Origin of the sequence: Amycolatopsis tolypomycina (assembly GCF_900105945.1) — a bacterium.
In the GTDB taxonomy this organism is placed as follows: domain Bacteria; phylum Actinomycetota; class Actinomycetes; order Mycobacteriales; family Pseudonocardiaceae; genus Amycolatopsis; species Amycolatopsis tolypomycina.
On record NZ_FNSO01000004.1, the window covers coordinates 4,602,975 to 4,718,317 of the forward strand.

Genomic DNA, 115,343 nt, shown 5'->3' on the forward strand with positions numbered 1-115,343 from the left:
GCCCGCGAGCCGTCGGCGGCGGGCGTGCCGAGCCGCACCTGGATCCGCGCGGCGCCGTGGGCCGGGAGCACCAGCGGGGCGTGCAAGGTCAGGTCGCGGACGCGGCCGCAGCCCACCTCGTCGCCCGCACGGACGGCCAGCTCGACGAACGCCGTGCCGGGCAGCAGGATGGCGCCGCCGACGACGTGGTCGGTGAGCCATGGGTGGGTGGCCGCGGAGATCCGGCCGGTCAGCACCACGCCGTCGGCGTCGGCCAGCAGCGTGGCCGCGCCGAGCAGGGGGTGGTCGACCGGGTCGAGGCCGAGCGAGGCGAGGTCGCCGGAGTCCGACGACACCTCCAGCCAGTAGCGCTGGTGCTGGAAGGCGTAGGTCGGCAGGTCCGCCCGGCTCGCGCCGCGGGCGGCGAAGTGCGCGGCCCAGTCCGGCACGACGCCGCGGACGTGCAGCGCGGCCAGGGCGGTGGCGAGCGCGACGTCCTCCGGGACGTCCCGGCGCTGGGCCGCGACGGCTACCGCGGTGTCCGAAGTGGACTGCGGGACGACGGCGGTCAGCGGCGCGTCCGGGCCCAGCTCGAAGAACCGGTTGACGCCCTCGGCGGCCAGCGCGCGCACGGCGTCGGCGAACCGCACCGGCTGCCGCACGTTGCGCACCCAGTACTCGGGGTCGGTCAGCTCGGCCGAGACCTCCGCGCCGGTGACGCTGGAGATCACGGTCAGTTCGGGCTGCGCGTAGGTGAGCGTCTTCGCGACGGCGCGGAACTCGGCGAGCATCGGCTCCATCAGGCGCGAGTGGAACGCGTGCGAGACCTTCAGCCGCGTCGTCCGCCGTCCGGCTCCGGCGAACTTGTCGCCGACCGCGGCGACGGCGGCCTCGGCGCCGGACAGGACCACCGAGCGCGGGCCGTTGACGGCGGCGACGTCGACCGTCCCTTGTGGATCGTGGGCGGCGACCTCCTCAGGCGTCCCTTCGACGGCGACCATCGCGCCGCCGGCGGGCAGGGCCTGCATCAGCCGGCCGCGCGCGGCGACGAGCTTGGCCGCGTCGGCGAGGGAAAGCACGCCGGCGCAGTGCGCGGCGGCGAGTTCGCCGATGGAGTGGCCGCACACCGCGTCCGGCGTCAGGCCCCAGGACTCGACGAGCCGGAACAGCGCGACCTCGAAGGCGAACAACGCGGCCTGCGTGTTGCCGGTCTGCGCCAGGGCGTCGGCGTCGGTGTCGATGACTTCGCGGATCGGGCGGTCGAGGTGCTGGTCCAGCTCGGCGCAGGCTTCGGCGTACGCCTCGGCGAACCGCGGGTACGCGGCGGCCAGCTCGCGGCCCATGCCGGGGCGCTGGGAACCCTGGCCGGAGAACAGGAAACCGGTGTTGGTCTCGCCGCGGGCGACGCCGGTCAGCGCGCCCGGCTCGCCGCCGGCGAACCCGCGCAGCGCGGCCAGGAGTTCGGCGCGGTCGCTCGCCACCACGGCCGCGCGGTGGTCGAGGTGCGTGCGGCCGGCGGCCAGCGTGCGGGCGACGTCCAGGAGCCGGGCGGGGTTCTCGTCGAGGTCCGTGAGCAGCCGCGCGGCCTGCGCCCGCAGCGCCTGTGGCGTCCGGCCGGAGAGCACGAACGGGATCGCGGCGGTGTCGCGCGGGGTCTCGGCGGCTTCGTCCGGTTCCGGGGCTTCCTCGATGATGACGTGCGCGTTGGTGCCGCTCAGGCCGAAGCACGAGACCGCGCCGCGCCGCGGGTGGCCGTTGCGCTCCCACGGCCGCCGCTCGGTGAGCAGCTCGACCTGCCCGGCACTCCAGTCGACCTGCCGGGTCGGCTGGTCGACGTGCAGCGTCTGCGGCAGCACGCCGTTGTTGAGCGCCAGGACGATCTTCAGCACGCCGGCGACGCCCGACGCGGCCTGCGTGTGACCGACGTTGGACTTCACCGAACCCAGCCAGAGCGGGGAGTTCTCGGGACGGCCCTGACCGTAGGTCGCGAGCAGCGCACCGGCCTCGATCGGGTCGCCGAGCTTCGTCGCGGTGCCGTGTGCCTCGACGACGTCGACCTCGTCCGGGCTGACGCGGGCGTTGGCGAGCGCCTGGCGGATCACGCGCTGCTGGGCGGGGCCGTTGGGCGCGGTCATGCCGTTGGACGCGCCGTCCTGGTTGATCGCGGTACCGCGGACGACCGCGAGCACGGGGTGGCCGTGGCGGCGCGCGTCGGAAAGCCGTTCCACGAGCAGCATCCCGCAGCCTTCGGACCAGCCGGTGCCGTCGGCGGAGTCGGCGAAGGCGCGGCAGCGGGCGCTGCGGGCGAGGGTGCCGTCGAGGCTGAACTCGACGAAGGTGCGCGGCGTCGACATCACCGAGACGCCGCCCGCGAGCGCGAGCGAGCACTCGCCGGACCGCAGGGCCTGCACGGCCATGTGCAGCGCGACCAGCGACGACGAGCACGCCGTGTCGATGGTGACGGCGGGGCCTTCCAGGCCGAAGGTGTAGGCGAGCCGGCCGGAGATGACCCCGGACGAGCCGTAGCTGCCCTGGTAGTTGTGGTACATGGTGCCGGCGAACACGCCGGTCGGGCTGCCCTTCACCGAGTGCGGCGCGATGCCGGCGCGTTCGAAGGCCTCCCAGGAGGTTTCCAGCAGGAGCCGCTGCTGCGGGTCCATGAGCAGGGCCTCGCGCGGGCTGATGCCGAACAGGTCGGCGTCGAAGTCCAGGGCGTCGTGCAGGAACCCGCCTTCCCGGACGTAGCTCGACCCCGGGCGCTCGCCGGCCGGGTCGTAGAGCCGGTCCAGGTCCCAGCCGCGGTTGGCGGGGAACTCGCCGATGGCGTCGACGCCTTCGTCCAGCAGCCGCCAGAACTCCTCCGGGGTGCCGGCCCCACCGGGGAACCGGCAGGCCATGCCGATGATCGCGATCGGTTCCCGCGCCGCCTCGGTCAGCCGCCGGTTCTTCTCGCGCAGCCGCTCGCTCTCCTTGAGGGAGGCACGGAGCGCACCGACCAGCTTGTCTTCGGAGTTGCCCACGAGTCCTCTTTCCTTCCACGTCGCCTGCGCCGGAAGGGGATCAGGCGCCCCCACAGCAATGCGGTTGACGATACGAGCGCGCCGCGGGCGTCCCCACCCCTAAAGGCCCCGGAGGACACCGGAACCGCGCCCCTAAGCGCGGCGGCCGTCAAGATCGGCCGGCTTGAACGCCCCGAGACCCGAGCCCCGAGCGCCCCAATGTGGCGTTGGTTGCGTCTGACGCACCGAACGCCACATTGGGTGCGTTGGATCAACACTGCGGCGCGAAGCGCCTCCGTTGAGGGCGGTGGCGGGGGCATGGATGGAGCACCGAACGCCACATTGGGTGCGTCAGACGCACCGAACGCCACATTGGGGCGCATCGGCCGGGCCGCCCGCGCCGCCCCTACGCTCCGCGTTCCCCGCCCCGCCAAGGTCCGCTTTAGACGGTCTTTAGGGGTTGTCCGCACTGGTCGGCGGATGTCAGATTTCCGGCAGGAACTTCGATCCGTGAATGCCGTGCTCGCCCGCTCGCCTCGGCGAGGAGCCGGTTCGGGAATTGGCTCGCCTCTTCGGAATGAGACTGGGGATCCGGTATGCACAGGAAAATTCGCAAACTGCTGGTCGTGGGCGCACACGGGGACGACGAAACGCTCGGCGCCGGCGGCACCATCGCCCGGCTCGCCGACGAAGGCGTGACGATCTCGCTCTGCATCCTGACCAACGACGACGGTTCGCGGTCGGCCGACGGCTCCGGCGTCGTCAACCGCACCGCCGCGATCGAGCTGGCCGCCAAGACGCTCGGCATCGAACGCGTGCGCATCCACGAGTTCGGGGACAACCGCCTCGACACCGTCAGCCACCTCGAGCTCAACCGGGTCGTGGAGAACGAGGTCCGCGACTTCGAGCCCGACACGATCCTCAGCACCAGCATGTGCGACCTCAGCACCGACCACGCGCTGGTCAGCCGCGCCGCCCGGGTGGCAGGCCGGCCCGGCAAGGGCAGCGTGCAGGAGGTGCGGACCTTCGAGATCCGCTCGGCCACCGACGTCGGCGAGGCGTCCGGGCTGCCGGTCGCGTTCCGCCCCAACTGCTGGCAGCGCCTCGACGACTCGCACCTCGAGCGCAAGATCGAGGCGCTGCGCGCGTACGGCAAGGAACTCGAGCCGTGGCCGCACCCCCGCAGCGAGCGGGGGGTCCGCGCGCTGGCGGAGTACCGCGGTTCGCAGATTTCCACCGGCCTCGCCGAAGCCTTCGAAATCGTCCGGGTCGTGCACTGACCTTCGTCCCATTCCACCGTGCAGAAGACGGGTGAACCGCAATGACGAGTACTGTCGCTGAATACCAGGCCATCGCCGAGCTGAACGAGCTGACCTCGGTCGCGGTCGTCGGGATGGGGTACGTCGGCCTTCCCACCGCCCTCGGCCTGCACGAGAGCGGTGTCGAGGTGATCGGCATCGACCTCTCGCAGAACCGCCTCGACGCGATCCGGTCCGGCGAGGTCGACCTGATCGAGGCCGACCACCGCCGGCTGGAGAAGGCCGTGCACCAGGAGGACTTCCGGCTCACCGCCGACCCGGCGCGGATGGCCGAGGCCGACGCGGTGCTGGTGTGCGTGCCGACCGGGCTGGACGAGTACCTGATGCCCGACCTCCGCCCGCTGGAGAGCGCCTGCGCGGAGCTGGTCAAGCACGCCCGGCCCGGCCAGACGCTGATCCTCACCTCGACCAGCTACGTCGGCACCTCCGGGCGGCTGCTGGTGAAGCCGTTGGCCGCCAGGGGGTTCCGGGTCGGGCGGGACATCTTCGTCGCCTCCAGCCCGGAGCGCATCGACCCCGGCAACGTGACGCACACGCAGCAGGAGACCCCGCGCGTGCTCGGCGGCGTGACGCCGACGTGCACCGCGATGGCCCAGCGCGTCATCAACCTGCTGACCCCGGCGGTGCACTGCGTGAGCTCCGCCGAGGCGGCCGAGCTGACCAAGCTGTACGAGAACACCTTCCGCGCCGTGAACATCGCGCTGGCCAACGAGTTCGCCGAGATCAGCGACGGCTTCGCGATCGACCCCATCGAGGTGATCGACGCGGCGGCGAGCAAGCCCTACGGGTTCATGGCCTTCCACCCCGGCCCCGGCGTCGGCGGCCACTGCATCCCGTGCGACCCGCACTACCTGCTCTGGCAGCTGCGGGCGACGCAGCAGAACGCGCCGCTGGTCACCCAGGCCATGCACGCCATCGCCGAGCGTCCCAAGCAGGTCGTCGAGCGGCTGCTGAACACGTTGTCCCGCGACGGGAAGGGCCTCGCGGGCACCCGCGTGCTCGTGGTCGGCGTGACGTACAAGCCGGGCGTCCAGGACGTCCGCTCGTCGTCCGCATTGGACATCATCGACCTGCTGGCGGCGAAGGGCGCGAAGGTCGGCTACCACGACCCGCTGGTGCCGACGATCCGCGTCAAGGGCGGCCTGCTCGACAGCGTCGTCGAGCCGGCGGGCGGCGACTGGGACGTCGCCCTGATCCACACCGTCCAGCCCGGCCACGGCTACGACTGGCTCGGGCAGTGCCCGCTCGTCATCGACGCCACGTACCGCTTCGACTCTGCGCTCTTCGCCAACTGACTTCATTCGGGGGTTCCGGGTGGCGGAGCCCCCGGCCTGGGGCGAAGCCCCAGATGACACTGAGAGGACATCCGACGTGCGTTACCTCATCACCGGCGGGGCCGGCTTCATCGGCTCCCACCTGACCGAGCACCTCCTGGAGCGCGGCCACGAAGTCGTCGCGCTGGACAACCTCAGTACCGGCACGCTCGACAACCTCGCCGGCTTCCGCGACAACCCGGGCTTCCGCTTCGTGCGCGGCTCGGTCACCGACCCCTCGGCCGTCGAGGCGTGCATGGCGGGGATCGACGCGATCTTCCACCTGGCGGCCGCGGTCGGCGTCTTCACCATCCTCGACAAGACGATGGACAGCCTCCGCACCAACCTGCACGGCACCGAGACCATGCTGGACGCGGCGCTGCAGCACGACGTGCCGATCCTGGTCGCGTCGACGAGCGAGATCTACGGCAAGAACACCGCCGACGGCCTCACCGAGGACGCCGACCGGATCATCGGCTCGCCGCTGAAGAACCGGTGGTCCTACGCCGAGGCCAAGGCACTGGACGAGACGTTCGCGTACCTGTACGCGGTGGAGCACGGCCTGCGCACGGTGATCGTCCGGCCGTTCAACACGGTCGGCCCCCGCCAGACGGGCCGCTACGGCATGGTGATCCCCCGGTTCGTGAAGCAGGCACTGGCGGGCGAGCCGATCACGGTGTTCGGCGACGGCCAGCAGACGCGCTGCTTCTGCCACGTCCAGGACGTGGTGCCGGCCCTGGTGGCCCTGCTGTCCGACGAAACGGCGTACGGCAAGGTGTTCAACCTCGGCAGCACCGAGCAGACGACGATCGCCCAGCTCGCCGAGCGCGTGATCGCGGCGACGGGCTCGGCGAGCACGATCGCGAAGGTCCCGTACGAGGAGGCCTACGGCGACGGGTACGAGGACATGCAGCGCCGGATCCCGGACTGCACCCGCGCCCGCGAGCAGATCGGCTTCTCGCCGACCCGCACGTTGGACGACATCATCACCGCCGTGGTCGCCGATCGGCGTGCTGCCTGACCTGTCCTGCGCCGTCCCGATGCAATGAATGACTCATTCCTGGCGTCCGACACCAGGAATGAGTCATTCATTGCGTTTCAGCGGTGCTTGGCCCCGCCCAGCTTCCGGTACACCGCCTCCAGCAGCGCCGCCGCCTCGGTGGCCGCCACCCCCAGCGCTTCCGCGATGGCCTCGATCGCCGTGGCGTTCGCCGCCAGGTCGGCCACCCGGAGCTCCGCTTCCGTCAGCAGTGCGTTCACCGATCTCCTTCGGGGCTGTCGAGTTCGCCGGCCAGTGCCGCGCGGCCGGCCACGCCGAGCTTGCGGTACACCCTCGTCAAGTGCTGCTCCACGGTGCTCACCGTGATGTACAGCGTCGCCGCGATCTGGCGGTTCGTGTGGCCGTCCACGGCCAGCTCGGCCACCCGCAGTTCCGCCTCGCTCAGCACCGAGGCCGACGGGGACGCCGGTTCCGGGCGGACTGTCGAGCGAGGCACCGCGGGCGCGGGCCGGGACCGGGCCTGGCGGAGTGCGTGCACCGGTTTCACCAGGTTGCTGCCGCGCTCGGCGCGCTGGCTCAGCTGGTTGATCGTGCGCATCGTCTTCGCCACCTCGAGCCGGTCGCCGGCGGTCTTGAACGCCTCCGCCGCCCGCTCCAGCAGCGCCGGCCGGGCCGCCGCGTCGCCCGCCAATGCCAGTACCCGCAAGGCCGAGCCGCGCGAGTACGCGTCGGCCGGGGCCGCGGCCAGCTGCTGCTTGGCCAGCTCGACGGCCGGTGCCGTGTTGCCGAGGCCGAGGTTCGCCTCCGCCAGGTCCGCCTGCCACGGCAGGATCGCCGGCAGCTCGAGGTCCTGCTCGACGAGGATCCGGCGGCACTGCTGCAGGTCGCTGACGGCCGCGAGACCGCGGTTGGTCGCCAGGTGGAAGTGGCCGCGGGCCCGCAGGTAGCGGACCCCGCCCAGGGTCGTCAGCGCCGCGTCCGGCAGCGGGTGCCGCAGCACCGCCGCCGCGTCCTTGAACGCCCCCGCCGCGGTGTGCGCGATCAGCAGGGTGGCCAGCGGGTGGGTGATCGCGACGCCCCAGTTCGGCGCGTCCAGCATGCCCAGTGCCCGGTTCGCCAGGTCGACGGCGCCCCCGACGTCGCCCCGGCGCAGCCGCAGGCTCGCGCCGATCGCGTCGAGCATCGCCTTCCACGTGACCGCGCCGCGGTATTCGGCCTCTTCGCCGAGCGAGGTGCACCAGCCTTCCGCGCGGTCGGCCTTGTCGTCGTAGGCGAGCGCGACGATCGCCGTGGCCAGCGCTTCCAGCGAGGTGTCCGACAGCCGGCAGTTCTGCAGGATCCGTTCCGCGCACGCCGAAGTCGCCGCCGTGCCGCCGGTGCGCCACACCTCGGCCAGTGTCTGCGCCGTGTGCAGCCAGGGATCGCCGGAGCCTGCCGTGGTCGTCGAGACGCCGTAGTGCCAGTAGCCGGCCAGGACGAGCTCCGCCGAGGTGCGCGGGTCGAGCGGTTCGCCGTCGTGCTCCAGCGCGGCGAAGGCGCGCTCGAAGGTGTCCCGCTCGCCGAGCCACAGCGACTGGCGGGCGAGCCCGAGCCGGTCCGACCGGTCCAGCGAACCCGCCTCGCGCAGCGACCGCAGGTGCGGCGCGGCGGCGGCCGGGTTGACGCGCCAGGTGATCTTGGCGAGCAGCTGGGAGATCGTCTGCTGCTCCCAGCGGGCCTCGGCCACCGACGCGGCGAGCTTCAGGCAGCGGGTGGCGAAGTCGATGTCGTCACCGAGCATCACCTGCTCCGCCGCGGCGACCAGCACCGGCAGCGCCCAGTCGGCCTCCGCTTCGCCCGCGGCGACCAGGTGCCGGGCGACGTCGGCGGGGCTCAGCCCGCGCAGGTGCTTGACCTCGGCGGCCCGGGCGTGCAGCCGGACCTTCTCCGGCCCGCGCAGCCCGCCGAGCACCGCGGCCGCGGCCGGCGGCCGGAACCGGACGCCGGCGACCAGGCCCGCGTCGGCGAGCCGCCCGGTCGACGCCTCCGCCTCCAGGGGGTCGACCCCGGCGACGATGGCGACGGCGTCGGCCGTGACGTCGCTGTCCAGCACCGCGATCGCGGTCGCCACCTCACGCAGCGGCGAACCGTAGCGGTGCAGCAGCAGCTGCACGGCCTCGGAGTACGCCGAGCCGGTGTCCGCGCTGCCGCGGTGGGCGTCGACCAGGGCCCGGACCAGCAGCGGGTTCCCGGCACTCAGCTCGTGGATCCGCTCCGGCAGCCCGTCACCGCCGGCGGGCACCAGCTCGGCGATCGCCTGGACCGACAACGGCGTCAGCTCGACGTGCCGGTGCGGCAGCGCGGTGAACGGCAGCTCCGCGTAGGAGCCGTCGGTGTGGCTCAGCACCAGCAGCAGCGCCGCGGACGGCGCCCGCCGCTGCAGGCGCAGCAGCAGCCGCGCCGAGGTCTCGTCCACGTGCTGGAGGTCGTCGACGGCCACCAGCACCGGGCGTTCGCCGGCCAGCCGGTGCACCGCGCCGCACAGCGCGGCGATCCGGTCGTCGGCGTCGGTCCCGGCCGGGCACCCGGTCAGCCACGGCGGCAGCAGCGGGCTCGCCAGCAGCTGGTCGATGACGCCGCCGTCCACGTCCCGCTCGTCGGCGGCACCCGACGCGGTCAGCGTCACGATGCCCAGTTCCTTGGCCCGCACCACCAGCTGGTGCTGCAGGTGCGTCTTCCCGCTGGCCGGCGCTCCGCCGACCAGCACGGTCTCCCCCACACCGGCGTCGCATTCGATCAACAGGTCCTCGAGAAAGGCCAAGGCCCGCTGCGGATTGTCTCGGCGGTTCTGCCCCCAGATCACGCCCATTGCAAGCTCCTCGAAGCAGGGTGTCATTTTCCTGCCCGGACAACGTTCGCAAAAGCCGCCTAAGCACGGCCAACCGCAACCTAAAGTCACCCAACGGAGTGAATCGAACACAGTGGGGTGGCGAGGTTGATCATGACTTGGTACGTGGAGTGATTTCGTCGAACCCCGTAGGGGTTGCCACGACCCGGAAAGCCCCGAACACTTCGGGAACTGTGACTGCCCTGAACGAACGAACGAGCCGGTGGATCCGGCGCTTCCACGCGGCCGACGACGCCGCCGTGCGGCTGGTCTGCCTGCCGCACGCGGGTGGGTCGGCGACGGCGTACTTCGCGTTCTCGCGCACTGCCGCCGAGGCCGGGCTGGATGCCGACGTCGTCGCCGTCCAGTACCCGGGGCGGCAGGACCGCCTCGGCGAACGCTGTTTCGACGACGTCGAAGCCATGGCCGACGCGATCGCCGACGACCTCGGGCCCTGGTTCGACCGGCCGGTGGCGTTGTTCGGCCACAGCATGGGCGCGTTGCTCGGCTACGAGGTCGCCCGCCGGCTGGAGGCGCGGGGCGCGCGGCCGCTGGGGCTGTTCGCCTCGGCCTGCCAGGCCCCGTCGGCGCAGCGGATCGAGTACGTCCACCAGCGCGACGACGACGGCCTGATCGCCGCCTTGAAGGAGCTCAGCGGCACCGACAGCGCCGTGCTGGGCGACGACGAGCTGCTGCGCATGGTGCTGCCCGCGGTCCGCGGCGACTACACCGCCGTCGAGACCTACCGGCACCGGCCGGGACCCGAGCCGTCGTGCCCGATCCAGGTGCTGGTGGGCGACGCCGACCCGGTGACCGGGCTCGGCCGGGCGGACGCCTGGCGCAGCCACACGACCGGCGGCTGCGCCCTCGAAGTCTTCCCCGGCGGGCACTTCTACCTGAACGACCGGCTCGACGACGTCCTGGCGGTCGTGGCCGCCCGGCTGCGCGACTGGGGTGCCGGCGCAACCCCCTGATCCGGGTGCGGCAGGGGTGGGTAAACCCCAGCCGCGGTTCAGGTGCCGACCCCATGGCCCGGCGGGTCCCGATCCGCGAAACTGGGTACATCGAGGAAAACGACCCGCCCCCGGAGGTAGTCATGATGGCGATCCAGACCGTTCCCGGTGTCACCCAGCGGATGCTCCCCAACGGGCACCTGCAGCTGACCTGCCGCGGCACGAACCGCCGGATCGACTGCGAGCCGGTGGCGGCGGCGATGTGGATCGCGCTGAAGCAGCACCACGGCGACGTCGAGCGCGCGAGCGCGGTGCTGGCGGCGCTGTGGGAGACCGACGTCGAGGACACCCGGTACGACATGGAGCTGCTGGCCGGCTCGCTGTGCTCGCTGGGCCTGCTCGCCGAAGTCTGAGCGTCCGCAGTTCGAAAACCCGCGAAGGCGGTGCACGGTTCGGGTCGCCGTGCACCGCCTTTTGCCGTGTCTGCGCAGCCTTTACTCGCGTCGGGCGGTCGGCCGCGGCCGGTCGGCGATGCCATGAACGACTCTTTCATGACGTCTGACGTCATGAAAGAGTCGTTCATGGCGTCCGGACCACACCGGCGAACCCCGGCGCACGCGAAAAGGGACCGCTTCCGGCGCCGTTGGCGGAAGCGGTCCCGGTGTCCGGCCGGGGGAGGCAGCCGGAAGCTCAGCCCTGGGACTCCAGTTCTTCGTCCAGCATCGCGAACAGCTCGTCCGCGCCCGCGTCGGCGAGTGCCTGGTCCGCCGGGGAGAACGTCGCCACCAGCTCGCGGAGCCTGCCGACGGCCGTGGCGCGCGCGTCCGGGTCCAGCGACCGCAGCTCGGTTTCCAGGTCCGCCAGCCGGACCTCCACCGCGGACGGCGGGTCGGCCAGGCCGGCACCGAGGAACCCGGCCAGCGCCGAGGCCGACGGGTGGTCGAAGATCAGCGTCGCGGGCAGGCGCTGCCCGGTCACCGACTCCAGCCGGTTGCGCAGCTCGATCGCCGTCAGCGAGTCGAAGCCCAGCTCGATGAAGCCCTTGCGCGGGTCGACCGCGTCGCGGTGCTCGTGCCCGAGGACCACCGCCGCCGTGCCGCACACCAGGTCCAGCAGCGCGCGCTCCCGGTCGGCCGCGGGCAGGCCCGCGATCCGGGCCCACGAGTCGTCCGAAGCCTCCGCCCGGCGCCGGGCACCGCCGCGGACCAGGCCCCGCAGCATCGCCGGGACGCTGTGCGCGTCGGCCCGCAGGCCCGACATGTCCAGCCGGACCGGCACCAGCGACGGCTCAGACGTCCCGAAAGTCGCGTCGAACAGCGAAAGCCCGTCGTCGAACGACAAGCCGAACACGCCCGAGCGCGCCATCCGGATCAGGTCCGTCTCCGCCAGCTCGTTCGACATGCCGCCCTCGGACCACAGGCCCCACGCCAGCGACACCGCGTGCTTCCCGGTCGCCGCCCGGTGGTGGGCCAGGGCGTCCAGGAAGACGTTCGCCGCCGAGTAGTTCGCCTGTCCCGCGGCGCCGAGCGTGCCGCCGGCCGAGGAGTACAGGACGAACGGGATGTCCCGATCGGCCGTCAGGGCGTGCAGGTTCCACGCCGCGTCCACCTTCGGCCGCAGCACCGCGTCCATCCGCTCCGGTGTCAGTGCCAGCAGGACGCCGTCGTCGACGACGCCGGCCGTGTGCACGACGGCGGCCAGGTCCACGCCCGCCAGCAGTTCGGCCGCCGCGTCGCGATCGGCGAGATCGCAGGCCTCCAGGGAAACCGTGGCCCCCAGCGACGTCAGTGACTCGACCAACTCCGGCGCTCCGGGTGCCGAAGCGCCGCGGCGGCTGGTGAGCAACAGATTCTTCACGCCGTGGCCGGTCACCAGGTGCCGGGCGATCAGCTGCCCCAGCACGCCGGTGCCGCCGGTGACCAGGACCGTTCCGTCCGGGTCCAGGGCAACGGGAGCAGCGGCAGGCACGTACTTCGCCAGCCGGTGCACCAGCACCGCGCCGTCGCGCACCGCAACGCCGGGCTCGTCGGCGTACATCGCCCCGAGGACCACGTCCAGGGGCAGGTCATCGCCGTCGACATCGACGACCATGAACCGGTCGGGGTACTCCAGCTGCGCCGTCCGGATCACGCCCCAGAGGGCGGCGTGGGTCAGGTCGTCGACGCCCTCGTCGGGCCGCGTCCCGATCGCCTTTTCGGCGACGACCACCAGCCGCGACGACGCCAAGGTCTCCTCGGCGACCCAGGCCTGGGCCAGGGCCAGGAGCCGATGCGTGGCCTCACGAGCCGCCACCGGCGACGCCGTCGCAGGCGCCACGAACGGCGCGAACACCACGTCGGGCCGCACGCCGTCGGCGACCAGCGCGGGAAGGTCCACATAGGACTTGCCTGGCAGTCCGAAGCCACCACCGAGCACCGCGGACGAGACACCGGAAACCGCGTCACCCGCGAACGGCTGCCACTCGACGCGGAACAGCGAGTCGTCCACCGCCGACCGGGTCGCGCGGAACGCGTCGGCCGCGATCGGCCGCAGCGACAGCGATTCGACGCTCAGCACGGGCGCACCGGCGGCGTCGGTCGCGGTCAGCGACACGGTGTTCTCGACGTCCGAAGAAATCACCACGCGCAGCTCGGCGGCACCGGCGGCGTGCAGCGTCACGCCCGACCACGCGAACGGCAGCACGGGCTTGTCCTCGGTCGGCCCGGCGAGGCCGATCGTGTGCAGTGCCGCGTCGAGCAGGGCGGGGTGCAGGCCGAACGCCGAAGCGTCGGTGTCCTCCGGCAGCGCCACCTCGGCGGCGAGCCGGTCGCCCGCCTGCCACACGCGGCGGAGCCCGGCGAACACGGGGCCGTAGTCGAAGCCCTGCGCGGCCAGCTCGTCATAGCGGGCGGTCACGTCGATTTCGGTCGCCCCGGCAGGCGGCCACTCGGCTCCCGCGGCCGGCGCGGACACGGCGGCGGACAGCCGGCCACTGCCGTGCTGCACCCATTCCGAGTCACCCTCGACTTGCGAATAGATCGCCAGAGAGCACTGCTCTGATTCGAGCGCAGTCACGACGACCTGCAGCCGGACCGCCCCTTCGGCGGGCACGATCAGGGGCGCGGCCAGGGTCAGCTCGTCGAGCCGTCCGCAGCCGACCTCGTCGCCGGCGCGGATCGCCAGTTCGACGAACGCCGTGCCGGGGAACAGCATCGAGCCCTGGACGACGTGGTCGGCCAGCCAGGGCTGCGTGGCGGCCGAGAGCCGGCCGGTCAGCACGGCCCCGCCCGCATCGGCCGCGACGACGACGGCACCCAGCAGTGGGTGTTCGGCGTCGCGCTGCCCGACCTCGGCGACGCCGCGGACGCGGGCGCCGGTCGGGTTCTCCAGCCAGTAACGCTTGCGCCGGAACGCGTACGTCGGCAGCTCGACCGGCGCACCGCCGGCGTAGAACGCCGGGAAGTCCACAGTGGACCCGGCGGTGAACAGCGTCGCCACCGCGGCGGCCGCCGACTCGGCTTCGGGGCGGTCCTTGCGCAGCACCGGGACGAACGTCACCTCCTCCTCCGCGCCCAGGCACGCCTGGCCCATCGCGGTGAGCACGGCCGACGGCCCGACCTCGACGAACGTCGTGACGCCGTCGTCGAGCAGCGTGCGGATGCCGTCGGCGAACCGGACGGCGTCGCGGACCTGGCCGACCCAGTACTCCGGGGAGGCCAGGTCGGCGTCCGGCGAGACCGTGGAGACGATCGGGATCTCCGGCTCGCGATAGGTGAGGTTCCGGGCGACGAACGCGAAGTCCGCCAGCATCGGCTCCATCAGCGCCGAGTGGAACGCGTGCGACACCTTCAGCCGCGAGGTCTTCTCGAACTTCGAAGCCACGGCGAGCACCGCGTCCTCGTCGCCGGACAGCACCACCGACGCCGGCCCGTTGACGGCGGCGATCGACACGCCCTCGGTCAGCAGGCCCACGACATCGGCTTCGGCCGCCGCCACGGCGACCATCGCCCCGCCGGTGGGCAGCGCCTGCATCAGCCGCGCCCGGGCGGTCACCAGCGTGCACGCGTCTTCGAGCGAGAGCACCCCGGCGACGTGCGCCGCGGCCAGCTCGCCGATCGAGTGGCCCAGCAGGTGGTCCGGGGTGATGCCCCACGACTCGAGGAGCCGGAACACCGCGACCTCGACGGCGAACAGCGCGGGCTGCGTGTATCCGGTCTCGTCGGAGCCCAGCACGGTCTTCAGCGGCACGTCCAGGTGCTTGTCCAGCTCGGCGGCCACCACGTCGAAGACCTCGGCGAACGCCGGGTACGCCGCCGCCAGCCCCAGGCCCATCCCGGCGCGCTGCGCGCCCTGGCCGGTGAACAGGAACGCGGTGCGGCCGGTCCGGGCCACGCCCTCGACGACACCCGCCTGACGGCCCGCCGCGTACTCGGTGAGCGCGCGGATCGCGGCGGCCCGGTCGGCGGCCACGACCCCGGCGCGGTGCTCGGCCAGGGTCCGGGTGGTCGCCAGGGAGAACCCGACGTCCACAGTGGACGCGTCACCGACCGACGAAGCGAGCTTGCCCGCCTGGGCCCGCAGAGCCTCCGGGTCGTTCGCGGAGAGCAGCCAGGTCACCGGCCCGTCGTCCGCGGAGTGCGCCACCGGGTCGCCCTGCTCGACGATCACGTGCGCGTTGGTCCCGCTGATGCCGAACGACGACACGCCGGCGCGGCGCGGCCGCCCGGTCTCCGGCCACGGCTTCGGCTCGCTGAGCAGCGAGACGGTGTCGGTCCACTCGACGTGCGGCGACGGCTCGTCGGCGTGCAACGTGCGCGGGAGGACGCCGCGCCGCAGCGCCTCCACCATCTTGATCACGCCGCCGACGCCGGCGGCCGCCTGCGTGTGGCCGACGTTCGACTTGAACGACCCGACGTGCAGCGGCTTCTCGGCGGTGGCCGCCTTGCCGTAGGTGGCGATCAGGGCCTGCGCCTCGATCGGGTCGCCCAGTTTGGTGCCGGTGCCGTGCGCCTCGACGGCGTCCACATCGGACAGTTTCAGGCCGGCGTCGGCCAGCGCCGCGCGGATCACCCGCTGCTGCGCGGGCCCGTTGGGGACGGTGATGCCGCTGGACGCGCCGTCGGAGTTGACCGCGCTGCCGCGCAGCACCGCGAGGACGTGGTGGCCGTTGCGGCGGGCGTCGGAAAGCCGTTCCAGCAGCAGCATCCCGGCGCCCTCGGAGCAGCCGACGCCGTCGGCGCCGCTGCCGAACGCCTTGCACCGGCCGTCCGGCGCCAGGCCCTGCTGCTCGCTGAAGTAGACGAACATGTCCGGCGTCACCATCACCGTGACGCCGCCGGCCAGCGCCAGCGAGCACTCCCCGCGGCGCAGCGCCTGGGCGGCCCAGTGCAGGGCGACCAGCGACGACGAGCACGCCGTGTCCACCGACACCGACGGGCCTTCCAGCCCGAGGGTGTAGGAGATCCGGCCGGAGATGAGACTGCCGTCGCTGCTGCCGGCGCCGTAGTCGTGGTACATGACCCCGGCGAACACCCCGGTTTTGCTGCCCCGCAACGTCGAGGGCACGATCCCGGCGCGTTCCACGGCCTCCCACGCGGTCTCCAGCACGATCCGCTGCTGCGGGTCGAGCGTGCGGGCCTCCCGCGGGGAGATGCCGAAGAACTCCGGCTCGAAGTCGGCGGCGTCGTAGAGGAAGCCGCCTTCCTTCGAGTACGTCGTGCCGGGCCGGCCGCTCGGGTCGAAGAGCGCGGCGGTGTCCCAGCCGCGATCCGCGGGGAACTCGCCGACGGCGTCGGTGCCGTTCGCGACGAGGTCCCACAGCTGCGCCGGCGTGGTGACCCCGCCGGGGTACCGGCAGCCCATCCCGATGACGGCGATCGGCTCGCTCATCGCCGCGGTGAGCTTCTGGTTGTCCGCCTTGAGCCGCTCGTTGTCCATCATGGACTGGCGCAGCGCGGCGACGATCTGCTCGGTGGACGGCTGGCTCACTGGGACTCCTCGGTTTCGGTGCCCGCCATCGCGGACCGGACCAGGTCGGCCAGGTCCATCCCGGCGATGGCGGCCACTTCGTCACTTCCTGTTGCCCCCCCGCCAACTACGGCACTTTCACGTGAAAGTGCCCCTTCGGCCGGCTCGCCGAGCTCGGGCAGCAGCTCGCCGAGCAGGAACCGGGTCAGCGGCAGCGGGCTCGGGTAGTCGAAGATCAGCGTCGCCGGCAGGCGCAGCCCGCAGGCGGCGCCGAGCCGGTTGCGCAGTTCGAGCGCGGCGAGGGAGTCGATGCCGAGGTCGGTGAAGCCCTTCTCGACGCCGACCGCCGAAGCGTCGTCGTAGCCGAGGACGGCCGCCGCGTTGTCGCAGACCAGCTGCAGCACCGCGGTTTCCCGCTCGTCGGCCGACATCCCGGTCAGCTTGTCCGCGAAGCCCGCCTCGGGCGCCGCGGTCACCGGCCCCGCCGCCGCGGCGGCCCGCCGCGGGGTGGCCGTGACCAGGCCCCGCAGGAGCGGCGCGATCCGGTCGGCTTCCCGCAGGTCGGCCAGCTGCACCGGCACGAGCGTGGGCTCACCGGCCGCGAGGGCGGCGTCGAAGAGGTCCAGGCCGTCGGTGACGGCCAGCTCCGCGACCCCGTACCGGGCGACGTGCGTCAGGTCGACGGCGTCGCCGCTGCCCTCCCACGGACCCCAGGCCAGCGACGTCGCCGGAAGGCCCAGTGCCGCGCGGTGCCCGGCGAGGGCGTCGAGGAAGACGTTGCCCGCCGCGTAGTTCGCCTGTCCGGCGGCGAGCAGCAGGCCGCCCGCCGAGGAGTAGAGGACGAACGCCTTGAGGTCCCGCGACGCGGTCAGCTCGTGCAGGTGCCAGGCCGCGTCGACCTTGGGCCGCAGGACGTTCGCGACCTGCTCCGGCGTCAGCGCGGTCAGCACCGCGCTGTCCATCTGCCCGGCGGCGTGCACGACCGCGGTGAGGTCGGGCAGCGACTCGATCAGCCGGGCCAGGTCGGCCCGGTCGGTGACGTCGCAGGCCGCGACGGTCACCCCGGCGCCCAGCTCCTCGACCAGTTCACGCGCTCCCGGCGCGGCCAGGCCGCGGCGGCTGGTGAGCACCAGCTTCCGGGCCCCGCGAGCGACGAGGTGCCGCGCGAGGTGCCCGCCGAGGAGGCCGGCGCCACCGGTGACGAGCACCGTGCCGTCGACGGCCCAGTCGAGCGGGTCGCCGACCGTGGTGACCTTGGCCAGCCGTGGCACGCGCACTTCGCCGACCCGGACGATCGCTTCCGGCTCGCCGGAGGCGACCACCGCGGGCAGCGCCCGCAGCGACTGGGGCAGGTCGTCGACGTCGACCACCTGGACCCGGCCGGGGTTCTCCGCCTGCGCGGCCCGCACCAGGCCCCAGACCGGCGCCTGGGCGAGGTCCGGGTCGCCCGCCACGGCGCCCCGCGTGACGACCAGGAGCTTGCCGTCGGACGGGCCGTCGAGCCAGGCCTGCAGCTGCTTCAGCGTCGCCTGGACGGTTTCGTGGACCCGGGTGGGCACGTCGCCCTCGGCGGAGACGACCGGCAGGACCAGCACGTCGGCCGCCACCGGCTCGGTGTGCGCCGGGACGCCGAGGCCGAGGTCGTCACTGCCCAGCACGGCCCAGCCCTCGAGGGACTTGACCAGCCGGACACCCGCCGCGGGCTGCCAGTCGATGCGGTAGAGCGAGTCGGGCACCTTGGCGCCCAGCTGGCCCTCCGACACCGGCCGCGTCACCAGCGACTCGATTCACGCGACCGGCGTGCCGGCCGCGTCGGCGAGGGCGAGCGAGGCGTCCTTGCCCTCCCTGCGGACGTGCACCCGCAGCGTCGTGGCGCCGGAAGCGTGCAGGGAGACCTGGTTCCAGGCGAACGGGATCGTCGTCTCGGTCAGGGCCTTCGGCCCGCCGGGGACGAGGAAGTCCGTCGCGCCCAGCGCCGAGTCCAGCAGACCCGGGTGCAGCCCGAAGTCCGTGGAGTCGGTGCCCTCGGGCAGGGCGACCTCGGCGAACACCTCGCCCTCGCGCAGCCACACCGCGCGCAGGTTCCGGAACACCGGGCCGTAGCCGAAGCCGAGGCCCGCCAGGTCGTCGTAGAGCCCGGTGAGGTCGACGGCTTCGGCACCTTCCGGCGGCCACGCCGTGAGGTCGAACTCCGCCGGCTGCGCACCCGTGGCGAGGGTGCCGGCCGCGTGCTGCGTCCAGGCGCTCTCGGTGCGGGAGTGCACCGAGAGGTCGCGGCGGCCGTCCGCGCCGGGCGCGCCGACGACGACGCGGATGTCGACGCCGCCCTCCTCGGGCAGCAGCAGCGGGGCCTGCTGGGTCAGCTCTTCCAGCAGGTCGCAGCCGACCTGGTCGGCGGCGTGCAGGGCCAGTTCGACGTAGGCCGTGCCCGGCAGCATCGTCCGGCCCAGCACCACGTGGTCGGCCAGCCAGGCCTGCTTGTCGGTCGCGAGCCGTCCGGTGAGCACCGCGCCGCCGTCGGGCAGCTCCACCAGCGCGCCCAGCAGCGGGTGCCCGGCGGACTTGGCGCCCAGCGAGCCGACGTCGCCCGCGGGCTTCGTCGCGTTGAGCCAGTACTCCTTGTTCTGGAAGGCGTACGTCGGCAGGTCCACAGTGGACGCGCCGCGGCCGGCGAACAGGGCCCGCCAGTCGAGCTTCGCGCCCCGCGAGTGGACCGTGGCCAGTGCGGTGAACAGCGTCTGCACCTCGTCGCGGCCCCGGCGCAGCGCGGGCACGCCCACGACGCGGTCGGGCCGGTCGGCGGCGGCGGTGTCGCACTCGCGGGCCATCCCGGTCAGGACGGCGTCCGGGCCCAGCTCGACGAACCGGGTGACGCCGGCCGAGAGCAGCGTGCCGACGCCGTCGGCGAACCGCACGGCCTCGCGGACGTGGTCCACCCAGTACTCGGGCGAGCAGAGCTGCTCGGCGGTGGCGATCCGGCCGGTCACGTTGGAGACGACCGGGATGCTCGGAGCCGAGTACGTCAGCTTCTCCGCCACCACGGCGAAGTCGGCCAGCATCGGCTCCATCAGCGCGGAGTGGAAGGCGTGCGAGACGACCAGCTGCTTGACCCGGCGGCCGGCGTCCTTGAAGACCGCCATCGCGGCCTTGACCGCGTCCTCGGGTCCGGAGACGACCACCGACCGCGGGCCGTTGACCGCGGCGATGTCCACCCCGGCCGGGAGCGCGGTGCGCACCTCGTCCTCGGTGGCCGCGATGGCCGCCATGGCTCCGCCGGAGGGCAGGGCCTGCATGAGCCGTCCCCGGGCGGCGACCAGGGCACACGCGTCGGCGAGGGAGAACACCCCGGCGACGTGCGCCGCGGCCAGCTCGCCGATCGAGTGCCCGGCGACGTAGTCCGGCGTCAGGCCCCACGACTCCACCAGGCGGTACAGCGCGACCTCGATCGCGAACAGCGCGCACTGCGTGTACGCGGTCTGGTTGAGCAGCTCGCTGCCTTCCCAGATGACGTCCTTGAGCGGGACCTCGGTGTCGAACAGGCCGCAGGTCTCGTCGAACGCGCCGGCGAAGACCGGGAAGGTCTCGTACAGCTCGCGGCCCATGCCCGGCTGCTGCGCGCCCTGGCCGGTGAAGAGGAACGCGGTCAGGTCGGCCGCGCTGGTCGTGCCGGTCACCGTGCCCGCCGGGGTGCCGCCGGTCGCGAGCCCGTCGAGGGCCTTCAGGGCGGCGTCACGATTGCCCGCCAGGACCACCGAGCGGTGGTCGAGCGCGGCCCGGCCGGTCGCCAGGGAGTAGCCGACATCGGTGAGGTCGAGCTCCGGGTTCGACCGGAGCCACGCGGCCAGCCTCGCCGCCTGGTCGGCCAGCGCCGCGGCGGTCGTGCCGGCGATCGGCAGCGGCACCGACGGCAGCTCCGGCGCGGTCCGGCGCGGACGTTCCACCGTGGACGGCGGCGCCTCCTCGATGATGATGTGCGCGTTCGTCCCGCTGATGCCGAAGGACGAGACGCCCGCCCGGCGCGGGCGGCCGTTGGGCAGCCACGGCCGGGCCTCGGTCAGCAGCTCGATGTCGCCGGTCGTCCAGTCGACGACCGGGGACGGCGCGTCGATGTGCAGCGACTTCGGCAGCATGTTGTGCCGCATGGCCTGGACGACCTTGATCACCCCGGCCGCGCCGCCGGAGGCCTGCGCGTGGCCGATGTTGGACTTCACCGAACCCAGGTAGAGCGGCTGCCCCTCGGGCCGGTCCTGGCCGTAGGTGGCCAGCAGCGCCTGCGCCTCGATCGGGTCACCCAGCTTCGTGCCCGAGCCGTGCGCCTCGACCGCGTCGACCTCGGCCGGGGTCAGCCCGCCTGCCGCGAGGGCCGCGTGGATCACGCGTTCCTGCGACGGCCCGTTCGGGGCGGTGAGGCCGTTGGACGCGCCGTCCTGGTTGACGGCGCTGGAGCGGACCAGCGCGAGAACCTCGTGGCCGTTGCGCTGGGCGTCGGACAGGCGCTCCAGCAGGAGCAGGCCCGCGCCCTCGGCCCAGCCGACGCCGTCGGACGCCGCGGAGAAGGACTTCGACCGGCCGTTGGGCGAGAGCACACCCTGGCGGCTGGAGTCGACGAACAGGTCCGGCTGCGAGAGCAGCGTGACGCCGCCCGCGAGGGCCAGCCCGCACTCCCCCGCCCGCAGCGCCTGCACCGCGAGGTGCAACGTCACCAGTGAAGACGAGCACGCGGTGTCGACCGTCATGCACGGGCCTTCCAGGCCCAGCAGGTAGGAGATGCGGCCGGAGACGACCGCGCCCGAGCTGCCGTTGGGGATGTAGGCGGCGACGTCCAGCGGCGCGCCCGGGACGCGGCTGCCGTAGTCGTCGTACATCGCGCCGGTGAAGACGCCGGTCATGCTGCCGCGCAGCGCGGTCGGGTCGATGCCGGCCCGCTCGATGGCCTCCCACGCCGTTTCCAGCAGGAGCCGCTGCTGCGGGTCCATGGCCAGCGCCTCGCGCGGGCCGATGCCGAAGAACGCCGGGTCGAACAAGGTGCCTTCGTGGAGGAAGCCGCCTTCGCGGGCGTAGGTCTTGCCGCGCTTGCCGCGCTCGGGGTCGTAGATGCTGTCGATGTCCCAGCCGCGGTTGACCGGGAACTCCGACACGGCGTCGACCTCGTCGACCAGCAGCTGCCAGAGGTCCTCCGGCGACCGGACGCCACCGGGGTACCGGCAGGCCATGCCGACGATCGCGATCGGCTCCTGCATCGACGCGTTGGTCCGGGTCGTGGTGGCCGGGACCTTCGCGACCGCGCCGAGCAGCTTGCCCTTGACGAAGTCCGCCACCGCCTTGGCGGTCGGGTGGTCGAAGATCAGCGTCGCGGGCAGGGTCAGGCCGGTCGCGGTGCCGAGCAGGTTGCGCAGCTCGACCGCGGCGAGCGAGTCGAAACCGAGCTCCTTGAACGCGCGTGCGCCGTCCACTTCGGACTTGTCGGCGTAGCCGAGCACGGTGGCCACCTGCGTCCGGACGATGTCCAGCAGCACGCGGTCGCGCTCGCTGTCGGCCAGCGCGGCCAGCTCCGCGGCGAGGGCGTTGTCGGCCGCCTTCGCCGCCTTCGCGGTCCGGCGGGCCTTCGGCGGGACGAACCCGCGCAGCAACGCGGGCAGCTCGTCGGTGCGGGCCCGCAGGGCCGCGACGTCGACCCGCAGCGGGGCGATGACGGCGTCGGCGGTGGCGGTCGCCGCGTCGAACAGCGCGAGCCCCTGCTCCGCGGTGACCGCGGGCAGGCCGAGCCGCGCCATCCGGGCGAGGTCCGCCTCGGCCAGCTCGCCGCCGAGGCCGGTGTTCTCGGCCCACAGCCCCCACGCCAGCGCCGTCGCCGGCTGCCCGGCGGCCTGGCGGTGGGCGGCGAGGCCGTCGAGGAACGCGTTGGCGGCGGCGTAGTTCGCCTGGCCCGCTGGCAGCACCTGGCCACCGGCGGAGGAGAACAGCACGAACGCAGCCAGGTCCTTCGTCAGCTCGTGCAGGTGCCAGGCGGCGTCGACCTTCGCCCGCAGGACCGAGTCGAGCCGGTCGGCGGTCAGCGAGTCGAAGACGCCGCTGTCGGCCGTGCCCGCCGCGTGCACCACGGCGGTCAGGTTGTCGATCGTGCCGAGGACGCTCTCGACCTGGGCGCGCTCGGTGACATCGCACGCGGCGACCCGCACCCGGGCCCCGAGGTCGGTCAGGTCCTCGACCAGCTGCGCCGCGCCCGGCGCGCCGAGCCCGCGGCGGCTGGTGAGCACCAGGTCGGCGACCCCGTGCTCGGCCACCAGGTAGCGGGCCAGCAGGCTGCCGAGCCCGCCGGTGCCGCCGGTGATGAGCACGGCGCCGGTGCCCCACGGGGAGGCGTCGCCGGGCTCGGTCTTGGCGTACCGCGGCACGACGACCGCGCCGGCGCGGATCGCGGCCTCCGGCTCCCCGGAGGCGACAACCGCCGCGATGGTCCCGGCGGTCGCTTCCGAGTCGGCGTCGACGACGAACACCCGGCCCGGGTGCTCGGCCTGCGCACCACGCGCCAGGCCCCACAGCAGGCCCTGCGTGACATCCACGGTGGACTCCCCGGCGGGCACCGCGTCCTGCGTCACGACCGCCAGCTTCGTCACGGCGAACCGCGAGTCGGCCAGCCAGGCCTGCAGCTCGGCGAGCAGCCAGGCGGCGTTGGCCCGCGCGGTCTCCGGGACGGCGCCGGTGCGCTCGGGCACGCTCAGCGTGAGCACACCCGGCACCGGCTCGCCGCGGTCGATCGCGCCGAGGAGGTCGGCGAAGCCGGCGTAGGTGGCGGCCACCCCGACCCGGCCGCGGCCCACGGCCACGACCTCGGCGTCGGACGGCGGCACGGTCACCGGCTGCCAGGCGATCTTCAGCAGCGAGCCGTCGGCTTCCCCGGCCGCCGCGGTCAGCTCCCGGCGGACCGGGCGCGAAACGAGCGAGTCGATGGTCGCGACCGGACGGCCTTCGCTGTCGGCCACCTCGATGGCCGACACCTCGTCGCCGTTCAGCCGCTCGATCCGGACCCGCAGCACCGAAGCGCCGGCGGCGTGCAGCGTGACGCCGTTCCAGACGAAGGGCAGCAGTGTCGCGCCGCCCGGGTCGCCGAGCAGGTCGGCGTGCATCGCGATGTCGAGCAGCGCCGGGTGCAGGCCGTAGAGGTTCGCCGTCGACGCCGCCGGCTCCGGCAGCGCGACCTCGGCGAACACCTCGGTCCCCCGCTTCCAGGCGGCCTTGAGCCCCTGGAACGACGGGCCGTAGCCGTAGCCGCGCTCTCCGAGCAGGTCGTAGGCACCTTCGACGACGATCGGGGTGGCCCCGGCGGGCGGCCATTCGGTGAGCCCGGCGGGCTCGGGCCGCGGCGCCGCGGACAGCGTGCCGAGCGCGTGCTGGGTCCACTCGTCGCCGTCGACCGGCCGCGAGAAGACCGTGATCGGGCGCCGGTCGCCGTCGGCCGGGCCGACCACGACCTGCAGCGCCACGGCGCCGTCCGGGGGAAGGACGAGCGGCGCCTGCAGCGTCAGCTCTTCGACCGTCGAGTGCCCGACCTGGTCGCCCGCCGCGATGGCGAGCTCGACGAACCCGGTGCCGGGCACCAGGATCGCGCCCTTGACGACGTGGTCGGCCACCCACGGCACCGACCCGGCCGAGAGCCGGCCGGTGAGCACGGTGGTGTCCGAACCGGACAGCGGCACGACCGCGCCGAGCATCGGGTGCGGCAGCGGCTGCTGGCCGACCGCCGTCACGTCGCCGGACGGGGTCGCGTCGAGCCAGTAGCGCTTGTGCTGGAAGGCGTACGTCGGCAGGTCGAGCCGGACCGGGCCGTCGCCGAGCACCTTGCCGAGCTCGGCGGCGCCGCGGGCGTGCAGGCGGCCGAGCGCGGTCAGCGCGGTGCGCACCTCGTCGCGGTCGCGGCGGCCGAGGGGCACGAACGCGGCGTCCGGGTCGATCTGGCGGCCCAGCGCGGTCAGCACGCTGTCCGGGCCCAGCTCGAGGAACGTGCGCACGCCGTCGGCGGCCAGCTCGGCCACCGCGTCGGCGAAGCGGACGGCTTCGCGGACGTGCGTGACCCAGTACTCGGGCGAGGTCAGGTCCGCGTCGGGCGAGACCGTGGAGAAGATCGGGATCTTCGGTTCGTGGAACGTCAGCCCGGCGGCGATCTCGCGGAACTCGTCGAGCATCGGGGCCATCAGCGGCGAGTGGAACGCGTGGCTCACGCGCAGCCGGCGCGTCCGCACGTCGGTGGCGCGCTCGAGGCGGGACACGACCTCGGCGACGCCGGAGATGACGACCGACGCCGGGCCGTTGACGGCGGCGATACTGACCTCGTCTTCGTGCCCGCGGATCAGCTCCCGCGCGGCCTCTTCGCCGGTGGCGAGGGAGACCATCGCGCCCGGCGGCGTGCTCAGCGCCCCCATCAGCCTGCCGCGCGCGGCGACCAGCTTGGCGGCGTCGGGCAGGGACAGCACCCCGGCGACGTGCGCCGCGGCGAGCTCGCCGATCGAGTGGCCGGCGAGGGCGTCGGGGACGATCCCCCACGACTCGGCGAGCCGGAACAGCGCGACCTCGACCGCGAACAGCGCGGTCTGGGTGTACTGCGTCTGGTCGAGCAGGCCGCGGTCGGCGAGCGCGGTCGTGCCGAAGACGACGTCGCTCAGCGGCACGTCGAGCAGCGGGTCGACCGCGGCGCAGACGGCGTCGAACGCGTCCGCGAACACGGGGTAGGCCGCCGACAGCTCGGCGCCCATCCCGGCCCACTGCGCGCCCTGCCCGGAGAACAGGAACGCGAGCTTGCCCTCGGTCACGGCCTCGCTGCCCTGCTCGCCGGCGGCGAGCGCGTCGAGGCCGGCGGCCAGCTCGGCCGTGGTCCCGGCGACGACCACCGCGCGGTGCTCCAGCGCGGCGCGGGTCGAGACCAGCGACCGTGCCAGCTCGGCGACTCCGACGTCCTCGTGGTCGGCGAGGTATTCGCGCAGGCGGGCGGCCTGGCCGCGCACGGCGGCCGGGGACCGGCCGGACAATGCGACCGGCACGACGGCTTCGGGCTGCGGTTCGGCGGGCTGCTCGGGCACCGCGTCAGCCGGAGCCTGCTCGATGATCACGTGGGCGTTGGTGCCGCTGATGCCGAACGAAGAGACAGCGGCCCGGCGCGGGTGGCCGTTCGGCGCCCAGTCCTGCGCCTCGGTGAGCAGGCGCACCGCGCCCGTGTCCCAATCGACCACAGTGGACGGACGGTCGACGTGCAGGGTCCGCGGCAGCTGCTCGTTGCGCAGCGCCATGACCATCTTGATGATGCCGGCGACGCCGGCCGCGGCCTGGGTGTGGCCGATGTTGGACTTGATCGAGCCCAGCCACAGCGGCTGGTCCTCGGCGCGGTCCTGGCCGTAGGTGGCCAGCAGCGCCTGCGCCTCGATCGGGTCGCCCAGGGTGGTGCCGGTGCCGTGGCCCTCGACGGCGTCCACTTCGGACGGCTGGAGACCCGCGTCGGCCAGCGCCTTCGCGATGACTCGCTGCTGCGACGGGCCGTTCGGGGCGGTGAGGCCGTTGGACGCGCCGTCGTGGTTGACCGCGGAGCCCTTGAGCAGCGCGAGGACCGGGTGGCCGTTGCGCTGAGCGTCCGACAGGCGCTCGACGAGCAGCATGCCCGCGCCCTCGCCCCAGCCGGTGCCGTCGGCCGCGTCGGCGAACGAGCGGCAGCGGCCGTCGGCGGACAGGCCGCGCTGGCGGCTGAAGTCGACGAAGGTGTCCGGCGTGGACATCACCGTGACACCGCCGGCCAGTGCGAGCGTGCACTCGCCGCGGCGCAGGGCCTGGACCGCCCAGTGCAGGGCGACCAGCGACGACGAGCACGCCGTGTCGACGGTGACCGTCGGGCCTTCGAGGCCGAGCGCGTAGGAGACGCGGCCGGAGACGACGCTGGCGAGGCTGCCGTTGCCGAGGTAGCCCGCGATGTCGTCGGAGACGGTGCCCAGGCGGGTGCCCCAGTCGTGGTACATGACGCCGGCGAACACGCCGGTGGCGCTGCCGCGCAGGGAGAGCGGGTCGATGCCGGCCCGCTCGAACGCCTCCCAGGAGACTTCGAGCAGCAGCCGCTGCTGCGGGTCCATCGCGGCCGCCTCGCGCGGGCTGATCTCGAAGAAGCCGGCGTCGAACTCGGCGGCGTCGTGCAGGAACGCGCCGTGCTTGACGTAGCTGTGGCCGGGCTTGCCGGGCTCGGGGTCGTAGAGCGCGTCGACGTTCCAGCCGCGGTCGGCCGGGAACGGCGTGAGCGCCTCTTCGCCGCCCGCGACGAGCCGCCACAGGTCCTCCGGCGTCGCGACGCCGCCCGGGTAGCGGCAGGCGATGCCGACGATGGCGATCGGCTCCTCCGGGTCGGCCGTCGTCACCGGCGCGACCGGCTTGACCGGGGCCAGGCCGCCCAGGCGCGTGATCAGGTACTCGGCCAGCGCGCGCGGGGTCGGGTGGTCGAACACGAGCGTGGCGGGCAGTCGCATGCCGGTGACGGAGTCGAGGATGTTGCGCAGCTCGACCGCGGCGAGGGAGTCGAAACCGATCTCGCCGAACGGGCGGGCCGGGCTGATCGCGCCCGGGCCGTCGTGGCCGAGGACGGCCGCGACGTGCGTGCGGACCAGGTCGAGCACCGCGCGGTCGCGGTCGGCTTCGGACAGCGATGCGAACCGGTCGGCGAACTGCCGCTCCGGGATGAGCTCGCCCGCGGTCGCGGCGACCCGGCGGCGGCTCGCCGGGACCAGGCCGCGCAGCAGGGCCGGGACGTCGTCGCGGGCGCTCAGGGCGGCGCGGTCGACGCGGGCCGGGACGACGGCCGGGGCGTCGGTGCCGACGGCGGCGTCCAGGGCGGCGAGGCTTTCGGCGGCGGTCAGCGGGGCGAGGCCCAGCCTGCCGATCCGGCTCAGGTCCTTTTCGGACAGTCCGGCGCTCATGCCGAGCGCGGTGCCGTCGTCGGTCCACAGGCCCCAGGCCAGGGAGGTCGCCGGGAGGCCCTGCGCGCGGCGGTGCTCGGCGAGCGCGTCGAGGAAGGTGTTGCCGGCGGCGTAGTTGGCCTGGCCCACGCCGTCGACCAGGCCGGCCGAGGAGGAGAACAGGACGAACGCGGCCAGGTCGGCGGTCAGGTCGTGCAGGGCCCAGGCGGCGTCGACCTTCGGGGCGAGGACGGTGTCGAGGCGCTCTTCGGTGAGCGAGCCGATCAGGCCGTCGTCGAGCACGCCGGCGGTGTGGACGACGGCGGTGAGCGGTCCCTCGACCTTCTTCAGTGCGGCCGACAGCGACCGCTTCTTCGTGACGTCACAGGCGATGACCTGCACCGTCGCGTTTTCGCTCAGCTCGGCGACCAGGTCCGCCGCACCCGGGGCGTCGAGGCCGCGGCGGCTGAGCAGCACCAGGTGCCGGACGCCGTGTGCGGTGACGAGGTGGCGCGCGACCTGCGCACCGAGGCCGCCGGTGCCGCCGGTGACCAGCACGGTGCCGTCCGGCTCCCAGGCCGGGGCGTCGCCGGCCAGGCGGACGAGCCGCGGGGCCAGCACGCGGTCGCCGTCGACGCGCAGCTCGGGCTCACCGGACGCCAGCGCGATGGCCAGGGTCTGCTCGGTGGTCTCGCCCTCGACCAGGACGATCCGGCCGGGGTGTTCGGCCTGCGCCGAGCGCACCAGCCCGCGCACCACGGAGTCGGCCAGCGTGCCGCGCGTCTGCAGCACGAGCTTGGCCGGGGTGGCCTCGGCGACGAACGACTGGAGGATCTCCAGGACGCGGTGCGCGGTCTGGCGGGCGGCGGCGGGAACCCGGCCACGTTCGCCCGGCACGCGCACGAGCCGCACCTCACCCGGATCCGCGTCCGAGGCCGCGACCGGCGTCCATTCGACGGTGTGCAGCAGGTCCTGGGCCCGCGGACCGAGGTCGGCGCCGCTGACCGGGCGGCTGCGGAACGACTCCACCGACAGCACGGGCGCGCCCGTCGTGTCGATGACGTCGATCGAGACCCCGCCGGTGGCGGGCGAGGTGATCCGCACCCGCACCTCGGCCGCGCCGGAGGCGTGCAGCCGGACGCCGGTCCAGGCGAACGGCAGCCGGATCTCGTCGGCTTCGCGGGCCTCGCCGGGGGCGAAGTCGGTGGCGTGCAGGACGGCGTCGAGCAGCGCCGGGTGGATGCCGAAGGAGTCGTCGCGAGCGGGCAGCGCGACCTCGGCGAACACGACGTCACCGCGCTTCCACGCCGTGCGCAGGCCCCGGAACAGGGGGCCGTAGCCGTAGCCCTGGGCGGCCAGTTCCTCGTACAGCTCGCCCGTGGCGACGACCTCGGCGCCGGACGGCGGCCACTCGGTCAGCGGGGCGGGCTCGCCGGCCGCGGCCTCGGCCAGCACGCCGACGGCGTGGCGGGTCCAGGCGACGTCCTGCTCGGCGCGCGAGTAGAACTCGATCGTGCGGCGGCCGTCCTCGGCCGGGCCGACCACGGCCTGCACCTCGACGCCGGCGCCGTCGGGCACGGACAGCGGCGCCTGCAGGGTCAGCTCGTCGACGCCTTCGCAGCCGGCGCGCTCGGCGGCGTGCAGGGCCATCTCGACGAACGCGGTGCCGGGCAGCAGGGCCGTGCCGGCGATCGCGTGGTCGGCCAGCCACGGGTGCGAGCGCAGGCCGACGCGGCCGGTCAGGACCAGGCCGTCGTGGTCGGCCAGGCCGATCTCGGCGGCCAGCAGCGGGTGGCCGGAGGCGAGCTGGCCGAAGCCTGCCGCGTCGCCGCGGCCGGGCGCGGTGAGCCAGAAGTGCCGGCGCTGGAAGGCGTACGTCGGCAGGTCGACCACGCGGGCCGTGCCGAAGACCGCGGTCCAGCCGACCGGCACGCCCCGGGTGTGCAGCCTGCCGAGCGCGCCGGCGAGCGCCGGGACCTCGGCGTGGCCGCGGCGCTGCGCGGGCACGAAGGCGATGTCCGTGCCGTGCGGGCCGGTGGCGGCCAGCGCGGAGAGGACGGCGTCGGGGCCGACCTCGATCGCGGTGGTGACCCCCGCGGCGGCGAGCGCGGCGACGCCGTCGGCGAACCGGACGGCGCGGCGCACGTGGTAGAGCCAGTAGCCCGGCGAGCACAGCTCCGCGTCCGTGGCGACCCGGCCGGTGACGTTCGAGACGACCGGGATGGACGGTGGGCTGAACTCGACGACCTCCAGGATCTCCCGGAACGCGGCCAGCATCGGCTCCATCAGCGGCGAGTGGAACGCGTGCGACACGCGCAGCTCGCTCGTCTTGCGGCCCTGCATCCGGAACACCGACACGACGGCGTCGACGGCCTCCCGCTCGCCGGAGACCACGACCGAAGCCGGGCCGTTCACGGCGGCGATGCTGACGCCCTCGTCGAGCAGCGGCAGGACTTCGTCCTCGGTCGCGGCGACCGCGACCATCACGCCGCCTTCGGGGAGCGCCTGCATGAGGCGGCCGCGCGCGGCGACGACCAGGCAGGCGTCCTCCAGCGACCACACGCCGGCGATGTGCGCTGCGGCGAGCTCGCCGATCGAGTGCCCGAGCAGCAGGTCCGGCTTGACGCCCCAGGACTCGAGCAGCCGCGCGAGCGCGACCTCGATCGCGAACAGGACGCACTGCGCGTACTGGGTGCCGTTCAGCTCGTCGGCGTCGTCGCCGAACAGGACATCCCGCAGCGGGCGGTCCATCTGCACGTCGAGGTGGTCGATGGCCTCGTCGAAGACCTCCGCGAAGACCGGGTGGGCGAGGTAGAGCTCCCGGCCCATCCCGAGCCGCTGCGCGCCCTGCCCGGTGAACAGCATCGCGAGCTTGCCCGGGGTGCGCGTGCCGGTGACGACCGCGTTGTCCGGCTCGCCCGCGGCGAGCGCGCGCAGGCCGCGAACGGCATCCTCGGTGTGCTCGGCGACGACGACGGCGCGGTGGTCGTGCGCGGCGCGCGTGCCGGCCAGCGAGAAGCCGACCTCGGTCAGGTCGGCCGACTCCACGGTGGCCACGAGCTTGGCCGCCTGCGCGCGCAGGGCCTCCTCGCTGCGGGCGGAGACGACGAGCGGGACGACCGGGAGGGGCTGGGTGGTGCCGGGCTCGTCGGCCGTCGCGGGCGCCTGCTCGATGATGACGTGGGCGTTGGTGCCGCTGACGCCGAACGACGACACCCCGGCCCGGCGCGGCCGCTCGACCTCCGGCCACGCGCGGGCCTCGGTGAGCAGCTCGACCGCGCCCGCGGTCCAGGCGACGTGCGGGGTCGGCGCGTCGACGTGCAGCGTCTTCGGCAGCCGGCCGCGGCGGATCGCCTCGACCATCTTGATCACGCCGGCCACGCCGGCCGCGGCCTGCGTGTGGCCGATGTTGGACTTGATCGAGCCGAGCAGCAGCGGCGTCTCGCGCTCCTGGCCGTAGGCGGCGAGCAGGGCCTGCGCCTCGATCGGGTCGCCCAGCCGGGTGCCGGTGCCGTGCGCCTCGACGGCGTCCACTTCGGACGGCGTGAGCCGGGCGTCGGCGAGCGCGCGGTGGATCACGCGCTGCTGCGACGGGCCGTTGGGGGCGGTGAGGCCGTTGGACGCACCGTCGGAGTTGATCGCGGTGCCGCGGACGACGGCGAGCACGGTGTGCCCGTTGGCGACCGCGTCGGACAGCCGTTCCAGGACCAGGACACCGACGCCTTCGGCGAACCCGGTGCCGTCGGCGGCCGCGGCGAAGGCCTTGCAGCGGCCGTCCTCGGCGAGGCCGCGCTGGCGGCTGAAGGCGGTGAACGTGCCGGGCCCGCCCATGACGGCGACGCCGCCGGCGAGCGCGAGCTGCGTCTCGCCGCGGCGCAGGGCCTGCACGGCGAGGTGGAGGGCGACCAGAGAGCCGGAGCACGCGGTGTCGACGGTCAGCGTCGGGCCTTCGAGGCCGAGCGCGTAGGCGACGCGGCCGGAGACGACGCTGGGCGCGTTACCGGTGAGCAGGTAGCCATCGAGGCCGTCGGGAGCTTCGTGCAGGCGCGGGCCGTACTCCTGCGCCTCGGCGCCGATGAAGACACCGGCGGGCGTGCCGCGCAGCGTCGTCGGGTCGATCTTGGCGCGCTCCAGGGCTTCCCACGCCGTCTCGAGGACCAGGCGCTGCTGCGGGTCCATGGCGGACGCCTCGCGCGGGGCGATGCCGAAGAAGTCCGCGTCGAACTCGCCGGCGTCGGGCAGGAACCCGCCGGAGGTGACGTAGCTGCTGCCCGGGCGGTCGGGGTCCGGGTCGTAGAGGCCGTCGAGGTCCCAGCCGCGGTCGGTGGGGAACCCGGTGATCGTGTGCACTTCCTGCTCGACCAGGCGCCAGAGGTCCTCGGGCGAGGCCGTGCCGCCCGGGTACCGGCAGCCGATGCCGACGATCGCGACCGGCTCGTCGTCTTCGGCCTTGATGTATCCACTGTGGACGATCTCGGCCCCGAACACCGTGGCGTGCAGGAAACGCGCCACGGCGGCCGGGGTCGGGTGGTCGAAGGCCAGGGTGACCGGCAGGTCGAGCCCGGTGGCTTCGGTGAGCCGCGCGTGCAGCTCCACCGCCGCCAGCGAGTCGAACCCGTGGTCGGAGAACGCCTTTTCCGGGTCGAGCACCGCCGGGACGTCCGGGCGCGCCGCCAGCAGCGCACCCCGGGTGGCGTCGTGGACGACGTCGGCCAGGAATGCCGCGCGGTCACCGGCGGGCAGTTCGGTCAGCCGCTCCGCGAACCCGGACGCCCGATTCGATTCGGTCTCAAACTCACGCATTCCGCACTCCACCGCTGTAGCAAGCCAGCACTCATGGTCGTTCTGATCGAATGTAGGTCGGCGCGCACCGCCGCCGGATCCCCTGAAAAGCCTTCTAGGGGCGGGATTCGTGCTCACGCCCGGCTGCCGCTGTTGGCCACCCGCCAGCGCCCCAATGTGGCGTTCGGTGCGTTGGACGCACCGAACGCCACATTGGGTGCGCTGGACGCAACCAACGCCACATTGGGGCGTTGGGGCACGCGCGCCGTCACCAGGCGATGCGCAGGAGGGACGGCCCCCGCACGATCACGCCGTACTCCCACTTGACGCCTTCGCGGCCGTCCGCGAACCGCAGGTCCGGGAACCGCGCGAGGATCGCCTTCAACGCCTCCTGCAGCTCCAGCCGGGCCAGCTGCGCGCCGATGCAGTGGTGCGGGCCGTGCCCGAAGGCCACGTGCGGGTTCGGCTTGCGCGTCAGGTCGATGCGGTCCGGGTCGGCGAAGACCTCCGGGTCGCGGTTGGCCGCGTGCAGGGCAGGCAGCACCGGGTCGCCCGCACGCACCACGACGTCGCCGAAGCGGATGTCCTCGGTCGCGTAGCGGGCGAACATCGCCGCGGTGTTGATCGGCACGTACCGCAGCAGCTCCTCGATCGCCGTCGGCATGATCTCCGGTTCCGCGCGCAGCTGCGCCAGGAGCTCCGGCTGGGTCAGCAACGTGAAGATGAAGCTGGGCAACGCCGTCGACACCGTCTCGACGCCGCCGGTGAGCAAACCCGCGCCGGCGATCGAGATCAGCTCGTTCTCGGTCAGCTTGTCGCCGGCGTCGCGGGCGTAGACCAGCGCGCCGAGCAGGTCGTCGGTCGGCTCCTCGCGGCGCTGGGCCACCAGCCCGGCGACGTAGTCGTCCAGCTGGTCGCCGTAGACGTCGAGCACGTCACCCTTGGCCGTCGCGTCGCTGACCAGCGCCTGGGTCCACTCGCGGAAGATCTTGTGGTCCTCCTGCGGCACGCCGAGCAGGTCGCAGATCACCGTGACCGGCAGCGGCCGCGCCAGCTCCTCGACGAGGTCGGCGCTGTCGCCGTGGGCCTGCATGTCGTCGAGGAGGCGGTTCACCAGGTCCTTGACGCCCTCGCGCATCTGCTCGAGACGGCGGGCGGTGAAGGCCTTCGCAACCAGGCGGCGCAGGCGGGAGTGGTCCGGCGGGTCCATCCCCATGATGCCGTCGCCCATCTGCTGGCGGCGCATCCGCGGCTGGTCGAGGCCCTGCGCGAGCTCCCGGCTGAACCGCGGGTCGGTCGTCACCAGCTTGACGTCGGCGTACTTCGTCGCCAGCCAGGCCGGTTCGCCGAAGGGCATCTGCACCCGGCTCATCGGCTCTTCGCGCTGCAGGACGTGGTACTGCTCGGAAACGGAGATCTCGTGCATGTCGAACGGATACGCACGGACTGTCCGGCGTGAACTCGTCACGACCCGCCCCCAATCGCTCTCATCGGTTGTTCCAGTGCCTCGGTGTCGAAGGCGTGCTGGACGTGGGAAAGCGCCGACATCAACGTCGACGAGGTGATCCGGCCGGCGTGGTGGCGCTCCACCACGCCGTGCAGCGGCAGCGACCCGAGCTCCGACCAGCCGAGCCGGCCCGCCGGGTCGAGGTAGCTGCGCGCCTGCCCGGCGTTGTCCGGGTGCAGGCAGTACGGGACGTCGAGCAGGCCGCGCTTGAACGCGATCACGATCGCGCGGCCCAGGTCGGCGTGGCTGTTCAGCACGGCGTCGACGAGGGCGTGCGCCTCGCGGTAGACCTGGTTGTCGGCGGCCACGACGGCCTTCTCGGTGACCGCGTCCGCGGCCGCGGCGGCGTGTTCCAGCGCCGCGACGTTCTCGGCGACGGTCGGGATCCGGTGCGCCTCGGCGGTGGTCTTGACGATCAGCCGTTCCGACCCGGTCGTCACCGCCAGCTCGGCCGCTTTTCCGAGCAGGGTCCGCGCCCCGCCCGGCGTCCGCGGGAACAGGCCCATGTAGGCGTAGATCACGACGTGCCAGGTCGCCTCGGGCAGCAGCTCGGCGCACAGCCGGCGCAGCGCGGCCACCGCCTCCTGGTCCTGGGCCATGTTCGTCTGCTGCGCGTAGCTCACCGAGATGCTGCGCAAGCCCTTGCGGTAGAAGAACAACGCCTCCAGCACCGACAGCGCCACCAGCTCGCTCGGCGGGCAGAGCTGGCCCATCATGCAGCCGCCGAACGTCTCCAGGTGCGGCCGGCCGCCCGGGTGCTCGGCGGCCAGCAGCAGGTCGCAGCAGCGCGCCCAGTTGCGCACGGACTCGTCGAGCGGCGTGCGGCTGTAGGGCAGGCAGTAGGACACCGGGCCGCCCTCGGTGGCGTGCAGCCCGGCGGCGATCATCGCGCGGAAGATGTCCGCCGGCCGCGCCGAACCGTGGCGGACCTGCACCGGGAAACCCGGGCCTTCGAGCCCGTCGAGCATCCCCCGGGTGACCTCGGGCGGGTGGTTGACGATCGGGTAGCCGTTGAGCGCGATCCCGTTGCCGAGCGCGTGGGCCACGGAAGCGGTGTCGCAGACGCGGGTGTAGCTGTCCAGGGTGACCGTGCCGACCGTCGCGGCGGCCGCGTTCTTCGTCGCGGCCAGTCCCGCGCGCATCACGGCCGGGTCCGCGAACCCCATCCGGGGCTGCACGACGAGCTCGCCCGCGGCGTGCCGTCGCGCGACGAACTCTTCGAAACTCACGCCTCCACCTGCGTGACGCCCGCGGGCAACGTCGCGGCGAACCGGCGGAACGCCCCCGCGCCCTGCTGGTCGTCGAACACCGCGTCGAACCCGGCGAGCAGCAGCTGCGCGGTCTCCTCCGCGGTGAGCGCCCCGCCGACGCCGAGCTTGCCGCCGATCACCACCGGCAGCCCGCGCAGCTCCGGGAGAGCGCGCAGCCGCCGGATCACGCGCAGGCCGTCCTGGTGACCGTGGCCGTTGACGCTGCTCAGCACGAGCATCGCCGGGCGGCGGCTCAGGCACTCCGACTCCAGCAGCTCGTCCGGCACGCAGGCGCCCAGGTTGACGACGTCGAAACCGAGTTCGCCGACGAGCAGCTCCAGGTAGACGAGGTTCCAGGTGTGGGAGTCCGACGCCATGCTGCTGACGATCACCGTCCGCCGCGGCGGCTCGGTGACGATCCCGGCGCCGTAGGCGCGCAGTTCTTCGGTCATGGCGCCACCTCGTAGACACGCTGGTAGTCCAGGCGCGACACGGACAGCGCCGTGCCGCCCCGCACCACGATCTCCACCGGCGTGGGCCTGCCGAGGAAGCTGATCAGGCTCGCGGTGACGCCGTAGGCGCCGACGTTCGGCACGGTGACGACGTCGCCGGACGCCAGCTCGGGCAGCTTCGCGGCCTTGGCCAGCGAGTCGCCGGGCGTGCACAGTGGACCGACGAGGCTGCCGACGACGTCACCGGTCTCCTCGACGCCGACGGCCGCGGGCAGCAGCCTGCCGATCCCGGAAAGCCCGCCGACGACGTTGATCCCGGCGTCGAGCACGACGAACCGGCTGCCGCGGCTGTCCTTGACGTTGACCACGCCGGCCAGCAGCGAACCGCAGCTGCCGGACAGGTAGCGGCCGGACTCGCAGGCCAGCTCGATCCCGCCGTCCCGCCACTCGGGCAGGTGCAGGTCGAGCAGCGTTTCGAGGCCGGCCCGCAGCTTCGGGTAGTCGGTGCGCGGGCCGGGCACCGCGTACGGCGAGGAGAAGCCGCCGCCGATGTCCAGGACCTCCAGGGGCAGGCCGACCTCGTCGCGCAGCCGCGCGGCCGAGGTGAGCACGAACTCGTACTCGCCGAGCAGGGCATCCTCGTCCTGGGCGTTGCTCATGGTGAAGAAGTGCGCGCCGACGACCCGGGTGCCCGGCACCGCCTTGAGCGCGGGCATCAGGTCGGGCAGCGTCTCGGCGTCGATGCCGAACTGCGACGGGCGGCCCATCATCCGGATGCCGGTGCCGCCGCTGCTCGCGGTGGTGTTGACGCGCAGCAGCGCGGACGCGGTCACGCCCTGGTGCTCCGCCGCCGCGCCGACGTGCTGCAGGTCGGTCAGCGACTCGACGGAGAACAGCCGGACCCCGGCGGCGAGCGCGTGCTCCAGCTCGGTGTCCGTCTTGCCGGGTCCGGTGTAGAGGATGCCGGCCGGGTCGAACCCGGCTTCCAGGGCGTTCACCAGCTCCCCGGTGGAGCTGATCTCCGCGCGGCAGCCGCCGCGGCGCAGCTCGCGGCCGATTTCGGGGTGCGGGTTGGACTTGAGCGCGTAGAACAGCTGGAAGCCTTCGGGCAGCAGGCCGAAGAGCTGGTCCCGCGACTCGGCGACGACGTCGAGGTCGTAGACGTAGGCGGGCGTGCCGTACTTCGCGGCGAGATCGGCGTACTTGCTCATGCGCGGGCTCCCTCGACCAGCTGCGCGAGTTCCTTGGTGGCGTTCTTGCCGTGCGCCGTCAGCGGGAACTCCTCGACGACGTGGCACAGCGACGGGACCTTCTGCGGCTCGAGGCGCTTGGCCAGCTCGCGCAGCACGGTCGTGGGCGGCAGGTCGGTCTCGACGCAGATGGCGAGGTCCCGCGTGTCGCTCGGCGGGATCGCCCCGGCCGCGCGGACGCCGGGGATGTCCATCGCCGCGGCTTCGATCTCCAAAGTGGACATCCGGATGCCCTTGCGCTTGAACATGTCGTCACGGCGGCCCTCGAAGTAGAGGTAGCCGTCGGCGTCGAGGCGGCCGTAGTCGCCGGTGTGCAGGCGCAGCTCGCCGGTCACCTCGTCCCGGCGGAAGGCGCGGGCGGAGATCTCCGGCGCCCGCCAGTAGCCGGGCATCACGTGCGGGCCGGCGGCGACGATCTCGCCGATGTCCCCGGCGGGCAGCTCGGTCCCGTCTGCGGCGAGGATCAGCACGGACGTGCCCGGCAGGGGCAGGCCGGACGAGCCGGGGCGCTCGGTGTCCTCGTCCGGCGGCATGATCGTGATCCGCTTGCACTCAGTCTGGCCGAACTGGCGGACCACCTTGACGCCGGGGAACGCCTCGCGCAGCTGCGCGATGGTCGAGCCGGGCAGGGCCGCGCCGGTGTTGGTGAACAGCCGCACGGGTGCGGCCGGTTCGGTGTCGCGCTGCGCGAGCGTGGCGATCATGGTGGCCAGCGACGGCACGATCGGCACGACGGTGGCGCCCACCTCGCGCATCCGCTGCAGCAGCCGCAGGTCCGATTCGGCGTCGGCGAGCACGATCTCGCTGCGGCCGAGCGTGCTCAGCAGCACCTTGTAGAGGCCGTAGTCCCAGGACATCGGGAACCGGCAGAAGACGACGTCGTCGCGGCGGTAGCCGAGGACCTCCTGGATGGCGCGGGAGGCGAAGGCGACCTGGCGGTGCGGGCCGATCACGCCCTTCGGGGCGGCGGTGCTGCCCGAGGTGTAGACGAGGACGGCGATGTCGTCTTCCTCGGTCGCCACCGCTTGGGCGCGTTGCCCGACCGCCGCCTCGACGTCCGTCCAAAAGGGACCGAAGTTCTCCGGCGTGAGCACGAGGACGGGTTCGGCGTTGGCCACGACCGAGTCGAAGTGGAACTTCTTCATGGCCGGGTTGATCGGCACGAACACCGCGCCGCGGCGGGAAGTCCCGTAGAAGAGCGCGACGAGCGCCCGATCGGTGGGCAGCTGCACGACGACGCGGTCGGCGTGCCCGACCCCGCAGCGCCCGAGCACCACGGCGACGGCGTGGCTCCACGCCTCGAGCTCGCCGTAGGTCCAGGCACCGGCGCGGTCGCGGACCGCCGACGCCCCGGCCGCGTCGGCCGCCGCCGCGTCGAGCAGAGAATGGACCAGAGATTCGTTCACGACTGCCACTCCGTAGGACTCGAAGGATGACCGGGCCGGCGTGGAAGGCACACCTGGAGACCTTCGCCAAGCTAGCCGCGCCGACCTGCGGATCCACACCCCTAACCGCCCCTAACCCCCGCGTCGTCCGGGTCCGGGGACGACGAAGACCCGTCCACCGCGCCGAGGGCGGTGAACGGGTCTTTCCGGCTGTGCTCAGACGGGCGTCGGCGCCAGGAGTTCGGCCGCGCGGGCCGCCAGGGTCTTGCGGTCGATCTTGCGGTTGGCGTTCAGCGGGAACTCCTCGACGTGCCGGTAGTGCCGCGGGATGACCCCCTCCGGCAGCACCGCCCGCAGGGCGCGCACCATGTCCAGCACCGGCCGTTCGCCGCCGGTGTAGAACACGAACAGCTCGGTCCCCGCGTCGCCGGCCACCCCGAGCGCCACCGCGTCCTGGATGCCGCAGTCGCGCAGGGCGTGCTCGACCTCCGTCAGCTCGACGCGCCAGCCGAGCACCTGCACCTGCGAATCGAGCCGGCCCAGGTAAGCGAGCCCGTCGTCGGCGAGGCGGCGCACGCGGTCGCCGGTGCGGTAGAAGCGCTTGCCGTCGCGCTCCAGGAACCGGCCGCGCTCGTCGGCCGGGTCCAGGTAGCCCGGCGTCAGCTGCGGCCCCGCGATGCACAGTTCGCCCTCGACGTCGTCGCCGTCCAGCAGGACATGGTCGTGGCCGGCGTGCACCTCGCCGATCGGCACCACGCCGTTCACCGCCACCCGCGGCGTCACGACGTCGTCCCAGCGGTAGCCCGACACCGTGATCGTCAGTTCCGTGGGCCCGTAGAGGTTCTCCACGATCGACGACGGTGCCGCCGCGCGCCAGTCCGCCGTGTCGCGGACGGTCAGCGCCTCCCCCGCGAAGAAGCTCCACCGCAGCCCCGGCAGCGCGCCCGGGGTCAGGCCGCCGGTGCGGCGCACGAGGTCGATGGCGCTCGGCGTGGAGAACCACACGGTCAGCCCGCGTTCGGCGGCGAACCGCGGCAGGTCCCGGTACGCCCCGCCCGGCAGGACCACCGCCGGCGCGCCCGCGCCCCACGCGCAGAACAGGTCGAACATCGCGCAGTCGAAGTTGAGGTCGAACGTCTGCGAGAACACGTCGTCCGGGGTGAAGTCGTAGCGGGCGTCGAGCAGGCCGAAGTAGTGCTCGACGGCCGCGTGCCCGATCCGCACGCCCTTGGGGCGCCCGGTCGAGCCCGACGTGAACAGCACGTACGCGGTGTCCGACGCCGGCGACAGCGGCGCCGCCAGTGCCTGGGCCGCGGACGGCGCACCGAGCACCGGGACCCCCGCCGGCGCCACCGCGCGGCCCCGGTCGTCGGCGACGAGCACGTCGATGCCCGCCGCCTCGACCATCCGGGCGGTCCGCGCCGCCGGGAAGTCCGGCCGCAGCGGCACGATCGTCGCGCCGGCGTAGAGTCCGGCCAGGATTCCCGCGTAGGCCGTCACGCCCTTGCCGGCGAGCACCCCTACGGTGCGGGCGCCGGTTTCGGCCAGCGCGCCGCCCCACTGCAGGGCCAGTTCGTGCAGCCGTTCGTAGGTCAGGGCCTGGTCGCCCACGTGGACGGCCACGCCGCCACCCGAGCGTTCGAGGCCGCGCAGGAACCGCGTGTGCAGCCCGCTGGTGAGACCGGTGTCCATCGAAGTCCTCCACAATGAATAGGGGTGCCGAGGCGTCGATCCGGGAGGCCGACGCACGGTAGAGTCCAAAACCGAACCGGGCGGTCGGTTTCCTCTCGGTAGATCCCAACCTAGCGATCCGGAGTAGCCATGTGGGACAGCACTTTCGACGAGACCCTTCGCTCGTACCTCCCGTTCCTGCCCGCCGAGGAGGCTCTGACCGAAGAGACCCCGCTGCGCGAGTACGGGCTGGACTCGCTCGCCACCGTGGAGCTGCTCTCCGTGCTGGAGCAGAGCTACAACGTGCGGTTCGAGGACGACGCCCTGAACCTGGAGACGTTCGAGAACCCGGGACGGCTGTGGACCACGCTGTCGGCGCTGCAGCCCGCTAGCTGACCCGCGACGGTCCTGCGCCCCGGCGGCGGGGCTGCAGGGCCATGCGCGGGTTGACCGTCACGACCTCGAACCGGCTGGTGGTCACGCGGACGCGCCCGAAGAGCGTGTCCGGGCCCGCGACCCACAGCTTGCGCACGCCGTTGTCCGCCAGCGTGTGGACGACGTCCGGCCAGCGCATCGGCTTGACGATGCTGTCCAGCAGCATCGTGCGCACCTGGTCGCCGGTGCGCAGGATCTCGCCGTCCTGGTCCGCGACGATCGGCAGCAGGGGGTCGTGGAACTCCAGGTCGCCGAGCACCTCGTCCTCCGCCTTGCGCCGCAGCGCCCCGAACGCGCGCGAGTGCAGCGGCGGCCGCATCGTGTAGAGGGAGAGCCCGCCCATGCTCCGGACCGTCTGCTTGAGCCAGTCGAGGTTCTTCTCGCGCACGGAAACCATGTAGAAGTCGTGGTCGATGTAGCACGAGATGTCGAACCACTCGCCCTTGCCGTCCAATTGGGACAGGGCGTCCTTCAGCTTCTCCTCCGGCGTGCGGACGAACGAGTGCGTCACGACGTCGGTGTACTCGGTGGCGAAGAACTCGGTCAGGCAGCGGGCGAGCTCCGCGGTCATCCACACCGCGTCCGGGAAGGTCAGCGACCCGGCGTACACGCTGGCGGGCTTCTCGCCGAAGCTCGGGCCGGCGCAGAAGTCGGGGCTCATCCCCTGCTCCTGCTCGGCCCACTCGGCCAGTGCGACGCAGGTGAGCATGAAGCCGACCTGCGCGTACGGCGAGTAGTCGCCCTCGGTTTCGCGGAAGCGGTCGACCAGCGAGTAGCCGAGCCGCTCGTTCGCCTCGCCGATCAGCCGGCGGGCGAAGGGGTTGATGAGCAGGAACTTGCCGAAGTCGGCGAAGCGGCACGGGCTCATCCCGGGGAAGACGACCGCCGACCCCGGCCGGGTGGCCTCATCCATGGCTGGCGACCTCTCGTTCGGCGCTCCGGCTGGCGGGCGCGGTGGGCTGGATGTCCCGCAGGAACTCCAGCATGACTTCGCGGAACCGGTCGGGTTCCTCGAGGTGCGGGACGTGGCTGGAGTCCTCGAAGATCTCCCAGCGCACGTCGTGGATCCGGTCGAAGTACGGCTGGACGGTGACGGGCGTGGCTTCGTCGTGCCGCCCGGAGATCAGCAGCGTCGGCACCTCGATGTCGTCGAGCTCGTCGATCACCGAGTAGTCCTTGAGCGTGCCGGTGACGGTGAACTCGCTCGGGCCGTTCATCGTGGCGTAGACGGTGTTGTCGTCGGCCATCTCCATGAACGAGGCCAGGTAGTCGGCAGGCCACGGCAGCACGCGGCAGACGTGCCGGTCGTAGAACGCGCGCATCAGCTCGAAGTACTCGGGTGCGTCGGTGGTGCCGGCGGCTTCGTGCGCCCGCAGCTGGTCGTCGACGCCGGGCGGCAGCTGCGCCCGCAGCACGTCCATCTCCTGCCGCCACAGCGGGTAGGACGCCGGCGAGTTCGCGATCACCAGCCCGCGCAGGCCGTCCGGGCGCTGCGCGGCGTGCCGCGCGACGACCAGGCCGCCCCACGACTGTCCGAACAGGACGTAGTTGTCCTCGATGCCCAGGTGCTGCACCAGGTTGTCCAGCTCGTCGCCGAACAGCTCCGGCGTCCAGAAGCCCGCTTCCTTGCCCGGCAGCCGCGTCGAGCCGCCGCTGCCCAGCTGGTCGTAGTGCACCACCGGGAACCCGTGCCCGGCGAGCGAGCAGAGGTTCAGCAGGTAGTCGTGCGTGCTGCCCGGCCCGCCGTGCACCACGACGACGGCGGGCAGCTCGCCCCCGGTCTCCCCGGTGACGCGGTACCAGGTGCGGTACCCGCCGAAGGACGCCCAGCCCTTCGCGATCGGTGGCACGGCCATGCTCATCACCTCGTCCGTCTCCCTCGTCCCCGGCACACGCGGCCGGGTCCACGTTCATGTCTAGCCGTCGCGAGGTGGCCGGAACCAGCCCCTAAGGGGCGTCTAAAGCCGTTCTAATCCCGCTGGGAACTCCCTAGCGCACGGGTACCGCGCACCGGAAGGAGCGCGGGCCGGAACAGGGGTCCGGCACCCCTAGGCCCGCGGTGCCGGGTCGGCCCGGCGGCGCGCCGCCACTACCTTTTCCTTCAGAGCAGTGTTTTTTCGCCCGCGACTTCGGAGAGTGCGTCGATGCGCGTCATGATGATGGTGTTCCCGACGAGGACGCACGTCTACAGCATGGCCCCGGTCGGCTGGGCGCTGGCCGCCGCCGGGCACGAGGTCCGGTTCGTGGGCCAGCGCAACCCGCGCGAGGTGGCGTCGTTCGCCGAGACCGGCCTCGACGCGATGTGGTTCGGCGACGAGCTCGACATCGCGCGGCACCGGCAGCTGCAGATGGACGGCGACAACGCCATGCAGGGCGGCTTCCGCATCTCCGAGAGCCGGCCGGAGCGCTACACCGAGGAGTACGTCCGCACGGTGTACGAGCACTGGGTCGAGGTCTTCCGCTGGACCACCCCGGACTCCCTGCTCGACGAGCTGGTGCGGTTCGCGAAGGGCTGGCGGCCGGACCTGGTCGTGTGGGACCCGATGATCTACGCCGCCCCGATCGTCGCGCACGCCCTCGGCGTCCCGCACCTGCGGATGATGTACGCGGCCGACCAGACCGCACGGATCGCCGCGCAGTACCGCGACCTGCGCGCGAGCCACCCCGAAGACACCTCGCCGGATCCCTTCGTCGAGTGGATGTCCGCCGCCGTCGGCCGGTTCGGTGCGGAGTACGACGAGGCGCTGCGCCACGGCGTCAAGACGATCGACTGCCACCCGTCGTACCTGCGCTACGAAGGCGTCGACGTCGACTACGTGCCGGCGCGGTTCGTGCCGCAGAACAAGCCGATGGCGATCCCGCGGTGGGTGCTGGAGACGCCGGAGCGGCCGCGCGTGATGCTGACACTGGGCATCTCGAACCGGCAGGTGCTCGGCGTCGAGGAGACGTCGGTGGCCGACCTGCTCGACGGGCTCGCGGACCTCGACGTCGAGGTGATCGCCACGCTCAACGCCGCCCAGCTCGCGTCGGTGCGGAAGGTCCCGGACAACGTGCGCGCGGTCGACTTCGTGCCGATGTACGAGCTCCTGGCGAGCTGCTCGGCGATCGTGCACCAGGGCGGCGGAGCGACGATCGGCAACGCGGTCGTCAACGGCGTCCCCCAGCTGGTCATCCCCGGCACCACGTGGAGCGAGCGGGTTTCCGCCGTCGCCCAGGAGAAGCGCGGCAACGGGCTGGTGCTCGACCTCGAGGACGTCACGCCGCAGTCCGTCCGAAGTGGACTGGAACGGCTGCTCGGCGAGCCGTCGTTCCGGGCCTGCGCGCTCGAGGTGCGGGACGAGATGCTCGCGACCCCGACCCTGGACGACCTCGTGCCGGAGCTGGAACGGATCGCGCGATGGCGGTGACCGGGCGGCCGAGTGTGGTCCGGACCATCGGCTTCCTCGTCCTGAGCCTGCCGCTGCGGCTCGTGGCCTTCGTGCTCGTGCTCGTCACGATGCTGCTCGGCATCGCCACCACCATGCTGTGGGTCGGCATCCCGATCCTGATCGCCGCCACCACCCTCGTCCAGGGGTTCGCGGACCTGGAGCGGCGCTGGGCGGGCGCCATGCTCGCCGTCGGCATCCCGGCGCCGCGGCGGCGGCCGCACGGGCCAGGGCTGCTGCAGACGTGGCAGGCCCGGCTGGTCGACCCGGTCACCTGGCACGAGGTGAACTACGTGCTGCTCGCGTTCCCGCTGGGCATCGTGGAGTTCGTCGCGGGGATCGTCTCGGTCGCCGTGCCGCCGTTCGGGATCTTCGTCGCGCCGCGGATCGGGGCGCTGCACGGCGCGCTGACGTCGTCGATGCTCGGTCCGGACCGCACGGCCCAGCTGGAGGCCCGCACGCGGCAGCTGAGCGACTCGCGGGCCCGCGGGGTCGACGCCGTCGAGGCCGAACGCCGCCGCATCGAGCGCGACCTGCACGACGGCGCGCAGCAGCGGCTGGTGGCCGTCGCGATGAGCCTGGGCCGGGCCCAGCTGAGGCTCGACGCGAACGACCCGGCCGACTCCGCGGCCGTGCGGGAGCTGATCGGCGCGGCGCACGCGGACGCCAAGCTCGCGGTGTCCGAGCTGCGCGACCTGGCCCGCGGGATCTACCCGCCGGTGCTGCAGGACCGCGGCCTCGACGCGGCGCTGTCGTCGCTGACCGCGCGGCTGCCGATCCCGGTCGACGTCGAGGTCACCGTCGAACCGCGGCCGCCGGCGCCGGTCGAGACCACGACGTACTTCATCGTCAGCGAGACGCTGACCAACATCACCAAGCACGCCGGCGCCGACCGCGCCTCGGTCCGGGTGACCCGCGACGACGAGACGGTGGTCGTCGAGATCGTCGACAACGGGCGCGGCGGCGCCTCCGTCCGCCCCGGCGGCGGCCTGGCCGGGCTCGCCGACCGGGCCGCCACCATCGACGGCGTGCTCACCGTGGTCAGCCCGGCGGGCGGGCCGACGGTGGTACGCGCCGACCTGCCTGTCCGCTGGTGAAACCTCTCTGGGAGAGCGAAATGCGCGTCGTGATCGCCGAAGACTCCGTCCTGCTGCGGGCGGGGGTGCAGAGCCTGCTGTCGGACGTCGGCATCGAGACGGTGGCCGCCGTGGGCAACGGCGACGACCTGCTCGTCGCCGTCCGCGAGCACCGGCCGGACCTGGTCATCGCCGACGTCCGGATGCCCCCGACGTTCACCGACGAAGGCCTGCGCGCGGCACTGGCGGCGCGCAAGGAGGTCCCCGGCCTGCCGGTGCTGGTGGTTTCGCAGTACGTGGAGGGCAGTTACGCGGTCGACCTGATCGCCGAAGGCACGTCCGGCGTCGGCTACCTGCTGAAGGAGCGCGTCGCCGACGTGGCCGAGTTCCTCGCGGCGGTCCGCCGGGTGGCCGGCGGCGGCTCGGCGATCGACCCGGACGTGGTCGCCCAGATGCTGGCCCGCACCCGCAACCCGCTCGAGCAGCTGACCGCCCGCGAGACGGAGGTCCTCGGCGAGATGGCACAGGGCCTGTCGAACACGGCCATCGCCAAGAACCTGGTGATCACCCAGGGCGCGGTGGAGAACCACATCAGCAACATCTTCGCGAAACTCGGCCTCGAGGCCAGCCGCGACCAGAACCGCCGCATCCGCGCGGTCCTGACCTATTTGGACAGTACGACCGTCCGCGCCTGACGGGGGCGGGCGGTGCCTCAGACGCGGGCCGCGCCGCGGTCGAGGAGGTCGTCCGCCAGCCGGCGCAGGATCACGTCCTGGTGCCGGGTGAGGAAGAAGTGGCCGCCCGCCAGCGTCACCAGCTCGAAGCCGCCGGTCGTGTGGTCTTCCCACGAGGCGACCTCGTCGACCGAGGCCACCGGGTCGTCGGTGCCGGTGAAGGCCACGATCGGCGCGTCGAGCGGGCGGCCGGGGGTGTGCCGGTAGGTCTCGACGGCCCGGTAGTCGTTGCGCACCACCGGCAGGATCATCCGGACGACGTCGTCGTCGCCGAGCAGGTCCATCTCCGTGCCGCTCAGCCGCCGCAGTTCGGCGAGCACGCCCTCGTCGGTGCGGCTGTGCACCCGCTCGTCCCGCACCCGCGACGGCGCGCGCCGGCCGGAGACGAACAGCGCCGCGACCGGCGTACCGGCCTCCTCGAGCCGGCGGGCCGTCTCGTAGGCGACCATCGCGCCCATGCTGTGCCCGAACAGCGCGAGCGGCCGGTCGGTCTTGTCCCGCAGCAGCCCGGCGACCCGGTCGGCGATGGCCTCGATGCTGGTCAGGAACGGCTCGTGCCGCCGGTCCTGCCGGCCCGGGTACTGGACGGCCGCGACCTCGATGCCGGGTGCCAGCGCCTTCGCGACCGGGAAGTAGAAGGTGGCCGAGCCGCCGGCGTGCGGCAGGCAGACCAGCCGCGCCTTCGCCTCGGGCGAAACGGCGAACCGGCGGAACCAGCTGTCCTCGGCGTCGTTCCCGTGGGCGACCATGTCGTCCACCGCCTTTCCGTCTCAGTGGGCCTCCACCGGCCAACGTAGCCAGCGGGAGGACGGGACAACGACCCCTAACGCCCCCTAAGCCGTCCGTCTACTGTGGACCGGATCACGTCTGCCCCGCAAAACCATTGGTGCATCGGCTCGCTCCGCTGCTGTACTGCTGCCACCGTGAGTGCCGCGTGACGGAGGTAGTGGTTGTGACGGCTTATGACGCCCTTGCCGAGGTGTACGAGTGGCTCATTTCCGATGCGAAGCTGGCTCCGGCCGAGTTCGCCGCGTCGTTCGACGACGCCCTCCGTCTCCTGCCGCCCGGCGCGCACGTCCTCGACTGTTCCTGCGGAACCGGGCAGCTGGCGGTCGGCCTCGCCGGCCTCGGTATGCAGGTGGTCGCCACTGACGCCAGCGAAGCGATGGTTCGCCGCACCGCGAAGCTGTCCGAGGAGTTCGGGGCAGCCGTCCGGACACTGCGGGCCGGCTGGGAAGAGCTCCCCGGCCACTTCGACGACTCCACCTTCGACATGGTGTTCTGCGTCGGCAACTCGCTGCACCACGCCGCGGGCGCGAAAGGCAGGGTCGCCGCGCTGGAGTCGATGGCCCGGCTTCTGCGCCCCGGCGGGCATTTGGTGCTCACGTCCCGCACGTGGGAACTCGTGCGGGCCAGGGGTTCCCGGCTGGACATCGGTGACCGGCTCGTCCGCCGGAACGGTCGCGCTGCCGTCGTGGTCTACCGCTGGGAGATCGCCCCGACCTGGGCGGAGGAGCACCACATCGAGATCGCGATCGCGCAGGTCGATGCGGCCGGGCCGGTTCTCGTCCGGTCGGAACTGCTGTCGTGCTGGCCCTACCGGTACGAGGAACTCGAAGCCGAGCTGCGCCGGGTCGGGCTCCGGACGGAACTGAGCACGTTCGACCCCGAGGCCGAGAACTACACGGTGGTGGCGAGCAAGGTATAGCCAACGGGCTCAGCGGGCGTGCCGCTGACGCAGCCCGGCGACGATCAGGTCCAGGCCGAAGGCGAACTCGTCCGCCAGCGGTACCGGCAGCGAGTCCGCGACCGCGCGCGTGGCCGGGAACTCCCCCTCCGGCAGCTCGTGGAAACGCGCCGACGCCCGCTCCTGCTCGGCGCCGTCCCCGGCTCCGGCCAGCTGGATGGCGAAGCCCAGCACGTACCGCGCGAGGGTGGCGTAGGCGCGCGCCGCGACGCTCGGCGGGAGCCCGCCGTCGAGGAGGACGGCCAGGCAGCGCTCCCGCAACGCCATGGCGTTCGGCCCGGTCGGGGTCTGCTCGATCAGCAGCGGCGCGACCTTCCGGTGCCGGCCCAGTGTGTCGAACATCGCCCGCGCGACGGCCTGGCAGGCCTCGTCCCAGCTCAGCTCCGCCAATGCCCGCGAGTCGAGTTCGATCTCCCCGAAGACGCGGTCGATGACCTGGGTGACCAAGGTCGCCCGGTTGCCGAAGTGGCGGTAGAGCGTCGCCGTGCCCGATTCGAGCCGCTGGGCGAGGCTGCGCATCGACAGGGCCTCGGCGCCTTCCTCGTCGACGAGCTGCAGGGCCGTGGCGAGGATCCGGTCCAGCGGGACGGCGGGACGGCCACGTGACCGCCGAGCGGCCGGGGACGGACTGGTCACCGGCCCAGTATGCCGAAGTTGACACCCGCCGCAATAACGGCAACACTGTTGCCATTATGAACCAGATCCAGTCCATTCCCGTCGACGGCCTTCGCGTGCACTACGCACGCGGCGGGCGGGGCCCGGCGGTGCTGCTGCTGCACGGCAGCGGGTCGTCGCTGGAAGGCTTCGAGCGGGTCGCCGAGCTGCTGTCGGCGTCCCACGACGTCATCCGCCCCGACCTGCCCGGCTTCGGGCGCACCGGGCCGCGCCCCGACCGCGACTACCGCGTCCGGACGTACGCGCGCACGATCGCCCGGTTCATGACCGCACTGGAGCTGCCGCGCTTCGCCGTGGCGGGCAATTCGCTCGGCGGCAACATCGCGTGGAACCTGGCCCTGGACGCTCCCCTGCGGGTCGACGCGCTGGTGCTGGTCAACGCCACCGGCTACCCGGAGAAGACGCTGCCCGCCGGGCTGCGGCTGGCCCGGAACCCGCTGCTGCGCCCGCTGGTGCGGCGCTGGCTCCCGCGCGGCGCGACCGCCCGCGGGCTGCGGGAGGCCGTCGGCGCGAACTCCGCGATCGTCGACGACGCCATGGTGGCCCGGGTGCACGCGCTGACCAGCCGCCCCGGGAACCGGTCGGCCTTCGTCGACTTCGCCAACACCGACCAGCCCGACCGCAGCGCCGAGATCCCGAAGATCTCCGCCCCGACGCTGGTCCTGCGCAGCGCCGACGTCGACGGGCAGCACTTCGCCCGCGACATCCCGGGCGCCACCGAGCGCGTCCACGCCGACGGCGGCCACCTCCTGCCGGAAGAGGACCCCGACTGGGTGGCCGCGGCGATCGAGGAGTTCCTGCGATGAAGTACTTCGTCGCGGCCGACGAGGACCGCCGCCTCGACGCAGCCGCCCGCCGGACGCTGCGCGGGAGCTTCGTCGCCCTGTCCGACGGGGTGACGCACTACGAGCTGACCGGGCCCGACGGCGGGGAACTCGCCGTCCTGGTCGGCGGCCTCACGATTCCGCTGTCCTATTGGGACGGTCTGGCGGCCCGCCTGCACGCCCGCGGCCTGCGCACGCTCGCCTACAGCGCCTACGGCCGCGGCTACTCCGACCGCGTCCGGGGCCGCTACGACGAAGCGTTGTTCGTCCGGCAGCTCGCCGAGCTGACCTCGGCACTGGACCCCACTCCGCCGCGGCACGTCGTCGGCACGTCGATGGGCGCACTGGTCGCGATGGCCCACGCGAACCTGCACCCCGAATCGGTCGCCACGCTCACCGTCGTCGGACCGGCCGGGCTGGGCGAACGGCCCCGGGCGCAACGGTTGCTGGGCAGCGATCTCCTTGCCGGGTTCGTCGCCCGGCGCTTCGGCCGCAAGCTCCTGGAAGGCCACCTCGGGCACAACGTCCGCGACCCCGCCCTTTCCGCCCGGCTGGTCGCCACGGTGCGGGAGGCCTACCGGTACGAAGGCTCCCTCTACGCGTTCTTCCAGACCCTGCAGCGCTTTCCGCTGTACGAGCGGCAGGACCTGTTCCGCGGCACGGGCAACCTAAGGCTGCCGGTCCTGCTGGTGTGGGGCGACGACGACCAGGTCACCCCGATCACCCACCTCGACACCGTGCAGGAGCTGCTGCGCCCGCGGCAGACGCACGTCATCACCGAATGCGGCCACATGGCCCCCTACGAACGGCCGGACGACGTCGGCGACCTGCTCGCGTCCTTCGCCGTTCCCCACCCGGATCGGCTCGAACCATGAACGAACCCCTCGACGTGCTGATCGCCGGCGCCGGCCCGGCCGGCACCACCCTCGCCATCGACCTCCTCCGCCGCGGCCTGGCCGTCCGGATCGTCGACAAGGCCCCGCACTCCTTCGAAGGCTCCCGCGCCAAAGGCCTCCAGCCGCGCACCCTGGAGGTGTTCGACGACCTCGGCGTGCTCGACGACGTCCTCGACGGCAGCAGCGACTACCCCCGCCTCGGCATCCACCTCGGCCCGCTCACCGTCCCGTGGCGGATGTTCCGCGACCGCGACCGGAGCACCGACGTCCCCTACCCCAACACCCGGCTGATGCCCCAGTACCGCACCGACAGGGTGCTGCACGACCGCCTCGAGCAACTGGGCGGCAAGGTCGAACACGGCCGCGAACTCACCGAATTCACCCAGGACGCCACATCGGTCACCGCCACCGTGACCGGCGGCGACGGCCCCGAACGGATCACCGCCCGCTACCTCGTCGGCGCCGACGGCGGATCGAGCGCCGTCCGCAAACACCTCGGGCTGGGGTTCCTCGGCGAGACCCGCGACGCGGACCGGATGCTCATCGTCGACGCCGTCACCGCCGGCCTGTCCGGCGACCGGTGGCACGTCTGGCCGGGGGTGCAGGGCCGGTTCGCCGGCGCCTGCCCGCTGCCGCACACCGACCTGTTCCAGTGGATGATCCGCCTCGCTCCCGGCGAAGAGCCGCCCGAGGGCGAGGAAGCGATCACCCGGCGGATCCGGGCGCACACCGGCAACCGGCGCATCGCCGTGCGCGACATCCGGTGGCGGTCGGTGTTCCGGCCCAACATCCGACTGGCCGAGGCCTACCGCCGCGGGCGCGTGTTCCTCGCCGGCGACGCCGCGCACGTGCACACCCCGGCCGGCGCGCAGGGTCTCAACACCGGCATCCAGGACGCCTACAACCTCGGCTGGAAGCTCGCCCAGGTCCTCGCCGGAGCCGACCCGCGGCTGCTCGACAGCTACGAAGCCGAACGCCTCCCCATCGCCGCGGGGGTGCTCGGCCTGTCCACGAAGAAGTACGAAGGCCTCGCCAAACTGGACCCGTCGAGCCTGCGCCGCGGCAACGACGAACAACAGCTGTCGCTGACCTACCACGGTGGCCCGCTCGCGCCCGGCGGCAGCGACCGCACGAAGACACTGCAGGTCGGCGACCGCGCCCCGGACGCCGACCTGGGCGGCTCACGGCTGTTCGACGTCTTCCGGGGCCCGCACTTCACCCTGGTCGCGCACGGCCCGCAGGCCGCGGCGGCGAGCGACGAGCTCGACTGGCCTGCCGCGGGAGCGCCGCTCCGGCGGATCACCGTCGACGGCAAGGACAGCTTTCGCCGTGACTACGGGATCGAGGGCGACACGCTGCTGCTCGTCCGGCCCGACGGCTACCTCGGGCACATCGCCACCGGCGACTTCCTCGCCTCGACCCGCGCCGCCGCCCGGGCGCTGACCCCGGAGGTGAGCGCGTGAGCCGCACCCTGCTGCGCGGCGCGTGTGTGATCACCATGGCCCCGCACCGCCCCGACACCGAACAGGCCGACATCCTCGTCGACGGCGACACCATCGTGGCCGTCGGCGGAAACCTCGACGCGGCCGGCGCCGAGACCGTCGACGTCACCGGCAAGATCATCATGCCCGGTCTGGTCAACGCCCACCTGCACACCTGGCAGACCGCGCTGCGCGGGGTCGGCACCGACTGGACGCTGGCGGACTACCTCGGCCGGATGCACGGCGCGGTGGCCCGCCACTACCGGCCAGAGGACATGCGGATCGGCACCCTCGCCGGCGCACTGGACCAGCTCGACCGCGGCACCACCACCCTCGGCGACTGGTGCCACAACACGCCCACCCCGGACCACGCCGACGCGGCGCTCGACGGCCTGCGCGCCGCCGGCATCCGCGGGGTGTTCCTGCACGGCACGCCGTACTCCGCACCCGACGCGGCCCACCCGGTCGGCGAGGTCGACCGGCTGGCCGGCGGCCCGCTGATCGGGATCGGCATGGCGGTCCGGGGTCCGCAACTGTCCACTCCGGACGCCGCGGTCGCCGACTTCCGCGCCGCCGCCGAACGCGGGCTCGTGGTGTCCCTGCACCAGAGCGGCGGCGCACCCGGGCCCGCGTGGGCGGCCGTGCGGGCGGCCGGGCTGCTGGGCCCGGCCACCAACGTCGTGCACGGTGCCGGGCTCACCGAAGAGTGGTTCAAGATCCTGGTCGACGCGGGCGCGAGCATCACCTGCACGCCCGAGAACGAGCTCGGCCAGGGCCACGGCTCCCCCGTCACCGGGCACCTGCTGCGGCTGGGCGCGGCACCGTCGCTGGGCACCGACACCGACGCCGTCACCCCCGCCGACGTGCTCTCCGCCGCCCGCATCGCCCTGGCGCACCAGCGCGGCCACGACCACGACCAGCACCGGCAGACCACCGGTTCCTTCTCCCTCACCGCGACGATCACCGCCAAGCAGGCGCTCGCCTGGGCGACGGTCGAAGGCGCCCGGGCGCTCGGGCTCGCCGACCGCGTCGGCCGGCTCGAGGCCGGGCTGCAGGCCGACCTCGTCGTCATCGACGCCCCGGCGCCGAACCCGGTCGCCGCCGCCCTGCACGCCACCGCGCGCGACATCGAAGCGGTCATGGTCGCCGGGCGCTGGCGCAAGCGCGACCACGCCCTCCTCGACGTCGACCCCGGCGCCGTCCGGGAACACCTGCGGGAATCCGCAGCCCACCTGCTCCCCCACCTCGCCGGCTGATGAGCACGCGGGACGAGCTCGCGAGCCGGACCCGGGCCGAGCTGCTGGCCGCGGCGAGGCGGTTGTTCGGTGAACGCGGCTACCTCGACACCAAGGTCACCGACATCGCCGCCGCGGCCGGGCGGGCCGTGGGGTCGTTCTACCGCCACTTCCGCGACAAGGAGCAGCTCCTCGCCGCCCTGCGCACCGACCTCACCGACCCGGCTGACCGCGCCGGGTTCGGGTTGGCGTCCACCGCCGCGACGGCCGCCGACACCGGCGGGCCCGGCCAGGCAGGCGACGAGCCGCTCCGCGCGCACGTCACGGCCTGCTGGACCGCGCTGCGCGCCCACCGCCCCACGGCCATCGCCCTGCTGCAGGCGGCGACCGCAGCCGCCCCGGCCTCCGGCCGGTTGCGCGCCGAGCTGACCGGCTGGACCGCCCCGCTGCGCAGGCACCTGGAGAACCGGCGCGAGCCGCTCCCCGGCGACCCCGAGCTGGTGGCGGCGGCCGTGGGTCTCGTCCTGGCCGGTCTCAACCACGCCCTGCCCCCGGGCGGCCCCGGCGACGACCGCGTCGCCGACACCGTCACCCACCTCGTTCTCCACGGCCTGACCGGCCCGCCGAAGGTAACGAAAAGATAACGCGGCCACGCTGTCTTGAACCACTTGTCTGAATTGCCCGTTTCTGGCTACGTCGGGACCAGCGGCCGCCGGCCGCTCCCTGGGTCCCGCACGTCCGGACCGGACGTGTCGCCGGCTGCCCGGGCCGAGCCTTACCTTGCCGCGCCCGGGAAAACCCGAACGAGGTGACCAACTCCATGCCCCGAACCCCCGCCACGGGCCGCCACCGCATCACCCGCCGCACCAAGCTCGCCACCCTCGGCATCGGCCTCGCGCTGGCCGTCGGCGCCCTGGTCGTCGCCACCACCACCGGCGGCACCGGCACCGCCGGCGCGGACGAAGTGGACAAGGCGTTCTACGTCGACATCACGCAGGTGCCCAAGGGCACCAACGTCAACCAGGCACTGCAACGGCAAGGCGCCCGCGGCACCTTCACCGTGGACTGCGGCCGCAACGAGAACCAGCACTTCAACCCCGACAACTTCATCGCCCAGCCCGGCGTCCGCAACGGCGCCGAGCACCTGCACGACTACGTCGGCAACCTCTCCACCAACGCCGACTCCACCAACGAAAGCCTCGCCAAGGCCGGCACCACCTGCCGCAACGGCGACAAGTCGACATACTTCTGGCCGGTCGTCCGCATCGACACCGAGGAGGACGAGGAGAACCCGCCCGCCAAGGACGTCTCAGCGGACCGCGAGCAGGCGAAGCAGGAGAAGGCCGGCACCCAGGTCGACTGCCCCGACGTCGCCAGCAAGCTCGCCGACGTCCCCGACCGGGCCGCCGCCGAGGTCGAGCGCAACCTCGACCTGCTCGACACCCAGGTCAAGGAGGCCAACGCCCGGATCGCCGGCGGCGACCTGAAGTCGGAGCAGGACATCCAGAACGCCGTCGTCGGCCCGCTCAAGGACAAACGGAAGGCGACCCTCGACCGCATCGCCATCGCCATCGGCCGGACCGGCGCGCAGCCGGCGGACCTCGGCGGCCTGGCCACCTGCGCCCTGAAGAAGAACGGCCAGGGCGGCCTGGACAACGGCGGCGGCAACTCGGATGGCAAGCCCGCCGAGCTGCCCGGCGTCAACGACCAGAACGAGATCGGCGACAACGAAGGCGAGATCCAGCGCGTCCGGCGGGCCGACCTGACGTTCACCAGCGGTGGCGCGCGCAAGGTCGTGGCGATGCCGCAGTTCCTCCGGATCCTGTACGGCGACGCCAAGCAGAGCACCAACGGCCCGGCCAACGCCCGGCCGAGCTGGACGTGCAGCGGCTTCGAGGACCGGCTCATCGACAAGTACCCGATCTGCCCCGAAGGCAGCCAGGTCAAGCGCATCCACGCGTTCCCGAACTGCTGGGACGGCAAGAACATCGACAGCGCCAACCACCGCAGCCACATCGTGTTCGCCGATCAGCAGGGCAAGTGCCCGCAGGGCTTCAAGAACGTCCCGCAGCTGGTGATCACCCTGACCTACGACATCCCCCGGGACGTGCAGGTCAACGGACAGTACAAAGTGGACGCCTTCGAGCAGGAGAACCACGACCCGCGTTCGGACCACGACGACTTCGCCAACGTCATGGGCCAGCGCCTGATGAACCAGGTCGTCACCTGCATCAACACCGGCAAGCGCTGCAACCAGTGAGCCACCCGATCGGGCCTGATGTGAAGTTTGGGCGCTTTGTCCGGAACCAAGCGCTCCGCAACGGCGTTGGGAGGGTGTCGATCACGACCTGGCGAAGGAGAAGACTCCCGGATGGTGTTCAAGAAGATGTTGCAGAAGATCGGCGTCGGCGGCCTCGCGGTCGACACGGTGCTGACCGACCCGCGCGGCCGGCCGGGCGCCCCGCTCGCCGGGGAGGTACGGCTGACCGGTGGTGAGGCCGACGCCGAGATCGAGCACATCGCCCTGTCGCTGGCCATTCAGGCCCACAACGACCGGGGTGGCCGGTCGCAGGCGGAGTTCCACCGGGTCGTCGTCGCGGGCGTCACCAGGCTGGCCGCCAAGGAACAGCGCACCATCCCCTTCACCGTCCCGCTCCCCTGGGAAGCCCCGGTGACCGAGGTGTCCGGCCGTCGGCTGCCCGGCCTGGAGCTGGGGCTGCGCACCGAGGTGTCGATCGCCAAGGCGGTCGACAAGGGCGACCTCGACCCGGTGATCGTCGAACCGCTGCCGTCGCAGGACGCGGTGCTGGAGGGGTTCGGGCGGCTCGGCTTCACCTTCAAGGCCGCCACGGTCCAGCAGGGGCAGGCCTACGGAGTCCGGCAGGAACTGCCGTTCTTCCAGCAGTTCGACTTCTACCCGTCCGGCCAGTTCGCCGGCCGCGTCGAGCTGGTCACCCTGACGCTGGTCACCACCCCCGCCGAGGTCACCGTCCTGCTGACGGCGGACCGGCACGTGGGCGCGTTCGGCGGTGAAGGGCGGTTCCAGGCCGGGCACGAGGAAGCGGCGGAGCAGGACTGGGCCGCCCGCATCCACGACTGGCTCGCCCAGGTCGTGGAGACCCGGCACGCCCAGATGACCCAGGGCGGCTACGGCCACCCCGGGTACGGCCAGCCCGGCTACGGCCACCGCGAGCGGCGCGGCCCCGGCATGGGCGGCGTGGTGGCCGGAGTGGCCGGCGGCGTCGTGGGCGGCATGCTCCTGTCCGAGATGTTCGACGACGACGGAGACGGCGGCGACGAGGGCTGACCTGGCTGGGGTGGGCGGCCGAGCCCGGTCTCCCACCCCACCCGGTTCCCGTCGAACCCGCTGCTCCGGCGGTCCGGCTACAACGGGCAACTGCCGTGGTGGGTGGGGCCGGTTCGCTTCAGCAGGCGGGTGGCGAGCACCTCGGCCGCCACACCGCGGCCGATGGCGAAGCCTGCCTGGTTGCTGAACTCGAAGTGCTGCCCGCCGAACACCCGCGACCGGCCGGCTTCGGCCGCGGCGGCCGAGAAGCCCGGGTAGGTGCGGGCCTGGCCGCCCGGTGCGGTGTCCGTGGTGTGCGTGAAGGGAATGCCGTCCGCGCAGAAGAACCCGGCCAGCACCGCAGCCGCCGCGCCGCTGTAGGAACTGTGTCCGGACGGGTACTCCGGACTCCCGCCGGTGCTGCCGGCCCGCGGAGCCCAGTTCGGGTTCGGCTGCGTCGCCGGGTTCCCGTCGGTCTCCGCCTCGCGGATCGCCGTGGCAGGACGCCAGTGCCGGTAGGTGAACTTGGTGGCCACGGTCGGCACCGTGGTGTCGGCCAGCGTCATCGTCAGCAGGGCCAGGAGCCGCGCCGAGGCGGCCAGCGACCGGCCTTGGGACACGGTCAGCGCGATCTTCACCCACTCTCCGGCGGGCTGGTCCGTGCCGGCCGGCACGGACCAGAAGTGGTAGGTGGCGAGCTTGTCGGGGGCGGCTGTCCCGGCGTCGCCGAGCAGCGCGACCTCGGCGAACGCGGCGGCGTAGTCCAGGCCGGCCAGTGCCGGCGGCGGCCCCGGGACGTACCCGGCGGGGTCGGTGACGGCGAACGGGCGGACCGTGCGGTACTGCACGCCGGACCATTCGGCCCGGAACACCCCGGGCCCCGCGCCCGCGGGCTGGCTCTGCACCGGAACCGAGCCGTCGTCGGCGCGGGCGGCCACCACGCGCCGGGCGACCTCACTCCCCCAGCGCACCCCCGCGTCGCGCGGGTGGCCGGGACGCAGGGCGGCCAGGTCGGCCTGCAGCTGCGCGTCGTAGCCGGCGGTCCGGTCGGGGTCCAGCCGGACGAGGACGCCGTGCGCCGCGGCGACGGCCGCGGCACGGGGATCGGCGCCGCGCGGGCCGGGGCCGGGCACGAGCGCGGGGCCGCGAGCCGGGCCGGCGAGCCCGTTGACCGCGTCGTAAACGGCGACGTTCAGCATCGCGTAGGTGCGGGCGGCGTCGGCGTCGGTTGCGCGGGAGGCGCGGACCGCGGCCAAGGCGAGCTCGTTCCACACCCGCACGCTGTCCGACCGCGGCTCGGCAACCGCGGCCGCTGGGGCGCTCAACCCGGCTGCGGCCAGGATGAACACCAGGGCCAGGACGATCTTCTGCACGGCCTCGCCTCCCGATCCGCCCGAGGAGTCCGCGGGTTCGCCGCCCTATCGTGGCGCGAATCCGGCAGCCCTGCGACGGCCACTCGACGGCGCCCCGGCTGGTCCGAATGGCTTCAGCGAGGAGCGGGGCGGCCGGTGAATTCGCCGTACTCGTCCTCGGTCCAGGCCGCGAGCCGCCAGCGTCCCGGTTCGTAGACCAGCTCCGCGTAGCTTTCGGCGGTTCCCCGCAACGCCAGCCTCGTCCCGCCGGCGAAGAGGAAGACGAACGCGTTGACCACCGGTCGCCGCTCGATCACCTCCAAGCCGATCGTCGCGGTGAGCCCGATACCCAGCAGCCCGGCGACCGGCGACGTCGTCGCCACCCGGCACGTCAGCGCGACGTCGTCGACGACGTCCCGGCCCTCGACCCGCAACGGGACCCCGAGCGCGTCGGACAGGGTGCCGGCCAGCCGGTCGACGATCGCCGCCCAGTCGTCGGCCGAGCGCCGAGCGGGGACCGGCGTCCGGAAGATCAGGTCGTCACTCACCGGCGCTCCCCGGGCGGATCGGGCGGCCGTTGCGCGGGTTGATCTCCACGTAGCCCGGCTTGTCCGCCCACTTCGAAACGTCGTTGAAGGAACCCGTGCCGTCCGGATCCGAAGGCCCGTAAGCGGTGATGACCTCCTCCTTGCGGCCGGCGACCGTGATCGCCACGTCCCCGTTGTTGCGATAGTAGATGTCGACGGCCCGGCCGTCGCTGTTCAGGCCGGTGAACACCCGGTCCGGCCGGTTGAGGATGTCCGCCTGCATCTGCTCCGACCAGCCGTGGCCCGAACGCGCGTGCCCGGTCTGCCCGGTGCCGCCCTCGGCGGCCGGGGCGCCGACGACCTCGTCCGGCGCGACCTGACGGCGGAAGTTCGCCCGCGTCTCGGCGGATCCTTCGACGCGGGCGCGTTCGGCGGCGCGCTCCGGCGGTTCCCCGGCGACCGGGCCCTCGACGATCTGTTCGCCCGGCAGGTCGCCTTCGGTGATCCGCCGCAGCTGCCCTTCGAGGGCCTCGACCCGGTCGCGCAGCGCGTCGAGCCGCTGCCGGGATTCCTCCAGCATGGCCGGATCACCCAGCTCGCGGGCGGCTTCCGCGTCGGCCCGCGCGCTTTGGAGCTGCTCCTCGAGCGTGCGCCCTTCCTGGTTGCGCAACTGGCCCTGCACGTCGCGTTCGAACGCCCGGTCACCCCGCCGCCCGGCCGTCACCTCGGGTTCGGCCAGCAGTTCGCGCACCCGGCGGATGCCCGCGTCGATCTCGGCAGGCTCGGCCGCCGCCCGCGCCGGCGGTTCCCCGGGAGCGACCGCGGGTTCCTCCGGAGCGGTCACCGGTGGTTCGCCCTCGCGCTCCCCCGGCGCGGCGGCCGCGGGCGTCGCGTCGCCCTCGAGGTGCGGTGTCCCGCCACCGGTGCCGGGCTGGTTCTCGTACCACTCGCCGTAGGCCTCCATGGACCGGAAGCGCCGGGTCACCGGGTTTCCCTGGGCGTCCGGGTACGTCAGCGAGTACGGCTCCGGGTTCGCCGGGTCGTACCCGTAGGTGACGGTCTCGTTGCCGCGCTCGGTGACGATCCCGATGGTCTGCTCGACCGGCCGCCCGCCGGCCTCGGCCTGCAGCCGCGCGACGTCGAAGTCGCCGCCACGGCCACTCGGGTACCGATGCGGCTCCAGGGTCACGCCGCTCGCGGGATCGACCGGGTGCGAGTGCTCCACGAGGTCCCAGCGGCCGGGCTCCCCCGGCCGGCTCTCCAGGAATTCGCGCATCGCCGGGTTGCGGCCCTCGTAGGCGTCGACGAACTCGTTGTTGCCCTGCACGACAATGCATTCACCGGTCTCGCTGTTGCGGTAGACGGCGACCTCGTTGTGCGGAGCGTCCCGACGCGCGTTCTCGTACATGACGCGCGCGTCGGCCTCGCTCATCGGGTGTTCGTCGTGCATGACGGTGCCGTCCGGGAGGTCTTCGACCGGCAGATCGGCGTGCTCGTCGTTCGGGATCGTCGGCCGGTCCTCCTCCGGGCCGCCCGGCATCGTGGTGCGCTCGTCCTCCGGACCGCCCGGCACCGTCGTGCGCTCGTCCTCGGCACCGCCCGGCACCGTCGTGCGCTCGTCCTCCGCACCACCCGGCACCGTGGTGCGCTCGTCCTCCCCACCACCCGGCACCGTCGGCCGGTCCTCCTCCCCACCACCCGGCACCGTCGTCCGCTCCTCCTCCCCACCACCCGGCACCGTCGTCCGCTCGTCGGCCACCGGCGTGGGCGGCTCCTCGTGCGGCAACGCCCCCTCGACGGGCGCGTCCGGCATGGCGTCCGCGCGTGCCTGCATCCGCGCGGACGAGGCGTTGATCTCCGCGGGCGTGACGTTGAACGCGTGCCCGCTGTCGACCATCGCCCCGCGCGCGCTGCTGGTCACGTTCTCGATGAACCGGCCGCCCGGACCGTAGGAAAGCGCTATCGACATCCCGATGTTGACCAGCAGGCCCTCGTGCCACGGGCGGCCGGCGACGACGTTGTTGACGATGCCGAGCGTCGCGCCGGTGACGACGTTCGCGGCCTTGCCGATGGCCAGCGCGCCGGCCTGGGTGAGCAGCTGCCGCTCGACCGCTGCGCCGAGAGCTCCGCTGACGCCGCCGCCGATCGCGCCGCCGATGGCGCCGAAGATCGCGCCGACGACCATCTGCCTGCCCAGCTCCGACCAGTTGGTGTCGCGGCCGTGCACGGCGTTGTCGGTGAGCGTGGTCGCCGCCGCGGAGAGGGCGCCGGCCAGCGCGCCGGCCAGGATCAGCGCGCCGATCCCCGTGCCGAGCAGCGCGACCACCGCGATCGTGACGAGCAGGCCGACGACCAGGCCGGCGACCATGCCCCACGGCACGCTGCGCACCGCGTTCTCCAGCCAGCTGCGGTGGGTGGCCTCCTCGGCCTCGCGCATCGCCTGGTCCATCCGGCCGTCGAGCGTGCCCAACGGCTCCCGGGCACGTCCGGTCGCCTCCGCGGCCCGCTGGGCCAGCGCCTCGCGGAACTGCCCGAGCGCCTGCCCGAACCGGGCGTCGAGGTCGGCGATGGTCCGGTCCAGGCTCGCGAACGCGCCGTCGACCGTCCGGTCGCCGGACTGCTGCGCCCCGGACACCAGGCGGGCCAGCTCTTCGGCCAGCGACGCGGCCTGGCCGTCGGCACCCGCCTGCCCCGCGGCGGCGGTCTCGGCGGCCTGGTCACGGGCTTGTCCCGCCGCCGCACGGACCGCGTCCAGGGCCTCGCCCGCGGTCGTGCTGAACGCCTGGGCGATCTCGGCGAGCGCGACCCGTGCCTGTTGCCCGGTGTCGCCGAACCCCTGCCGCACCTGCGCACTCAGCTCACCGGCCAGCCGGGCGGCGGCGGCGCGGCGGACGCGGCGGTTGGCGATCCCGCCGAGGATTCCGTCGAGCAGCGCCGCACCGCCCTGTGCCGCCTGGTCGTGCTGCGCCTGCCCGGCCGCGACGGCCTGGGCGCCGGCGTCGCGCACGGCGGCCTTGGTCAGGTCGACCTGTTCCCGGATCGCCTGCGTGACCGACGAGCGCAGCGCGGCGAGCTGGCCGGCGACGTCGGCGCCGAGCCGGGTGAGGGACGAGCAGCCCGCGGAAATAGCCTGGCCGAGCTGGCTGCCCGCCCCTTCGGTGGTCTGGGTGAGCACCGCGGTGATCGACGGCAGCTGGGTGCGGATCCGGTCGGCGATCTCGTTCGCCTGCCCGACCAGCTGGGCCCGGGTCTCCGGCCCGAGGTCGCGCAGCTGCGTCACGGTGTCGCCGAGTGATTCGGAGATCCGGGTGGCGGTGTCCGCGGCGACCTCGCGCGCGGCCGCCGCCCTGGCCTGTGCGCCCTCGGCGTCGGCACCACCGGGCGACGCGGCTCGCTGCGCACCCCGCGTGCGCGCCTGCCCGGCGAGGGCGTCGACCTGCGTGCGCGTGTCGGCGGCGGAGGTGTTCGCGGCGGTGACGGCCTCGGCGCCCTTGGTCGTCCCGAGGGCGCGGATCTGCCCGGTTCGCGCCGCGTACCCCTCGTCGAGCCGGCGGCCGGCCTCGGTGGACCACGCCGTGAGCCGCGCCTGCTCGGCCTGCCCGGCCTGGCGCATCCGCTGCTGGGCGCCAGCGACGGCGGTCGTCACCCGGCCCTCGGCCGCGGTGAACCCGGCCTCCACCGCGGCGAGCTCGCCGGTGGTCTCCTGCTCGATCGTCTCCTGCTGTTCCTCGACCGTGGTCTCGACGAGCGCGAGCTGCTCGTCGACGGCGGCCGCCAGCGTCGCCTGGCCTTCCGCGCCGGCCTCGGCGACGGCGGCCACGACCTGCTGGGCGCCCGCCGCGGCCGCCGGCGGTGCGGTGACCGGCGCCGCCTGCGCCGGCCGTCGGCCACCGATCCCGTGCGGCACGGCGGACGGCGGCGCCGGTGCCTTCGCGGGCCGGGCCGGGGCGGGCAGTTCCGGGGCTGCGACGGGCTTCACCGGTGAAACCGGCTGCGGGACGCGGACATCCTCGGGCGCTGGCGTCGCCGGCGCGACCGGAGGCGCCTTCGGCGGCGGGGCCGGACGACGCTCGCGGACCTCGGCGCCCAGCAGCGAGCTGACCGCCTGGTTCCCGGCACCGCCCTGCAACGCGGTGATCGTCCGCGGGTCCATCGGCCCTTCGGCCCGCGCCGGCGCGGGAGTCGCGAGCCGTTCGACGGCAAGGGGCGGCCGCGGGCCGTCCCGCTCCGGTTCGCGGTGCTCCTGGTGGTCCACGGTCCCTCCCCCGTTCGCCCCGTCCCAGGATCGCGCGCGCGGCGCTCCGATCCCAGGCCGGACGGGCAGCCGAGAGGGCGGCACCTGCGGCCCGCGCGGGCCGAAGCGCACCAGATGCGAGCAGGTGCCCGTCAGTCGCCGGTGACCAGCTCCACGCCGAGCAGGCCGGCCAGCTCGGCCAGCTGCTCCCGGGTGTAGGCGTCCCGGAACGCGACCAGCACCTTGCCCTCGGCGTCGGCGAAGCAGCCGAGGCCCGATCGCGGCGTCCGGATCCGGGCCACGGCCTCCCGCCGGGCGGTGCCGGGCGCCCCGAGCAGGGTGTGCACCCGGACCTGCTCGGCGTCGACGACGATCTTGGTGCGGCGGAGGTAGGCGATGGTCGGTGCGGCGACCAGCACGACCGCCCCCAGCCAGGACAGGAACTGGCCGGCGCCCCGGCCCGCGACGCCGCCGGCCAGGCCGGCCGCGACGAGGCCGGCGGTGCACAGTCCCAGCACGATCACCAGGTAGGCGACGCGCCCGTTGCGCAGGGAGCAGCGGAACACCGCCGGCATCGGCATCGGCTCCGTCACCGGGTCAGTGTCCACAGCCGCTCTTGATCGCGTAAATCGGGTCGAACCCGCCGAGTGCCATGCTCAGACCGCCGATCATCGTCGTGTTGAACCGGCCCAGGAACTTCAGGTAGTCCTCGTCGTACCCGACCGACCTGCCGTACGCGTTGAACCCGTCGCCGAGCGCGCCGGCCGCGGCGCCGATCAGACCTTCGCCGACGACCTCGCCGAAGTCGACCTTGCTGTTGTCCCAGTCGTTGTCGTGCAACTGGGTCAGGTAGTCGACCGTGAGGTTGGTCGCCACGCCGGCGCAGATACCGCACTCGGCGAAAGTGGCCCCGAACACCCCGCCTGCCGCGGCGGCGATGCCGACGTCGGCCCAGTCGACGTGACCGGTCAACGCGCCGTGGATGAGCGCGCCACCGCCGGCGGCGATGGCGCCGACCGCGCCGGCGATGAGGTTGTCCAGGCCGAACAGCTCACCGGTCGGGTCGGTGCGGTTGACCGGGTTGCCGCCCGTGTACGCGTAGGCAGTGCCGCTGGTGTCGACCAGGGGGTCGACGGACAGGAACAGCGCGGTGGCGGGGTCGTAGTACCGGGCACGGAGGTAGATCAGCCCGGACTCGGCGTCGGTGTACTGGCCCGTGTACAGCAACGGCGTGTGGGCACTGCCGCTGGTGGTGGCCACGCCGTACGGCGTGTAGGAGGCGTGCCCGGCCACGGTGCCGGCGCCGTCGAGCAACCCGATCGTCGAACCGAGCTGGTCGTGCACGAACCAGTTCGCCGCCGCGCCGATCTGCTCGATGGGCAGGCCGCCCGGGCCGTACAGGTAGCTGTTCGTGCCGTCGGAGAGCACGTTCGGCGTCTCGCCGCCGTCCCAGACGAACGTGGCGGTCACCCCGCCGGCCGTCTTGGTCGTGCGCAGGCCGTCGCCGTTGTAGGTGTAAGTGGCCCCGGCCGTGCCGGTGAGCCGCCCCGCCTGGTTGTAACTGTAGGTGGTGGAGCCGAACGTCTTGCGCTCCCCCAGGTTGTCGTGGGTGACGGCCGTGGCGCCGCCGGGCACGGTGCCGCAGGTGGGGGCGGTCACCGTGCTGCCGGCCAGTGCCCAGCACAGCTGCCCGGCCGCGTCGAAGGCCTGCGTCGCGGCGCCGACGGTGGTCGGGTTGTCCGCCGCGTCGTAGGCGAACGTGCTGCCGCCGGCACTGCCGAGCTGCTCGCGCGGGGTGTAGCCGAAGGGCTGCGAGCTCGTGCCGACGGTCTGGGTCGACAGCTGCCCCATCGGGTCACGGCCGTAGGTGGCCGACAGGACCGTGGCCGACCCGGTGACCGCGGATGTCGAGGTCTGCTGCTCGGCGTCGTCGTAGCCGTCGGTGACGGTGTCGCCGTCCGGGTACTGGGTGGTGCGCACCTTCCCGTCGTTGTCGTAGCCGAAGACGGTCTGGTTGCCGTTCCAGTCGGTGACGGTCTTCAGCCGTCCGGCGTCGTCGAAGGTCCGGAGCACCGGCGTCGCCTGCCCCGGGTAGGTGATCGACGTCTGGTTGCCCGCATTGTCGTAGCCGTAGCCGACCGCGGCACCGGATCCCTGCGTCTGGGCGGTGAGCTCGCCGAACGTGTCGTAGGTCCAGGTCGAGGTCCCGGTGCCGTCGGTCATCGTGCGCCGCCGGCCGACGGGGTCGTAGGCGTAGGTGGCGCCCGGGGTGACACCGTCCGAATAGGACACCGACTTCAGCAGGCCCGCCGCGTCGTAGCCCATGGTCGTGACCCGCCCGGCCGCGTCGGTCACGGTGAGCGCGCGGCCCGCCGGGTCGAGGTGCGTGCTCGTGACGCGGTGGTCCGGATCGGTCCGGCTGTTCCTGCGGCCCTGGCCGTCGTAGCCGTACTGCGTCTTGGCGCCGAGGCCGTCGACGGTGTCGGCGAGCGTGCCGTCCGGGTTGAGGTCGCTGATCCGGGTGGTGCCGTCGGCCTGCGTCACCTTGGTCGCCTGGTCGGCCGCGTCGAACGTGGTGATCACGGTGTGGTTGTTCGGATCGGTGGCCGACGTCTTGTTCCCGTCCGCGTCGAAGACCGCGGTCGAGCTGTGGCCGAGCGGATCGGTGGTGCGGTTGACGTTGCCGTGGGCGTCGTGGCCGTAGGTGGTGCAGCCCTTCGCCGGCGGCGTGCACGACGGTGCGACCCCGGCCGCCGTGCCGTTCGGGTCCACTGTGGACGTCAACCAGCCGGTCCGGGTGTCGTAGCCGTACTGGGTCTTGTCGCCGGCGGCGTCGGTGACCGTGGCCTTGTCGCCGTAGGCGTCGTAGGTCGTGGTGGTGGTCTTGCCGTTCGGGTCGGTCAGCCGCGTCTGGTCGGCCGGGTGCGCGGCGTCGTCGTGGTGGTAGGCGGTGGTGCGGGTGGGCGCCGGCCCGAAGTTGCCGGTCAGCGACTCCACCACGTTGTTGGCCTGGGTGACGGTGGTGGCCGTCGGCACCAGCGTGTCCGGGTCGTAGGTGGTGACCGTGGCGACCCCGTTCTCGTCGATGCTCTCGACCGGGTCGTCGTGGTCGTCGAAGGCGTAGTTCTTGGTGAAGCCCAGCGCGTTCGACTCGGACGTCCGGTTGCCGTGGTCGTCGTAGGTGAACGTCTGGAGGTCGCCGTCGGGATCGGTCTGGCTCGACACGCCGAGGGTCACCGGGTCGTAGGTGTAGCTGGTGGTGCCGGCGTCGCCGGTGCCGTACCCCTTGGTCTCCGAGACGAGCAGGGCGTTCTGGTAGGTGTCCAGCGTCTGGTGCCCGGCCGGGTCGGTCACCAGGGTCTGCCCGGCGGTCAGCCCGCCGTCGGGTCCGTAGGTGAACGTCGTGGTGTGGCCGTTGGCGTCGACCTGCGTCTTCACGCGTTCGGCGCTGTCGTACGTCATCGCGGTGACCGCGGACGCGGCGCCGCCGTAGTTCTTCGGCGACCGCATCGAGGTCATCAGGTGGCCGGCGTAGGTGTACTGCGTGTGGTCGTCGTCCTTGAGCGTTGGGGTGCGGGTGGTGCCCGCGCCGTAGACGTCGGTCAGGTTGCCGGTGCCGTCGTAGGCGTAGGTGACGGTGCGGCCGGCCGGGTCGCTCAGCCCGGTGATGTGGTTGCCGGTCCAGGTCAGCGTGTACGCGCGGCCGGCCGGGTCGGTGATCGTGTGCAGGTGGCCGCTGCCGTCGTAGGCGAGGCTGGTCTGGTACGGCGGGTTCGCCTTGCTGCCGGCCAGGTCGGTCTCCGCGGTGAGGTGGCCGCTGGTGGTGTCGAAGGTGAAGATCTCCTTGCCGCGCCGCGTGAACGTGTAGCCGGAGCCGTTCTTGGCCAGTGTCGCGTCGTACCGCGGCGCCGACGGCGCGTAGCTGCCGGCCGAGTCGACGAACGTGACCTGGGAGCCGTCTTCCTGGGTGACCGTGACGTTCCCGGTCGCGGCCGTGGTGGCGAACAGGTTGTACGAATCGGTCCAGCCCCAGCCGAACGGCCCGTCGGCGGCGAGCGAACCGTGGGGGCCGCTGGGGTCGGCGATGCCCTCGGCGTAGCTGCGGGTGAAGTTCAGCGGCAGGCCGCGGCCGGGCGTGGCCAGGTCGGTGAACGTCTGGCCGAAGTACCCGGTCGAGGTGTCCACCGGGTCGCCGGCGGTGCGCCGGGCGCAGCCGCAGGCGACGAACGCGGGGTTGGATCCGCGCGGTGCGTCCTGGATGCCGGGCGGACCGCCGATCGGCTGGCCGGGCGTGCCGCCCTGCGGCACGAACGCGATCGCGTCGAAGGCCACGTCGAAGTCGGAGTAGCCGAAGCCGCCCCGGTCGACCGAGCTGCCGTTGTTGGTCAGCACGACGTTGCCGCCGTTCTGCATGGCGAACGTGCCGATGGTGACCCACTGCTCGGAGTTCCAGGCCTGGTTGACCCGGATCTTCCACGGCGCCACGCCGCCGCCGGGGTTGATCGTGTAGACGACGTCGGTCGCCTCCGCGCCGAGGCCGGGAATGTGCAGCTTGATCTTGTAGTACTGCAGCGACGGCAGGTTCGGCGTCCAGGTGCCGGTGTTGACGAGGTCGGGCTCGGAGCCGTCTTCGGTGTGGGTGAACAGGATGTGGCCGCCCAGGCCGGTGCCGGCCTGGTGGGTGTCGATCGCGCCGATCGGATCACCGGCCGAGTTGGTGCCGTAGGTGTAGGTGAACGTGCCGTTGCTCGACCAGTTCGGGTTGCCGCAGCCCTGCAGGTTCAGCGGCGGCGACGGCTCGTCGTCGACGATGATCGAACCCGCCGGGACCTTCGAGGTGTCCTGGTTGCACGTGGGTGGGTTCTGGCTGGGGTTCGCCGGTTCACTGCCGCCCGACACGGCGTACGGGCTGGTCGCGCAGGTCGTCGCGCAGGTGGGGATCCAGGTGACGGGCTGGTGCCACCAGCATTCGAAGTCGTTGAGCATGCAGTGGCTGGCGCCCGGGTTGGCCGTGTTGGTGTTGTTGGGGTCGCAGTGGTTGGCCGCGAGGTCGCACATCGCGGTGAACGGTGCGGGCTGCACCCACGTGTTCCCGCCGTGGTACGTCGGCTTGGCGTAGGCCTTGCTGCCGTAGCGCAGCAGCGGGTTCGCAGTCCAGCCGAGCACGCGTTCCTGGTAGGGCCAGCTGGCCGGGTGCGCGGCGTCGGCGTAGGTGTCCTGCAGGTACGGGTCGCGGTTGGGCGGGTAGTCCAGGTTGGCCGGGTTGTTGGTCCAGCCAAGCCCCCAGGTGCCGTCCGGGCCGGTGCACGACGGGCCCGGCGTGCAGCCGGTGGTGTTGCCGTTGGCGGCGTTCGGCTGGATGCCGGAGTTGTACGCCCAGGCGGCGAAGTACCAGTTCTCCAGGTCGGCCGGGTCGCCGTTGTTCGCGATGATCCCCGCGCTGTAGAGCTGGTTCCAGGTGGTCTCCAGAATCTGCAGGCCGGCGGCGATGTTCTCCTGGTAGTCGACGGCGACCTTGATCTGGCCGTGCGCGGACAGCGAGGTGTCGCCGACGTGCATGCCGTCGGTGACCTGGCTGATCCCGTACCCGCAGTCCGAGGCGGCGTAGTTGATGGACCGGATGTCACCGCCCGCGCCGTAGTAGCTGGCGATCAGCGGGTCGCCGGCCGTGCCGGCCGGCGCGTGCCAGGAAGCCTGCGACCAGTTCGACTCCTGGGCCATGATGCCCTCGAAGATCGACCGCGGCACGGTGTTCGACGCGCCGGCCGGGTGCGCCAACGGGATCAGCGGGAAGTCGTTGTTGGGCGCGTAGGCCGCCAGCCCGAGGTTGTCGAAGCCGGCCGGCCGCGTGTACGCGCTGCCGGTCAGCAGACCCTGTTCCGCCAGCTGCACGGCCCAGTCGACCTGTGCCGGGTTCGGCTGCATGACCTGCTTCGCCGTGTCGAGCGGCGCGACCGCGCAGGTCGGCGTCTGGGCGGTCGTCGCCGCGGTGGCCGTCGCTCCGCCACCGCCGTGCGCGGGCGCGGCATCGGCGTGCGGCACCAGGTAACCCGGCTGCGGGCGGTGGGCGGCGGTGCCTTCGGCCGCGGTGTAGCCGGGCAGCGTGGTCGACGGCGGCGCGGTGCTGCCGGCGACGGCGCGGGTCAGGACGGTGCCGGTGGTGGTCGACAGCAGGACCGGCGCCGGGTTCTGCGCCGCCGGGTCCGGTCCCAGCAGGGCGTCGCCGTCCAGCGAGGAGCCGGTGGCGGCCCGCGACAGCCCGGCATCCTCGACCGCCCGGACACCCGCGCCGGCCAGCGCCGCGGCGCTGGTCCGGGCCGCACCGGCCAGCACGGCGTGACCGGACCGGCCCTGGAACAGGTGCAGGCGCGTGAGGTCGCCGGAGCCCAGGGTGGTGACCGCGCCGGCGTGCTCGTGCACCGCGGTGGCGGTCTTCGCGCCGGGCGCGGCGTGGAGGAAGCTGACCCCGCCGTCGGCCGCGGGCCGCAGGTCGTAGGCGGCACCGGTGACGCTCGTGATGACGGCCGGTTTTCCCATGGCGGGCACCGAGACCAGCCGCGAGCCGGCGACGCCGACGATCCCGGTCGCGGTCGGCACCGCCGAGGTGACCTGTCCGGGCACCGTCGTCGAGCCGTCGACCTTCCCGGTCGCCAGGTTGGCGGTCACCAGCCGGGTGTTCTCGTCGTTCGCCCCGACGTCGAGGGTGAACACGGCCTGGTCGCCCGTGCCGCACCCGGGCGAGAAGTACTTCAGCCCGACGCCGCTCGCCAGCGGGCGCACGGCGCCGGAGGAGAGGTCGACGGCGTAGGCGACCGCGCCGTGGTCACGCGCGGCCTGGCTGGTGACCGCCGAGAGCGGCAGCACCGCCACCGCGGCGTACCGGCCGGTTCCGGACACGCACTGGTAGCCCGTCCACGACGAGTCGTCCAGGCCGGCCGGGTGCAGCAGCGCGACCTCGTGCCAGGCGAAGCCGGAGCTCTCCCGGCCCAGCTCCAGGTGGTACCCCCGCGCGTCACCCCAGCCGTCGACGGCGACGTCGGCCGAGGACGCCGCCCCCGGCCCGAAGTCACCCGGTCTGGGGGCGGCAGCCGGGCGCACCGGTGCCGCGCCCGCCGGGGCGGGCGCCGCGGACACGGTGGTCACCGAACCGGAGAAGAGGGCGAAAACGGTCACGAAAATGGCAACGGAACGAGACCTGGACCACTTGCCGAACGGCGCCCGGCCGACCCGGAAAGCAATTCTTCGCACAGCAAAGACCAAATCGGACACAGCACGAACCTTCCCACCCAGAGCCCTGAAGGACTTACCCCGTTCGCGCGCACCCGATGAGCCGAGAGCGGCTGAGCAGAACATTAATGGGTTCTGTAAAACCGGCTATCACCCGCCCGGGTGAGCGCAAGCCCGCACAGAAGAATGCTTACTCGTTCTTTGCCGAGTCACTATTTTCCCGTTGCCGAACTCACCGCCGGGACGCTCTGGCCGTGTTACCTGTTCAACCGGTAACATGGCGGCATGGGACTCAAGATCGCGGTGATCGGCGCCGGCGGCGTCGGCGGGTACTTCGGCGGTCGCCTCGCGGCGGCCGGGCATGACGTCGGCTTCGTGGCGCGCGGGGCGCACCTTGCGGCGCTGCGGCGGGACGGCCTGGCCGTGACGAGCGTGGCCGGGGACTTCACGGTCGCCCCCGTCCGGGCCACCGACGACCCGGCAGAGCTCGGCGAAGCCGACTTCGTCCTGCTGGCGGTCAAGACGTGGCAGCTCGAGCCCGCGATCGCCGCGGCCAAGCCGCTGATCGGCGGGGAGACCGCGGTCGTCACGACCCAGAACGGCGTCGACGCGCCGGGCCAGGTGGCCGAGGTCGTCGGCCGGAGCGCCGTCCTGCCGGGCGCCGCGGAGGTCATCGCCTTCCTCGACGGCCCCGGCCGCGTCCGGCACCTCGGCGGCGGGAAGCTCACCTTCGGCGAGTGGGACGGCTCGCCGAGCGCGCGGGTGGCCCGGTTGCGGGCCGCCCTGCAGGAGTCGGGGCTGACCGCGGTGGTGGCCACCGACGTCTGGGCCGCGCTCTGGGAGAAGTTCCTCGCCCTCGCCTCGCTCGGCGCGATCGGCACCGTCACCGACGCCCCCTACGGCGTGCTGCGCGCCCGGGCGGCCACGCGGCGGCTGATCGCGGACAGCATGACCGAGATCGAACGGCTGGCACGCGCCAAGGGAGTCCGGCTCCCCGACGACATCGTCGCCGCGGAGCTCGCGTTCCTGGACCGGCTCCCGGCCGACGGCACGACCTCGCTGCAACGCGACATCCGGGCCGGCCGGCCCTCGGAGCTGGCGGCGTGGACCGGCACCGTCGTCCGGCTCGGCCGGGAGACCGGCACGCCGACGCCGGTCAACAGCCTGCTCTACGAGCTGGCGAGCACCCGGGCGCAGGCCGTGACCGAACGCGGTTGAGGCTCCCCCGGCGAAGCCGGCGTCGTCACCCCGACGCCGGCTCCAGCCGGATCCGGACGTCGAGGTTCCGCTCGACCTCGCTCCGGCTGTAGAGCAGGGGGAACGAGCCGCCCGCGGCCCAGAGGGCGTTCAGGTCGGCGTAGTGCGGGCTGCGCGGGTCGCCGGACTGCCCCGGCGCGTTGATCGCGGCCGAGCCGTTCCAGTTGCCGACGTCCAGCGCCATCTTGAACGTCGCCCCGATGACCTGCGCGTAGGTCAGCGGGTGGAAGAACGACGGGTGGATCGTGTGGTACGAACCGCCGACCGGGGTCGGGCCGACGTTCGGGCCGCCCAGCGGGTGCGCGAACACCTGGTGGTGCAGCGATCCCCACCGCCAGGTCGACGTGTCGGCGCCGAGCCGGCCGGCGACGTCGCGGAACGCCACGGGCAGCGAGTCCAGGATCAGCTTGTCGCGCACCGCCGCGCCGTCCGGGCCGAGCCACCCGGCCGGATCGGCGAAGGAGGCGATGACCAGGCTGAAGTCGGGGTTGATGGTGCGCACCAGCGCGTCCGCCGCGGCCTGCGGCAGCACCGCGTGCGCCCACACGTAGTGCAGGTACTTCATGATCCAGGTCTCGAACAGCGCGGCCCCGGGCGAATCGACCGACGCGACGCCGTCGTAGCCGCGAAGCAGCTCCAGCGCCCGCGCGGTGTCCGGGTCCGCCGAGGACAGTCCGCGCACGAACCCGAGGAGCTGGGTGGCCACCAGGGACTTCTCGTCCTGCTGCAGCGCGAGCGAGTCGGCGACGGTCGCGCCGGGCCGGCCGGTGATCAGCTCGTCGATGCGCTGCTTGCGGTACGGCAGCTGCCACTCGTAGTTCGACACCACGGGATGGCCCGGCGGGATGTTGAAGTCGTTGGCCGAGGCGAAGAACCCGGCCGCCGGGTTGTACTGCCCCGGCAGCTCGCTGTTCGCGTGGAAGCCGTTCCAGTCGTAGCGCCCGTCACCGGGGACGGGCAGCAGGCCGTCGTAGCCGGCACCGGTGCGACGCGGCGTCAGCCCCGCCGGGACGTAGCCGATGTTGCCGCGCACGTCGGCGTAGGCCAGGTTCGAACCCGGCGTGCCCCACTGCCGCATGCCCGCGGTGAACTCGCCGAAGTTCCGCGCCCGCTGGTAGTTCAGGCTGCCCAGGTAGGCCGCGCTGCCCGGCTGCGTCCACGCCGTGCGGACCGCGAACGCCCGGTGCGCCGCCTCGTCGACCTTGACGACCGGGCCGTGCCGGGTGAAGGCCAGCTGCCCGGTGACCGGCGTGCCGCCGCGGACCCCGATGGGCTCGGCGACCGTCGTCATCCGCTCCCAGCCGGTGCCGTAGCGGTAGCGGGTGTGGTCGGCCGGGTCGAGCTCGTAGACGTAGAGGTCAGTCTGGTCGATCGGCAGGTTGGTCAGGCCGAAGGCGATGTTTTCGTTGTGCCCGATGGCGATCCCCGGGTTCCAGGGCTCCCCCGCGCCGGCGAGGTTCAGCCCGGGTGCCGACAGCTGCGCGAGGTACCGGCCCGACGGCAGGGCGTCCGCGCCGCGGTGCGGGTCGTTGGCCAGGATCGGACGGCCCGACGCGGCCCGGCCCGGCCCGATCGCCCAGGCGTTGCTGCCGGCGGTGGCGTCGGCGATGTCCTTGGTGGCGGCGTCCTGGGTCCGGAATCCGCTGCCGGTGAACGACACGCCGGCGGTCGCGAGGTTGTACACCTTGAGCACGTCGTCGGGCACCGAGCACGGGTCGAGCCCGGCGGGCACCGCCGCCTCGTGCGCCGGGTGGAGCGACCGCAGGTAGCGGCTCGCGCCGGGGCCGGCCAGGCAGACCAGCTTCGCGCGGGCGACCTCCCACATCAGGTTCTCCCCGATGGCGTGCGTGCGGATCCGCACGACGTCCTGCGGGCGCCAGCGCGCGGGCTGGTAGCCGAGCTTGCCGAACTCGGGCGGGAGCGCGCCGGGGTTGCGGCCCAGCCAGTCGACGTAGGAGTTGATGCCCTCGGCGAACCGGGTGGCGGCCAGCCTGCCTTCCGGCCCGTAGGACGCCCACTCGGCGTCCATGTCACCGCGGTAGAGGAACAGCCGCGCCGCCCGGTCCTGCTCCACATAGGACGGACCGAGCACCTCGCTGAGCAGGCCGAGCCCGCGGCGGCGCCAGGTGTCGATCTGGAACAGCCGGTCACGGGCGACGTTGAAGCCCTGCGCGAAGAACAGGTCGCTGGTGTCGGCGGCGTAGATGTGCGGCACGCCCCACTTGTCGACGAGCAGGTCGACGGGCCGGTGCAGGCCGGCCACCGGGTACCGCGGCCCGGCCGGCGCGGCCACGGCGAGCGCGTGGACCGGCGCCAGGCACAGCACGACAAGGGCGAGCAGCAGGCCGCGAACGACCGGTCGGCGGGTGGCCATGGTGGTCTCCTCGTCCGGGATCGGGGTGGGCCATTCGTGTCTACCCGCCGCCGTCGTGCGCCCACGAGCCCCTTAGGGGTCCACGCGCCTCCCGCCCGCCGACCGGAGCGGCCGCGGTGTGGCAGGCTGGGAACGACCAGGACCGAAAGGACTCCGATGCACCGCCTCACCGTGCTCTACCCGCCGCCCGCCGACGAAGCCCACTTCCGGGAGTACTACGTCGGCACCCACCTGCCGCTCGCGGCGAAGCTGCCCGGCCTCCGGCAGTCGCAGTACTCCTTCGACGTGGCTTCGCTCGGCGGGCAGCCGCGGTACTTCGCCGTTTTCCACGCCGACTTCGACTCGGCCGAAGCCATGGCTGCCGCGCTGGGGTCCGAAGCGGGCAGGGCGGTGGCCGCGGACGTGCCGAACTACGCGACCGGCGGGGTCGAGATGATCCACTACCCGCTCAGCTGAGCTCGGGGGATGTCCAAATAGGCGCGCCGGCGGTGATCGCCGCGCGTTCGCTCACCGTCGTGCCGTGTAGCCGCCGCAGACCTCGGCGCGCGGGCGGGGGTCGCTGTCCCGCAGCTCGGCGATGATGCGCTCGGCCTGGATCTCCGCGGGCTCCCAGGTCGCCGGTGACCGCAGGCGGAACTGGGTGAACTCCGCGAACTCGCCGGTCCGCTCGAAGTGGTCGTCGACGACGTCCCACGGCGGCGACGTGAAGAGCAGCTCCACCTGGTCACGCGTGTCGGGCAGGGAAGTGGCCCCGTGGACGCCGCAGTTCCACCGGCCCAGCACCTCGGGCTCCGCGGCGAGCCTGGTGCGCACCAGCCGCGCCACCGTGCGTCCGGGCCACTCCCAGAACCGCATGCCGTCGGCACGGGCGAGCTCGGCCTCGTACTGTGCCGGCGCGAACCGGACGGCCGGCAGGGACAGGCCGGGGTCGTCGGGGTTGCGCCACTCGTCCCAGACGACTTCGACCCCCTCACGGCGGACCCGGACGAAGACCGCACCACAGCACCCCCACGAGCACACCGCCTCGGCGAGCATCACCTCCCGCGGCTCGGCACCGGGCAGCAGCGGGCTGTCCGGCCCCAGCAGCTGGTCGGGGTCCTTCCCCGGCCCCTCGGCGAACACCGAGCCGACCACGTCCCGGTCGTCGACCCAGAGCTTGAGTTCGACCCGGTCCCAGGCGGAGTCCGCCGGCAGGACCACGGAGGTACGGAGGCGACTGATCACCTCACCAGGGTAAACAGCGCGTCCACCGAGTTCCGCCCGGTGCCGCGCGCCCGGCGGGTGGCAGGCCCGCCGGGCGCCTCCGGGCTCAGCCGGTCTGAACGAGGCTGAAGTCGTCGACGTTGACCCAGTTGCCCGCGTTCGCGTCGGAGAACACGCCCACCTGGACCGATCCGTTCGTCACCTGGATGCCGGGGACCTCCACCTTCGTCCAGCTCCCCAGCGACCGGTTGATCGCCGCGCTGAGCTCGGCGCCGCCGAAGTTCTTCGCGAAGACGGTCGCCCGCTTCTGGCCGCCGCTGCTCTTCACCCACGCCGACAACGTGTACGTGCCGTTCGGCAGCGCGATGTTCTGGTACCTGCTGGCGTTGTAGGCCGACGAGGAACTCTGCGCGAACGCCCAGCGGCCGGTGTGCCCGCCCTGCTTGTTGCTGTTCACGTTCCCGCCGGTGATCGTCCAGCCGGCGAGGTTGTTCTGGGCCACCCGGTCGGCCTCCGCGCTCGGGTTGAGGACGTGGTTGTTGCCGCGCCCGACCGCCCACGTCCCCGCCGCCGCGTCGACCGTCCACTGGCTCAACGAGTGGAACACCGGTGTCGACCCGGAGAACGTGACCGGCAGCCACTGGTTGTACCCGATGCCGTTGCCCGCGAAGTCGCTCCAGCGGTCACCGCCGAACATCACGAACGACCCCTGGGAACCGGTCACCGTGAACGCCAGGCCGGTCTGCGTCACGTGCGAGAAGTCCGCGTCCGTCCCCTGCAGCACGAACTCCGCAGAGTACGGGCCCATGATGTTCTTCGCGCTGATGCAGTACGTGTGCGAGCTGTTCCAGCCGTGCAGGTCGGACGAGCAGAAGTAGTACGTCCCGTTGTACTTGAACATGATGTTGCCTTCACGGCCCGCCGAGGCGTTGTACACGTTCTTCGCTGGATCGACCTGCAGGTAGTCCGAGGCCCGCAACGACGAGACGTACAGGTGCGAACGGCCACTCTTGTTGCTGTAGATCAGGTAGGCCTTGCCGTCGTCGTCGGTGAAGACCGACTGGTCGCCGGACATCCCGGTGGACACGCCGGCGATGTTCGACTGCGTCCCGGCCTTGGTGAAGCGACCGTTCGGCGTGCTGCTGGTCGCGAACACCAGCCCGCTGTTGAGCTGTGAGACCAGCACGTACTTGCCCGTCTTCGGGTTGCGTGCGACCCCGATCCGGCCGACCCAGCCGCCGCCCAGGTCACTGCCGGTCAGCGCGTTGCCCTCGAACTTCCAGTTCGCCAGGTCCGTCGACGAATAGATCGTGATGGCGCTCAGCGACGTGTCACCGTTCTTGCCGCCGCCCGGGTTGTTGTAGTAGCTGACCGCGCCGTTGTACTTCGCGCCGTACCAGTAGTAGGTGTTCCCGACCTTGAGCACACCCCCGCCCTGGGAGTAGACCGGGTTGCCCGAGGTGTCCTTCCAGAACACGTCGTTCTGGATCGTGACGGCCGCCGCCGGCGTCTCCGCCACGGCACCGCCGGTCGAAACCAGCGCCATCGCCAGGGACAGGAAGCTCGCCACGAGCGTTCGCCCGGTTTTCTTGTTCAGCACTTCATGACCTCCGTGTCGAATACCCGATTCATCCGGCCGTCCGCGCTCCCGGAATCTCGCCGGCTCTCGTCAGGACTCGAACGCACCGAGGTCGGGAGCCCTGCCCGTGTACGGCAGGCCGACGTCGGTGCCCTTGTCGATCAGCGCGCTGCCTGCCGCCAGGCGGAGGTTCGGCAGCACCGGCAGGCTGCCGTCGGCCTGCCGGGCCGCGTCCCAGCCGGACGTCGACACGCTCCGGAACTGCGCGTCCGACAGCGTGACGCCCAGGTTCCACGAGTTGTAGGAAGCGTTCGTGCCGGACATGTTCGACGTCAGCGTCCCCTGGTAGGCGATGTTGTTGCGCAGGTTCCCGAGACCGATCGCCGCGCCGGCGGAGTTGACGCTGAGCATGTTGAAGTCGGGACGGTTGTTGAAGCCGGTGTTGTTGAAGTAGTCGTTGGCCACCGTGTGGTGGTTGGCGTAGAAGCCCGAGGCCTTGTTGTTGAACGCCACCGAGTTCCGGATCGTGTTCTTGACGCCGTTGCCGACGTAGTCCCCGCCGTAGCCGCCCATCTTGAACCCGTTGCCGTTGCCGGACGACGTGGTCGTCTCGGGCAGGTAGCCGTTGCGCCACGCCCACGAGTTCTCGATCGTCGCCGGCGAGAAGTTGTTGATGAGGTCGAACCCGTCGTCGGAGTTCCACCAGGCGCGGCAGCCGCGGAAGACGTTGGCCGGGCGGCCGGCCTTGACGTGCGCCCCGAACCCGTCCGCGCTCTCGCCCGCCCCGTTCGACGTGCGCGGGTCGTAGTTGTCGTAGGAGTCGGAGTTGAGCACGAGGTTGCCGCCGCCGTCCTGGATGAACAACCCCGGCCCCATGTTGTGGTGCAGCTTCAGCAGCTCGAAGGTGTTGTTGCTGCCGGAGATCCAGATGCCCCACGACTCGTGGTTGAGGTTGTTGTTCTGCGGCACGCCCTTGACTTCCAGGCCCTTGAGGTGGAGGTGGCTGCCGGTGACGTCGAAGCCCTTGATCCGGCAGTTGTCACTGACCCGGGAGAAGTCGAAGACCGGCGTTTCGCCGGGGTAGGCCCAGTAGCGGATCGGGTTGCCGGAACTGCCGCTCTTGTTCAGCGTGATCGCGTCCACCCGGTCGGTCCCGCTCGCGCAGGCCTTGTTCGCCCGCGTGTAGGTGTAGGTGCCACCCCGCAGGTACACGGTGTCGCCCGCCTGCGCGACGGACTGCGCCTTCGCGACCGACGCCCAGGGCGCGGACTGCGTCCCGGCGGCACTGTCACTGCCCGAGGGGGCGACGTAGTAGCTCTTGCCGGCCGCCGGACTGCCTGCGGCAACCGGGCTGCCGGCGACCGCCACGGCGGCCACCGCCGACAACACCAGAAAATGGGACAGGACAAGGCGTTTCATGAGCACACTTCCCAGTAAGCGCTTTCTCGACATCGGTGTCTCCTGCGAGTTGTGGGCTGCACGCAGTTTGGGCGCCTGAACGAATTCCGGTCAATAGCCCCGGACAACTCGGTCAATCGATCAGTGTCCGGATTCCGTCAGGAGGGCGCGGTCGCCGGCCAGCCGATCGCGCTCGGGGGAATGGTCGCGGTGAGCTGCCGGAAGTCCGCCGGCGGCACCGCGCCCTGGTCGCGCAGGGCCGTGGCGACCAGCCGGGCGACCTCGATCGCGCCGGCCGCCTGGAAGTGGGTGTTGTCCTGGCTGCCACTGGGGTAGTTCGGGTACTTCCCCGCCGGGAAGATCATGAAGTACTTCTTCGTCCCCTCGGCACCCGCGCGGTTCCACAACCCCGTGCTCAACGCGGTCAGGTCGACCAACGGCACCCGTTTGGCCGCCGCGAGCTCCCGCATCGCCGCCGGGTAGGCCCCGTGCGATGGCGTGATGACGCCCGCGCCGCCGAAGTGCCGGCGCTCCACCGGCGTCAGCAGGATCGGGATCGCTCCCTTGGCGCGGCTCTTGTCGACGTACTGCGCGAGGTACTGCTTGTAGGTCGTCGACGGCACGGTGTACCGGGCCGGGTCGTCGGCCTTCTCGTCGTTGTGCCCGAACGAGATCAGCAGGTAGTCGCCCTTCTTGAGCAGGCCGAGGATGTGGTCCAGCCGGCCCAGGTCGATGAAGCTCTTCGAGCTGGCCCCCGACTTGGCCACGTTCACCGCCACCGCGTTCGGGGTCAGGAACACCGGCAGTGCCTGGGCCCAGCCGGCCCGCGGCGCCTGGGCCGTGGAGTAGGTCGACGCCGTGGAATCCCCCGCCACGTAGATGTGGGCCACGGCCGCCGCGCTCGCTTCCGCGGTGGCCGGGGGAACGGCCGGCAGGGCCAGCACCCCGATGACCGCGACACCGCTGCCGATCCGCTGCCGGAACCTTCGTTTCCATGCCATGCGCTGCCTTCCTTCCACACGGGCCCCCACCGTCTCCGCCTCAGTTGCAGCTGCCGGAACAGGGCACGAACGGTGCCGTGGTGCCGGTCAGCGTCGTCGTGCCGAGCGTCAGCCCGGCGGCGCTCGCCGTCACCGTGATCGTGCCCGCGCCCGTGGCCCGGACCAGGCCGTACGCGACGCCCTGGTAGGCCTTCCGCACCGAGCCGCGGAAGCTCTCCTGCACCGGGCTCCCGCTGTCGACCGCCACCAGCACGCCCGGCCCGCTCACCGTGAACGTGATCGGCGCCGACGAGCCGGTCACCACCCGGCCGGCGGAGTCGGCGATGGTCGCCTTCACGTACGAGACGTCGTCCCCGTCGGTCGACACCGTGCTGTGGTCCGGTGCCAGCAGCACGCGGTTCGCCGTGGTGCCGGTCGCCGGGGGTGACGTCGTTGGCGCGCCCCACGTCCGCTGCCACGAGTACCCGATCGGCCGGACCGTGCCGACACCGTCCATCAGGCCGAAATCCGCTTCCGCGCGCGGCCACAGGCCGTCGGCCTCGCCCAGGTACGCCGTGCCCGTCCACAGGAACAAGCCGGTGATCATGGCGTTGTCCCGCACCTTCGCCCACGCCGAGGTGTCCGTGCCCATCTCGGTGAACAACCCGGCCCGCGCCGGAGCCGCCTTCGCGGCCGTGATCACCTCGTCCGGGCGGTAGTTGCCGCCGAAGACGTCGACGATCGTGCGGGTCGCCCCGGTGACGTCGCCGCTGTCACTCGGCCGGAACAGCGCCTGGGTGACCGGGCGGCCCGGGTCCAGTGCGTGGGCGATCGACACCATCCGCGTCAGCAGGGGCGTCCGGGTCGCGATCGGGTCGCGGATCTCGTTGCCGGTGCTCCACATCGCCACGCTCGGGTGGTTGCGGTCGCGCATGACGACACTGGTCGCGTCCACCTGGTACCAGGGCACCGCGCCGCCGGCGCCGGGCACCGGCGGTGTCCCGGTGGGCGCGGCCGCCGTCCGGTTGAAGTACGTCGCGTAGTCGCCGACGTCGGAGTACTTGTGCTGGGTCCAGACGTCGAAGAACTCGTCCAGGACGAGGAAACCCATCCGGTCGGTCAGGTCCAGGAACGCCGGGCTCGGCGGGTCGTGCGCGGTGCGGATGGCGTTCACCCCGAGCGCCTTCAGCTGCGCCAGCCGCCGCTGGATCGCCCGCTGCGGGGCGGCCATCCCGAGCCCGTGGAAGTCCTGGTGCAACGCGACGCCCTGGAACTTCACGTTCTTGCCGTTGAGGATCATGCCCGTGCTCGCGGTGAAGGTCAGCGTGCGGATGCCGACGGAGGTGACGTCGTCGTCGACCGCGGTGCCACCGACCAGGACGTTCGTGGCCAGCGAATACAGGTTTGGGTTCGTCAGGTCCCACAGTCTCGGGTTGCTCACCGGCACGTCGTAGGCGAACGTCGCCGACGCACCCGCCGCGACGGTCTTGGCCGCCGTCGTCACCGCGGGCAGCGCCGCCCCGCCGGGGTCGCTGAGGACCCCCTGGACGCTGACGCTCGCCGCCGCGCCGCTCTCGTTGACCACCGTGGTCTCCGCGTGCACCGTGGTGTTGTTCGGTGTCGTGACGCGGGTGGCCCACTGGCCGAGGTGCACCGGATCGGTCGCGATCAGCCGGACGTCCCGGTAGATCCCGGCCCCCGTGTAGTAGCGCGATGCCGGCTGCGACGTCGTGTCCGTCTTGACCGCCACCACGTTGTCGCCGCCGAGCTTCGCCGCCGCTGTGATGTCGTAGCGGAAACTGGTGTACCCGTACGGGTGGGTGCCGATCAGCGTGCCGTTGACGTACACGCTCGCGTTCGCCATCACGCCGTCGAACTCCAGCGACACCCGGCGGCCCGCGGGCACCCCGGCCAGGGAGAAGTGCTTGCGGTACCAGCCGATCCCCGAAGGCAGGTATCCGCCGCGGCCGGTGCTCGGCGCCGACTGCGCGAACGGGTTCGCCCCCGGCGTGCGCCCTTCGACGCTCCAGTCGTGCGGCACGCTGAGCTTGCGCCACCCGCTGTCGTTGTAGGACGCACTGCCGGCACCGGCGGCGTCCCCGTAGTTGAACAGCCAGCCGGCGTCGAAGTCCGTGACCGTCCGGACCCGGCCGGCCGCGACGGCGGGCGCCGCACCGACGGGAGTGACCAGGCCGAGGAACACCGTGACGACGACCAGCGACCGGAGGAGTTTCCGGATCATGAGTCCTGCCTTTCCCGGACGCGGGTTCAGCGGAGGAAGCCCGCCAGCGGAAGGTTCAGTTCACGCACGCCCTGCACGACCAGGTTGGCCATCTGGGTCGCGCCGTAGGCCGAGAAGTGCGTGTTGTCGGTGACGCCGTCGGCCGCCTGGGTCAGGTAGATCTTCTGCGAGCCCGCCGGGCCGAGCGACTCGACCAGTGCCTTGCTCTTGGCCGTCAGGTCGACGACCGGGACGTTCGCGCTCCTGCCGAGCGCCCGGATCACCGCGGGCAGGTCGACGCCGACGCCGTTGACGTGCAGCGCGGTCCCGGTCAGCTTCGTGCCGCTGAACTGCCGCCGCACCGGCGGGGTCACCAGCACCGGGGTCCCGCCGCGCTCCCGCACGCCGTTGACCAGCTTGGTGAGGTTGTCGCGGAACGCCGTCGCCGACGTCTGCTTGTCGTTGTGCCCGAACTGGACGAACACCAGGTCCTTGCTCCTGATCAGCGGCTTCATCGTCGGGAAGAGCTTGCTGTTCGACAGGAAGCTGCCCGAGCTCTCGCCCGAGTCGCCGTAGTTGGCGATCACGGCACCGTTCCGGACGGCGGCTGGCAGGATCTGGCCCCAGCCGGTGTAGGGCGCCACCGGCTGGTCGCAGACGGTCGAGTCACCGGCCAGGTACGTCACCAGCGGGGCCGCGGCCGCCGTCACGGTCAGCGAGCCGATCGCCGGGGCACTGCCGCCGAACGTGATGTCCAGGCCCGCGGTCCCGGTGCCGCCCTGGCCGGTGGGCTGCCCCTCCGGGGTGCGCACGTTGACCGTGACCGTCGTGGGAACGACCTGGCCCGCGCCGGTCGAGACGGGGTTCAGGACCTGACGGCGGGCCTCCACCGACATCGACGTATTCGCCGCCCTGGTGGTGCTGCCGAGCCCGACGGTGACGTCGTAGTTGCCCGGGGCCACGGCGAAGTGGCACTTGATCGGCGCGGTCCCCGAACACTGCGCGGGCAGCGCCCGCGGGGTGGCGGCCGCCGCGGGGACGGGCGCCAGCGCCGCGGCCGCGGCCAGGCCTGCGGCGAGGATCGCGTACTGCTTGCGGGACATGGGACTCCTCTGTGGACGGAGAGGCGGCCGGTACTGGGCCGACTGCGGAGCATCCTGGCTGGAAAGCGCTTTCTCGATACCCGGCGACGTGCGCACAACAGGGACCTGCATGAGGAAGCGCTTTCTTCCCGCGTTCCCGAGCCGCGGGACGCGGAGTTCGTTGGAGGGCGCTCAGGCCGCCGATTCTCGCCGAATCACGGAAAACGCATTCCTAGAGTGTGGCGTGCGACACTCCGGCCCGTCAAGACCCGGTCACCGGGCGCGTTCCGCGGTGCTGTCCCGGACCACCAGCCGGCCTTCGACGGTCACGTGGGTGACCGGACCGGGGTCGCCCAGCGCGAGGCGGATCGCCTCGGTGCCGGCGTAGGCCAGTGGCAGCGCCACGGTGGTGAGCCGCGGCGTGACGTTGACCGCCAGCCGGATGTCGTCGAACCCGGTCAGCGACACCTCGGCCGGCACCGACACCCCCGCCTCGCGGAAGGCCCGGAGCACGCCGACCGCGATCAGGTCGTTGGCCGCCACCACGGCGTCGGTCCCGGCCAGCCCCTCGGCCACCAGCCGCCGGCCCGCCTCGATACCGCCCTCCCGGCTCACCGCGTCCGCTTCGGCGACTCCGGCGGCCCGGAGCCCGTCGAGGAAGCCGGCGGTCCGGGCGGCCTGCTCCCGGGCGTGTACCGCAGCCGCTCGGCCGCGGCCAGCACGCGCTCCCGGTACTCGGGCGCAACGGTCCGTGAGCTGGCACCCAGCACCCGCGAAGCGGTCGCCAGCGAAACCCCGGCCGCCGCCGCCACGTCGCGCAGCGTCACCGTGTCCCGTGCCGGATGCGGCATCCCCACCCCACTTCGACCACACCGACGGCCAGCTTTCCGTCGTCCCGGAGCATGCCGGAAGATGGAAACGTATTCCATCACCCACCGTCCGGATGCGCAGGTCAAGCTTTGCGGTAGGACCACTTGTGCAGGCTCAAGTTAGTTCGTGATCACAGGCCAGGGTCGAGGCTGCGGCGAGCACCGCGGCGGCCACGGCGGCTCTTCCGGTGAACCTTCGCATCGCTGTCATGGTTGCCCACCCTCCGGTCGCTTCACAGCTCAGGTCTTCCGGTGCTCTTCGGCCCACGGCAGCAGCTTCCGCTCGAGGTAGGCGAGCCCGTGGAACAACGCGATGCTCATGATCGCCAGCAGGGTCATCGCGGCGAAGGCCAGTGCCGTGTCGGCACTGGCGCCGGACTGCACGATGACGAAACCCAGCCCGGCGTCGGCGCCGACGAACTCCGCGATCACCGCGCCGACGACCGCCAGGGAGATCGCCACCTTGAGGCCGACGAAGATCTGCGGGAGGGCGTGGCGGATCCGCAGCTTGAAGAACTCCTGGCGGCGCGAGGAATCCCACGAGCGGAACAGCTCGACGAGCTCGTGCGGCGTGGACTTCATCCCGGACGCGGTCGAGATGACGACCGGGAAGACGCACACCAGCACGACCAGGATCACCTTCGGGGCCTGGCCGAAGCCGAACCACACCACCAGGATCGGGGCGACGGCGATCTTGGGCACCGCGTTCAGCGCGAGCAGGATCGGGTAGAACGTCCGTTCCAGCAGCGGCGAAAGCACGATCAGCAGCGCGAGCGGCACACCGACCACAATGGACAGAGCGAACCCCGCGACGGTCTCGGCCAGGGTGACCAGGCTCTGGGCGAGCAGGTAGCCCGGCAGTTCGAGGAACGCTGCGACGACGTCGGCCGGGCTCGGGACGAGGAACCGCTCGATCGAGAAGACGATCGTCGCCAGCCACCAGAGGCCGACCAGCGCCAGCACCCCGGCCACCGGCAGCACGGTGCCCCGGCCCCTCACGGCGCGGTGGTGAGCAGGTCGCGCAGGGCACGGCCCACCTCGTCGACGTCCGGCCGCCCGGGCACGCGGGGCCGGGGAACGGCGACGTCGACGGCCTTGCGGAGCCGGCCGGGCCGCGGGGTGAGCACCGCCACCCGGTCGGCGAGCACGACGGCCTCCTCGATCGAGTGCGTCACGAACACGACCGTCCGCGGCTGCGCCAGCTGGATGCGTTGCAGTTCCGCGCCGAGTTCCGCGCGGGTCAGGGCATCCAGCGCGGAGAACGGTTCGTCCATGAGCATGACCGACGGCGCGTGGATCAGCGAGCGGCACAGCGAGACCCGCTGCTGCATCCCGCCGGACAGCTCGTGGGGCAGCCGCTTCTCGAACCCCCGCAGGCCGACCAGCTCCAGCAGCTCGTGCGCCCGATCACGGGCGGGCTTCCGCGCCAGGCCGAAGATCTCGACCGGCAGCATGACGTTCGCCACCACTGACCGCCACGGCAGCAGCGCCGGGCGCTGGAACATGAAGGAGACGTCGCGACGCGGGCCGCGCACCGGCTCGCCGCCGACGGAGATCCGGCCCGCGGTCGGGGGCAGCAGCCCGGCGATGAGCCGCAGCAACGTCGACTTGCCGCACCCGGACCGGCCGATGACCGCGACGAACTCGTGCTCGCCCACCTCGAAGTCGATTCCGGCGAGCGCCCGGACCGGCCCGGCCCCGCCGTCGAAGACCTGCGCCACCCCGTCCAGGACGATCACGGCCGGGGCACCAGCCCGAAGGAGACGACGTCGGCGGGGGCGAGCGCGCCGGCCGGGACGGCACCGGCGCCGGTGAGGGTGCCGATGATCTTCCCCACCCGCGCCTCGTCGACCTGGCCGAGCGGGCCGGTGAAGCCGGCCGGCCGGACGTAGGGCGCCATCAGCCCGATCTCGGCGGCCGCGACACCCTCGTCCTGGGCCGGCTGGTGCTTCTTGAGGATCGTCCCCAGCTCGCCGGGGTGCTCGATCGCGTAGCCGAGTCCCTTGAGCAGCGCCGCGGTGAACCGCCGCACCAGCTCGGGGTTCCTGGCGGCGAGCTCCTTCGACGTGACGACCACGTTGCCGTACAGGTCGGGCACCAGGTCGCCGTAGGGCAGCACGACCGCCTTCCGGCCCCGCGCCGCCGCCTCGATGAGCGGCCGGCCGACGACGAACTGCCCGATCCCGTCCACCTGCCCGGACGCCAGCAGCTGCGGCAGGGCGGGCGGCGCGGCGGGCACGAACCGCACCGACGCCGGGTCGAGGCCGGCGGCCTTGGCGTAGACGGGGAACATCACCTGGTTCGTCGAGCCCGCCTGATCGGCGATCCGCTTGCCGGCCAGGTCCGCCGGCCGGGTAATGCCCTTGCCCTCGAGCGAGACGATCGCGGCGAGGGACCGCTGGTGCACCGCCGCGACGGCGGTCACCGGCAGCTTCTCCTTCGCCACCGTGATCGCGGTGGCGGTGAAGTCCGCCGTGCCGACGTCCGCCCGGCCCCCGGCGACCAGCTTGAGCACGTCCACCGTGCCACTGCCCGGCGTGATCGTGACATCGAGCCCGGCTTCGGCGAAGAAGCCCTTCTCCTGGGCCACGTAGGCGTAGGCGTCCCGGCCGAAGGTGCCGAACGACGTCAGGTAGCCGACCTTGTCCCGGCCGGCGGACGGTGTGCCGCCGGCCCCGCCGCACGCCGTGGCGGCCAGCGTGACCGCGAGCAGGAAAACCAGACCAGGCCTCATGACGCCCTCCCCGCCGAAGGTGATGACCTTGTCCCGGTAGCTTCGACCGTCGTGGCGGCCACGGGCAACCGCTGGTCGCATGAACGACGCCGGCGCCGGAGTCAGCCGCACCAGCCGTACGGACCGTAGGCCTGCGCGTAGCGGACCATGTCGTCCTCCCAGATCACCCCGTGGATCCGGACGCACCTGCCCGGCGCGTAGGCGTAGTAGGGGCCCGCGTAGTAGGAGTAGTAGTCCGCGTCACCGACCATGTTCGAGCCCTGTACCTGCAGGTGGGCCACGGTGAAGGTGGGGACGCCCACCTCGAACTGCTTGAGCGTGACCACGCAGTTCTTCCTCGTCGTCGAGCTGTAGAGCAAGTACGTGTGGCCCCAGACCTGCGAGCCGTTCTTGAGCGTCAACGTCGCGTCGGGTGACACGCGGTGGTACCCCGAACCGCAGACGCCTTCGGGTGTGTACGGATTGGTCGCCGCCTCCGCGGCGGGGGCGAACACCCCGGCCGTGACCACCGCGAGCACCGCCGCGAGCACCGTTCGAGCCCACCTTTTGTCCCTGCGTCGCACCGCAGCCTCCCTCGATTCGCCAACAGGCAGCCGTTGCTGCGAACCGACCACGCGGACCGGGGCAGCCGGGTTTGGCCCACCGGCCGGGGTTCACCGGGATGGAGCAGCCGGCGGCTCAGCCACCGCGCGGGACGACCAGCTCCATGTGCATCGAGTCGGTGGACTCGCCGGTCCAGGCGACGCCGAGGTCGAACCCGTGCTGCGCCAGGGCGACCAGGAACTCCGCGTTGAAGTGCTCGCGGCCCGCCGCCGGGTCGCGGGGGTTGAAGTAGCCTTTCTCCACCAGCTGCGCCATCGACGGCGTGTCCGCGACCGTCGCGGTGGTGGGCCGCTCGCCCTTCTTGCGCTTCGCGCTGCCGAACAGGAACGCCGGATCGCTCAGCTTGGCCCGCAACGACGTCAGCTTCGCGAGCGTTTCCTTCGCGCCCACCAGGGGCCGGAGCCCGTCGAGGAGGGTCTGGGCCTGCTCGGTGACGCGCGTGACGCGTTCGCCGAACGTGCCGTCCGGCTCGGTCTTCACCAGCTTCTCCCAGGCGGCGAGCCGGCCCCACAGCTTGGACTTCGCGTCCGGTTCCTTGCCTTTCGCCTGGGCGACGGCCCGGCCCGCCTCCCGCGCGGCCGCCTCGATCTGCGCGATCCGCGCGGTGAGCTGAGCCTTCGCGGGCAGCGCGGCCGGGTCGAGCGCGGCCGTGGCCGCCAACGCGGCCAGGCGCTGCTCCTCGGTCGTGATCGCGGTCGTCCACGGCACGATCAGGGCCGGGACCTGGTTCAGCACCGCGGTCTTCTCCTGCGGCGTCGCGGCCTCGAAGTACTGGGTCCGCAGCTCGAGGAACTGGTCGCGGGCGGCGCCGAGGCTCGCCTGGAACGCCTGCGAGGACGTCGCCAGCCGCTGGGACTCGGCGCGGATCTTGTCCATCAGCGCCGCCGCCTGCGCCGGGGGTGCCTCCCCCGCGGCGGTCGCGTCGCCGGTCGCGCTGATGACGGCCCGCCGGGCCGAGTACTCGCCGAGCTGGGCGTTGCTGGGACCGCCGCCGGTGAGCCGGAGCAGCTCGGCCGTCTCGCCGCGGCCGATGCGGGGCATGTTGGTGGCGTCGTAGTCGATCGCGTAGCCGAGCGTGTGCATCGACGCGGGCGTGTAGTGGGTGTCCTTGGTGAACGCCTTCCGGAAGGAGAACGCCACGGTCGACGACGGCCCCGGACCGCCGAGCGACGCGATCGCCGCCTCCAGCCGGGCCTTCGCGTTCCGGTGCAGGAACGGGCGGCCGGGCGCGGTGGACTGCTCGATGCCGCGGAAGTGGTCCAGCGTCGCCTCGTGGCTGCCGAACCATTCCCGGCCCGCGCGCAGGAAGTCCTGCTTCGCCGCCTCGGTCGCCAGCGGCACGCCGCCGTTGCCGGACAGCACGTGCGCGGGCAGCCCGTCGACCGCGGCGAGCGCGGCCTGGTCGTCGAGGTCGCGCTGCACGGTGACCAGCCGGGTGGTCGCGGCGTTCCCGGCGAGGCGCTGCAACCGCAGCAGGCCCGGTTCCGTCGCCGCGGAGTCCCGGCCGGGCTGGGCATCGCGCGGCCGGACGGCCGGTTTCCTGCGCACGTGCTCCACGGTTCGAGGATAGGACCGGCCGGGACCGCGCGACCACGACCGCGGGGGCAGACCGGGCGGCCCGAAAGGGCCGGCGGCGGCCTTCCCGGCGCCCGGAAGTGACTGACCGGTCAGGCTCCGCCGGGGCGGGGCAGGCACCCCGCCCCGGCGGAACCAGCGTCAGCTCGCCCGGACGCCCGACGCGGCACGGACCACGGTGACCGCGGCCAGTCGGTTGTCCGCCGCGTGGCTGTCACCGTCGTACCGGCCGTCGATGCTCGCCAGCACCTCGAACTCCGCTTGGCCCGCCGCCGCGTCGGCCGCGGTGTAGGTGTAGGCGAACGGGAAGTCCACCCGGCCGCCGGCGGGCACCCACTGGGTCAGCCTGCCCACTTCCTGGTAGTAGCCGCTTTCGGTCTTCTTCCTCAGCGCGACGAGCACTTTCTCGTCGTAGCGGTTGTTCACCACCGACACCTTGACCGGCTTGGTCTGGCCCGCCCGCGCCTGTGCGGGCAGCGACAACCCCGTCAGCGTCACGTCGTGCGTTTCGACGTGCAGCGTCTGGGAACCGGTGCCCGACCGGCCGTCGTCGGTCGTCGCGCTGATCTCCACGCGGTAGTCGCCGTCCGCGGCGTACCGGTGGGTCACCGGGGTGTTCCCGGTCAGGGTCACCGACGTGCCGTCACCGAACCGCAGCTCGCCGCTGACCACGGGACGGCCGAGGCGGTCACCGGCGTTCACCGAGAAGGAGACGTCGTCGAACACCGACGGGGTACTGGGCCAGACGTTCGCGTTGGGGGTCAGCGCCGGCGCGGTCGTCAGGCGGATCTCGTACCAGGACGCGCCGTCCGCGTCGTCGGCCACCCGGATCCAGTACTGCTGCCCGGCGGTGGCGGTGAACACCGGCCGCTTGTTGCCGCTTCCCGCCGCCACGCAGTCCACTTCGGACAGTGTGTCCCGGCCGGCGCCCCGGTAGACGGTGACCGACGGCGACCAGCGCGAGCGCGCTTCCACGCTGATCGACCGGGTGCGGTCCGGGGTGTACCGGTACCACACGGAGTGGTCCGCGCCGGCGTCGCAGGTCGGTGCGGCTTCGCCCGGCTCGGCCGAAGACCGCGTCAGGTCGCCCGAGTACGTCCCGGGCAGCGTGGCCGGCGTGGCCGCCGCGAAGTCGTCGTTGGGTTCCCGCGGGACGGTCACGAGGTCGAGCGTGGCCTGCTGGCCGGCGCCGGAGTACTGCTGGAACACCATGACGTGGTAGGTCTGCCCGGCGGTCACCGGGAAGGTCGCCGCCGGCCCGGTGTTCCACGCCGCGCAGGCGCCGGGGACCTGGGTCAGCGCCCCGCGTTCACCGGTGTACACGGCGATGAACGGCTGGGTGCCGGTGCTCGACGGCAGCGCCCGGACGAACCCGTCCGAGGCCGCGGTGTAGTCGTACCAGACGCTCCACGCGATGTAGGAGTTGCACGACGTCGGGTCGTCCGAGCTCGCCGTGGCTTCCCCGATGTCCTGGGTCGCCTTGAACGGCAGGGCGGTGACGGTGGTGGCGGTGCCGAAGTCGTCGTTCGACGGCGCCGCGGCGTGCGCTGCCGCCGGGGTCACCACCGCGGCCGCGACGGCGAGACCGGCAGTGAGACCGGCGGTGAGCAAGCGCCGGAAAGCGTGCTGCTGCATTCTTGTTCCCCCTGGCTCAGACGGCGACGGTGCGCGTGGCGCGCGGGTGCACGGTCGTGGCGATGGCGATCACTTCGTTGTCCACCGGCCGGGCGTCGGTCACCGGGTAGTCCAGCCTCAGCTCGGCGCGGAAGGCGACCTTGCCCAAGGCCGCGTCGTCGGGGCTGAAGGTGTAGGAGAACGGGAACCGCACCGTGCGGGTCGGCCGCGCGGGCACCTCGAGGGTGAGCCGGCCGACCTCCCGCCAGAACGTGCCGTCGTGCTTGGTCAGCACGACGGTCGCCGTTTCGGTGTACCGCGTGTTGGACACGTCGACCGAGATCGGCTTGCTGTCGCCGGTCCGCGCCGAGGTGGGCACGGAGAACCGGGCGATCCCGACGTCGTGCGTGGTCACCACGACCGGGACCGACTTGGTGGCCGTCCGGCCGTCCGGCGACGTCGCGTGCATGGTGGTGGTGTACGTGCCGTCCTTGGCGTAGCGGTGGGAAACGGACTCGGTGGTGGCCGCGGCGGTGGCGCCGTCCCCGAAGTCCCAGGACGCGGTCATCGGCTCGTCGATGGAGTTCCAGGACTCGGCGGAGAACGAAACGGTGTCGAAGACCGACGGGAACGACGGCGACTGGTAGATCGACGGGGCCAACGCCGGCGCGTCGTCGAGGGTCAGCGTGATGGGCTCGCGGGCGTCGGCGGACCCGGTGACGCGAACGTAGTAGGTCGCGCCGGCGGCGGCCCGGAACGCGGTCGGCTGCCAGGAGGAGTCCGTCTTGCAGGCGACCTCCTTCAGCTCCGGCAGGCCCGCCCCGGTGTACACGGAGACGGCCGAGCTGTACCCGGCGACGCGGGCGGTGAGCGACTTCGCCGCCCCGGAGTTCGTGTAGGCGTACCAGACCGAAGGAACGGTGTTGCCGTCGAACTGGCAGGTCGACCCGGGCTCGTCGGCCTCGAAGGAGGCCACCGAGAAGTCCGGCTGCGCCGAGAACGGCAGCGCGGGCACCGGCTGCGCGGCGGCGAAGTCGTCGTTGGCCGCGGGCGCGACGGAGTCCAGCGCGAACGAGAGCGCACCGCCCGGGACGTCGTAGCCGGAGACCATGAAGGAGTACGTCGTGCCGGCGGTCGCCCGGAACGTCGTGGTCGCGGCCGTCCCGGTGTCGCAGGCGATCCCCGGGAGATCGCCGCGGGTGCCCGAATGGACCGAGAGGATCATCGACCGGTCGCTGCCCTTGGTGGTGGCGCGCAGGTAGCCGTCCGCGGTGGCGGTGTAGCGGAACCACACGGTGCCCCGGACGGAATAGGGCTGACACCAGGACGGGTCATCGGTGGCCTTGGTGGCCTCCCCGGTGTCCAGCTGCGCAGCGAACGGCAGCGCGGTGACGGCCACCGCCTGGTCGAAATCGTCGTTGGACGGCGGCGCGGCGTGCGCGACACCCGGTACGAGCAGCGCGAAGACCGCGGTGAACGCGGTGGCCAAGGCGATCCTGGCGCGCGATCGCGAAAAGGGCAGCACGAGTGGTCCCCCCAGAAGTGGTCCGTCCCCACGCACGCGGTGGGAATCCCCGCCGGGCACATCGACAGCCCCCGGCCGGATGTCACCGATCGGGCGGGAATTACCTCGGATGGCGCAAGCGGTTTCACGGCGAGTATCCGTCGTGGGCAAAAGATCACCGCAGGCGACCCCGATGACTGCCCGTTGGGGCATTACCCACCGGAACCGCTCGGCGTACGCTCGGTGGCCGGGTTGCGAGCGGAGGAGGCCACCTTTGCCGGAACACCTGACGGCGGCAGGCAAATCGACCCCGGCGCCGAGCAACGCCCGGCGTGCGGCCCGGCCGGCACCGGGACTGCTCGCCCTGCAACGCGCAGCCGGCAACCGGGCCGTCGCCGGCCTGCTGGCCCCGAAACCGGCGAAACAACCGAAACCACCGGAACCACTGAAACCGCCCCCATCGCCGCCGGCCGTGGTCGTGCAGCGGCGGCCGTGGCTGGAGGACCCGAACGACTACGTCTACCGGGACAAGGTGGTGCCGCAGGATCTCGCGTTCGTCCGGAACGTCGGCGGGGCGAGCAACCTCGGCGTCTTCATGGACCACGGCATGCTGGACGGATTCCAGACATTCTGCGCAGGCAAGACGTTCCGGGCCGAGTGGATGGTCGGCTCCACGCACGCGCTCCACACCGGTTTCCGGGCGGCGGTGGGCACCGTCTGGCAGGAGCGGAACGCGGCCGGCCGGCCGCTCGTCGCGATCGACCCGTGGGGACGCGACGGGATCGGCATCGTCAGCGGGCTCATCGAACTGGGCCAGGCGCAGGGCCCGTGGCTGCGCCGGGAGGGCGGCGGTTCCCGCCTGCCCTACGCGGAAGGCACCCTGTACTTCGACAACACCTACGCGGACAAGAACGACGTCCTGAAGCGCGGCTTCGGCATCGACGACGCCGATCTGGGCGACTACGGCGGCGTCATCGCGGCGCCGACCCAGGACCTGACCAGCCCGAAACTGGATGCGCAGAGCGACGGCGCGCAGTTCGCCCAGGGATCCGGCTACGTCTACGTGTCCACAGTGGTCGCCCGGCCGCGCGGCGGGCGGAAGCCGCGGGTCAACGGCAAGCAGTTCAGCCCGAACTTCCACACGCTGACCGACCCGGCCGAGATCCTGCGGCTGAACAGCTCCTACGAGTCGATCCGCGCCGCGCCGGTGAGCACCGGCTGGGTCGCCGACCTCGCCGGTGGCCGGGACGGCAGCCAGGACAAGGAGATGAAGAACTGGAGCGCGTACGGCGCGGCCGCGTTCCACAACGCCCACCGGGCCGGCCAGGGCGGGCCGGTGGACGTGGACGCCGACAACTGGGAATGGCTGCACATCCGCGGCGCCCAGATCGGCGGCGAGACCAATTCCGCGAACCTGCTGGCGGGCACCTTCTCCGCCAATTCGCAGATGATCCCCTACGAAAGCCAGCTCCAGAAGTGGCACGTGGGCAACCACGGCAGGATCTGGGCCCGGTTCACCGCTGTCGCCCGGGACGTGGTGCTGGCCGAGCGGATCGTGATCGAGGTCCACACCGACCGGCACCGCGAGCTGGGCTCGATCCCGGCGGACGAGCCGCTGCGGGTGGAGTTCAACCCGCTCACCGGCCGGGTCGTGGACAAGCTGCTCGGGCAACACCGGGGCCAGGACTGGCGCCGGGAAGCCGGTCTGCGCGGCCGCCACCCCGGCATGAACCAGCTCATCGCCCTCGGCCCGCCGCCGCTGCTGTCCGGCACCGGGCTGCCGGGCCGGTTGCCGGGCCGGTTGCCGTTGCTGCCCGGTGGCGGGAGGTCGGCGCATCCGGCACTGGCACTGGGCACCGGGCTGCCGGACCGGTTCTCCGTCCGCATGCCGCTGCCCCGGTTCACCACGTTCGTCCCGTTGCGCCACGCGACGCTGGGATCCTTCTTCGACGTCCTGGAGCGGGTGCAGGGCTCGGTGACGCTGCACCGGCGCAACCGCCCGGTGGCCGTGCTGCGCACCCGTCAGGACGCACAGCGGTTCGGTGCGTCGTTGCCGCTCACCCTCACCAGCAAACGCCGGGCGACCGAGGAGCTCGAAGGCGCTTCGGCCCCCAAACGCGCGCACGTCGAAGTGGAGCCGCCGGCGGAATCGGTGTCGCTGGTCGCGATGGACAACGCGGCCATGGAGGAATACGAAGTCGAAGTCACCATCCCGGCCACCGCCCTCGCCGCGGAACCCTCGTTCGGCGCACTGCCCTGGCTCAATTCCTTCGGCGGCCACGGACCACCGCCACCGACCGGTGGCAGCGACATCCTCGGATAGCGCTTTCTCCCGGGCACCGGCGGCCGTTGCGCCACCGGCGGCGGTTCGGCAAGATCGTCGTCGCCCGGAAAGCCCGCCCCGCCACGAGAGGCGTGATCCGCTTGAGAAGATCCGCAGTGACCGCACTCCTCGCCGCCGCCCTGCTGGCCGCCCCCGCCACCGCGTCCGCGCACGAACGTACCCTCTTCCGGGAGAACTTCGACCACCTGCCGCTCGGTCCGGTCACCGCCGGCCCCGGCTGGACCACCGACGCCGACGGCGGCAGCCTGACCGTCGAACCGAGCAGGACCGGGCACGGCCGGGAACTCCACCTCCGCACCACCGGCAACGGCCGCGCCTTCCTCGTGCTCCCCGCGCTGAACCCGCCCGGCAACAGCTTCTGGGTACGCCTGCGCGTCCGTGTGGCGGAATTCCCCACGGCCCCGGACTGGGCGCACTGGACCATCGCGGAAGCCTCCGGGGCCGGCTCCCCGACCCTGGTCCGCCCCCTCGGCGGCCAGTACGTCCCCACCTCCCGCGCGAACTTCTACGGCGTCGGATCCGACCTGGGCCCCACCGGCGACTGGACTGCCTGGCAGACCTCCGCCCCCGCCGTCGCCGCACGCTGGCGCTGCGTGGAGTTCCACCTCGACGCCACCGACAACCGCGTCACGGTCTACCTCGACGGCGTCGAACAGACCGCCCTCACGGTCTCGACCGGGCACCACGGCGGAGCACCCGGCGACTTCGTCTTCCCCGACTTCACCACCCTCAAGCTCGGCTGGCAGCTCTACCAACCCGACCCGGCCCCCGCCGCCTACGACGTCCGGCTCGACGACGTGGCCGTGAGCACCCGTCGCCTCGGCAGCTACCAGGTCAGCGGGAGGCCGGCGACGTAGCGGGCGAGCGAGCCGGAGATGAGGCGGTGGTCGGCGAGGGAGAAGTGCCAGTCGCAGCCGAGGTGGTCCAGGCCGGGGTCGTCGAAGTTCCAGAAGCGGACCCGGCTGTCGCCGCGGGCGTTGCGGTCGGTGACGACCTGCTGCGCCGGCTGGGCGTACAGGTTCGTCGCCCCCACCACGATGATCGCCTCGGCGCCGTACTGGGCACGGAGCTTGCCGAGGAAGCCCTGGTAGGCGCTCTGGTAGGCGGCGACCAGGCTGTCGGGGGTCCACGGTTCGCCGGGGTTGATGGCCGTGCTGAAGTCGTTGGTGCCCAGTGCGACCACGACCAGCTGCGGCCGCCAGGTGGCCGGGTTGTGCCACACGTCGGCCGCGGCGTTCTGCAGGGTGCGGTCGTAGGCGGTGCGGAAGTCGGTTCCCGGGTCGCCGCCGTTGTAGTTGCGGACCATCCCCCGGCCGGACTGGGCGTTGATCTGGTAGTCGGCGTCCAGGCCCCGCGCGGTCAGCGCCCCGTAGCTGAGGTCGGTGTCGGTGTTGCGGTCGATGCCGCCGTTGCCCGAGCAGTCCCGGGTGGTGGAGAGGTTGCCGTAGCCGGCGGTCAGGGAGTCGCCGATGAACTCGATCTGCCGGCTGCGGGCGGCGGGCTTGGCGAGGATCTCGCCGCCGGGTGACGCGACGAAGCCGCCGAACTCCCCCGCGGCCCACGGGCTTTCGGTTCGTTTGACCAGCCGCACGCGGTGTTCGGCATCGGTCAGCCCCCGGACCTGGTAGGTGGTCCGGCCGGGCGTGACGAGGGTGGCGACCGTGGTGCCGTCGACCTGGACGTCGTAGTCGTTGGTGGCGTCGTTGAGCACGACGCCGACACCGGTGCCGCGGAACCGGCCTTCGAAGTAGATGCCCGGCCAGGTGTACTGCGCGACATCCCCGGCGACCTTGACCCGGCCGACGGTGTGCGTCCGGGCGAGCGAGTCCGCCGGCGGCGTGGTGGTGGTCGTTGTCGGTGTCGGTGTCGGTGTCGGGCCGTTGCACCGGGTGCCGTTGAGCGCGAAGTCCGTGGGAACGGGGTTGGCACCGGTCCACGAGCCGAGGAACCCGAGCCCGGCACTCGCGCCGGCGCCGAGGGTGCCGTTCCAGCCGGCGTTGCCGACCGTCACCTGCGCGCCGGACTGGGCGACGGTGCCGTTCCACAGCTGGGTCACCCGCTGGCCCGCGCCGAACGACCAGGTCAGCTGCCAGCCGGTGACCGGATCGCCGAGGTTGGTGACGTCGACGTCCGCGGTGAAGCCACCCTGCCACTGACTCGCGACCTGGTAGGTCACCCGGCAGCCCGCGGCGGCCTGGGCGGGGGCGGTGCCCACGGTGATTCCGGTGGCTACTGCACTGACAAGGGTGACCGCCGCGGCGACGGCCGCCCGCTTTCCATGACGGGTGGGAGACATCCGGGTTCCTCCGAGCATCCGAGAAGGGACGAGCGGTCCGTTTTCCGGGGAACCGGCCGCTCGACTGCACCCTGGGAGCGCTCCCACCTTGATCGTATCAAGCGTGGGCAGGGATCTGTAGCCGCATATCGGCAGTCCGAGCTTCGCACTTTGACTGCCGCAGCCGCAGCAGGTGTGCCTCGGGCCGCCGGGTGCTCACGCCGGAGTCAGCTGCCACTGCTGGTTGGGTCCGTTGTTGGCCGTCCACTGGACGACCTGCGCGCCGTCGGTGGTCGCTTGGCCGTACACGTCGGCCACCAAACCGCTGTCGTGGCTGACGATCGTGTAGTAGCCGTCGCCGGTGGCGCGCAGGTACCACTGCTGGTTCGTGCCGCCGTTGGCCGTCCACTGCTGCAGCTGTAGCCCGGCGGTGGTGGCGGAACCGTTGACGTCGAGGACCTTGCCGCTCGCCGTGTTGCGCAAGGTGTAGGCCCCGCCCGCGATGGTGGCGATCGTCCAGGTCGCGGTTCCGGTCTGCTGAACCGCCTTGGCGCCGTCGGCCGTCGAGTTGCCCGCGATGGCGAGCGGCTTGCCGCTGTTGCGGTTGACGACGCGGTAGGTGCCCGGCGCGGGGCCGGTGTTCGAGCCGCCCAGGGTGAAGTACTCGACCGTGTCGGTGAACGTCGTCGTGCCGGCCTTCGCGGTCGACAGCACGAGGTACACCCGCGAGCCGGCGGCCGGGGCGGTGAACGACACGGGCTGGGTCACCCGTGCGCCCAGCGGGACGGCGAGGGTCGAGCCGCCGGAGACGAGCACCGCGCCGGTCGGGCTGTCGAGCCGGGCGCTCCAGGCGAAGTCCACGGCCGTACCCGTGAGGTCGTCGTTGAAGACGGTGACGGCCCGGGTCACCGTGCTGTTGGCGGCGTAGCCCGGCACCGCCTGCGGCAGCGGGAACGACCCGCCCGCGTCGGAGACACCGGACGCCGACCAGTACGGCAGGTCGATCGCGGCGACCGGGTTGAACGCGGCCTGGACCCGCTGGAACTGCGGGTTGCTCCACGGGTCGGTGAGGTTGTCCGCGCCGTAGACCGGGTGACCGCCCTCTTCGGGCGTGAAGTCCGTGGTCCGCACGCCGGGGATGACACTCGCCCAGGCGGACAGCAGCGTGTACGGACGCAGGTCGTTGGCGCCCTTGCCGCGCTTGGCGGCCGTCGCCGTGGCGAACCATTCGAAGCCCTGCTTGGTGTTGCACTTCGGCCAGATGTACTCGCCTTCGCCGTCGGGACGGCCGGTCACCGACGGCACCCGCTCGCCGTACTGGCCGGTGCCGTCCAGGTAGTGCGCGAAAATCGCGAAGTTGGGGTAGTTCATGTTCGGGTACCGGCCGGGCGAGTCGGCGCCGGGCGCGGCGTCCACGCTGATCGGGCGGGTGCCGTCAGCGCCGTTCATCGCCGCGTACAGGTCCTGCTCGAACTGCTCGGAGTCGTTGGAGAAACTCGGTTCGTTCGCCTGGCTCCAGCGGACGACCGCCGGGTGGTTGCGGTCCCGCAGCGTCAACGCCCGGACGTGGCCGACCATGTTGTCGTGCCCGGCAACGAAGTCCTCCGCACCGCCGCGGACCCCGCTCTCGTCGATGATCATCAGGCCCAGCTCGTCGGCGACGTCGAGCATGTACGGGCTGGCGGGTTCCTGGTGGATCCGGACGACGTTGAAGTTCAGCCGCTGGTAGTTGTCGACCGCCTGCGGCCAGCCGGGATTGCCCGGTGACGGCGGGAGGAAGCCGGGCAGCGTGTCGTAGGCGTCGCCCTTGCCGCCGTGGTCGATCCGGTCGTAGTCGGCGCCCTGGAGGTTGTCGCCGCGGTAGTTGACGCGCACGCCGTTGAGTTCGAAGTACTCGCCGTTCTGCCTGCTTTCGCGGAACCCGAACCGGTACGCGGTGTCGCTGGTGCGCCCTTCGTCGGTGACCGCGTGCACCGAAAGCCGGTGCAGCTGCGCCCGGTACCCCGGCCGGTAGGGCACGTTCGGCCACCAGTACGAAGCCGTGCCGAGGGTCCACGCGACCGGGCCGACGGTCACCGTGGCCGTCGAGCGGGCGGGCACGCTCACCGCGCGGCTCGGCAGGGCCGGGTAGGCGAACGGGCCACCGCCGTCCGAGGCGAGCGCCCCGGTGAGGGTCACCGTCCGGGCGGCGGCGGAGGTGTTCGTCACGGACACGTCGTAGGTGAGGGATTGGTTCGCCACCGACGTGCGGACGAAGGTGTCGCTGACGTACACCGCCGGGTACGTCCGCAGGAACGCCGAGCGGAAGATCCCCTGCGGCACGGCCTCCGACCAGTCGGCGGCCACCGGGACCAGGTACTTGCCCGCGCTGGTGCGCAAGGCCCCGCGGCCCTTCACCGCAACGCTGATCGTGTGCGTGGTGCCGGGGGCGGCGTAGGCGGTGATGTCGAAGTTCGACGGGGTGAAGGCCGTCGTCCGGGTGGCGACCACCCGCCCGTCCACCGACAGCGTCGCCTGGTGGTTGACGGCACCGAACTCGATCCACGCCGACTGCGGCTGCCCGGAGTCCGGCACGGTCACAGTCCGGGAGTACACCGCTTCGTTGACATCGGTGAAACCCTGCTTGTACCAGCCACCACCGGGCACGGTGATCGACGTCGTCGCCCGGCCCGCCGGGGTGAAGCTCCACGTCCCGGCCAGGTCGACGGACCCGATCGCGCCGTTGCCCGCGGCGACGCCGTCGACCTGTCGCGCCGAGGTGGCGGGAACCGCCTCCGCCGTGGCCGGCTCCGTTCCCACGGCGGGGGCGAGCAGCACCGCAACGGCCGCGAGCATCGGCGTGAAGCCTCGACGGCGCGGCCGCCGGAGGTGTCGTCGCATGACACGAGCCCTTTCGCCGGAGTCGGAGTCACCGTCACGGAACCACCCGGTCGTGCGTAACGTCAAGAAAGTGGTTTTGTTTTCACGACCGCACATGTCGCCGAAAATTTCACGGGCCACCGGCGTTGTAAATTACACGGACAGCGGGAAAAGAACTGCCGGGTGGAGCGGTTCCGTCCACCCGGCTGGCCGCGGCAGCCGGGTGGCGGATGGCCGACGGCTTCGAGGCGCGCCAGGCTGGTCCACGGACGAGGCAGCCCCGACGTTCCCGCCTCGTCAGCACCGTGGTGGAGGGCCGCGGAACCACCCCGCCTCTGCGGCCCTCCATCGCGTTCGCGCGAGTTCTCGCACGACGGCCGCGGAAGGAGCGCCCCGCCCCGACATGACCGCTTCCAGTCCTGAGAAAAACGATGCACGATGGCACCACCTGGGCTCGCGAGGACGGGAGCTGCTCCTCGACGCCGCGGCGGCCCTTCCCTCCGTGCTGTGGTGCGCGGCGTACACCGTCGGCGCGCGCCTGAAGTCCATCCCGGAACTCGTCGAATGCTCACGTCTGACAGGGATGCGCATCGAATCCCGGTGCGACGGCGGGTTCGCGGTGCACGCCGTGCTGCTGACGAAGGAGGGAAACGCATGATCTCGGTCCTCGTCGCGGACGACGAACCCCTGGTCAGGTCCGGCATCCGGGGTTTGCTCGAGACCGCGGAGGACATCGAGGTCGTCGCGGAAGCGGGCAGCGGGACCGAGGCGCTGCTGCTGACGCGGCGCCACCGGCCGGACGTTGTACTGCTCGACATCCACATGGCCGGTGGCGACGGGTTGTCGGCCGCGGAGCTGGTGTGCCGGCACGTGCCGTCGACGGCGGTCGCCATGCTGACCACCTTCGGCAATGCCCGGTACGTCCACCGCGCACTGCGGTCGGGCGCCGTCGGCTTCCTGCTCAAGGACATGCCACCGCGAGCCCTGCTCGAAGCCGTGCGGGCGCTGGCCGCCGGTGGCGCGTTCCTGGCGCCCCAGGTGACTCGCTCGCTGCTGAAGACGTTCACCGAGCACGATCCGGAACGCGCCGGGCGGGCCAGGGCCCGGCTGGCCGTCCTGAGCGCCCGGGAGCGCCACGTCCTGACCATGCTGGCGAACGGCCTGTCCAACGCGGAAATCGCCCGCTCTTCCGAGATGAGCGAAGGCTCGGTCAAAGCCCACGTCAGCCGGATGCTCGTCAAGCTCGGCTGCGGCAACCGGGTCCAGCTGGCCATGATCGCGTACGACGCTCACGAGTGCGGCAGCAGGTTGAGCAGCACGCCGGACAGCAGGACGACGTAGGCCAGCAGCGTCACGATGCCGGTCGAGGCCAGGGTCGCCTTGATCGGCTGGCGGACGCACTGGTAGGCGATCAGGCCGGGCACGATGAAGCCGAGTGTGCCGCGGGAGAACAGGAACGGGTGGTCCCGCAGCAGGAAGAGGAAGATGGTGAGCTGCAGGAACACGCCGAGCAGCAGAACCGCGGCGAAGAGCCGCTTTCCGTAGAGGATCACGAACTTCTGCAGCAGCCGGGCGCCGAAGTAGGTGGCGACGGTGACCGCGGCGATGATCCACAGCCGGCGCGGGTCGGTGATGAGGGCGAGGGCGAGCCAGCCCGGCGTGATCATCCCGCCGGGCGACAGGTTGGACAGCAGGTAGCAGCCGAGCGAGAACACCAGGCCGATGGCGATGCCCAGCACGGCCACCTCGGCCGTCACGGTGGCGGTCAGCACGGCACTCCCGCCTTCTTCAAGTGGAGCAACAGTTTTTCTCCTTGGCCGTGGATGTTGCCGATCGCCACGAGCGACGCGTCGTGGTCGATCTGGTCGAGGATGGTGCGCAGGATTTCGTCGACCGGACGATTCGCGCCGCCGAGGTCGAAGACCTCACCGCGCCAGCCGGCCGGGACCTTGGCCAGCGCCGACTTGGTGGGGTGGCCGATCACGAAGAGCTTGTCCGTGTCCAGTTCGGACACGATCTCGCCCATCTGGCCGTTGCGTTCGACGCGGTCGGGCCGGCAGTTGACGAGGGTGAAGACGGGTGCCGGGATCCGCCCCTGCTCGATGAGCTCCCGCACGTTCATCACGGTAGAGCGGGGATCGTTGGCGGCGAACACGTTGGCGAAGCGCAGCGACTTGCCGTCGAAGTCGTAGGACTCCACGGTGAGGACACCGGGATCGGGAGGCGCGTCCCACATGCCTTTCAGCGCCTGTTCCCGGGAAACACCCAGCAGCCGGGCGACTTCGAGGGAAATGGCGACATTCTCCTTGAAGCTGTGGTAGCGGAATCCGGCCATTTCGCTGTCGGTGACGTCGTCGGCGTCGACGGCGACCAGCCGGCAGGACCGCTTGTCCGCTTCCTCCTGGAGAACGGGCAGCAGGTCGCGTTCGGCCGTGACGCACACGCCGCCGACCGGCATCGACCGGGACAGCGAGCGGGCGACGTCCTCGAGGGTGGGCCCCATTTCCTGGAGGTGGTCTTCGCGCACGTTGCTGAGCACGCCGATGGTGGACTGGATGAGCTTGGTCTGGTTGATCTCCTGGAGCGGCGGCATGACGGCCATGCATTCCATGACCAGGACGTCCGGCTGCGCGGCGGCGGCCTGGCGGACGATGCCGATCTGCTCGACGACGTTGGCGATGCCGAACTTGCGGTGCACCGGCTCCTCGGTCGCGTCGGGGTGGATGAACCGGGCCGCGGTGCCGGTGGTCTTGGCGACCACGGTCAGTTCGCCGGCCCGCAACGCTCCCGCGCACAGCCGGGTGACCGAACTCTTGCCGCGGATGCCGTTGACCAGGATCCGGCTGGGGATCGCGTCGAGGTTGCGCTGGTGCCGGCGCTGCTCGACGACCCCCGCGACGAGCAGCACCACGAGGGCGAGGCTGAACACCGTGTACAGAAAGGTCATCGGTTCCTCCCGGCCAGATCGCGCCGGATCCGTTCGAGGTCGCGGGCGACGAGGCCGAGGTGGTCGTAGCGGCGGACGATCACCGGTTCGCCGGTGTCGCCACGCGCAAGGCGTCCCGCCGCCTTCGCCAGCGCGGACAGCGGGCTGACGATCACCACGTAGAGCCAGCCGAAGACGACGACGGTGAGCACGGCGATGACGGCCCCGAGGAGGATCAGTTCGCGTTTCTCACCGGAGTGGGGCAGCGTCAGCGCGGCCTCCGGCCGGTCGGTGACGACCGTGAGGCCGGTCTGCCGGGTCGGCTGGGTGCTGGTGACCGGCGCCCAGCTGAGCGCGTGCCGCTCGCCGTCCACCTCGCGCAGGGCGTGGCCCGGCCCGCCCGCGGCATCCTTGGCGGCCTGCTCCAGGTCCGGCCGGGTCAGCGGTTCGAACGCAGTGAAGCCGGTGGTCGCGCCGATGACCTTGCGGTCGGCGTTCAGCAGCCGGGTGTTGCCCGGCCCCGCCAGTGACAGCGGCCTGATCAGCGCGTTCGGCTTGAACTCGGCGATCAGCCTGCCTGCCCGCTCGCCGGTGACGGGTGCGGAGACGAACACCCGCGGGGAGACGCCCTGCGGCGGGCCGACCGCGAGCGCCGGCTTGTCGGCGGTCTTGATCGCCGCGACATCGACGTCCTCCCCGGCCTTGGCGCGGACCTCGCCGGTGGGCGCGAGGTAGGCGACCCCGCGGTACCGATCGCGCGTGGCCATCAGCTGGGTCAGCAGCTTCGACGGTGTTTCGGCGTCCTTGAGGACCCGGATCCCCGCGGCGACGGCGTTCAGGTCGGACACGCCGCTGTCCAGCGAGCGTTGCAGCTGGCGCGCGGCCAGTGCGGTGCGCGTCTGCTGTTCGGCCGCGACGCTCTCGGGGATCGGGTCGACCAGCCAGGAGGACGGTGCGGTCGCGACGGTGACCGCGGCGCCGAGGAAGCCCGCGGCGCCGAGCGACCAGGTCAGCAGGGCCAGCGGAAACACCCGCGTGCGCAGGTGGCCAATGCGTGTGGTCATCGTTCCTCAGTCGGTTCTTGCGGGAGCCGGGTGGACCGGACGCGGGTGAACGCCGTCGCGACCTGTCCGGCTTCCCCGTGCTTCGGCGTCTTGGGCGTGTCCGGTCCGGCCGCCTCGGCGACCCGCCGGAGCAGCCGGATCGGGCGCACCAGTACGAAGTAGAGGGCCGCGAAGACGAGTGCGGTGAGCGCGGCGAGCACGGCGGCGACCGTGACACCACGCCGGCGGGAAGCGTCGCCGGGCGCGGCGGTGTCGGTGGTCGGCTGGTTCGACACGACGGTCCAGCCGAGTGCGTTCGAAGGCCGCTTGCCGCCCAGTGAGGCCCAGGCGGTCACCTCGGTCCGCTCGGCGACATGCTGGACCCGGCTGCCGGAGGCACCTTCGCCGGGCTCCATACCCTGGTCGACGACTCCGTCCGGGGGCGTGCGGTTGCCGGTGCCGGCGATCACCGCGCCGGACTTGTCCAGCAGCCAGGCGCCGTCCGCGCCGGCCACCGTGAGCAGCTCGCCGAACCGGTTCGGATCGAGGTGCCCGACCAGCAGGTACTTCGCGTCGGCCGCCTTGCCGACCGGGGTGTACTGCACGATCTGCTGGGCGGTGCCGACCTGGGCCAGCCGCGAGCCGGCCTCGCTCGGCATCGGCTCGCCGAGGACCGCGGGCTGTGCGGGTTCCCCGACTTGGGCCACCACCACGCGACTGGCCCGGTCGATGACGTAGAGGGACTTCCAGATCCGGCTCTTGAACGGGATCAGCAGGGCCCGGTTCCGCTGCCTCATCGATTCGTCGACGACGGTCGCGATCTCGGCCAGGCTGCTCAGGCCGCCGTTGAGCGACCGGGCGATGGCCTGCCCGGCCGCCACCGTGGTTTCCCGCCTGCTGTCGAGGACGGACTGGGGAACCGGGGAGACATCGCGCGGCCGGGACATGAAGATCCCGGCGCTGGTCGCCAGTACCAGGAACAACACCAGCCCGGTGGCCCAAGGCGCCCGTACGCCGGGTATCCGCCGCTCGCTCATCGGCCGGCCGCCTGCCGCGCGAGTGCGGACACGACACGTTCGCTGGCTTCGGCCGTGAACCTGGTGTCCTGGGACACTTCGACGTGCACGAAGTCGCCGCCGTGTTCGGCGACCCACTTCGCCTGGACGTTGGTGGTGGCTTCCAGGCCTTCGCAGCCGGTGACCCAGGACAGGCACACCGAGAGCCCGGCGTCCTTGAGCCGCTGTGCCGCCTTTTCCGCGTACGGGCTGTGGAGGTGGGGGCCCGCGGAAACCACCACGTCGCTGTCCGGCGCCGTTTCGTTCCGGAAGCCGTGCAGCTGCATCACCGGAACCTTGCGCTGTACCAGGAGTTCGTGCACCGTCTCGAATACGCTTTCGTTCGTGTGGGCCATGTCGGCCTGCTTGTCCGGCGCCGCCCGGCGGTGCGCGCCGGCGATCACGAGCACCGAGCCGGGGACCTGACGGAACAGGCCGGCGCCGAGCTGCTCGCTGCCCAGATCCGCCTTCGGGTGAGGGACTTCGATGGCCAGCCGAGCAGCGTCGGCCGTGTCGATCAGGATCCGGCCCCAGCCGCGGGCGGAGTCCGTGCTTTCGGACACCTCGGAGAAGGTCCGCTTGGTGGCGGTGTCGACTCGGTTGTGGAGCGTGTAGCCGACGGCGGCCAGCGTCTCCTTCGCGTCGAGCGGTTTTCCGTCCAGCACGAGCCGGACGCCGTCGCCGATCGCCCGTCGCTCGGCGGGGGACGGCGGCGTGTAGCCGGACTCGGCCGACATCCGCTGCGCGAACTGCCCGAGGTCGGCCGACAGGTCGAGCTCGGTGCTGTCCGGCTGTTCGGGTTTGCCGGCGGCGCCCGGGAGCAGGAGCAGGACGAGCGCCACGACCCCGGTCGCCGCCACGGCCCCGGCCGAGACCCAGATGGCCGTGCGGGAGTGCTTCATGAATTCGACGTTCCATGATCACGCGGCCCGGCGCCGCCGGATGTAACTATCGGCCCGCCCGAACCCGGCGACCGACCGGCCGGCCGGGGCCACCCGGTGAGCGGCCGGTTCCCGCCGGTCGGCGGGGTGGTTCCGGAAACCTGCCGGATGGCGGGCGCCCCCGCCGGACGGCGACCCTTCCGGTATGACGCAGATGCAGCCACCACCGGACACCGCTCCCCCGCCCGACGCTGCCGAGCCCCGCCACTCGGTGGCCCGGCTGGTCGGCGTCGACCTGGCCCGCGCGCTCGCCGTGTTCGGCATGTTCGTCGTCCACATCGGACCGTCGGCGTCCGCTGTGGACGGCGTCGGCGCCTGGGTGCGCGGGCTGGCGGAAGGCCGTTCGTCGGCCCTTTTCGCCACCCTCGCCGGCTTCTCGCTGATGCTGATCGCCGGCCGCCTGGAGCCGAAGACCGGCCTGGCCGGCCGACAGGCGAAGGCCCGGATCGCGATCCGGGCCGGGATCCTGCTCGCGCTGGGCACGGTCATGGCGATGGCCTACGGCGGCGTGGTGATCCTCGCCTTCTACGGCCTGTACTTCCTGCTGGCCCTGCCCCTGGTACGGCTGCCGGCCAGGACGCTGGCGATCATCGCGGCCGCGCTCGCGGTCGCCATGCCGCCACTGGCGTTCGGCGTGCGGACGCTGCTGACCGAGCCGGTGACGGCCGCCCTCAAGGCGTACGACCCGCTCGACCGGATCGGCGGCGTGGGGGTGCTGGACCTCCTGCTCACCGGCTTCTACCCGGCGATGACGTGGATGGCGTTCGTGATCGCCGGCATGGCACTGGGCCGCCTCGACCTGACCGACGGCCGTGTCCGGCGGCGGCTGGCCGCGCTGGGGCCCGCCCTCATCGTGTTCGCCTACGGAACGTCCTGGCTGCTGGGCCGGCTGTTCGACGGCGTCCGGGAGGCCGCGGAGATGCAGGGAGGCCCGGCGTCGGGACCGAAGTCGTTCGGTTCCGGTTCCGGCGCCGACGCCACCGGATCGGCGTGGTCACTGCTGACGGCCGGGCCGCACAGCGGAATGACGTTCGACATCATCGGCTGCGTGGGCGTCGCGATCACGGTGATCGTGGCCGCAACGGTGGCGGTCGACCGCCTGCCGCGGCTGCGCCGCCTGGCCACCCCGGTCATCGCGGTGGGCACCATGTCCCTGACGGCCTACGTCGGCCACTTCGTGGTGTCGTCACTGGTGTCGGTGCCCACCGGGCCCGAGTCCCAGGATTCCTGGGTGCCGCTGCTTTGGTTCATCCTCGGCACGATCGTGTTCGCCGGGGTCTGGTCGCGGTTCTTCCGTCGTGGACCGCTGGAGTACCTGCTCAACGCCGCCACCAAGCCGGTGAAGCACCTTCGATGAGGTTGGTGCTCCGCGGTGGGTTCCGGCCCGCCGCGGAGCATCGAGGGCCGAGCGCCCCAATGTGGCATTGGGTGCGTCCAACGCACCCAATGTGGCGTTCGGTGCGTCCAACGCAACCAACGCCACATTGGGGCGCATCCCGGCCCGCCGTCGACGACAGCCGAGCGCTAACGGCGGCTGCTCGTCCGAGGCAGGCGCAGCTCGAGCCGGAATCCGCCGTCGGTTGTCGGGGTGGCTTTGACCGTTCCGCCGAGGAGGGCGGCGCGTTCGCGGATTCCGACCAGTCCGTGGTGGGCGCTGGGCAGCGCCAGCGTCGGGCGGGTCGGCGGGGTGTTGGTGACCGTCACCGTGAGGTCGGTGTCGTCGTGGGAGATGTCGACCGTGGCGGTGCTGCCCGGGGCGTGCTTGCGGACGTTGGTCAGCGCTTCCTGGATCGTCCGGTAGATCGTGCGCTGGACGGCGGTGTCGATGCCCTCGGGCGCGGCACCCGTCATGGTGGTCTCGATGCCGCTGCCGGCGACCAGCCGGTCCAAATCGGACAGTGTCGGCTGCGGGGTGAGCCCGGTGGTGTGGCTGCCGGACGCGCGGAGCAGGTTGACCATGTGGCGGAGCTCGTCGAGGGTGTCCACGGACAGCTTGCGGACGTTGTCGGCCGCCGCCTTCATGTCCGGGTCGCGGGTGGAGACGCCCATCGCGCCCGCCTGGACCGCGATCAGGCTGACCTGGTGCGAGACGACGTCGTGCATCTCACGCGCGAGCTGGTTGCGCTCGGCGGCCAGGATCGCCTGCGCGTCCAGCACGCGTTCGTGCTCGCGCGCGGCGCGGATGTCCGCCAGCCGCAGCGCCAGTTCCCGCTGGGCGTGGACGAGCCTGCCGAAGAAGATCGGGGCCGCCGCCGTCATGGTCGCGTAGATGACCGTGAGCACCATGTCGGTGCGCGAGTAGGCGAACTCCAGCCCCGGGAAGAAGTACCCCACCGCGGCGACGAGCCCGCAGGCGGTGAGCAGCACCCGGTGCGAATACCGCACCGAGACCGCGAAGAGCGCGAAGAGCGTCGCGAGCACGGAACCGACGAGGACGAGCGCGGGCAGGGTGAGCACGAACACGAGAACGGGCCACCGCCGGTGGAACAGCAGCGCGCCGACCGCCAGGACGACGACGCCGATGTCCCAGTACTCGGTGGGCCGGTTGAACACCGCGTCCAGCGCGGCGAGGACGATCAGGCCCGCTTCGGCGAGCAGCGCCTTCGTCCGGTTCACGGCCCGGTGCCCTCGAGCAGGCCCGCGCGCTGCGCCACCAGCGCCGCCTGCACCCGGCTGCCCACCTCCAGTTTGGTCAGGATCGCGGACACGTGGTCCTTCACGGTGCCGACGCTGACGTGGATCCGGCCCGCGATGTCCGTGTTGGACAGTCCGTCCGCGATGAGGACGAGCACCGCCCGCTCGCGCTCGGAGAGCCGGCCGACCTGGGTGGCCGCGGCCGACCCCGCACCGGAGTCGAGGTAGCCGTCGACGACCGTGCGGGTGACCTTCGGCGAGAGCACCACTCCCCCGGCCGCCAGGGTGCGGACCAGCTGGGCGAGCTGCTCGGGCGCGGTGTCCTTGAGGATGAACCCGGCCGCGCCCGAACGCAGCGCGGTCGCGATGTACTCGTCGGAGTCGAACGTGGTGAGCATCGCCACGACCGGCGGAGTCCGCAGGCCGCGCAGCTGCCGCAGGACGGTCAGGCCGTCGACGTCGGGCATCCGGATGTCCAGCAGCACGACGTCGGGCGCGTGCAGGCTGACCTCCTTCACCGCCTCCGCGCCGGTGACGGTCGCCACCACCTCGATGTCACCCGCCGCCTGCAGGATGAGGCGGAAGCCCGAGCGCACCAGCTCCTCGTCGTCGACCACGATCACGCGAACCATGGGCACCAGTCTCGCCGCGCCCGGCGCCGGTGCGCCATCCGGGGCCCGGCGACCCGTACCCCGCCGGTCGGCTGGACGTCGGCAGCCGGTCGGTGGGGAGTTCGGGCCGGGTCGCCGGTGTCCGCGCGCGGCGGCCGCGCCGAGCATGGACACCGACGAAGGGAGCTCCCATGGAAAACCAAGACCGCGAGCTGATCCTCGGCCTGGCCGACCGGCTGCGCCAGGCCCAGCCGGTGCAGAAGGACCCCGAGGCCGCGCAGCTGATCGCGCAGTACGTCCAGGCCCAGCCGGACGCGCTCTACCTGCTGGTCCAGGCCGTCCTCGTCCAGGAGGACGCCCTGCGCACGGCCCAGGCGCGGATCGCCGAACTGCAGACGGCCCCGGCCGCCGCGCCGGCTTTCGGGGCACCACCGTCCGCCTACGGGACCGCGGCTCCGGCCTTCGGGGCCCCGCCGGCACCCGGCTACGCGCCCGCTTATGCGCCGCCGCCCGCGCAGGCCGGGAGCGGCGGGTTCATGTCCCGCATGTTCGGCCAGAACCGGGACCAAGCCGCACCGGCGGGCGCTCCGCAGGGCCGGTCCGGCGGCGGCTTCCTGAAGACCGCCGCAGCCGCGGCAGCCGGCGTCGCCGGCGGCGCCCTGCTGGTCCAGGGCATCAACGGAGCATTCGGCGGCCACGAAGCCACCGCCGGCGAGCACCACGGCACCCCGGCAGGCGCCGACGAGCCGGGCGGCTGGGACGACGGCGAACAGTGGTGAACCGGCGCCGGGGACGACGTTCCCCGGCGCCGCTCGTGAGGGGAACGGCCCGCGACGGCCGTTCCCCTCACGCGCGTGTAATCATCTTCGCCGCAAGCCGGAAGCCTTCCTGCACCTTCACCTGCGGCAAATACGCACGCCCGACCGCATTCGCGATCCGCGGCAGCGCGGCCGCGTCCGGGTAGGCCATGTACATCGGCCGGTAGCTCGGCTGGAACTTCGCCTTGAACGCGAACAGCGAACGGAACCCGTACACCGGCTCCAGCACCTGCCCGGTCATGTCCAGCACCCGCTGCAGCGCGCGCTGGGGCTCCCCGCGGTCCAGCCGGGCCAGTGGTGCGCCCGACAGGCTGAGGAACCGGATTCCGCCGGTCTTCAGCTCCAGGGCCGCCGAGGCGATCAGGAACTCCATCGAACCGCGGAAGCCGCCCGCTCGGCGGCGCATGAAGTCGAGCGTGTAGCCGACGACTTCGCCGTTGTCGTAGACCGGCAGCCAGCTGGTGACGCCGTGGACCGTGCGGTCGGCGTCGATCGCGAGCAGGCACCGTACGCCGTCGCCGGTGAGCTCGCGGAGGCCGCCCAGGGTGAAGCCCATCTCGGGGAGGCCCTTGTCCGCCACCCATTCCGCCGAGATCGCGCGGACCTGGTCGGTGATCGCGGGGGGCGCGTCGGCGTAGGTGCACCACTCGGCCGTGATGCCGGCTTTGGCCGCCTTGTTCAGGGCCGTGCGAACGTCCTGCCACTTCTTGCCGGTGAAGCTCAGCGTGCCGAGTTCGACCACCGTGTCCTCGGCGACCTGCACGGCCGACCAGCCGAGCGGGCCCACCGCGTCCCGCGTCTCCTCGGTGATGCTGTAGAGGCACGGGGTCCAGCCGTTCTCCTGGCAGAACGCGGCGAACCCGCGCACGGCCGCGGCCGGCTCGGCGCCGATCGGGTCACCGACGGTCAGGGCGATCGTGGCCACCACGCGGTAGGCGATCACCGTCTCGCCGTCGGGGGTGAACCAGTACTGGTTGCCGTGCCAGGTCGTCATGTACGACAGGGACGACCCGCCGTACCGCCGCATCAGGTCGCGGGCGTGCGCCGCTTCCGCCGCCGACGTGGACGGCCACGCGCGCCACGACGCCATCAGCAGGCCCGTGAGCACGATCAGCCAGAACACCACGCCGGTGTACTCGAACAGCAGCGTGCCGACGAACCCGTCCGCCCGGAACTCCGCCGAGATCAGCCCCAGCAGGTAGCCCGGCGGCAGGAACCGCTTCGGCAGGTCGGCGAGCAGGCCGGCGAACCCCGGTTCGGGCGAGAACTGGTTGCGCACCAAGGAGCCGCCGAGGACGTACAGCGCCGACAGCACCCCGATGCTGCCCAATGTGAACTGCCAGAACTTCGTGATCGCGTGCCGGGGCAGCTTCACGGTGAAGTACCGGCGCGTCACCAGCAGCACGACCGTGACGGCGAGCGGCGCCAGCACGGGCACGCCGTAGGAGAAGGCGATTTCCAGCGCGCCGGCGGCGGGTAGCCGCGCGGCATCCGCCACGAACCACCCGACGACCGCCGCGTGGCCCACGCTGAACGTCAGCGCCGACCACCAGGCGAACCGCCGCCCGCGCCGCAGTCCTTCCGCGAGCACGAGCAGCAGCAGCGCCGGGAGCAGCGACATCACCAACGCCGGGAACCGCCCGTAGGACAGCTGGATCAGCATCGTGCGGCACAGGTCCGCCGCGCCGGACGCGCACGCCGAGGTCACGTCCTCCGCCGCCGGCCGCGCGACCGCCACCACATCCGAGTACCACGACAGCGGGCCGTTCGGGTACGGCGACAGCATCGTCACCACCGGCCCGAGCGCCGACGCCGCCACCACGAGCCCGACGAGGACGCGGTTCTCCGCCAGGGTCCGGGGCGTGCGGACCGCGCCGGCCCGCAGGAACACCGCGCCGATCAGCAGCCCGGCGACGCCGCCGGACAGCCGCAGCAGGTCCTCCAGCCACCCCGAGTACAGCGTGAGCACCAGCACCGACAGGACGGTCACCAGCCGGACGCGGCGGCGCCACAACGGCGGCAGCCGGAACGACAGCGCCAGCGCGAGCCCCACCCCGCCGATCGACGGGCCGGCCGCGACCGCTCCCCGGAGCGAGTCGAGCCAGGTCGACTGCAGGTCACTGCCGAGCAGGACCACACCCAGCCCCAGGAACACGCCGAGGACGTGGGAGCCGAGGAAGACCGCGGCCGTGCGCAGGGCACCGAACTCGCGCTCGGCCAGCGTGCCGAACACCAGCAGCAGCACGGTGGTCGCCACATAGCCCGTCAGGTCCATGGCCCACAGCGCCGACGAGAGCGCCGTCCACACCGGACTGTCGGTGCCGGCGCCGACGCGGGCGAGCACCTCGTCGTTCTGCTCGCCCAGCGCACCGGTCAGCGCACCGACGGTCCAGAACGCGATGACGAACACGCACGTCAGCGGAGCGGTCCGGATCAGGCGGCCGACCTTCGAATCACCCAATCGTGTACTCATTCCGCTCGTTTCCCCGGACGGGCCGGTGCTCGTGGTGGTCATCGGCTCAGTCCGGTGCGCACGGCGAGCCAGGGCAAGGAGTCGTAGAGGCCCGCACGCCACACGGTCCAGTCGTGCCCGCCCGGCAGTTCCTTCCACTGCAGGTCCAGGCCGGCCCGGCGACCGGCCTGGAACACCTCGGCCGCCGCCGGGCGGTAGACCGCGTCGTCACGGCCGGCGACGATCACGCCGGCGGTGTCCGGGAACCGCTGCCGGGCGAAGATGTCCATCGGGTTGACGCGGGTGAACGCCGCCTCGTCGCCGCCGAACGCGGCCTTGACCGTCGCGGCCCTGCTGCCGAGCGACGGTTCGCGCTGCCCGGTGAGGTCGACGAAGTTCCCGTACACGTCCGGCGCGCGCACGGCGAGCTGCAGCGCGCACGTGCCGCCCTGCGAAAGCCCCGCGATCGTCCAGGCCTCGCGACGCTCGTCGACCGTCAGCCGCCGCTTGATCCAGGTGGGCACGTCACGGGCCAGGTACGTCTCCGACCGGCCCAGCTTCGAGTCCAGGCACAGCGGGTTCGCCATCCGGGCGCCGAGCTGGTCGGCCACCACCGCGATCGGCGCCAGCCCGTCGTGCGCCCGCGCGAACGCGTCCAGGCGCTCGGCGAGCCGGCCCGCGTCGAACCAGTCACGCGGCGAACCCGGCTGTCCCGCGAGCAGCACCAGGACCGGCAGCCGCGGCCGGGGGTTCACCGCGTACGCGGGCGGCAGGTAGATCCACGCCGGCCGGGCGCTGAACGCCCCGGGGATCGCCGCTTCCGACACCGTGCCCTTCTCCGGCAGGTCCGCGGGCCTCCGCCACACGTCGGCGAGCTTGCCGCCGGCCGGCACTTCGACCACACTCGACGGCGGCCGCGCGGCCGTGTCGAGGCCGACCCGGTTGTTCGCGAACACCTCGAGCGCCGCGCGCGAGGTGGGGTAGAAGCCGAAGTAGGCGTTCGCGGCCGTGCCCGCGCTCGCCAGCACGACCAGCGCCAGCAGGACCCGCCCGGCCCGCCGGTACCACCGGCCGGACCGCAGCCGCGCGACCGCCAGGCAGGCGGCGACCAGCGTCGCGCCCGCCCACACCGCCAGGACCGGGGGCAGCGGCTCCGGCCACGGCTTCCACACGTGGTCGACCAGGAAGACCGCCCCGGCCACGACCACCGCGCACGCGAGCACCACGGCCGGGAGAACCCTGCTCCACCACCGGCGGTCCTTCCGGACCGCCAGGGAGAGCAACGCGACCGCGCCGGCCACGGTGGCGACGACGGGGATCGGCCCGGAGATCAACGACAGGTCCAGTGGGCTGATCATGCGTTCCGTTCGTCGGCGGGTCTTCGGTTCACTCCGCGCAGTGCGGGCTCGTGCTGCCGCAGCAGCGGAGTGCGCGGCAGGTCAGCCTTCGTCGTCGCCGAAGAACTCGTCGGCGACGCCCCCGAGGACCATGCCGCCGGCCAGCCCGGCCGCGCCCGCGGCGAGCATGCCGCCCATCCCGGGCCCGCGCCGCTGCTGCCCTTGCTGGTCGTCGTACCCCTGCTGCCCGCCATAGCCGGGCGCGCCGCCGAAGGCCGGGTATGCGGGACCGCGCTCGGCGGCCTGGGCGAGCCAGCTGCCGACCGGCGTCGCCCAGTCGGTGTGCTGCGCCTGCTCGTGCGTGAGCCGGAGGTAGCCGGGCGTGTCGCCGCGCTTGTCGGCGTCCAGGAGCACGTGGAGCTCGGCCGCGTTCGCCACGAAGGTCACCGTGACCTGGCTCAGCCGGCCCGCGTACTGGGCCGGCGGGAAGAACTCGAGCTCCTGGTGGAATCCCAGCTCGCCCGCCACGCCCGGCAGCGGCCCGGCCGCGATGCCGGTGGTGCGGAAGGTGAACCCGAGCGCGCCGAACGCGTCGAGCACCTTGTCCTGCGAAGGCAGCGGGCCGACCAGCACCGGGTCGAGGTCGCCCTTGTCGGGGGCACCCTCGACGAGCAGGTCGGTACGCACCCCCACGCTCATCCCGGGCAGGACCGCGCCGCCGACGCCGGTGATGGGCGTCTCCCACGGCAGCGGCAGCCGGAACGGGATCGAGACCAGCTGTCCCGCGGGCACCCGCAGGCCCTGCTGCACGACGAGCCGGGAGATCTCCGCGTCGCCGCCGTGCTCCGCCTCGTCCCGCGCGACGAGCGAGAGCACGACCTGGCCGATCTCGGCGTCCGCGGTGCCGCCCTGGACGTGCACCTGCCCGGTGACCGGCCCGCCGGGCACGGCGTGCGGCGAGTCCAGCACCGTGTCGACGGACGGGCCGCCGATGCCGAAGCGGCTCAGCATCCGATTGAACATGGGAATCTCCTCCGGGGCAGTGGGACGAAAGTGCGGCGCGCCGTCTGTTCCCAGTGTCGTGCGCCCGCCCCGGGCCGCCCAGCCGCTGGGCGTCCGGAACAACCCGCCACCCGGCTGGATGTCGCCCCGCCGGTCGGCCCGGCCACCGGCCGGGTGCGCACCCGTTCGTGGGCTCGGCCGGGCCGGATGTGTCCGAAGTTGCGTAGAGTCGCGACCATGTCTGGGGATGCACGCCTGCTCGTCGACGACGTCGCGACCGGGCTGACCGCCGCCGAGGTGGCCGAGCGGGTCGCCGAGGGCCGGACCAACGACGTACCCGCCCGGGTGAGCCGCAGCGCCGGCGAGATCGTGCGGTCCAACGTGTTCACCCGCATCAACGCGATCTTCGCGGTGCTGGCGGTGATCATCTTCTCGACCGGTTACCTGCTGGACGGGTTGTTCGCCGGCCTGATCGTGGCCAACAGCGCCGTCGGCATCGTCCAGGAGCTGCGGGCGAAGCGGACGCTGGACCGGCTGGCGATCGTCGGCCAGGTCCGGCCGCGGGTGCGCCGGGACGGCGTGAGCCGGGAACTGGCGCCGGCCGAGGTGGTGGCCGACGACGTGGTCGAGGTCGGGCCGGGCGACCAGATCGTGGTCGACGGCACCGTGCTGGCGGCCGAGGCCCTGGAGGTGGACGAGTCGCTGCTCACCGGCGAATCGGACGCCATCGTGAAGAACCCGGGTGACCCGGTCATGTCCGGCAGTTTCGTGGTGGCGGGCACCGGCGCCTACCGCGCGACCAAGGTCGGGCGCGAAGCGTACGCGGCCAAGCTCGCCGAGGAGGCCGGCCGGTTCACCCTCGCGGATTCGGAGCTGCGCGCCGGCATCAACACCATCCTGAAGGTCATCACCTACCTGCTCATCCCGGCCGGGGCGCTGTCGATCTACAACCAGCTCTCCGGCTCGCAGGCCCTGCCGGACGCGCTGCGCGGCATGGTGGCCGCGCTCGTCCCGATGGTGCCCGAAGGCCTGATCCTGCTGACCTCGGTCGCCTTCGCGGTCGGCGTGGTCCGGCTGGGCCGGCGGCAGTGCCTGGTCAACGAGCTGCCGGCGATCGAGGGCCTGGCGCGGGTGGACGTCGTGTGCGCCGACAAGACCGGCACGCTCACCGAGAACACCATGCGGCTTTCCGAGGTGCGGCCGCTCGGCGAGCCGGCCGTCGCCCCCGAACTCGTGCTCGCCGCGCTGGCCGCCGCCGACCCCCGCCCGAACGCGAGCCTGCTCGCCATCGCCCAGGCCTGCCCGGCCGCGCCCGGCTGGACCGCGGAGGCGGTCGCGCCGTTCTCGTCGGCGCGCAAGTGGAGCGGCGCGGGCTTCGGCGCACACGGCGACTGGGTGCTCGGCGCCCCCGACGTCCTGCTGGCCGCCGGTTCGCCCGAGCGCGCGGAGGCGGAGCGGATCGGCGCGCAGGGCCTGCGGGTGCTGCTGCTCGGCCGGGCCGCCACCAGCCTCGACGCCGCGGAGGCGCCGGGCGCGGTGACGCCGGTCGCGCTGGTGGTCCTGGAGCAGACGGTCCGCGGGGACGCCCAGGAGACCTTGGACTACTTCGCCGCCCAGGGCGTGGCCGTCAAGGTGATCTCCGGCGACAACGCCGTCTCGGTCGGTGCGGTCGCGCGATCCCTGTCCCTGCCCGGGGCCGAGGCCCCGGTCGATGCCCGGACCCTGCCCGAGGACCCCGGTGCGCTGGCCGGCGAACTGGAGCGCGGCACGGTGTTCGGGCGGGTCACGCCCGCCCAGAAGCGGGCCATGGTCGCCGCGCTGCAGTCGCGGGGCCACACGGTCGCGATGACCGGCGACGGCGTCAACGACGTCCTCGCCCTCAAGGACGCCGACGTCGGCGTCGCGATGGGGGCGGGCAGCCCGGCGACCCGGTCGGTGGCCCAGATCGTCCTGCTGGACAACGCGTTCGCGTCCCTCCCCCACGTCGTGGGCGAGGGACGGCGGGTGATCGGGAACATCGAGCGGGTCGCCAACCTGTTCCTCACCAAGACGGTCTACTCGGTGGTGCTCGCCCTGATCGTGGGGGTTCCCGGCCTGATCGGCCTCACGGCCGTGTCCTACCCGTTCCTGCCCCGGCACGTCACCATCGTCGGCTGGTTCACCATCGGCCTGCCCGCGTTCGTGCTCTCCCTGGCTCCGAACAACGACCGCGCCCGCGGCGGGTTCGTGGGCCGGGTGCTGCGGATGGCGGTGCCGTCCGGGGTGGTGATCGCCGCGGCCTCCTTCACCGCCTACCTCCTGGTGCACCCCGGCGGCGACACCAGCCAGGCCGCGCAGGTGCAGGCGAGCACCACGGCCCTGATCACGCTGATGGCGCTCGCCCTGTGGGTGCTGGGCATCGTCGCCCGGCCCTACACGTGGTGGAAGGCCGTCCTGGTCGCGGCGATGGTGCTGGTCTCCGGCCTGATGTTCGTGCTGCCCGTGACGCGGAAGCTGTTCCTGCTGGACCCCGGCAACACCGGCCACACGCTCACCGCACTCGCCTGCGCCGCCGCGGGCATCGTCCTGATCGAACTCGGCTGGTGGATCGGCGGCAGGCTGCTCCGCAACCAGTGAGTGGCGGTCGTCATTCCGGCCGGACCAGCGGGAAGGCGAGGGTGTCGCGGATCGTGGTGCCGGTCAGCAGCATGACGAGCCGGTCGACACCCAGGCCGAGCCCGCCCGAGGGCGGCATGGCGTACTCGAGCGCGGTGAGGAAGTCTTCGTCGACTTCCATCGCCTCCGGATCGCCACCCGCGGCGAGCAGCGACTGGGCGACGAGCCGGCGGCGTTGCTCGACCGGGTCGACGAGCTCGGAGTAGGCGGTGGCGACCTCCGTGCCCTTGATGACGAGGTCCCAGCGTTCGGCCAGTTCCGGGTTGTCGCGGTGCGGGCGGGTGAGCGGCGAGACGTCGGCGGGGAAGTCGGTGTAGAACACCGGTCCGGTGGTCTGCTCCTCGACGAGGCGTTCGTAGAGTTCGAGGACGACCGCACCCCGTGTCCACTGTGGATTGTGGACGATCCCGGCGGCGTCGCACAGCTGTCGCAGCCGGGCTTCCGGCGTACTGCTGGTGATCTCCTCGCCGAGGGCTTCGGAGATGGCCTGGTGGACGGGCACGACCGGCCAGTCGCCGGAGAGGTCCAGTTCTCCGGCCGTTTCGCTGCCGTGGATGGCGGAGGCGGCAGCCTTGATCAGCTGCCGGCACCGCGCCCGCATGACGGTGTAGTCGGCGTAGGCCTCGTACGCCTCCAGCATGGTGAACTCG

Annotated in this window: 74 protein-coding genes and 2 pseudogenes (2 of these 76 cut by a window edge); 26 read left to right on the top strand and 50 right to left on the bottom strand. The window is 72.6% G+C overall.

Annotated elements, in window-relative coordinates; genetic code table 11:
- Positions 1-2,966 (bottom strand): annotated as a pseudogene (locus BLW76_RS30895) (SDR family NAD(P)-dependent oxidoreductase); its annotated part reaches 5,446 nt to the left of the window's first position; the annotation flags it as partial.
- Between the two features lie 638 nt (positions 2,967-3,604).
- On the opposite strand from BLW76_RS30895, the gene BLW76_RS30900 reads away from it, so the two are divergent.
- The 3 genes from BLW76_RS30900 to BLW76_RS30910 all read left to right on the top strand — a co-directional run bounded on the left by BLW76_RS30900 (position 3,605) and on the right by BLW76_RS30910 (position 6,631).
- Positions 3,605-4,258 carry a PIG-L deacetylase family protein gene (locus BLW76_RS30900; protein WP_244170395.1) on the top strand — a complete coding sequence of 218 codons (654 nt, stop codon included), beginning with the start codon at positions 3,605-3,607 and terminating at the stop codon, positions 4,256-4,258.
- 41 nt (positions 4,259-4,299) lie between these two features.
- Entirely contained in the window at positions 4,300-5,592 is a 1,293-nt protein-coding gene (locus tag BLW76_RS30905; protein WP_091314019.1) for a nucleotide sugar dehydrogenase, read from the top strand.
- 76 nt (positions 5,593-5,668) lie between these two features.
- Positions 5,669-6,631, top strand: coding sequence for an NAD-dependent epimerase/dehydratase family protein (locus BLW76_RS30910; RefSeq protein ID WP_091314022.1), 963 nt, complete (start codon positions 5,669-5,671; stop codon positions 6,629-6,631).
- A gap of 77 nt (positions 6,632-6,708) precedes the next feature.
- On the opposite strand, the gene BLW76_RS48820 is transcribed toward BLW76_RS30910, so the two are convergent.
- Both BLW76_RS48820 and BLW76_RS30915 read right to left on the bottom strand, forming a co-directional pair.
- Positions 6,709-6,870 carry a hypothetical protein gene (locus BLW76_RS48820; protein WP_167384785.1) on the bottom strand — a complete coding sequence of 54 codons (162 nt, stop codon included), beginning with the start codon at positions 6,868-6,870 and terminating at the stop codon, positions 6,709-6,711.
- Entirely contained in the window at positions 6,867-9,458 is a 2,592-nt protein-coding gene (locus BLW76_RS30915) for a helix-turn-helix transcriptional regulator (protein WP_091314025.1), read from the bottom strand. The genes BLW76_RS48820 and BLW76_RS30915 overlap by 4 nt, the downstream gene beginning before the upstream one ends.
- A gap of 212 nt (positions 9,459-9,670) precedes the next feature.
- Between BLW76_RS30915 and BLW76_RS30920 the strand changes: the two genes are divergently transcribed.
- On the top strand, positions 9,671-10,450 hold the full coding sequence (locus BLW76_RS30920; RefSeq protein ID WP_279627710.1) for a thioesterase II family protein: 780 nt from the start codon (positions 9,671-9,673) through the stop codon (positions 10,448-10,450).
- 53 nt (positions 10,451-10,503) lie between these two features.
- On the top strand, positions 10,504-10,842 hold the full coding sequence (locus tag BLW76_RS30925; RefSeq protein WP_244170396.1) for a hypothetical protein: 339 nt from the start codon (positions 10,504-10,506) through the stop codon (positions 10,840-10,842).
- Positions 10,843-11,119: 277 nt separating this feature from the next.
- On the opposite strand, the gene BLW76_RS30930 is transcribed toward BLW76_RS30925, so the two are convergent.
- From BLW76_RS30930 to BLW76_RS30965, 9 genes are all read right to left on the bottom strand, one after another.
- A complete protein-coding gene (locus tag BLW76_RS30930) occupies positions 11,120-16,396 on the bottom strand; it encodes a type I polyketide synthase (RefSeq protein ID WP_244170397.1) in 5,277 nt (1,758 codons plus the stop codon).
- The gene (locus BLW76_RS49270) at positions 16,393-18,150 is read right to left on the bottom strand and encodes a type I polyketide synthase (RefSeq protein WP_208613419.1); all 1,758 of its coding nucleotides are present in this window, start codon (positions 18,148-18,150) and stop codon (positions 16,393-16,395) included. The genes BLW76_RS30930 and BLW76_RS49270 overlap by 4 nt, the downstream gene beginning before the upstream one ends.
- Before the next feature lie 12 nt (positions 18,151-18,162).
- Positions 18,163-32,112, bottom strand: coding sequence for an SDR family NAD(P)-dependent oxidoreductase (locus BLW76_RS30935; RefSeq protein ID WP_482746694.1), 13,950 nt, complete (start codon positions 32,110-32,112; stop codon positions 18,163-18,165).
- Positions 32,113-32,347: 235 nt separating this feature from the next.
- Positions 32,348-33,505 (bottom strand): cytochrome P450, encoded by a 1,158-nt coding sequence (locus BLW76_RS30940; protein ID WP_091314027.1) that lies wholly within the window; start codon positions 33,503-33,505, stop codon positions 32,348-32,350.
- 38 nt (positions 33,506-33,543) lie between these two features.
- Positions 33,544-34,815, bottom strand: coding sequence for a methylaspartate mutase (locus BLW76_RS30945; protein WP_091314030.1), 1,272 nt, complete (start codon positions 34,813-34,815; stop codon positions 33,544-33,546).
- Positions 34,812-35,288 (bottom strand): cobalamin B12-binding domain-containing protein, encoded by a 477-nt coding sequence (locus tag BLW76_RS30950; protein WP_091314032.1) that lies wholly within the window; start codon positions 35,286-35,288, stop codon positions 34,812-34,814. Before BLW76_RS30950 ends, BLW76_RS30945 begins: the two co-directional genes overlap by 4 nt.
- Complete coding sequence (locus BLW76_RS30955; RefSeq protein ID WP_091314035.1) at positions 35,285-36,499, bottom strand: type III PLP-dependent enzyme domain-containing protein; 1,215 nt, start codon at positions 36,497-36,499, stop codon at positions 35,285-35,287. The genes BLW76_RS30950 and BLW76_RS30955 overlap by 4 nt, the downstream gene beginning before the upstream one ends.
- On the bottom strand, positions 36,496-37,944 hold the full coding sequence (locus BLW76_RS30960; RefSeq protein WP_091314037.1) for an AMP-binding protein: 1,449 nt from the start codon (positions 37,942-37,944) through the stop codon (positions 36,496-36,498). The genes BLW76_RS30955 and BLW76_RS30960 overlap by 4 nt, the downstream gene beginning before the upstream one ends.
- A gap of 195 nt (positions 37,945-38,139) precedes the next feature.
- The gene (locus tag BLW76_RS30965) at positions 38,140-39,615 is read right to left on the bottom strand and encodes an AMP-binding protein (protein WP_091314040.1); all 1,476 of its coding nucleotides are present in this window, start codon (positions 39,613-39,615) and stop codon (positions 38,140-38,142) included.
- A gap of 129 nt (positions 39,616-39,744) precedes the next feature.
- Between BLW76_RS30965 and BLW76_RS30970 the strand changes: the two genes are divergently transcribed.
- On the top strand, positions 39,745-39,990 hold the full coding sequence (locus tag BLW76_RS30970) for a phosphopantetheine-binding protein (protein WP_091314042.1): 246 nt from the start codon (positions 39,745-39,747) through the stop codon (positions 39,988-39,990).
- Here BLW76_RS30970 and BLW76_RS30975 read toward each other — a convergent pair.
- Positions 39,983-40,942: an ACP S-malonyltransferase gene (locus BLW76_RS30975; protein WP_091314044.1), complete on the bottom strand. Its 960-nt coding sequence runs from the start codon at positions 40,940-40,942 to the stop codon at positions 39,983-39,985. The two genes, BLW76_RS30970 and BLW76_RS30975, sit on opposite strands and share 8 nt — an antisense overlap.
- The gene (locus BLW76_RS30980) at positions 40,935-41,885 is read right to left on the bottom strand and encodes a proline iminopeptidase-family hydrolase (RefSeq protein WP_091314047.1); all 951 of its coding nucleotides are present in this window, start codon (positions 41,883-41,885) and stop codon (positions 40,935-40,937) included. Before BLW76_RS30980 ends, BLW76_RS30975 begins: the two co-directional genes overlap by 8 nt.
- Before the next feature lie 288 nt (positions 41,886-42,173).
- On the opposite strand from BLW76_RS30980, the gene BLW76_RS30985 reads away from it, so the two are divergent.
- From BLW76_RS30985 to BLW76_RS30995, 3 genes are read left to right on the top strand one after another with little or no spacing between them, the layout of a single operon-like run.
- Positions 42,174-43,436: a nucleotide disphospho-sugar-binding domain-containing protein gene (locus tag BLW76_RS30985; protein WP_091314049.1), complete on the top strand. Its 1,263-nt coding sequence runs from the start codon at positions 42,174-42,176 to the stop codon at positions 43,434-43,436.
- Entirely contained in the window at positions 43,427-44,551 is a 1,125-nt protein-coding gene (locus BLW76_RS30990; protein ID WP_091314051.1) for a sensor histidine kinase, read from the top strand. Before BLW76_RS30985 ends, BLW76_RS30990 begins: the two co-directional genes overlap by 10 nt.
- Before the next feature lie 20 nt (positions 44,552-44,571).
- Complete coding sequence (locus tag BLW76_RS30995) at positions 44,572-45,225, top strand: response regulator transcription factor (protein WP_167384786.1); 654 nt, start codon at positions 44,572-44,574, stop codon at positions 45,223-45,225.
- 17 nt (positions 45,226-45,242) lie between these two features.
- On the opposite strand, the gene BLW76_RS31000 is transcribed toward BLW76_RS30995, so the two are convergent.
- Positions 45,243-46,013, bottom strand: a complete 771-nt coding sequence (locus BLW76_RS31000) for a thioesterase II family protein (protein WP_091320085.1) — start codon at positions 46,011-46,013, stop codon at positions 45,243-45,245.
- 203 nt (positions 46,014-46,216) lie between these two features.
- Between BLW76_RS31000 and BLW76_RS31005 the strand changes: the two genes are divergently transcribed.
- The gene (locus BLW76_RS31005; RefSeq protein ID WP_091314053.1) at positions 46,217-46,972 is read left to right on the top strand and encodes a class I SAM-dependent methyltransferase; all 756 of its coding nucleotides are present in this window, start codon (positions 46,217-46,219) and stop codon (positions 46,970-46,972) included.
- Positions 46,973-46,981: 9 nt separating this feature from the next.
- On the opposite strand, the gene BLW76_RS31010 is transcribed toward BLW76_RS31005, so the two are convergent.
- Positions 46,982-47,647 (bottom strand): TetR/AcrR family transcriptional regulator, encoded by a 666-nt coding sequence (locus BLW76_RS31010; RefSeq protein WP_208613423.1) that lies wholly within the window; start codon positions 47,645-47,647, stop codon positions 46,982-46,984.
- 56 nt (positions 47,648-47,703) lie between these two features.
- Between BLW76_RS31010 and BLW76_RS31015 the strand changes: the two genes are divergently transcribed.
- The 7 genes from BLW76_RS31015 (at position 47,704) to BLW76_RS31045 (ending at position 55,429) form a co-directional block, all read left to right on the top strand.
- Entirely contained in the window at positions 47,704-48,492 is a 789-nt protein-coding gene (locus tag BLW76_RS31015; protein WP_091314055.1) for an alpha/beta fold hydrolase, read from the top strand.
- Positions 48,489-49,385 (top strand): alpha/beta fold hydrolase, encoded by an 897-nt coding sequence (locus tag BLW76_RS31020; RefSeq protein ID WP_091314058.1) that lies wholly within the window; start codon positions 48,489-48,491, stop codon positions 49,383-49,385. The genes BLW76_RS31015 and BLW76_RS31020 overlap by 4 nt, the downstream gene beginning before the upstream one ends.
- The gene (locus BLW76_RS31025; RefSeq protein ID WP_091314061.1) at positions 49,382-50,869 is read left to right on the top strand and encodes an FAD-dependent oxidoreductase; all 1,488 of its coding nucleotides are present in this window, start codon (positions 49,382-49,384) and stop codon (positions 50,867-50,869) included. The genes BLW76_RS31020 and BLW76_RS31025 overlap by 4 nt, the downstream gene beginning before the upstream one ends.
- Positions 50,866-52,143: an amidohydrolase family protein gene (locus BLW76_RS31030; RefSeq protein ID WP_091314062.1), complete on the top strand. Its 1,278-nt coding sequence runs from the start codon at positions 50,866-50,868 to the stop codon at positions 52,141-52,143. Before BLW76_RS31025 ends, BLW76_RS31030 begins: the two co-directional genes overlap by 4 nt.
- A complete protein-coding gene (locus BLW76_RS31035) occupies positions 52,143-52,766 on the top strand; it encodes a TetR/AcrR family transcriptional regulator (protein ID WP_091314065.1) in 624 nt (207 codons plus the stop codon). Before BLW76_RS31030 ends, BLW76_RS31035 begins: the two co-directional genes overlap by 1 nt.
- 176 nt (positions 52,767-52,942) lie before the next feature.
- Entirely contained in the window at positions 52,943-54,382 is a 1,440-nt protein-coding gene (locus BLW76_RS31040; protein WP_091320089.1) for a DUF1996 domain-containing protein, read from the top strand.
- A 111-nt stretch (positions 54,383-54,493) separates the two neighbouring features.
- Positions 54,494-55,429, top strand: a complete 936-nt coding sequence (locus tag BLW76_RS31045) for a sporulation protein (protein WP_091314066.1) — start codon at positions 54,494-54,496, stop codon at positions 55,427-55,429.
- A gap of 77 nt (positions 55,430-55,506) precedes the next feature.
- Here BLW76_RS31045 and BLW76_RS31050 read toward each other — a convergent pair whose 3' ends face one another.
- The 5 genes from BLW76_RS31050 to BLW76_RS31070 all read right to left on the bottom strand — a co-directional run bounded on the left by BLW76_RS31050 (position 55,507) and on the right by BLW76_RS31070 (position 68,694).
- On the bottom strand, positions 55,507-56,781 hold the full coding sequence (locus BLW76_RS31050; RefSeq protein ID WP_208613424.1) for a vanadium-dependent haloperoxidase: 1,275 nt from the start codon (positions 56,779-56,781) through the stop codon (positions 55,507-55,509).
- A gap of 113 nt (positions 56,782-56,894) precedes the next feature.
- A complete protein-coding gene (locus BLW76_RS31055) occupies positions 56,895-57,308 on the bottom strand; it encodes a hypothetical protein (protein ID WP_091314069.1) in 414 nt (137 codons plus the stop codon).
- Positions 57,301-61,542 carry a hypothetical protein gene (locus tag BLW76_RS48825; protein WP_091314070.1) on the bottom strand — a complete coding sequence of 1,414 codons (4,242 nt, stop codon included), beginning with the start codon at positions 61,540-61,542 and terminating at the stop codon, positions 57,301-57,303. Before BLW76_RS48825 ends, BLW76_RS31055 begins: the two co-directional genes overlap by 8 nt.
- 131 nt (positions 61,543-61,673) lie before the next feature.
- On the bottom strand, positions 61,674-62,114 hold the full coding sequence (locus BLW76_RS31065) for a hypothetical protein (RefSeq protein WP_143060710.1): 441 nt from the start codon (positions 62,112-62,114) through the stop codon (positions 61,674-61,676).
- 4 nt (positions 62,115-62,118) lie between these two features.
- The gene (locus BLW76_RS31070) at positions 62,119-68,694 is read right to left on the bottom strand and encodes an RHS repeat-associated core domain-containing protein (RefSeq protein ID WP_091314074.1); all 6,576 of its coding nucleotides are present in this window, start codon (positions 68,692-68,694) and stop codon (positions 62,119-62,121) included.
- A 339-nt stretch (positions 68,695-69,033) separates the two neighbouring features.
- Here BLW76_RS31070 and BLW76_RS31075 point away from each other — a divergent pair, with 339 nt between their 5' ends.
- A complete protein-coding gene (locus tag BLW76_RS31075; RefSeq protein ID WP_091314076.1) occupies positions 69,034-69,966 on the top strand; it encodes a 2-dehydropantoate 2-reductase in 933 nt (310 codons plus the stop codon).
- Between the two features lie 25 nt (positions 69,967-69,991).
- On the opposite strand, the gene BLW76_RS31080 is transcribed toward BLW76_RS31075, so the two are convergent.
- Positions 69,992-72,379, bottom strand: a complete 2,388-nt coding sequence (locus tag BLW76_RS31080; RefSeq protein ID WP_091314079.1) for a penicillin acylase family protein — start codon at positions 72,377-72,379, stop codon at positions 69,992-69,994.
- Positions 72,380-72,535: 156 nt separating this feature from the next.
- Here BLW76_RS31080 and BLW76_RS31085 point away from each other — a divergent pair, with 156 nt between their 5' ends.
- Complete coding sequence (locus BLW76_RS31085) at positions 72,536-72,835, top strand: EthD family reductase (RefSeq protein WP_091314080.1); 300 nt, start codon at positions 72,536-72,538, stop codon at positions 72,833-72,835.
- A gap of 51 nt (positions 72,836-72,886) precedes the next feature.
- Here the strand turns inward: BLW76_RS31085 and BLW76_RS31090 are convergent, their stop codons facing one another.
- The 15 genes and pseudogenes from BLW76_RS31090 to BLW76_RS31155 all read right to left on the bottom strand — a co-directional run bounded on the left by BLW76_RS31090 (position 72,887) and on the right by BLW76_RS31155 (position 89,726).
- Positions 72,887-73,603, bottom strand: a complete 717-nt coding sequence (locus BLW76_RS31090) for a hypothetical protein (RefSeq protein WP_143060711.1) — start codon at positions 73,601-73,603, stop codon at positions 72,887-72,889.
- A gap of 85 nt (positions 73,604-73,688) precedes the next feature.
- Positions 73,689-75,182: a family 43 glycosylhydrolase gene (locus BLW76_RS31095; protein ID WP_244170398.1), complete on the bottom strand. Its 1,494-nt coding sequence runs from the start codon at positions 75,180-75,182 to the stop codon at positions 73,689-73,691.
- A gap of 69 nt (positions 75,183-75,251) precedes the next feature.
- The gene (locus BLW76_RS31100) at positions 75,252-76,580 is read right to left on the bottom strand and encodes a right-handed parallel beta-helix repeat-containing protein (RefSeq protein WP_091320096.1); all 1,329 of its coding nucleotides are present in this window, start codon (positions 76,578-76,580) and stop codon (positions 75,252-75,254) included.
- Between the two features lie 137 nt (positions 76,581-76,717).
- Complete coding sequence (locus BLW76_RS31105; RefSeq protein ID WP_091314084.1) at positions 76,718-77,560, bottom strand: rhamnogalacturonan acetylesterase; 843 nt, start codon at positions 77,558-77,560, stop codon at positions 76,718-76,720.
- A gap of 40 nt (positions 77,561-77,600) precedes the next feature.
- Positions 77,601-79,781 carry a glycoside hydrolase family 2 TIM barrel-domain containing protein gene (locus BLW76_RS31110; protein ID WP_091314087.1) on the bottom strand — a complete coding sequence of 727 codons (2,181 nt, stop codon included), beginning with the start codon at positions 79,779-79,781 and terminating at the stop codon, positions 77,601-77,603.
- A 26-nt stretch (positions 79,782-79,807) separates the two neighbouring features.
- The gene (locus BLW76_RS31115) at positions 79,808-80,863 is read right to left on the bottom strand and encodes a rhamnogalacturonan acetylesterase (protein ID WP_091314089.1); all 1,056 of its coding nucleotides are present in this window, start codon (positions 80,861-80,863) and stop codon (positions 79,808-79,810) included.
- Positions 80,864-81,115: 252 nt separating this feature from the next.
- A pseudogene (locus BLW76_RS49965) lies at positions 81,116-81,472 on the bottom strand (substrate-binding domain-containing protein); the annotation flags it as partial.
- Complete coding sequence (locus BLW76_RS49970) at positions 81,454-81,771, bottom strand: LacI family DNA-binding transcriptional regulator (protein ID WP_341866510.1); 318 nt, start codon at positions 81,769-81,771, stop codon at positions 81,454-81,456. The gene BLW76_RS49970 and the pseudogene BLW76_RS49965, both read right to left, overlap by 19 nt.
- Before the next feature lie 180 nt (positions 81,772-81,951).
- Positions 81,952-82,710: an ABC transporter permease gene (locus BLW76_RS31125; RefSeq protein ID WP_091314093.1), complete on the bottom strand. Its 759-nt coding sequence runs from the start codon at positions 82,708-82,710 to the stop codon at positions 81,952-81,954.
- Entirely contained in the window at positions 82,707-83,450 is a 744-nt protein-coding gene (locus BLW76_RS31130) for an ABC transporter ATP-binding protein (RefSeq protein ID WP_091314097.1), read from the bottom strand. The genes BLW76_RS31125 and BLW76_RS31130 overlap by 4 nt, the downstream gene beginning before the upstream one ends.
- Entirely contained in the window at positions 83,447-84,445 is a 999-nt protein-coding gene (locus tag BLW76_RS31135; protein WP_244170399.1) for an ABC transporter substrate-binding protein, read from the bottom strand. The genes BLW76_RS31130 and BLW76_RS31135 overlap by 4 nt, the downstream gene beginning before the upstream one ends.
- A 101-nt stretch (positions 84,446-84,546) precedes the next feature.
- A complete protein-coding gene (locus BLW76_RS31140; RefSeq protein ID WP_143060712.1) occupies positions 84,547-85,008 on the bottom strand; it encodes a hypothetical protein in 462 nt (153 codons plus the stop codon).
- Positions 85,009-85,123: 115 nt separating this feature from the next.
- Positions 85,124-86,605, bottom strand: a complete 1,482-nt coding sequence (locus tag BLW76_RS31145) for a hypothetical protein (protein WP_244170400.1) — start codon at positions 86,603-86,605, stop codon at positions 85,124-85,126.
- Between the two features lie 159 nt (positions 86,606-86,764).
- Positions 86,765-88,258: a PKD domain-containing protein gene (locus tag BLW76_RS31150; protein ID WP_091314102.1), complete on the bottom strand. Its 1,494-nt coding sequence runs from the start codon at positions 88,256-88,258 to the stop codon at positions 86,765-86,767.
- A gap of 16 nt (positions 88,259-88,274) precedes the next feature.
- The gene (locus tag BLW76_RS31155; RefSeq protein ID WP_143060713.1) at positions 88,275-89,726 is read right to left on the bottom strand and encodes a PKD domain-containing protein; all 1,452 of its coding nucleotides are present in this window, start codon (positions 89,724-89,726) and stop codon (positions 88,275-88,277) included.
- A 289-nt stretch (positions 89,727-90,015) separates the two neighbouring features.
- On the opposite strand from BLW76_RS31155, the gene BLW76_RS31160 reads away from it, so the two are divergent.
- Both BLW76_RS31160 and BLW76_RS31165 read left to right on the top strand, forming a co-directional pair.
- On the top strand, positions 90,016-92,064 hold the full coding sequence (locus tag BLW76_RS31160) for a hypothetical protein (protein WP_091314107.1): 2,049 nt from the start codon (positions 90,016-90,018) through the stop codon (positions 92,062-92,064).
- 116 nt (positions 92,065-92,180) lie between these two features.
- On the top strand, positions 92,181-92,942 hold the full coding sequence (locus BLW76_RS31165; RefSeq protein WP_208613425.1) for a hypothetical protein: 762 nt from the start codon (positions 92,181-92,183) through the stop codon (positions 92,940-92,942).
- Here BLW76_RS31165 and BLW76_RS31170 read toward each other — a convergent pair.
- Both BLW76_RS31170 and BLW76_RS31175 read right to left on the bottom strand, forming a co-directional pair.
- Positions 92,912-94,300, bottom strand: coding sequence for a cellulose binding domain-containing protein (locus BLW76_RS31170; protein WP_244170401.1), 1,389 nt, complete (start codon positions 94,298-94,300; stop codon positions 92,912-92,914). The genes BLW76_RS31165 and BLW76_RS31170 overlap by 31 nt on opposite strands.
- Before the next feature lie 276 nt (positions 94,301-94,576).
- The gene (locus BLW76_RS31175; RefSeq protein ID WP_091314110.1) at positions 94,577-97,240 is read right to left on the bottom strand and encodes an RICIN domain-containing protein; all 2,664 of its coding nucleotides are present in this window, start codon (positions 97,238-97,240) and stop codon (positions 94,577-94,579) included.
- Positions 97,241-97,622: 382 nt separating this feature from the next.
- On the opposite strand from BLW76_RS31175, the gene BLW76_RS48000 reads away from it, so the two are divergent.
- Both BLW76_RS48000 and BLW76_RS31180 read left to right on the top strand, forming a co-directional pair.
- A complete protein-coding gene (locus tag BLW76_RS48000) occupies positions 97,623-97,877 on the top strand; it encodes a hypothetical protein (RefSeq protein ID WP_143060714.1) in 255 nt (84 codons plus the stop codon).
- Positions 97,874-98,560, top strand: coding sequence for a response regulator transcription factor (locus BLW76_RS31180; protein WP_091314113.1), 687 nt, complete (start codon positions 97,874-97,876; stop codon positions 98,558-98,560). The genes BLW76_RS48000 and BLW76_RS31180 overlap by 4 nt, the downstream gene beginning before the upstream one ends.
- On the opposite strand, the gene BLW76_RS31185 is transcribed toward BLW76_RS31180, so the two are convergent.
- Genes BLW76_RS31185 through BLW76_RS31205 form a run of 5 tightly spaced genes read right to left on the bottom strand, consistent with a single transcriptional unit; the run spans position 98,509 to position 103,145 of the window.
- Positions 98,509-98,991, bottom strand: coding sequence for a poly-gamma-glutamate biosynthesis protein PgsC/CapC (locus BLW76_RS31185; RefSeq protein ID WP_091314115.1), 483 nt, complete (start codon positions 98,989-98,991; stop codon positions 98,509-98,511). The two genes, BLW76_RS31180 and BLW76_RS31185, sit on opposite strands and share 52 nt — an antisense overlap.
- A complete protein-coding gene (gene pgsB, locus BLW76_RS31190) occupies positions 98,985-100,166 on the bottom strand; it encodes a poly-gamma-glutamate synthase PgsB (RefSeq protein WP_091314117.1) in 1,182 nt (393 codons plus the stop codon). The genes BLW76_RS31185 and pgsB overlap by 7 nt, the downstream gene beginning before the upstream one ends.
- Positions 100,163-101,209 (bottom strand): cache domain-containing protein, encoded by a 1,047-nt coding sequence (locus tag BLW76_RS31195; RefSeq protein ID WP_091314120.1) that lies wholly within the window; start codon positions 101,207-101,209, stop codon positions 100,163-100,165. The genes pgsB and BLW76_RS31195 overlap by 4 nt, the downstream gene beginning before the upstream one ends.
- Complete coding sequence (locus BLW76_RS31200) at positions 101,206-102,225, bottom strand: hypothetical protein (protein ID WP_143060715.1); 1,020 nt, start codon at positions 102,223-102,225, stop codon at positions 101,206-101,208. The genes BLW76_RS31195 and BLW76_RS31200 overlap by 4 nt, the downstream gene beginning before the upstream one ends.
- Entirely contained in the window at positions 102,222-103,145 is a 924-nt protein-coding gene (locus tag BLW76_RS31205) for a hypothetical protein (RefSeq protein WP_091314125.1), read from the bottom strand. Before BLW76_RS31205 ends, BLW76_RS31200 begins: the two co-directional genes overlap by 4 nt.
- A 184-nt stretch (positions 103,146-103,329) precedes the next feature.
- Between BLW76_RS31205 and BLW76_RS31210 the strand changes: the two genes are divergently transcribed.
- Positions 103,330-104,541 (top strand): DUF418 domain-containing protein, encoded by a 1,212-nt coding sequence (locus BLW76_RS31210; RefSeq protein WP_208613426.1) that lies wholly within the window; start codon positions 103,330-103,332, stop codon positions 104,539-104,541.
- A gap of 167 nt (positions 104,542-104,708) precedes the next feature.
- On the opposite strand, the gene BLW76_RS31215 is transcribed toward BLW76_RS31210, so the two are convergent.
- Positions 104,709-105,800, bottom strand: a complete 1,092-nt coding sequence (locus BLW76_RS31215; protein WP_091314129.1) for a sensor histidine kinase — start codon at positions 105,798-105,800, stop codon at positions 104,709-104,711.
- On the bottom strand, positions 105,797-106,450 hold the full coding sequence (locus BLW76_RS31220; protein ID WP_091314132.1) for a response regulator: 654 nt from the start codon (positions 106,448-106,450) through the stop codon (positions 105,797-105,799). Before BLW76_RS31220 ends, BLW76_RS31215 begins: the two co-directional genes overlap by 4 nt.
- 170 nt (positions 106,451-106,620) lie before the next feature.
- Between BLW76_RS31220 and BLW76_RS31225 the strand changes: the two genes are divergently transcribed.
- Positions 106,621-107,208 carry a DUF2076 domain-containing protein gene (locus BLW76_RS31225; RefSeq protein ID WP_091314135.1) on the top strand — a complete coding sequence of 196 codons (588 nt, stop codon included), beginning with the start codon at positions 106,621-106,623 and terminating at the stop codon, positions 107,206-107,208.
- 67 nt (positions 107,209-107,275) lie between these two features.
- Here the strand turns inward: BLW76_RS31225 and BLW76_RS31230 are convergent, their stop codons facing one another.
- From BLW76_RS31230 to BLW76_RS31240, 3 genes are all read right to left on the bottom strand, one after another.
- Positions 107,276-109,708, bottom strand: coding sequence for a DUF2156 domain-containing protein (locus tag BLW76_RS31230; protein WP_208613427.1), 2,433 nt, complete (start codon positions 109,706-109,708; stop codon positions 107,276-107,278).
- 50 nt (positions 109,709-109,758) lie between these two features.
- Positions 109,759-111,057, bottom strand: coding sequence for an alpha/beta hydrolase (locus BLW76_RS31235; protein ID WP_091314139.1), 1,299 nt, complete (start codon positions 111,055-111,057; stop codon positions 109,759-109,761).
- A gap of 81 nt (positions 111,058-111,138) precedes the next feature.
- Positions 111,139-112,059 (bottom strand): sporulation protein, encoded by a 921-nt coding sequence (locus BLW76_RS31240; protein WP_091314142.1) that lies wholly within the window; start codon positions 112,057-112,059, stop codon positions 111,139-111,141.
- A gap of 216 nt (positions 112,060-112,275) precedes the next feature.
- On the opposite strand from BLW76_RS31240, the gene BLW76_RS31245 reads away from it, so the two are divergent.
- Positions 112,276-114,654, top strand: a complete 2,379-nt coding sequence (locus tag BLW76_RS31245) for an HAD-IC family P-type ATPase (RefSeq protein WP_091314145.1) — start codon at positions 112,276-112,278, stop codon at positions 114,652-114,654.
- Between the two features lie 10 nt (positions 114,655-114,664).
- Here the strand turns inward: BLW76_RS31245 and lysX are convergent, their stop codons facing one another.
- Positions 114,665-115,343 carry the end of a bifunctional lysylphosphatidylglycerol synthetase/lysine--tRNA ligase LysX gene (gene lysX, locus BLW76_RS31250; RefSeq protein WP_091320106.1) on the bottom strand. Its footprint extends 2,627 nt past the window's final position, so only the last 679 of its 3,306 coding nucleotides appear in the window; its start codon lies beyond the right edge, outside the window; the stop codon is at positions 114,665-114,667.

Coding starts and splice junctions, on each gene's coding strand:
- BLW76_RS30950 (WP_091314032.1), bottom strand. CDS start 35,288: ATGACCGAAGAACTGCGCGCCTACGGCGCCGGGATCGTCACCGAGCCG.
- BLW76_RS31025 (WP_091314061.1), top strand. CDS start 49,382: ATGAACGAACCCCTCGACGTGCTGATCGCCGGCGCCGGCCCGGCCGGC.
- BLW76_RS31100 (WP_091320096.1), bottom strand. CDS start 76,580: ATGAAACGCCTTGTCCTGTCCCATTTTCTGGTGTTGTCGGCGGTGGCC.
- BLW76_RS31000 (WP_091320085.1), bottom strand. CDS start 46,013: ATGGTCGCCCACGGGAACGACGCCGAGGACAGCTGGTTCCGCCGGTTC.
- BLW76_RS31200 (WP_143060715.1), bottom strand. CDS start 102,225: ATGAGCGAGCGGCGGATACCCGGCGTACGGGCGCCTTGGGCCACCGGG.
- BLW76_RS31080 (WP_091314079.1), bottom strand. CDS start 72,379: ATGGCCACCCGCCGACCGGTCGTTCGCGGCCTGCTGCTCGCCCTTGTC.
- BLW76_RS31175 (WP_091314110.1), bottom strand. CDS start 97,240: ATGCGACGACACCTCCGGCGGCCGCGCCGTCGAGGCTTCACGCCGATG.
- BLW76_RS30955 (WP_091314035.1), bottom strand. CDS start 36,499: ATGAGCAAGTACGCCGATCTCGCCGCGAAGTACGGCACGCCCGCCTAC.
- BLW76_RS31045 (WP_091314066.1), top strand. CDS start 54,494: ATGGTGTTCAAGAAGATGTTGCAGAAGATCGGCGTCGGCGGCCTCGCG.
- BLW76_RS31195 (WP_091314120.1), bottom strand. CDS start 101,209: ATGACCACACGCATTGGCCACCTGCGCACGCGGGTGTTTCCGCTGGCC.
- BLW76_RS31235 (WP_091314139.1), bottom strand. CDS start 111,057: ATGATCAGCCCACTGGACCTGTCGTTGATCTCCGGGCCGATCCCCGTC.
- BLW76_RS31035 (WP_091314065.1), top strand. CDS start 52,143: ATGAGCACGCGGGACGAGCTCGCGAGCCGGACCCGGGCCGAGCTGCTG.
- BLW76_RS31075 (WP_091314076.1), top strand. CDS start 69,034: ATGGGACTCAAGATCGCGGTGATCGGCGCCGGCGGCGTCGGCGGGTAC.
- BLW76_RS30985 (WP_091314049.1), top strand. CDS start 42,174: ATGCGCGTCATGATGATGGTGTTCCCGACGAGGACGCACGTCTACAGC.
- BLW76_RS30915 (WP_091314025.1), bottom strand. CDS start 9,458: ATGGGCGTGATCTGGGGGCAGAACCGCCGAGACAATCCGCAGCGGGCC.
- BLW76_RS31110 (WP_091314087.1), bottom strand. CDS start 79,781: ATGATCCGGAAACTCCTCCGGTCGCTGGTCGTCGTCACGGTGTTCCTC.
- BLW76_RS30990 (WP_091314051.1), top strand. CDS start 43,427: ATGGCGGTGACCGGGCGGCCGAGTGTGGTCCGGACCATCGGCTTCCTC.
- BLW76_RS31150 (WP_091314102.1), bottom strand. CDS start 88,258: ATGCAGCAGCACGCTTTCCGGCGCTTGCTCACCGCCGGTCTCACTGCC.
- BLW76_RS30995 (WP_167384786.1), top strand. CDS start 44,572: ATGCGCGTCGTGATCGCCGAAGACTCCGTCCTGCTGCGGGCGGGGGTG.
- BLW76_RS31180 (WP_091314113.1), top strand. CDS start 97,874: ATGATCTCGGTCCTCGTCGCGGACGACGAACCCCTGGTCAGGTCCGGC.
- BLW76_RS48000 (WP_143060714.1), top strand. CDS start 97,623: ATGACCGCTTCCAGTCCTGAGAAAAACGATGCACGATGGCACCACCTG.
- BLW76_RS30940 (WP_091314027.1), bottom strand. CDS start 33,505: ATGCACGAGATCTCCGTTTCCGAGCAGTACCACGTCCTGCAGCGCGAA.
- BLW76_RS31115 (WP_091314089.1), bottom strand. CDS start 80,863: ATGTCCCGCAAGCAGTACGCGATCCTCGCCGCAGGCCTGGCCGCGGCC.
- BLW76_RS31245 (WP_091314145.1), top strand. CDS start 112,276: ATGTCTGGGGATGCACGCCTGCTCGTCGACGACGTCGCGACCGGGCTG.
- BLW76_RS30905 (WP_091314019.1), top strand. CDS start 4,300: ATGACGAGTACTGTCGCTGAATACCAGGCCATCGCCGAGCTGAACGAG.
- BLW76_RS30965 (WP_091314040.1), bottom strand. CDS start 39,615: ATGGACACCGGTCTCACCAGCGGGCTGCACACGCGGTTCCTGCGCGGC.
- BLW76_RS31015 (WP_091314055.1), top strand. CDS start 47,704: ATGAACCAGATCCAGTCCATTCCCGTCGACGGCCTTCGCGTGCACTAC.
- BLW76_RS31225 (WP_091314135.1), top strand. CDS start 106,621: ATGGAAAACCAAGACCGCGAGCTGATCCTCGGCCTGGCCGACCGGCTG.
- BLW76_RS31135 (WP_244170399.1), bottom strand. CDS start 84,445: ATGAGGCCTGGTCTGGTTTTCCTGCTCGCGGTCACGCTGGCCGCCACG.
- BLW76_RS31105 (WP_091314084.1), bottom strand. CDS start 77,560: ATGGCATGGAAACGAAGGTTCCGGCAGCGGATCGGCAGCGGTGTCGCG.
- pgsB (WP_091314117.1), bottom strand. CDS start 100,166: ATGACCTTTCTGTACACGGTGTTCAGCCTCGCCCTCGTGGTGCTGCTC.
- BLW76_RS31220 (WP_091314132.1), bottom strand. CDS start 106,450: ATGGTTCGCGTGATCGTGGTCGACGACGAGGAGCTGGTGCGCTCGGGC.
- BLW76_RS30980 (WP_091314047.1), bottom strand. CDS start 41,885: ATGGCCGTGCCACCGATCGCGAAGGGCTGGGCGTCCTTCGGCGGGTAC.
- BLW76_RS30975 (WP_091314044.1), bottom strand. CDS start 40,942: ATGGATGAGGCCACCCGGCCGGGGTCGGCGGTCGTCTTCCCCGGGATG.
- BLW76_RS31085 (WP_091314080.1), top strand. CDS start 72,536: ATGCACCGCCTCACCGTGCTCTACCCGCCGCCCGCCGACGAAGCCCAC.
- BLW76_RS30970 (WP_091314042.1), top strand. CDS start 39,745: ATGTGGGACAGCACTTTCGACGAGACCCTTCGCTCGTACCTCCCGTTC.
- BLW76_RS31205 (WP_091314125.1), bottom strand. CDS start 103,145: ATGAAGCACTCCCGCACGGCCATCTGGGTCTCGGCCGGGGCCGTGGCG.
- BLW76_RS49970 (WP_341866510.1), bottom strand. CDS start 81,771: ATGGAATACGTTTCCATCTTCCGGCATGCTCCGGGACGACGGAAAGCT.
- BLW76_RS31020 (WP_091314058.1), top strand. CDS start 48,489: ATGAAGTACTTCGTCGCGGCCGACGAGGACCGCCGCCTCGACGCAGCC.
- BLW76_RS31040 (WP_091320089.1), top strand. CDS start 52,943: ATGCCCCGAACCCCCGCCACGGGCCGCCACCGCATCACCCGCCGCACC.
- BLW76_RS31210 (WP_208613426.1), top strand. CDS start 103,330: ATGACGCAGATGCAGCCACCACCGGACACCGCTCCCCCGCCCGACGCT.
- BLW76_RS30925 (WP_244170396.1), top strand. CDS start 10,504: ATGGCCCGGCGGGTCCCGATCCGCGAAACTGGGTACATCGAGGAAAAC.
- BLW76_RS31240 (WP_091314142.1), bottom strand. CDS start 112,059: ATGTTCAATCGGATGCTGAGCCGCTTCGGCATCGGCGGCCCGTCCGTC.